Origin of the sequence: Microcoleus sp. AS-A8 (assembly GCA_039962225.1) — a bacterium.
Taxonomy (GTDB): domain Bacteria; phylum Cyanobacteriota; class Cyanobacteriia; order Cyanobacteriales; family Coleofasciculaceae; genus Allocoleopsis.
The window spans coordinates 57,672-173,014 of the sequence record JAMPKV010000006.1 but is presented as its reverse complement, the minus strand read 5'-3'; the positions used below and the strand labels follow the sequence as shown (position 1 = coordinate 173,014).

Below are 115,343 nucleotides of genomic sequence, written 5' to 3'. Positions count from 1 at the left end.
AACACCGAACAAGGAGCATGGTGAACCACATAGTTACTCACGCTTCCCAATAACGCTTCTGCTAATCCTGAACGACCCCGACGTCCGACCACAATTAAATCAGCCTGCCAATCTTTAGCTACTTTACACAGGAGATAGCCCGCTTCCCCAATTTCATAATCAGCTTCTATGATCACGGCTTGATTTAACGCTTCTTGGCGGTAGCGTGCCAGTAACGTCTGTGCCGCCTCAATCTGCTGTTCCATTAGAAGTTGTTGAGTTTGGTAGTCGCCCATCGCCTGGGTTGGCTGTAAACCCGGATCGTAGGACATCGGAACCGTGGGTTCAGCGATCATCTCCGTGGCAATGCAGTGAATCAGCTTAAGTGCTGCTCGATTGAACTGGGCGAGTTCCAGCGCCGCCGTAAAGGCATGAGAGCTTAAGGGAGAGTGATTAATCGCAACAAGGATTTTATTAAAACTCATAAAGTCTTCCAGTGAGTGCAGGGTGTTCCAGAAAATCAGCGCTCGACGCCCTGAGGGCTGCCCAAAAATAACGTCCCTATGCTTTCATTCAATTTAATCGTAGGGTAGGCATTGCCCACCCTCCACCCAAAGAAGTTGTTTCGTTATTTTTGGACAAGTCCTGAGTGTTGGGTTAAGCAATGATCTTTTCCAATGCCCCTACATCCGGGATATACATGATGTCGTTATCACGCTTAATCAGTGCCTTCTTTTCTAGTTTAGTCAACACTCGTGTAACCGTCTCCCGTGCCAACCCACTGAGGCTACTCAACTCTCGATGGGGTAGGTTGGGAATTTCAGTTCCTTGCTGTTTCAATTTCCCTTGTCCTTCTGCTAAAAACAATAACGTATCTGCCACTCTCGACGTACTATCCGACTCCCGTAAGCGGAGACGCCGATTGACTTGACGCAGACGTTTGGCCAACAACTGAGATAAGCGGACACCTGCCAAGGGTTCACTATGGACTAGCTGGACAAAATCCTGAGCTGGAATACTGCCAATCGTGGTGGGAGTTAGCGTAATCACATCCGTTGAACGCGGTACCTCATCAAGCGCCGCCATTTCGCCAAAAAGTTCTCCTTTTCCTAAGATGTTGAGGGTCACCTCTTTGCCGTCAAGGTTGTAGGTACGAATCTTGGCCCATCCTTCCAAAATGAAGTAGACAGAGCCACCCCAGTCATTTTCCAACAAGATTACTCGATTGGCAGGATGGCTACGGGTGACAACGTGAGCAGTGGCTTGCTCCACAGTAGGCTCTGGTAAGCCAGCAAAAAAAGGTGCCGCGCAAATCAACTCATTAACATTTGAGTTCATTTCGTGTGAGTTGTAACGGTCTTCCATGAAATCACGAGCACATTGTAAACGCGGTGGACAGATAAATTCTCAGCTGTCCTCTAAATTGAAGCAGGAGGCTGTTCGGAGTTTTAACCAAAACAATAGCAATAGGACATTTGGGTTCAGGCACCTCACCAACCTTTTTAGACAAGCCACAATGACACAAGCAGAGGTTATTTCCTAAGACAGGAGGGCTCTACCCCTAAGGGAGGTGCCTGCAATGGTTAATTCTGTCAGAGTTTAAGGCACTCTTCGAGTCATGTGTCCATTATTATCCTCTATATTGATCGACCTCCAAAAATTCTGCTGGTGTCAGGGAGCCTCTGGGTTATTCAATAAGTGGAAGCCGTAATGAGTTTATGATGATTACCATGAAGTCGAGTATTGATCCATTTTTGAAAATGACCGGATTTTGAGGGGGAAACGGGTAAAAGTATTTTTCTGCCACGCCTTGCAGCTTTCAACCTGAACTCCTGAGTTTCAACAATCCCCATAGCGTTCGTTGCTCCTGTTTATTTAACATGAAAGACAGGGGAATCATACTCACTCCTGTATCCGTGCACTTATTCTCGTCAAGGGTTTCACCGTGACTTCTTTGAAGGATATTCAATCTCTGATCGCTGATCTTGACAGCATCCTGCCTAAAGCTGAGACCCGTCTTCCCTGGTCTAAGCCAGGTGATGTCACCAGAGAACGCCAGGTACTGGAGCGAGTGCGTAGCTATTTGGTTTCCCAACAACAGAATCTGGTCATCGGCTCTAAACAGTCGCCTGTACCTACAACGCCAGCTCAGCCCGAAGAAGTCGTACAGCAGATTGTGCAAGCGGTGGCTCACGAAATGAGTTTTCTACGTGCCGACTTCATGCAACCCTTGCAGGCCGACCTAGAACTTCTACGTCAACAACGGGAGGATCTGGTTCAAGAAATTCAGCAACTCGAACACAAAAGACGGCAGATTGATTCAACAAACCAGCGTAGTACCCCCCAGCAGCAGATGATTTCAGAGTTGTCCCAAGGGGTAATCGACCGTTGCACCGTAAGCTTAACGCAACATCTAGCTCAAATTCTAGCGAATTTCGAGCGTCGTGTGGTAAATGCGGAATCACCCCAGCGCTTGCTCGACACATCTGTTGCCTCCCACTGGACAATCGCACCCGCTGCTGCTGAGCAAAATCCGATGGAAGGGGTCATGCAGACACAAGCAACCCAGGAACAACTGCGGCAGCTACAAGAAAATTCCGATCAATGGCTGACCACTCTAGAGGCTAACCAACGGGCGATCTTTGAGACCTTAAGTCGCGATCTTCAGGCTTATCAAGCCTCCTTGTCTCAGGGATTGGAAAGGATGCATACTTTAGGCTCTCAATGCGAGATCTTGTTTACAGCCTGGGTGAATCGCACTCTTGAGCCCTTGGCACGAGCAACCTCAGCACCTCTTTCTTCATCTGTGCAACCGTCGAATTTAGCGAATCCAACACAGGCAATAGGTATCCCTGCCACCGCACCAGAAACGTTGCCACCCACTCCCTTCACCGTGGCAGAGCAAGAGCCACTTTCGCTTCAACCCGAAACGGTTAAGGAAGAGATGAGGTCTCCACTCTCTAGCGATGACCCACAGACGATTTCCCAGGCAGATTCTTCGCCATTGCTTCGAGCTACCCCTTTGGGGCGATCGCATCCCAGCCCGTTTGAGTCACCCTCACAAGACAATGTTCTGGAAAACCTAATCTCGGATGATTGGGAAATCGTCGAAGGATTAGACACAGAAAATCTGGACTTGGAACTAGGTGAAAATGACCCTCTAGAGACGTTTATTCAGCTAGACCTCAATGAGCAGGCTTTCCTCTCCTCACAGGACGTTGTCAATACACCAACCTCCTTACATGATCCACAGGCTGATTTCCTGTTGAATTGGCTCAATGAAAGACAGCAAAGTGACTCGGGCTTACCAGCCGATGAACTCACAGAATTAGACAAATTAGAGGTGGCGGCTGAACTCACCCTCAACATTGATCGCCGTCGCCAAGAAATCGATGAGTTATATCAAAGCTTATTTGGGACAGAGGCTTTAATCGACACGTCCAATTTAGCTCAATCAGATTCACTTAAGGGTGAGGCAGATGTCTCAGATCCCATCGAAGCCTCGCAGGAGGGGGAAGCCATCACCGATGACCAGAGAATTAACACCGACTCGGTTATGCCCTTATCGGCTCAGATTGAAGATGTTTTGTTTCAAGGATTAGCGATTGATTCAACGGCTGCGCCAGCACATCCAGCAGACTTAGGCTCCTCAACTCCACTGCCCATAGAAGCCGTGGGAGAGTTGGCACCGTCATGGGAGGCTGTCTTGTTTGAGGAGCCAGCACCTCACTCGCCCAACCAAACGGCGAGAAGGCAAGACGCTCAGCCCTCATCCAATACAGACGACTCTCAATTGAATCGGAATCGTATTAGTGAGCCAGAAGACATTGAAACGATTGGGGCGTTGACCGATTTATTTGAAGAAATGGGTTTGAATCCATCGGCAGGGGCTACAGAGACTACAGAAAATTACTCAATGCCGATGCCCGCTCCTCCCCAATCCGAATTCTCAACCCCTGACCCGGAAGCAAGTTTAGCTGAAGATCACTACATCCCAGCCTCACCCGAAGAGGATTTGTTGGAAACAGCTACCTTAGAAAGCGATTCAGACATGGCAATTTGCTTAGACCCAGACACCCTCCAACAACTCCAGCAAGACCTCTACAGCTTTGAGACATCTCTCAATCAGAATGCCCAAAGACAGGAGGATCAGAGGTGGCCCAACGAGGATTTAGCGGGTTCAACTTCTACACCAGAAACCTTTCCAGAGTATGAACAAAACCAGCCATTTTTCATGCCACCGCAGGAGTCATTGGCAGAAGATTGGGAGGAGTTTGTCCTCAAGCATTGGATAACCCGACACGAGTTGGATGACGAGGCAATCTCGACCGCCCCTGAATTAGTAGCATCCGATTTTGACCCAGATTTGTTTCCCTCAGAAGCGCTCGAACTCCATCAAGAAAGTACGATACAGGCGAGTGCAGCTGCCTCAGGAGATCTCGTTCCCTCCCCAGAACTGATAGAACAGGGGGATACACCAGCCTACTTCGCCGTTGAAGAGGAGCATCTCGTTGATGAGATGCGATGGGATGAGCCAACGGATAGCATTACGGAGGAAGCGTTGATGGCTCAATGGGACGCTGTCGCCTCCTTTCCCGCCCCAGACTTGGAGTTTGACTCGGATTTCTTTACCCAAGACGCCCTGGACACAGACCTAGAAGGTGAGCGCAGTACTGTCATGCCTGGAACATTGAGAGACCAAGGACAGCCAGAGTCTTCTGACCCCACTCCAGACCCAAGGTTGCCCCAAGATTTCTTAACCAATGACTTGGAGCAATTAGCCAAAGCTGAAGTGGACTTAGGGCAACAGAAATCTGACAACGTAGAACACTCCACACCAGAACATCAGGTTTTACCACCACAGGCGCAAGTTCCCCCCTCTGCTGAAGCCTTAACGGAAGGTGCGCCATCAGAAAACCTAACACCAAAGGCACAGGCTTCAGGTGAATCGAATTTTGAGGTAAACTTCCCTCAGACTGAAGCATTTAACTCAGAGCAATCCGACAACCCCAAAAATGAACCCTAGTTCAGACGCAGACGCTCAACCGTAAATAGACGAGAGCCAGCGTCAGGTCTGGGCAAGCCCCAAAACTCAACAAACCACTGCCTCTCTCCAGAATCTGTATCTACCTGCTCAAAACTTAATGCCCGCACCATCAAAGCAACCAGAATCGCTGGCTAACAACGCTGTCTGGTATTTAGGAATTGACTTGGGTACCACTGGTGTTTCTGCTGTCCTCTTGAACTCCACGACGGGACAGCGATACCCCATCTATTGGTCTTACGAAATTGCCCGACAAGCTGACGAATTACCAACGGTGACGTCCCCATTCACTCTTTGTAGTTCTGACGCGCCGATCTTTCGTTTACCTGCACTTACCTACTCGGAGCCAGCCGCGAATCCGCTCTCTGTTGAGCCATCGAGTACACCCATCGTTGTGGGTTCCTTGGCCTCTACCCTCGCCCATAACCAGCCAGGAGTCCTCCTGGAGAAGTTTAAACCCTATTTGAATCTTGGGGTTCCCTACTATTGTCCAAAACGTCATGAGTGGGAACCGACGTTGCACTTACCCAATCAGCAGCTCGTTTCCCTGTATGAGGTACGGCAGTCTTTGCAGGCATTGTTAGCTACGCTAACGCCGAATAGTCGCCAACCCCATTCTCTGGTTCAGGTGGGGGCTAAAGGTCTGGAGAGTGAAACTCTCACAGCCGCCTTACAGCAGCTCCAGGGCGTGATTATGGGCAGCCCAGCCACTTGGGGAGATACTTACCGCCTTAATCTCCGGGAAGCTGTGCTGGCGGCGAAGTTGGTGAGGTATCCAGAACAAATTTTCTTTGTGGAGGATGCGATCGCTTCTGTGCTGGCGGGTTTACCCCGTTCGGGCAGAGGGGGAGAGGGGGAGAGGGGGAGATGGGGAGATGGGGGGAGGGGGAGAGGGGGAGATGGGGAGAATTTCTTAACTCAAACCCACGATCAGGAACAATCTTTCAGCTCTGGATTTCCTTCCACTACGCTCTCATCCCCTTATCTGCTCACTCAAGCTCCGGTCGCCTCCTCACCTGCCCCTTGGCGCGGAGGTACCTTAGTACTCAATATCGGTGCGACCACAACGGAACTCACCTTAGTGAATTTGCCCGATGACCTGCAAGACTTAATTTACAACGATTTTACTCTGTGTAGTTTGCCTTATGCCGGCGACGCGATCGAGCAAGATATTTTGTGCCAACTGTTGTATCCCCAACTATCTGCTGAGCAACAGCAGCGACTTTCACTGCATGAGGAATTAGAATCACTGCAACCCGGTCAACGTGATCCCCACCGACGCGCTCGCTTGGCATGGCTGTTACAGAGTTCTCCCTTAGGACAGGCGCTCCTCAAAGCGGCGGGTTGCTTAAAGTTAATTTTGCAACATCAAGAGAAATTTACTTTAGACCTGAGCCAACAGCAGTGTACCCTGACCCGTCTAGATTTAGAAGACCGTGTGCTTCAACCTTTCATTCAACTCCTCAATCAACAACTCAATGCCTTGCTGATTACAACTGGTATATCAGAACACGGCATTAATCAAATTTTGTTGCTGGGTGGTACGGCGCATTTAATCGCACTGACTCAGTGGCTTCAGAAACGACTTCCTAACGCTACCGTGATTCAGGATATTGATTTGCCCCCTGAAAGTTGGGTGGCGGCTGGACTGGCCAGTTTGCCTCTGTATCCCCAAGTGTTAAATCGCACTCGGCAACAGTACAGTGACTACTTCCTCCTGTTAGAGCTTTTACGTGCTTTTGCACAAACCACAGGCGAAGCGGCAACTCGTGCTTACAGTCTGGAGGAAATTATGCAACAGTTAGAGCGTCGGGGCGTCAATATAGGCGCTTGTTACGAGCGACTTGTCTGCTTGGTGGAGGGTCAATTGCCAGAGGGTTTGGTGCCTGCCCTGGAAGACGTGAGCCTGCTATCTCCCATCTCTAAGCAAAATTCAATCTACGGTAAGGTTGCTGCAAGTACGGGATTGTTTTTTAGAGAAGACGATGGCTCAAAGAACATGGGCAAAGGGAATCGGATCTATCGTCTAAATCTCAATCAGCAATCCTTTTTGCGCGATTATATGGAGATTATTTTGTCTGGTATCTATCAAAAGTTTGAAGAACCGCTGATTTTAATGTAAGAGCTTAATAAAGCTTAATCTTATTAATATAGCAACGTTCAGGTGTTTTTTTCAATAAAAAAACAAGAACTTTACAATAGCTTTAAAAAAAGGATTTCAATTGTAAAGAATCCGTAAAATAGGCAGAACTGACTATCAATCAAGCTCTTAAAGAAGATAAATATCCGAGGTAGGTAATGACTCGAAAGCCTAACCTTTATAAACAACCGATCGCAAGCCGTGTCTACCATCTTAAAGTCTTCTGCTTCCTGGCCGGTTGACTCATCAGTTCTCGTGAAACCTAGCCAATGTTATAAAGTCCAACAACGTCCACATTACTCAGCGATCAGCAAGCGTAAGCGATTGCTGGATATTATAGGAGCGTTAGTGGGACTAGCCATTACTGCCGTCCTTGCGATCCCGATCGCGATCGCGATTCAGCTAGAGCATCCAGGCCCGATCTTTTATAGTCAAATTCGTTGTGGCCTGAACGGTAAGCCTTTCCGCCTGTGGAAATTTCGCTCAATGGTTGTGGATGCTCACCACCTACAGCATCTTGTAGAGAATCAGGCAAAAGGTAATATTTTCAAAAATAAAAACGATCCTCGTGTGACTCGTGTTGGTCGATTTTTACGCTGTACCAGCTTGGACGAATTGCCGCAGTTCTGGAATGTCCTCAAAGGAGACATGAGCTTAGTTGGGACTCGTCCACCGACGCTGGAAGAGGTGAGGAGTTATCAGAAACATCACTGGGAACGATTAAATATTAAGCCTGGAATGACCGGTGAGTGGCAGGCACATGGGCGCTCTAGCGTCACAGATTTTGAAGAAATCGTTCGCATGGATATTGCTTATCAACAAAAGTGGTCGCTTGCCTACGACCTCAAGTTGATTCTAAAAACTATTTTGGTCGTTGTGTGCAAAAATGGCGCTTATTAAACCTCTTGCAACCTTGAGGAAGGCAGAAGAAGGAGGGCAGAAGGCAAAAGGTTTCGTTCAGATGGGGATTCAGGCTCCGCCTGAACTTCGGGGCTTAATACCCTTACTCCATAAAAGTCGTGGGTTTCATAACGTTCGCGTAGCGTTCTCCATAGGAGTAGGCATTCATAAAAGCATAAAAGCCTTTTGTCTTCACTAAAGCTCCGGTTTGCCTTTTTTGGTCAAAAATGCAGCTTTGGTAGGATTTGAGCTAAGAGTTAAGACAGAAGCGTCTTAATTCTTAGCTTTTTCATGAATTTACCGAACTCGATTACCTTTTCTCGCTTGCTGGGGTTGCCGTTTCTCCTCTACGGCCTTCACAATCCCACAGACCGAATGCGCTGGATCTGTTTAGCCGTCTTTTTGGTTGCAGCCGGAACCGATTGGCTGGATGGTTATTTGGCTCGCAAACTGAATCAAGTTACCGACTTAGGCAAGTTTCTTGACCCATTAGTCGATAAATTTTTAGTATTAGCTCCGTTGTTGGCATTAATTCAGTTGGGTCAGGTACCGGCTTGGGGAGTCTTTCTGATTTTGGCGCGGGAATTGCTGATTGCGGGTTGGCGGATTAACCCCAACCTGACAGGTAGCACGAAAATTAGTGGTGCTAATCTCTGGGGCAAGCTCAAAACTGTGAGTCAGATTTTGGCGATCGCACTTTTAATTGCCCCAACCCCCAATTCCTGGGAAACCCCTGCCTTAGTTGCCTTCTGGATATCTGTTGCCTTCACCTGGATTTCCGGTGCCATCTATCTTTGGCCTCAAAAAAGCAGTCAGCCGGCGGTTAAAAGTAGTGGTTTGACGGTTGATAGCTAGTAGTCCATTTCTCATCCATTAGCCAGAGGAACCAACGTCTTCAGATTCCTAATATAGGCGTACTGGGACATAGATGACTTTGGGGACAGGAGCATGGCTCTTTTCAAAATTGGGGATTTTAATCCACACTATCGCGAAGAAGCGTTTAACGGTGAAGACGTCAAGGGACTTGATGTTTATGCTGGGAGAACCAATGAGAAAATTGGCTCTATTCATGACGTACTAGTAGATGAAACAGGCAGTTTTCGCTATCTCGTCATTGAAACAGGCTTCTGGATTTTTGGAAAGAAGGTCTTGCTTCCAGTCGGTCGTTGCCATGTTGATGCCCCTGCGCGACGCATCTACGCTGTAGGAATTTTCAGCAAAGAGCAAGCCGAAAAATTACCTGAATACGATGACAGTATGACGGTTGATTACGATTACGAAGAACGAGTACGGCACGTTTACCGCACTCCTACAGTAGAAGCCTCAGTTCCTGTAGAGGCACCAGGAATTGCCAGGGTACCGGCTCAATCGGCTACACCACGTCCAGTTTCCCCTCCACCTAGCTCTGTTTCTGAGAACCGCCATCTCTACACCTACGAACATGAGCCTTCACTGTACCAAATGAACGAACAGGAGCATCAAAGCCTTAGACTCTATGAAGAACGGCTGGTTGCCAATAAGCGCCGTCGTCAGACGGGTGAGGTAGCCATCGGTAAGCGGGTTGAAACCGAAACGGCACGGGTTTCGGTTCCGGTAGAGAAGGAACGACTGGTGATTGAGCGCACAACACCTTCAGGTGTTGGGACGACAGTTACTCCTGGTACAGTGGATTTCCGTGAAGGCGAAGTGGCTCACATGAGTGTCTACGAAGAGACGGCGGAAATCGGCAAGCAGGCTTTTGTCCGCGAGGAAGTCACCATCAGGAAAGAAATTGAGCGAAGTACGGTTGATGCGACAGAGACACTTCGTCGCGAAGAGTTAGAGGTAGACGTGAACGGCAAACCCGTTATTCAGCCCCCTCATGACCGTCTCGATCATCGAGTTTAATCGAGTTTGTAGGAACACTTATACCCTTTTTCTAAATACTCAAGACAAATACTTTTCTTGTTCCCCTTGCTCAGGGGGAGAGGGGGTCAGTATTTAGTGCGTTAAAAGTGAGATGGTAAGTTATAAGTAGGTGGGCACAAATAAATGCACGTATGTCAACAAATGTTAAGAGCCTAAAAGCCTCTTCCCTTCTGCCTTCTGTCCTCACTAAAGCTCCGGTCTGCCCCCTGCCTTGCCTCAACGACAAATATTAATGCCCACCTACTTACCATCTCCACACAATTGGCAGGTTAATGGCTGGGTTACGGCTAGTGCCCCCACCGCTAAACTGCTTTTAAAATTTCGTCATCCAGCGAGAAATCCACCTCAGCTTCATGACGCCCAGATGCCTGGTAATCGTGCTGGAAGGAATCTTTAAGACCCGAAATCAGGTCATATTCCGGTTGCCAATTCAACTGAGTCATGGCTTTATGCACATCCGCAAAGAAGTGCTGGACTCGCATGGGGAAGGCTTTGCGTTTGCCAAAATCGAATTTCTTGGGGTCGTAATGCACAATCTTGATGGAGTCAGCGGACTTACCCGTGGCTTCAACACAGGCGCGTGCTAAACCATCAAAGGTAACGTAGCGATCGCCCGATACATTATAAATCTGCCCGATCGCACTCTCATTCCCTAGAACCCGAGACATTGCCCTAGCTAAGTCCTGACAATGACCGAATTGGGTGATGTGCATTCCATTTCCGGGAATAGGGATGGGGCGATCGCGTACAATCCGCTCAAAGAACCATGCTTCTAGGTCATTGTAGTTCTGGGGGCCGTAAATATAGGTTGGGCGAATGGATGTCCAAGGTAAGCCCAACTGTTCCAGGAAAGCTTCGGTTTCATGCTTGCCTTTGTGGCGACTTTTTGGGTCAACTGGGTCACCCTCGATATGGGGTAATTGGTCGGATTTGAGGTAAACGCCCGCAGAACTCATATAGACAAAGTGTTTCACCCGGTCTTTAAAGATTTCGGCTAGGGGTTGAGTATCGCTGAGTTCCCGACCGTTGTTGTCAAAAATGGCGTCAAACTGTTCTTGTGATAATTTGTCTTTAAGTTGGGAGGCGTCGATGCGATCGCCATGAATTTGTTGAATGCCTTCTACAGGTGCTGGTTTCTTACCGCGATTGAACAGCACCACCTCATGACCTTGTTCCACCAAAATTTTAGTTAGGTAGACCCCAATAAACCGGGTACCACCCATGATTAAAATCCGCATATTTCTCCTTTCGTTGCAGTCCCCTTAAGGAATTTTACAGGAGTTGCGCTGCCTTACGCGAACTGAATTGCTTGGGAATAAAAGCCAGATGTTCCCGTGCGATCGCTGAAAGTTTATGTTGATTTTTTCGGACAACTATTATTTGGCATCAGCAAATTAACTAGGTGGAAAATTTAAATGTAAGTAAGCGAGTATCGCTTACTTTTTCGTCATCCCCCTGAAGATATAATCAAGGTAAATGTTCACTCTAAAAGTGGCGTATATTTATTTAGATCTATCTACTTAATTGGCTATTTTTTAAGTAAATCAACAAGATTGCATTACTTCTTGCAAATATTCCTGATACTTAAAAACTCTCTAGAAATATGTATTGAAGAATACAAAAATACGAAGGTAGAATGCTCCTAAGTACAAATACAAGTGGGAATTCGATTCCACTTAATTTGAGGCACCCAATTTCTAGGGAATATGGATGGGAACTCAAACACAAAAGCTTCATTGGGTTGTCCAGAAGACTCGTATGAGTGTCAGAAGAAACAACCAATAAGAGTAGAGAAATCTTCTGATCTCTGCCTTTCAGATTAAAACCGCTTAAGAGTAAACTCGTGAAAAACGACTGTACTACAGAAATAATCTGACCTTCCACACAAGACATTTCCAACGAAACCGTAGACCTCTTTGCATTAAACAAAGAGATAAAACTGGGGCTGTAAATGGCTGAAATGTAGGCTTTATTCGCCCCGGAAAGTTATGCCTGTTTTATTGATTTTGGAGCAAATTCAATGTACGACCTGACAAACTTCACATTAAAAGACATGGTTGAATGTGGGATGACTCTGTGCCAGCAGCGCTTAGGCGCTAAAAGTATGGAGTCTGTCAGTAACAAAATTGTTAACTATTTCTATGAAAATTTGATTGACCAGGAGACTGGGACTCCGGCCTGTGCGCTCGTCCGTTGCTTCAAAACCCATCCTTATGAGGAGCTTGATCTGGAACTGCGCGAATCCGCCAATAGCATGGTGGGCAGCTATTTCCCATCTCCAAGCATGAAGTGCCTGACTCTGCTGGCAACCGCTGGTGACAAACCGGAATGGAACTCAAGATACACATCCGGGGGACATAAAGCTATCCCATTAGTAAGCGAAGATATGGTTGCACAGTTTCCGATGATCTCACAGTTGATCAGACAGTTCGGCTTAGATATAAGCACGGTACTCAGACCCGATCCCAAACTTTTGGTTGGACTGGAGGAGAGGAAACTCAACGTCTTCTATGTACCTCAAGCGGTCGGCAGTTCCTATATTCCAGCCCAGGATTCATTTGTGATTCCCTTTGGCATCAAGTCTGTGCTGGGGTTTGGTGGGCTGTTACCTTCGGGCAATCTATTTGCTATTATTATGTTCTCTAAAGTCCAGATGACGCCAAGTACGACGGATATGTTCAAAACCTTGGCGTTGAATGTCAAGTCAGCATTGTTGCCCTTCGATGGCAAAGCTGTATTTGAAAAGCCGAGCTATAAAGATTCAGTTTTAGACTACAGCAAATTCGGCAAGTGAAGCGCGATCGTTCATTGATAAGCTTTCTCTGTTTTACCGACCTAATGAAGACCAACTAATAGAAACGCCCTACCATGTTCAACTATCTGCCCATGAACATGGTAGGGTTCATGTTGTTTATTGAAAATGTTTTTACCTGGTTGAGCTAGACCTCGACCATAATTTTTATCGTTAGCTTGTGATTCAAGGAGATTGACACTCACGCCTGAGACCATGAGTTTGTGTAGCAGAGGCTAAAGTCGTAGCTGAGTCACGGCAATTTTGCCTGAAAAGCAGACATCAACGTCGCTTCCGGGAGTACGCCCGCGCTTGGCGTATTCCCCAATGTAGTAATAGGAATCTCCCTCGACTCGATACTCGACTGGCAACGGTTGCGTACAGGGTGTACAAAACACCACTTCTGGATCGGGTTCTCCCGGTAGCAGATGCGGCAGGTTTACATTCCAGAAGCACCCCGGTTCCAGGGGATGGTTGAATAATTTCTCTAAAACCTGAGCCGTCCACCGCGCTGCTACATCCCAATCGACATTTACTTTACCTTTGCGATAGTGGGAAACGGCGATACCGGGAATGCCTTGTATGGCAGCTTCCCGAACGGCGGCTACAGTTCCGGAGATATACACATCCATCCCTAAGTTGCCACCGGCGTTGATGCCAGAAAGCACCCACTTGATATTCTTACAAAGATGTGATGTGGCTAAACGGATACAATCGGCTGGAGTACTGCCCACCGCATACTCGGTATCAGAACGGCGATGGACGTGAATGGGTCGAGTGGTGGTGACTTGATGACCACAGCCTGATTGATGGTCTTTAGGAGCCACAATCACGCCTTTGCCATTCACTGCTTTTAGAAGCGCCCGAATGCCGGGAGCGTCTATTCCGTCGTCATTCGTGAGAATCAAGGTCATAATAAGTCGTTAGGGACGCAACAGACAAAACCGAATCTCAAGCATATCCGCAAAATTCAGGCTCAATGAGTTCGATTCAACCTTTTCTAAGATCCCTGAACGCTAAAAATTCGCATGTTCGCGCAAAGGCGGCTCGTGCCTTGGGGAAAATCGGCACGGAAGCGGCAGTTACTGCCTTGCTTGATGCCTTGAATCATGAAGACTTCAATGTAGCTCGGTGGGCAGCTTGGGCGTTAGGGCAAATCGGCTCGGAAGCCGTCATTACTGGGCTAATTGAGGCACTCAACCATCGATCCCCTCAGGTTTACATTTGGGCGACTTGGGGATTAGGGCAAATCCGCTCTCCTGAGGCAGTGACTGGATTGATAGGCGCATTAAAGCATAAAGACTCCCAGGTACGTTGGAGGGCGGCCTCTGCATTAGGGTTTTTCCAGGGTGAAGCGGTCGTGGATGGACTGATCGAGGCATTGCGCGATCGCGAAGCGCTGCCGCCTACGGCAGATCGCCACTCTTATGTTCGCAGAAGAGCTGCTACTGCATTAGGAAAGATTGGCTCCTCTGCGGCTATCCCTGAGTTGCTTGCCGCACTCGACGACGAAGAGTTTTTTGTGCGTAGGGCGGCGACTGAGGCTTTGAAGCAAATCGGCACTGAGGCGGTATTTACGGGACTACGCGGTAAACTCCAGGCTCAAGAGTCTCAGGTTCGTGAGAGAACTGTTTGGGTATTAGAACAAATCGGTTCAGAACCTGCTATTAATCTGCTGCTTGAAGCACTGAACGATAAATATTCCCTGGTTCGTGAAAGGGCGGCTTCGGTTTTAGGGAAAATTGGCCTGGAAGCGGAAAATATAGAGATACTGCAAGCGCTTCAAGATAAAGGCTTCATTGTTCCTAAATCTATCGCTTTTGCCTCAAAGATTGCAGGTTCAGGACTGATACCAGATGCTATTGAGTTGAATCGCACTCCCCAGCTAGCACAAGCAACACCAGAGACCCATACACTACCAAAAATTTTTATCACATCCTGTGACCAAGCAAGCGAACATCTCTTGTCTACAACTAGAGGGCCATTAATCAAACATCTGATCTCGATTGGTAGTCCTGGTGACAAACCTCCTGATGGTTATACCCAAGTACCCCATCGGTTACGACTGGAGTTTGATGATATCAGGGTACCGGATGATGACCCTGAATATGTTCTGGCTACTGCTGAAGATATCCGCAAGGTAATTGACTTCGTTCCTTTGATTTCTCAGGATGGGGGAAACGTCCTCATCCATTGTTATGCGGGTATCAGTCGTTCTTCAGCCGTGGCTTTAACGGTGTGTGCCATGCTACTGGGTGCGGGGAAAGAGGAGGAAGCATTGGCTTATGTATTGGAAGCTAGACCCCTCGCTGTGCCTAATCGGTGGATTGTGGAATTGGCGGATGAAGCGTTAGGGAGAGAGGGCAAGCTAGTAGAAGTCGTCCAAGGTTTTCATGATTCTCTGTGGAAAGATGACAACTTTGATGATTTGGAGTCCCTGGAATAAATTTTTTCTTGAGTAGCAGAGGAGATAACGCTGTGCGATTTGCGATCGCATTCCTAGAAGAGAACATTAGAGATTTTTGAGTTACAAACTTGGGTTGTTCAGATCTCCGACTTCTTCAAGAAGTCAGGGATCTTGACGTTTACTTGATCATGCGAGGATTGCCCAGACCGATAAGCTATCACAAAGGCTGAGATATCCATCGTTGCCGTTTTCGATACATGGCCTAAACGCCCACTCTTTCGCCGATATAACCGAAACAGTGTGAAGTATAGGAAGAGTTCCTCCCATGAAGCCCCCGTGGCGTAGCGTCATTATGACTACGGCTTTACTGATAAGCGGTATCGTCGCTGTTGGTGTAGCCCCAAACTTATTGGCACAGCAAGAACTAGCTAGGGCACAAAGCCGTTGGGCTGCTCGTGACTTTCAGCGTTATCGCATGGTTATCGAGACTGATAACGGGCTTTCTCAAGTCTGTCGGCAAGAGGTTGAAATTAAAAACGAAAGGGTAATTAACGTTGTTCAGGATTGCAAAAAACCAGGGTCATTTGTGGAACAGCCAACAGTGACTATTACAGACCTATTTAATGAACTCGCAAAGTATACATCGAAAACGGAATGCGGCCCAAATGGCTGCGCTTGTGATGGTGTGATTAGTGCCGATTCTAGCTACGATACACAACTAGGATATCCACGCCAAATAGAACTTAAGTTGAAGCGATTGAATTTTGTAGAGCAATGGATGCATCCTCAACGAAGGCAGGAAGCTATAGGTATGCTTAGGGGTGGGTCTTGTACGTTGATTGGCTTCGTCGGACGTAAATTCAAAGTCGTTTCCCTGACACCGTCGCCAGCCGCACCAAAAAACCCCTGAAGTCTAGACTCGATCGCTTAGATTTTGGGAGAGGATGACGCTTCCTGATTCTCAATCCTTATAAGAGGCGATCGCTCCTAACCCCCATCATCCGGCACACCCGAAACATCAATCCCGCACGCCTGACAGATTACCTTAAGCGAAACCTTGTAAGCACGAGCTAGTCCCACAGCATTCTCAAGGTTTGGCTTGGCGTTACCGTTTTCCCAATCACTGACTCTGCGTTCTGAAACTCCAATTAGTAGCCTCAACTGAAACTGCGTTAGCTGATTCTGCTCTCTGAGTTGCCTCAACAGAGACTTCTCCTGTTGGTCTTGATTTTCTTGACTCATTCTAGACGTACTGCTCATGAAGTTTATGTCTTGACGTTTTGTTTAACCAGACGTAAACTTCAAATTAGTGAATACGAAAAAACCAGCTAGTCTCGCTGGCTCCCTCAAGATACAACACGGCTGACTGGTCTCCTTTAAAAGTGTCTCACTATTGAGTTCAAAGGGTGCCTATGGAGCAATAATTTCCAGTTTGTATCTTCTTCCATTTGGTCACAAGCACGGCGATTGCTTCACTTGCCCGTGTAAGCGGTCGCCTTACTTTAACACCCACTATCAGCAATCTACCATGTCCCAGAACTTAATTACATCTGGGGTCATTGACCCTGCCCAATTACCCTTAGAGCAAGTACGCCAGGAAGTCGCCGCCCTGCTGAAAATTTCCCTAAACCAAATCGAACGCCTAGAGTGTTGGCCTCACCAAATTTGGGTGAAGTTAGTCGAATCTCGTGCTAAATTCGTCAGTTATCGCCGCTTGCCTCTCTGGATAAAACAGGGACTCGATGCGATCGCACGCTGCACTTCACGCCCCAGCCTCGACCAGTTGGGCGAAATATTGCGTACCGAACGAGAGTGGTACGATAACCACAAACAGCCCGAAGCCGTGCAACCGTGGCGCAACGCCTGGGCGCAACAAGCCCAACACCTGCGTCAAGAAGAAGAACGTCTCAAACCTGTAAAAGCCCATCAGCAGGCAGGAGTCGAGTGGCAAAACGCTTGGCAACAAATTTTGTACTGTTGCCGAGACTGTATGGGATTAGAGCATATAGCCCCAGAACTGAAACGCCAAAGCCAGGAATTTGCCGATTTGCCAGATGTGGTAGGAGCGATCGCACAATTGTGGCAACAGCGCTGGCAGCAACTCTCTCAAGCTACGGCCTAAAACCCCCACATTTTTTCCTTGACAAGGCTAGAAATGTTTATTAAGACAAGCCATTTAAAAAATCGGCGTCTATTTCTGGAAGAGAGGGGTTAATACTAATGCCTGTTGCCAACTCAAAACCTGCCGGAGTCGTTAGGCGAGGTTGAATTTGACAATACCAGTGTACCTGAGGTTCTTCCGCTTTGTATCGAGCCGCTGTATTGATCACGTAGTTGTAATCAGGGTCATTCAATTTATCGTACAAATTCCGAAGAACGCTCTGCAAAATTAAGGCAAAATCGGATTTTTCCTGTTCAGAAATACTGCCAAAGTCAGCTTGATGATTTTTCGGCATAATCCAGGTTTCAAAAGGAACCTCAGCAGAAAAAGGAACAAAGGCTAAAAACGAGTCATTTTCCTGAACAACTCGCCTGCGGTTTTGCAATTCAAACTCCAAGATGTCGCAGTACACACACCGTCCCCAGACATCAAAGTAGCGCTGAGCCTGTTCCTCTCGGTATCGACGATGCTGAGGAACCACACCCGTCACGATAATCTGAGAGTGAGGATGCTTTAAAGAAGCACCCGCCCGCTCACCATGATTGCGAAAAATAATCGCCATCATATTCTCATGGGCTACCATCAAATCGAGGTAACGTTTGTGATAAGTTTCAATCACAATCTCTACTTCTTCTTGTGACATTGTAGCGATGTGTTTGTCGTGTTTTGGGCTTTCAACAATCAACTCATGTTGACCATAACCGGGCATCGCGATATAAATTCCTTCAGTGGAACGGTGAGTATGTTCATGGGGAGTTAAGGCAGGAAACTTGTTAGGAACTACTCTGGTTTGCCAAGACGTTTGCTGCTTGTTCGGTATCTCCAGAAGAATCGTCTCTAACATAGGCTCCGTACAAAAAGGGCATTTTCGCTCCTGGCTTACTGGGGGTTGTGGGGCCTGACTATTTTTTTTCTGAAAATCTTGGGGGCGTTTACGCCGACCGGGTGCATAAATGACCCATTCTCTAGTTACTTTATTAAGCCTGATTTGACCGTCTTGCATAATCTAAAGTTGAATGCTTCTTTTATGATTACTACTATTTAATCTGAAGTATAAGGATGAAGGATAAACTATGGAGGAAGCAATACTATCCCCACCGGAAAAACCTAGTGGACAACCTAACAAGCGTCGTGGCGTCTCCCCATTTTCCCCTCACCCTTATTTATTTCTATCCCCAACATCAAAACAGAAGGTCAGGTTCAACAGGAGTGTCATCATTAACGGACTGTTGCCAAGCACTTCTTTTTGGACAGCGCTCAAGGTACGATGGGCTGTGGTGATACCCTAAAGCGTTGCTACGCTTGAGTATCGACTCCGCTTTCCTAAACGCGTAAGTTCTCCAACAAGAATATCTAACTGAGCCCTAGCAGTGGGATACATTTTTTCCTCAGGAGCAGTTCACGAGGGCTTACCCACCCGTTTATAGATGAAAGAAACATGATCACAATTTCTCCTTCTCCTCTCCTCATCCTGATTAAAGCTCCGGTGGTCATCTCCACTCCTATTTCTTAGAAGCCTTTCCCGCAGAGTAAACGAAGCATTGCTAGGATCGAGAAACGAGCCGTTACCAGGGAAAAACCAAAACTAAGCAATCGCCCCTTGGGCGGTACACTTAGCGCAATCGCATACTAGAGCTATCCGTGTGAAAACCCCAACCCGATGGAATCTCAGCAGCAACGGCTTCAGGTATCCGAAGTAGCCAACACTCTTCGAGCGCAGTTGCCTCATCTGAATGATGAGCAACTTCAACATCAATATTTAAACGACCTGAAATGGACAGAACCCTTAATCCTGGCCTTGCAGCAGGTGGAGGACAAGTCTCAGGCGTTACGAGTGGTCAAGTTGGCCCTAGAGGTGGATTGGTGCCTCGGCGCAAGACTCGCAGGAACCGTGAAATCAGAGTTTCACTCTGCAACAGTAGGCTGGTTAGCGGGGTTAGATATTCCTGTGCTGCTCAAAACTCAACTTCTGGGCCTTACAGGCTCGGATAGCGCCATTCCACCCCTGCTGGAAGCGTTGAATGCAGAAGACTCTGGGGTGCGCTGTAGTGCTACAGAGGCGTTAGGTGCGATCGCATCTGAAGCCGTTGTAGTGGCACTCTCAACCGCTTTGAATCATCAAGATGCAGAAGTTCGCTCTCAGGCCGCTTACGAGTTAGGGCAAATTGGCAGTGAGTCAGGAGTGGCAGCACTCAGACGAGCTTTGGATGACCCAGAGTATCAGGTGCGAGAGAGTGTTGCCTTGGCACTGGGTACCATCAGCTCTGAGGCATCCGTAGCGGCACTAGCACAAGCCTTGAACCATAACAACTTTGATTTGCGGACAAGAGCGGCTTCAGCCTTGGGTCAAATCCGCACAGAGGCAGCCGTCGCCGTGTTGGAGGCCGCCCTCAACGATGAAGTTTATCGAGTGCGCGAGACAGCCGCTCTCGCGTTAGGTAAAATCGGCACGGAAGCCGCTGTTGCGGCGTTGCGGCGCTCCGTGAACCATGAAAACTTTGATTTTCGGGGAATCGCTACCTCAGCCTTAGGAGCGATTGGCACAGAAACGGCAGTGGCAGCTTTACAGGACGCTTTAGACCATAAAGACTACCGGGTGCGGGGGAGAGCCGCATTAGCATTAGGATCGATTGGGACTGAGACAACCGTAGCCGCACTGCAACGAGCCTTAAAAGATCAAAATTATCGAGTGCGTGAGAAAGCCGCTTTAGGCTTAGGCTCTACGCATTCTGAGGCGGCGCTTGTCGTGTTGCAGCAGGCTTTAAGTGATGAAGACTCTTACGTTCGCAGAACCGCCGCTGAGGCATTAGGTTATATCGGCTCGGAGGTGGGGCTGGTGGGATTGCAGCAAGCCTTGAGCGATGAAGATGCCTATGTTCGCAGAACAGCCGCTTGGGCGTTAGGACGAATCGGTACCTCTGTGGCGGCCTCTGAAAGAACAGATGACCCAGAAGCCGCTTTAAGTCCAGCCGCCGTAACCGCATTGCGCCTCGCTTTAAATGATCAAGATGCTTGGGTGCGTTTAAGTGCAGCTTATGGTTTAGGGAAAGTCGGCTCTGAACTCGGTGTAGCCGCGTTGCAACAATCGTTGAGTGATGAAAACTTTGAAGTTCGGGAAAAAGCCGCCGAGGCGTTGGGGAAAATTGGCTCCCCGGCAGGCGTGGCAGGACTGAGACAATCCCTGTACGATGAAGACTTTGGAGTTCGCCGCAAAGCCGCCGAGGCACTCGGCAAAATTGGCACGGAGCCGGCTGTCGCTGCCCTGCGGCAGGCTTTAAGAGATAATGACGTGGAGGTGCGTTGTCGGGCGGCTTCTGGGTTAGGAAAAATTGGCACGGAGCCGGCTGTCGCTGCCCTGCGAATCGCCTTGAGAGATCAGGACTCGGAGGTGCGTTTGATGGCCGTTAAAGGGTTAGGGGAAAGCGGCTCAGATACAGCGGTAGCCGTACTCAGTAGTGCTTTGAATGAAGAAGACTCTCAACTGCGGGGAAGAGCGGCTTATGCCTTAGGCTCGATCAACTCAAAGACGGCGGTAGAGGCACTCGTACCCGCCTTAACTGATGAAGATTCTTGGGTGCGTTGGATGGCAACTTCCGCATTAGGTACGATTGCCTCTGAGACAGCGGCGCTGGTGCTGGAGCAAGCCTTGAGGGATGAAGATTTTCGGGTTCGTTATACGGCGGCTGAAGCCTTGGGAAGAATTGGTCGGCCAGAATTATTACCGGCTCTATCCTCCATGCTCCTATCTACGGTGGATACTTATGAGCTGAGTACGGTTCTTGGGGCGATCGCATTGATTCAAAAGCGGTGTGGATACTACAACAATCACATCGCTGCGTCTTGAATCAGCCGTTATTTTTGGACAAGTTTCCTGACTACCCTCTCTAATCGCTGTCAAAGGGGAAGAGAGTGTGATGGAGTCACTGCATGAGCGATCCTTATCTGCTGGCAGCCAGTCTAATCAGCGTAGGACCCATCTATGCGCCGCCTCCCCCGGCGCTACCCCTGCGCCAACTAGATGAGCTGTCCACCTTGTTAGTGTCAACGACCGCTAAGCTATTTAAATCTGTTGTCACCCCTCAGATTGTCCCCATTGTCGAGACAGTCTCTGCTGAGTTCAGTCCACCGCCACCCAGTCCAGCCCGATGGCGTACACAACCGATTTCACAATCGCTCACCCCAATCCTCATACCCAATGCGGCTCAGGAGGCGACACAACAACAGACGAATCTGCCAGCTTTGCCCCAGCCTCAGTCCACGGCTCTATTTCCTACCTCTGGTAGCCAACTTTATCTTCAACGATTAGCGGCTTTGAAAGCAGGTAAACTGTTTACACGCTTGCCGGCTGACAGCTTTCAGTCTTTGTGGGCAAAGGGAACTAATACCAAGGCACAGCCGTTACCATCACCCACTCATGAACAGTGGAAACGTCTCCTGGAACAGGAAGCCAAAGCCGTTGCCAAAGGAAAGGGTTCTAATCGTCTGGCCATTTTATTAGGAGATTCGCTGAGTCTGTGGTTTCCCTCGCAACGACTTCCAGGGAGTCAACTTTGGCTGAATCAAGGCATTTCTGGGGAGAATTCGGGTCAAATTCGCAGGCGATTATCGGCTTTTGCCCAAACGCAACCGGATACGATTTATGTTTTGGCTGGCATTAATGACTTACGTCAGGGTGTAGCGGATGACGTGATTCTGAATAACTTACGCCAGATTGTGCAACGCTTGCGTCAGAATCACCCACGAGCTCAAGTGGTTTTGCAGTCTATTCTTCCCATACGCTTAAGTGCGATTAGCAATGAGCGAATTCGCAACCTCAACCAACAAATTGCCGGGATTGCTCAACGAGAAGGAGCCGGTTATCTCAATCTCCACCCCTTGTTTACGGATGAGCAAGGCGAGATACGGCAGGAATTGACAACGGATGGCATTCATTTGAGCCATCAGGGCTATGAAGTTTGGCAAGAGGCGTTACAGTATGCCGAATCTGCCCTGGCAGCTAAGCGGGCAGAGAGAGCACGGCAATTAAGCGATCGCTCCTGAATCCCAAATTTGGCCCAACGGCTGATCAGGACGAATTCTCCATAAATTTCCCGATCACACGACTTATATTTGAACCCTATATTATAGCCTATTTTACCAACGTTAGCTCTACCAGATCTTATGGCAATTAAAACACCTTTAGTCACAAACCAGCCAGCCATTGGCAAACTCATCCGTGAACTCCGTATCGAGACGGGGTTGACACAATCCAAATTCGGGGCAGCGTTAGGTGTTACTTACCCGACCGTTAGCCGATGGGAAAATGGACTTGCAAAACCTTCACCCTTGGCGATCAAAAAAATCGAGACGCAGTTGCGGCAGATTGGTGAACGCCGGAAGGATTTGCTGCAACAGTATTTAAGGGAGTGACATCCTCCTGCGCTAACACAGTTTTGGATTCGGAGGCTCAAGTCTTTTTTGGCTTCTCCACGACACTCTGGGCACTCCTGAGAAGTTCCCCTCTTGCTGTCATCTCGTTTTTGACGCCAATCCTCTAGGGTGTAGTGCTGCAAGAGTGCGATCACTGGTGTACTAGTACAAGAAGGCAGAAGGAAGACCGGAGATGAGAGTGAGGACAGGAGGCAGAAGGAAAGAAAGTTTATACAGTAAGCTTTTTAAGCTTTTTCAACTGGATAGTTATTTCCGCCATGCTGCACTAGCTTCCTGGCAAACTTCCTCAATTGCTGAATCTTCGTGACCAGCGTGCGGAAACTGCAACACCATGCCAGCCATGTTGAGGCTTCTCATGCTTTGTTGGCAGCCTGAATTTTGTCAAACGTTGCCCCATCGGTAAAGAATTGCTTCTGGATAATATCCCAACCGCCTAAATCTTGAACTGTGAACAGGGTTTTCACTGGAGGATACTTCGACGCCACTTCTGCTACCACGCTAGGGTTAACGGGACGATACCCTAACTCAGCGAATTCTTGTTGGGCTTCTGGGGTGTAGAGAAAATCGATAAACGCTTGTGCAACTTCTCTAGTGCCGTGCTTGTCAACGTTTTTATCTACAACAGCAACAGCGTTGTCGATGGAAATGTTAACCTCAGGGATTGTATAAGGTAGTTTCTGACCGTTCAGCTCAGCCAAAATCACCTCGTTTTCGTAGTTGATTAAGACATCTCCCTGACCTTGGTTGAAAAATAAATCAGTCGCCTCACGCGCATCTTTTGTTAGCAAAGGAGTATTCTTATAGACTTTGGTGGTATAGTCGAGTGCTTGACGCTCATCCCCTCCTGTTTGGGTCACACAACCCCACAAAGCTAAGAACTCCCACATCGCAATACCAGACGTTTTGGGGTTAGCGGCAATCAGCTTCACGCCATCTTTTGCCAAGTCTGTCCAAGTATTAATGCCTTTGGGATTGCCTGCGCGGGTGACAATAGCAGCCACAGATCGGGTGACAACGCCATTTTTAGGAGCTTCTCTCTCCCAACCCGCTTCAATCAAACCCGCTTGCTCAATTCTCTGGATATCAAGGGCGAGTGCTAGGTGTACGATATCGGCTTCTTGCGAGCCTTCAATTACGGCACTGGCTTGAGAACCAGACCCCCCATAACTCTGTGCGAACGTGACATTTTGGTTGTGTTCTTTCTTCCACTTTTCGACAAATTTGGGAATAATGCGATCGTGAGCGGCTTTGGTAACTGAGTAGGAAACGAGCCTTAGCTTGACATCCTGTTGAGTACCACTGGTATCAGCAATGCTGCCAGAGCAGGCGGCGATCGCTAAACTTAAGCTAGCTCCTACCAAAAACAGGGACACAAAGCCCCATAAAGAGCGTCTGTTTAACCAACTTGCTATTACTCCTTGGCACCACTGGGTGATAGTCCGCAACATTAACAACATAAGCCTGAACTTGCGTAATTAACTACATTGTCTTAAGCCCCAGCATGAAAGATACGGGGATTCCTTTTTGAATTTCTAATTTAAAATTGGAGCGCAGCGGCGTAGCTTAACCAAACTGACCACTGATATAAGCCTTAGCTTCTTTAGTTCTGGGAGAATCAAAAATTTCCTCAGTAGGACTGAACTCGACTAATTTTCCCCTGCGCTTACCACTCTCATCAGTTTCTGTGTTGAAAAATGCAGTCATATCGGATATCCGTGAGGCTTGCTGCATATTGTGGGTCACGATGATGATTGTGTACTGTTCCTTGAGTTCAAGACACAGTTGTTCAACCTGTTGAGTTGAAATCGGATCGAGGGCAGATGCGGGTTCATCCATCAAAATGACATCTGGCTTCATCGCGATCGCCCGTGCAATGCAAAGCCGTTGCTGCTGTCCTCCCGATAAATCAGTACCCTTCGCTTTCAGCTTGTCCTTCACCTCATCCCAAAGTGCCGCCCGCCGCAGCGATTGCTCCACCAGTTGGTCCATATTGCCCTTATAACCATTAGCACGCGGCCCAAAGGCAATGTTTTCGTAAATTGACTTCGGAAAAGGGTTCGGTCTCTGGAATACCATTCCAACCTGACGCCGTACTTTCACCGGATTGATCTTGTTATCATAAATGTTTTTTCCCTGGTACTTTATTTCGCCCTCAACTCTAGCTCCAGGTATTAAATCGTTCATGCGGTTAAAGCAGCGTAGGAGAGTGCTTTTGCCACATCCTGAAGGTCCAATAAAAGCTGTGACTTGATTTTTAGGAATTTCTACATTGACCTCTTGAAGTGCCTTGAGAGCGCCATAATAAACCTTGACGTCTTGGACGACAAAGCTCGCGTTATCTTGCGCGTTTAGATTTTGTTTGCCGTTATCTTGCTTACGTTGGGATTTATTGTATTGCATGTCAGTTATCCGCAGAGTCTATTAGAGTTAAAGCTAGAAGTCAGAGGGCTAGGGACGGGTTTAACCGATATCTCAGTTTTTCCAAAAATTAATCCAATAAGCCCGTCGTAGAGAATTCAGAATGCACCTTTTAGAAAAAAACTAAATCAATACTATCCGTTTCGTTGTTCACTGTCTTTTGTATTCTGTCTCCAAAAATTTTAGCTTTATTTCAATAACGAGAAACGATTCCGAAGGTAGATTGCTACGCCATTCAAAACCAAAACTACGAACAATAAAACAATGATTGTCGCGGCGGCGGCATTAGCAAAACCAGGTTCAGGGCGACTAATGTAGCTGTAAATTTGGATGGGTAAAGCCATAAAGCGCTGAAATAAACCCGGATTGAAGGTTAAAAAGCTCACCGCTCCAATTACAAGGAGAGAAGCCGCATCACCAATAGCACGCGAAACGGAAAGAATCACCCCTGTTAAAATTCCTGGAATAGCATAAGGTAAGACGTGATTCCACACTGTCTGCCACTTCGTTGTTCCCAAGCCATAGGAAGCTTCTCGTAGAGAATTAGGAACAGCTCGAATTGCCTCTCTGGCAGTCACAATAATGATGGGTAAAGACAGCAACGACAACGTTAGTGCGCCAGTAATCAAAGATGGACCAAAGCCTAAAAGATAATAGAAAACGCCTAACCCTAGTAGTCCATAAACAATTGAAGGAACTCCAGCTAGGTTGGCAATATTAATCTCGATAATATCTGTCCACCAAGCTTTTGGTGCATATTCTTCGAGATACAACGCGGCTCCCACACCGATAGGCACGGCAACTAACATGACTAGTAGCCCTAGCAATACGCTACCAAAAATAGCAGGACGGATGCCGCCTTTATCGTCGAAACGAGACGGATTTTCAGTCAAAAAGCCAGGAGTCAACAGTCTTCCTAGCCCATCCTTAAAAACATCAAAGACTAAGATAGCAAGAACAAGTAAGCCGATAGACAAACCAATTAAGAAGAGAATCTCAAATATTTTGCCGATTTTTTCTCTTTTCTCTAACTGCGGATTAAACTCCTCAGTTGATTCTTGGAAATCGTTTTGGTAAAAAGAAGTAGCCATAACTGTTATTAAGATTTTTCTTTGTAGCGACTAGCTATCTGGTGACTGACAATGTTTAACGTGAGGGTGATTAAAAACAGAACAGCTCCCACAGCGTATAAGGTTTTGTAATTAAGACTGCCACGAGGACTATCTCCTCCTGAAATTTGAGCCATATAAGCTGTCATGGTTTCCACCGTTTGAAACGGATTAAGGCTGAGTCGAGGTTGTTGCCCAGCCGCAATCACGACAATCATTGTTTCACCGACAGCTCTTGAAATGCCTAGAATAATCGAGGCAGCAATTCCAGAAAGAGCGGCGGGGAAGATAACTTTGGTGATAACTTCCAGTTTTGTTACGCCCATTGCATAAGCACCTTCCCGCAAAGAGCGAGGAACAGATTGCAGCGCGTCTAAGCTGATAGAGCTAACGGTAGGCATAACCATGATTCCTGTCATTAGCCCAGCGCTTAAAGCGTTAAAAACTTCAAGGGGAAGAAAATTCCGCAACACAGGTGTCACAAATAAGAGAGCGAAGTAACCAAAGACAACAGTAGGCACTCCCGCCAGCAGTTCTACAGCTGGGCGTAAAATAGCTGCCACCTTGGGTGAAGCATATTCGCTTAAGTAGATAGCCGCAGATAAACCTAGAGGAATAGCAACAAGCATGGCAATCGTTGTAGTCAGTAGAGTGCCATTGAGCAAAGGCCAAATTCCAAAATGTTTCTCAGCAAATAAAGGTGTCCACTGGGTATCGAGAAAGAACTGAGCGAACGACACCTCTTGGAAAAACTCAAACGTCACGCGGAAGATAATAAAAACAATTCCAAACGTAGTGAGTACGGAAACTAACGCGCAACAAAATAAAATCACGGCGATAATTTTATCCTGGATATCGTCGCCTGCTTTTTTTTCAAGCGATCGCCTGTCCTCCCAATTAAAATCATTCCTAGAATTTGTGTTTTGCATAACCCCTAGACAGTCATTGATGAGCGTATTACTAATTGAACTTGAATAAGTTTGATTAACTCTCTGATGAGGAATACCTTAAAGAAGGTTTGCGATCGGCTCACCCGGTTTTGCATCTTTGAATTTAGAACCCGTTTCACCAGAGGCAAGTTTTTGCTTTATCTTGGGATATGCTTCATCGGGTAGCGCCACATAACCAACTTGATCGACCCATTTCCAAGAATTATCTATATAGAAATCAACAAACTCCTTGACGGCTGGTTCGTTGTCTAGGGATTTCTTACTAACATAGATAAACAGGGGACGAGATAAGGGTAAATAAACATTTTTAACAACATTGTCTAAAGGGACTGGCGTTTCACACTTTCCTTGTGGACTTTGCACAGCAACTAGGTTCAGTTTGTCTTGGTTTGCTAGGTAGTAAGATATCCCGACATATCCTAGGGCATTCACATCACCTGCAACCCCTTGAACCAGGACGTTTTGATTGTGGCTAGGAGTGTAGTCCGTGCGGCTATTTTTGGCTTTGCCAGTAACGGCTTGTGTGAAATAATCAAATGTTCCCGTGTCGGAAGCTGGGGCATAAAGCTTTATCGGCTGGTTAGGAAACTTTGGATTAACTTGATTCCATCTGGTTATTTTGTTAGTCGATTTTGAGTTCCACATTTTGTTAAACTCCTCAATGGTCAAGCACTTAGCAAAGTTATTGTTGCGATTAACAATAACAGCAATTCCGTCTAGAGCAATAGGCAGCTCTACAACCTCAATTCCCTTCTTTTTACAGGTTTTAATTTCTTCATCTTTAATGGCGCGTGAGGCACCAACGACATCAATGTCACCAGCACAAAACTTGCTGATGCCACCACCTGTGCCACTAGAAGCAACACTAACCTGAGCTTCCGGTTTAGCCTTCTGAAATTCTTCTGCAACGGCTTGATGGATGGGAAAACCTACAGCTCCACCATCAACACTGACTTCATTCTTCTTCTCGTCCAAACTGTTGCAAGATGTTATACCAAAGGTAAAAACTACCATTAAGTATTTTAGTAAAAATTGAGGTTTTAAAATTGACGGCGGAAGAAGTTTGTGATTGCAAAATAGGTGTTTGTGCATAGATGATTAACTAAAAAATGTTTCATAGGGTTTGCGAGCCAGCACGTTGAATGAGCCAAATGACTTGGCTAATAGCAAGAAGTCTGGCTCCCATGCAGCAATCTAGTTAACTTTTTGTGCGTCGCTATTCCACAAAAATTTGAAGGGTCGCGATCGCCCTGGTTTGCTTAGCTGCACTGAATATAGGCAGTGATAACTCTGTGACTCAATCAACGCTTACCATTGATTGAATCCTTAAAGTACTAAATCTTGATCGATTTACTGTAGTTTATATTATGAAGACTACTAATTCTACTCATCCTTCTAAAGGAGTAGCTTGTAGGTATCCCTTCTGAGATAGTTTTAATCAAGTTGTGTTCTAAATTGTAAAACTGTAGTGCAGCCACCTCCTGTGGGAGCGAGATGCCCCCACGCCGTTACATTTTTTTTCTAGAAATACTCTTGTCTTTTCCAAGGAACTGTGCAGCAGTCTGTTTTAGTCTTCAATATTACAGTATTCCTAGCGATTAACCGTAATATTAACTAACGAGCGCGGTACCTTTAACTTTTAAGATCATTCTTATCAAGAGGGGGGTTAAACACCCCTGTTTATAACCGCCTTTCATCTCTAGGGCTTGCTATCGCTGTGTCGGTAGTCTTCCCGGCGGGATGATAAAAGTTTAACTTTTGAAATACGAGAGTCCCACGCGCTATAGCTTGATCTTCCAGCGCATGGGACTGTGTGTTGGGTAAATAAAACTGTTACCGCGCTTACCACTCACGCTTCCTTCACGGATGAGGCGGAGCGTTCTCCTACGGGTTTTTAAATGGCCTGTCGCGAGACAAGCTTTTCAATATTCGCTTGGGTTTGCTGTAATAGCTGCTCTCGGCTATCCTTGGCCTTTGTGAGGGTTGGCACTAAGTTACGGGCTTGCAACGCCATGTGAAGCTGAAGTTGAGCTACGTACTCACTGATATCTTCACGAAAAAACTCGTTGGTGGCTTGAGCAGAATGCAAATCCAAAGTGTCCTCCTTTCTGATCACTGCACGGTTGGTCAACATCAATAGAAGTTATCACGTCCTTAATAGCGTATCGCTGACTTTGCAATGAAGTTTAAATATTTTGAGAATATTTTGTTGAGAAAAGTAAATTTATCTAACTAAACTTCAAGATTCTTGGCATTGGCTACTAATTTTAGTGTACTAAAATTGGGTCTTTGTCTGAGTATGAGTTCCGGCCCCATCCTCGTATGAACTCCCGCCCCACTTCCCACTCCCCCACCCCTATCTCTAGAGAGATTCTTCAGACCTGAGCTAGATATATTCCTGCTGACAAATTGTTACTCTTGCCTAAACTGACTCTGACTGGCAAGCCGATGCCCGTGTTAGCCAGTTAGTAGCCTCAGCTTATGAATCATTAAGGCGTCATAATTTCCAATGACGCCTTGAATTCTCTTTTTCTTAAAGCCTAAAAAAATTAGGACTTCGGGAAGTCATCTCAAGCCACTTAGGAGACTGCAAGAAGGATGTGCGAGACCGAGTTGACGATCGCACCACAAAACAGTAACTGGGCGACAAAGGTGTGTAATCAAGCCCAAGCAAGGGAGACGGTGCCGCAGATCCAGGACAAGGAGTCACCTAATACATCGTTGCTACTACACCCAAACAGCTATGTTGATTTGGTGCAAGGACTCGATGTGATCATCTGGGAGATGGACGCTTTGACGTGGAAATTCACGTTTGTGAGCGATCGCGCCCAAGATATTCTGGGTTATCCCATCAGCCAGTGGTTCGAGGAACCTGGATTTTGGCAAGACCAATTACTCCATCCAGAAGACCGGGATTGGTGTATTGATTTCTGCGTAACGGCAACTCAGGCCGCGAGAGACCATCAATTCGAGTATAGAGCGATCGCGGCAGATGGTCGTGTGGTGTGGCTCAAAGATTTGGTCCGCGTGATGTGTGACGAGAACGGTCGCGCCAAGCGGCTGCGGGGTGTCATGGTTGATATCACCCAAGATAAAGAAGCTCAACAGAAAACTCAGCAACTGTTCTGTGAACGGCAGGAACGTAGTGAGATCGAAAGGATGCAAACAGCGCTCCGCCAGAGCGAAGAGCGCTACCGTTCCCTAGTCGAGGCTACCTCTCCCATCATCTGGGACACGAATGCCGAAGGAGAACTTGTTACCGAACAAGCTCGCTGGAGTGCGTTCACCGGACAGACTTATGCAGAATACCAAGGATGGGGGTGGCTCAATGCTATTCATCCCTATGATCAAGCCAATACCGCACAGGCATGGCAGGAGGCTCTTGCCAACCGTACTCTTTACCAAGTCGAGCATCGCGTGCGGCGTAATGACGGTGAGTATCGCTATATGAGTGCTCGTGCTGTACCTGTGTTGGGACTCGACGGCAGCATTCGCGAATGGGTGGGGGTACACACGGATATTAGCGAACGTAAGCAAGTCGAAGCGGCACGCGATCGCGCGTTATGTGAAGCACAAACTGCCCGTGCGGCACTCCAGTGGGTGTTTATGCAAGCCCCAGCCGCCATTCAAGTGACTCGCGGATCTAACCATATCACCGAAACGGTTAACTCCCTGTACATCAAACTGACGGGGAAGCGGGATTTGGTGGGCAAACCCGTCCGTGAGGCGTTCTCGGAGTTGGAGGGGCAGGGCTTTTTTGAGTTGTTAGATCGGGTGTATAGCACGGGTGAACCGTTTATCGGTAAGGAAATGCCGGCTGTATTTGACCGCAATGATGATGGCAAATTAGAAGAGAGCTTTTGGAATTTCGTTTATCAACCGTTGGTCGATGGCGAGGGCAACGTTTATGGGATTATGACCCATGCGGTGGAAGTCACCGAGCAAGTGCAGGCGCGGCGAGAAATTGAGAAAAAAGCTGAGGAACTTGCTGAACTGATGCGATCGCTAGAGCGCTCCAACCAAGAACTCGATCAGTTTGCTTATATCGCCTCTCACGACCTCAAAGCCCCCTTACGCGCAATCTCAACGCTCTCGGAGTGGATTGAAGAAGACCTTGGCGACCAAATCCAGGACGACTCCCGTGAACATTTAAGGTTGTTGCGCGGACGGGTACAACGCATGACAGACTTGATTGACGGGATATTGCAATATTCCCGTGCAGGTCGTGTGCAACAGATGGAACGGGTGGATGTCTCGGCTTTAATCGCTGAAGTGATTGAACTGCTCGCCCCACCCCCAGATATTTTAATGGTTGTCGAACCGGGAATGCCGACACTTAAGACCGAGAAGATACCCCTAGAACAGGTCTTGATCAATTTAATTGGCAATGCCATCAAGTATGCCCAGTGTCCCCATGCCCGTATCCAGGTTAGTGTTCGAGATGTGGGACAGTACTATGAATTTGCGATCGCAGACAATGGGCCAGGGATTGCCTCAAATTACCATGAGAAGATTTGGGTGATTTTCCAAAGGCTAGAAGCACGAGATAAAGTGGAAGGAACAGGCATCGGGCTCTCCATAGTGAAGAAGATTGTCGAGAGTCGAGGGGGGCAGGTGTGGGTCGAATCCGAACTTGGGGCGGGAGCGACCTTCCGGTTTACATGGCCTAAATACTTCCAGAAGCGTGTCAAGGCATAGAGGATGAAGGATGAAGTGTAAAGGAGAAAGGATGAATTTTCATCCCGCCAAGAATTTGGAGGTTCGGGCTCTTAGCTCACACTCATTTTTTGATACTTTATACTTCATACTTCATACTTCAGATGATTCTTTTTGGGGGAGACCCGCACGGGGATTTCAAACCGATTATCAGGGCTGTGGAGGCTTATACTCCACAAGCGGTTATTTTGCTGGGCGATCTCGATTTAGAGCGATCGCTTGAACAAGAAGTTTCCGCCATCATCGACAAAACCGAAGTTTGGTTTATACCTGGCAATCATGACGGCGATCGAGATTGTTGGTACGATCACCTGTTTGCTTCAAAACTAGGCGATCGCAATCTGCATGGTCGTGTTGTCGAAATCGATGGCAAGCGAGTCGCGGGTTTAGGTGGTGTGTTTCGTGAAAAAATTTGGATGCCACCCGCTCAACCGAAATTTCGCAGCCACAAAGAACTATTGTTTGCCTGTGCCAAAAAAGACCGTTGGCGCGATGGTATCCCCCGCAAGCATCATGTCACCATATTTTGGCAACAATATGAGGCACTTTGGGAGGAACGAGCCGATATTTTAGTTACCCATGAAGCGCCTTCCTGCCATCGCTACGGATTCAAAGAACTCGATCATTTAGCTCTAGCGCTTGGGGTCAAAACAGTCGTACATGGTCATCACCACGAGCAGTACAGTCGGAGAATTTGCGATAGCCAAATTCGAGTTCATGGAGTAGGTAAAGCTGGGGTGTGTGACGAGTATGGCAACATCTTAGTTGCAGGCAAGCAAGACGAACAACGTCGGCGACGATGGTACAAATAGCCTTGCCTTCTAAAGTATGTTAGCGAAGCGGCGGTTAGGGCAGTATAAAGGCCGCATTGATGGCCTAGAATTTGGCAAGAGTTTATACCACATCCGGGATGACTACCCCATTTTTTTGTATGAATCACACAGACACAGAGTTCGCAGAGCCTACAGCCTGAAAAAATTAAGAATATTAAGGAGTTATCGAGTCGGATTGGGTATTAGCCGTCCCCACAAAGGCGATGAAGGTTTTTTCTTTCCTTCTGGATATTTATCCGGATTGGCACACAGAACAATTGAAATTAATTTGAACCATCTCTTCACAGATTGTGTCTAAACTAAGACAGTCTCTTCTACTCCTTACTTTTCAGATACTAGTAGAAGAGCCATTTTCTATGCGCTCTTTTCAGGTCATCATCCTGTAGTACAGACTCAGGCAATTTAGCAGGGGCATCTGCTGGATTTATTAGATGAATCTACTTTAGATGATTCATTAAAATGCTGTTGTCAGTAGCGCATATCCTGAATAACTTTTCTAAAATGCTAGCTAAATATATTACAAAAATACTACAATATAATAAGAGGACTAATCAACAATGGTAAAAGGACGCTGTGAAACAACGGAAAGAGCAGCGATGGGCATTTAATCAAATGGCTGAATGGTTATCCAAAAACTTTGGGGAGAAGCCAATCAAGCAGGAGATTATTGATGAGCGAGACATCACTTGGCCTTTAGAAGAACAACCTGTAAAAATTTTTTTGATTAAATACAGGCTAAAGGGTGGATTAGAAGGCATTGGTTTTACAGGGCCAACTACTTGGAGTTTTGTTGGTTTTCAGGAGAGAATGGCATTAACTCCTGAAGAATGGGTTTATTGCTATGTGGGTTGGTTTATCCGATTTTTTTTTATCCATGCCCAATCAGCTAATATTTTGGATAACAAAAAGAAGGCTGAACAGTTTATACAAGATTTAATAGCCAGAAAGATTATAGAACCTAGTTTTTATAACCTTTGTCATATATTTCAGTTGGAAGAAGACCTAATCTACTACGCGATTGAAGTCATCCAAAAGGGAGAACAATTCTATTTAGTAGGAACTAAAGATAATTACATTTTTTACCCTAAAGATTTCCCACCCATGCAGCTTCCGCCTTTATTTTATTTTCTGGGAAAGACGTTTAATCCATTCATGAAAGCGTAGTTGTAATTGACGTTCTGTATCTCAGCCTATATCCCAATTTTGAGGACATAAAAGTAACAAAAATTATAAATAATCTAATAATAAATTTATGTTACAGTCTGCACAATTTTTTAGCCTGGAGCTGAGAGTTATATGGATTCAATTCCCTAGGTGTTTTAAGGTAGCAGACTCTATGACTCCCCATTTATTGCGTTTGTTCAAAAAATTCTTAGTAGGTTTTCTTGGGGCGGTGCTGATTGGTTTGGGAATCTCTCAGTTCTCAGCTAGCAATGCAGACGTGACTTTCTATTACGCCGTCACAGACTTGGGTACCCTGGGTAGCGACCCCTTCACTTATCCCAGTGCTATCAACGATACAGGGCAAGTGGTTGGCGTTACGCGAACCACCTCCGGCCATTTTCCTGGCCCCCCTCGTAGTGGAAATCATGCTTTCTTGTGGCAAAACGGTACGATGACTGACTTGAATTCCCTTGGCGGCACTTACAACTCTGTATCCGGTATCAACAAATTGGGGCAAGTCGTGGGCTTTTCGCAGACTAGCCAAGGGACGGAACATGCCTTCTTGTGGCAAAACGGCACAATGACTGACTTGGGTTCCCTTGTTGGTGAGAATGCTAGCAGCAGGGGATATGGAATTAACGATTTGGGACAAGTTGTTGGCTATTCGTATCCTGCTTCAAGCACCAATTTGGGCGGTTCGGAAGCATTGTTGTGGCAAAACAGCACGATGACTAACCTAGGGAATCTCATCGGCAGTTACAGTAAAGCTCATCGTATTAATAATGCAGGGCAAATCGTCGGTGTTTTGAGCAACACTAGCGGTAGTTTCACTTATGACGGCTTCTTGTTGCAAAATGGCAGCCTGACTAATTTAAGCAACATCTATCCCTATGACATGAACAACCAGGGACAAATCGTTGGAGATATTGGAATCGGCATAGGAGTTGGTCATGATGAACGCGCTGGCTTGTGGCAAAACGGTACGATAACTGACTTGGGTACCCTCGGTGGCAGTTACAGCTACGCCTGGGGTATCAACGACGCGGGGACAGTAGTGGGTGAAGCCGCAACGAGTGGTGCAGACCACGCCTTTGTGTATAAAAATAGCCAGATGTCCGACCTCAACAATTTTCTTCCTGCTAATTCTGGTTGGGAATTATTGGGGGCAATGGACATCAATAACAACGGACAAATTGTGGCTATTGGGCTGTTAAACGGTCAAAAACGAGGTGTTCTCCTAACACCTATTACGGTAGTGAATTAGTTTGTAGGATGCGCTCTTGGTAGCGTAACTCATTGATGTTGAAGGGATAACTGGTAGGTTACGGCGCTGCATAGTCGTGTCAGGGATAAAAGTTAATAGATACTATGCGCCTAACCCACCCTACAACTAGTAATCGTTATTCACTAAACATATCTAACTGTTCCATGGGTGCGGCTTGGGCCGTGTCCGGCACGGGTGGCTTATTTTGAATTCCTTTACGCAACCCAACTGCAATTTTGCTGTGCTTTTCAATTTGTTTCATCACCTGCCTTGCCCGTTGAATCACAGATGTAGGTAACCCCGCTAAACGCCCTGCTTCAATCCCATAAGACTTATCCGCTCCACCCGGTTGAACTTGGTGCAAAAACACAATTTCATCTGCTAACTCTTTCACCGTTACTTGATAGTTAGCGACATTGGGCAGCAGCGAAGCAAGTTCGTTCAATTCGTGATAATGCGTAGCGAAAATTGTTCGCGACTGAATCTCTGTGGCTAGATATTCCGCCACCGACCAAGCAATCGAAAGGCCATCAAACGTTGCCGTGCCTCTGCCAATTTCATCGAGAAGAACCAGAGATTTAGCCGTGGCATGGTTAAGGATATTCGCCGTTTCATTCATCTCCACCATAAACGTCGATTGACCCGTCGCCAAATCATCCACCGCACCCACACGCGTAAAAATGCGATCGCATATTCCCAAAGTCGCCGACGCCGCCGGAACAAAACTCCCCGTCTGCGCCATCAACTGAATCAACCCCACCTGCCGCAAATAACAACTCTTGCCACTCGCATTCGGCCCCGTCAAAATAATCAAATCCGGACGCTCCTCGCCCCTCTCGGTGCCCTCTGAGCCTCTGTGGTTCGTTCCCTCTAAAACTCCCCCCAAATAAGCCGAATTCGGTACAAAAAACCCACTCGGCAAAGACTGTTCCACCACCGGATGACGCCCATCAATAATCCTAATCTCCCGCCCCTCCACCATACTGGGACGACAATATCCTTGATACACCGCTACATCAGCCAAACCACACAAGACATCAACAGCCGCCACTGCACGAGACACATTCCGAATCTCTTCAGAAAGTTCCCCTACCTGTACTCTTAACTCCACAAAAATCTCATATTCCAAACGATTCAAATCTTCCCGTGCCGTCAGAATTCGCGCTTCCCGTTCCTTCAACTCCGGCGTAATAAAACGCTCCTCATTGGTTAACGTTTGCTTGCGAATATAGTTAAGCGGAACCTGGTCTGCCTTACTCCGAGTAATACTAATGTAGTAACCGAACGCTTTATTAAACCCCACCTTCAAGTTAGAAATACCCGTGCGTTCTCTCTCCGTTACTTCTAAGTTGGCAATCCATTCCTGGTCACCTTTTGCCGTTTCCCGCATCTCATCCAACTGAGGATTAACCCCCACTCGAATCAAGTTCCCTTCCATTAAATGTAAAGGAGGCGATTCCACCAGATTGGCGCGGAGTTTGTGCCCTAACTGTTCCAATTGGGGCGGCACTTTCTGCAAAGCTTTTAAGTAGGGAGAGGAACCATAGGCGGCAAGCTCTGCAAGTTCTGGTAATTTTAAAAGAGAATCAGCCAGTGCTACTAAATCTCGCGCATTCGCCTTACCTGAACCCGCACGTCCCGTCAGCCGTTCTAAGTCATAAATACCGCGCAGTAGCTGCCGCAAGTCCTCCCGAAGTCCAGGATTTTCTACCAATTCCTGAATCGTATCGTGCCGCGCTCGAATTCCTTTAATATCGAGCAGGGGTTGCAACAACCAACGACGTAACGCCCTACCCCCCATAGCGGTGTGGGTTCTATCCAATGCCCACAGTAGGGAACCATGAAACGTGTTATCCCGAACCGTAGCGGTAATTTCCAGATTGCGGCGACTCTGATGGTCAAGAATTAAGTAATCGGCAATGGTATAAGTGCGTAAGCACTGAAGCGCAACATAATTCTCTTTTTGCGTATCTTCCAGATATTCCAGCAAACCCCCAGCCGCACGGACACCTAAGGGCAGATGTTCGCAACCCATCCCTTCGAGCGATCGCACCCTAAACCGTTCTATAATTCTTTGTCTGGCTTCGGCTGGAGAAAAGGGCGATTGGGGACGAAAGGTATAGCAAAATGAATTCGGCAAATATTCCGGCAGATGCTCGGATTTCTCGCCCGGTCGCAGCATACTAATTAAATCGGGGGCATTGGTGGGAATCAACACTTCCGAGGGTTGCAACCGCATGAGTTCCTGCACCAGCAGTTCTAACTCCGTCGATTGCGTAGTGAGGAATTCCCCGGTGGAGATGTCGGCATACGCCAAACCCCAATGATTCCCAGCCATGACGATAGCCGCAAGGAAGTTATTGCGCCGCGCTGCCAGCATCCCTTCATCCAACAACGTGCCTGGGGTAAGGATTTGCGTAACTTCACGCCGTACCTGACGCCCTTCTTTGGCAGCAACCGCCGCATCTTCTACTTGATCACAAATTGCGATCGCAAATCCTTTTTCCACCAACAGCCGACAATAGCGATCCAAGGCATGGTGGGGAACCCCCGTCATATACACTCGCCCAATCCCCTTACCAGCATCCTTACTGGTTAAGACAAGTTCCAATTCTTCCGCTAGTCTCCGGGCATCCTGAAAGAAGGTTTCATAAAAGTCTCCAACCCGATACAGCAACAGCGCATGAGGATACTGCTCCTTCACCTCAACGAAGTGCTGCATCATCGGTGTCAGTTTAGTTCGATCCACCGTGTGATGGTCGGCATTTTCGGCAGCAACGCTCAACGCTCTTTCGGTAGCACGTATTGAGTTAGCACCGTTGGGTTCGTTGGGAGAGGTAGATGCTTCGAGGTATCCGCTCATGGATAGTCAGTGATAGGCCAGGTTCTTATCGACTTTATCGTATGGTAGCGATGAGTGTCTTTAAAGGTTTGTATAGGATATCGCTTGGCTTGCGTCGAGCTGGGAGTTAGGAGGAGAGTACGTTAAATGAGTTCGCAATGAACAATTTTACGTTTTCATAGCGCAAGCCGAGATTGACATGTCTCACGCCTCTTGAGAGCTTCTAGCATTTCAAAGAAAATCTCCTTACGGAAGAAGACAGGCTCGCAGCGATCGTCAGCAACAAATTGCCTAGAACCCTTGGATTCAATTTCGATATATATGTAAAACCTCTATCTCTGACTCCACACTCTACCCTCTGTGTTACTTTTCGCTACTGCTCGATCATGACTGGCTACCTCAGACGCTAAACCTGATTGATCATTACGAATCTTTTTAAACTTCCCAAAGAGTGAGTAGGAAACTTTCAGGAATCCCTTCCACTCAAACTGTAGTTGAGTGTTGTAATAACCCAGGCATAATCACCATTTCCTGAACGAAAAATAAGTAACATCAATCAACTAATCATTGGAGGGTGTTTTACTGTTGAATCTGCCTGAACGAAAGGAATTTATTTCCAAAATTTCTCTGAATAAATCTGAACGATTAAGGTTTAAAAGGGTTAACCATGAACATCAAAGCCATTGCTCTTGCTACAATTCTAGGTCTTTCGACACCGGCTATTGCAGACTTGACGCTTACTTCTCCCGCGATTGCTGCTCCCCAAATTCCCACAGGTACGTTTATGGACGATACTTGGTCTGTATCTCTGTGGCTGGAAAATAATTCCTACTTCTACCAAGGAAAAAACATGAAGACGGGGGCTTCTCTGTTGTTATCAGGTGCTACAACATCAGGAAATAACCAACGGCGTGTTTTTACTTGGCGAAATGGCCCGAATCGATATCAAATTGTGTGGCAACCTAGAGATCCAAATGTGATTCGTGTGCAAGTTTTTTCTCCTAATGGCCGAGAAATTTTGAACCGTCTCCTTTACGCCAATTATGACTAAAGCGATGGAGGAAACAGAGGCTCTCATGAATCATGATGGAGAATGGCTATCCTAAAGTGTCACTTCAGGGATTGTCTGAGGAAACAGGTAGCCAAGCCACTCATAAAGCCTGATTCTCCACGCGGGAGATAGCCACTTGAGTCAGTTGCATAAAGCTATCTTTATCAGTCATACCTTCCTTCTACTGTTAAATCATCGACAGTTGGAGAGTACAGGGTATGACTTTTTGCCAAAAGATTAGTGATAACAGGCGTATCGAGTCCGCACAAAAAAACGTCTTCTCTGGCATGAAAACGCTTTTGTTTCATGCCATTCTAGCCACCCTCGGATGTTGCAGCCTAATCTCTGGCATACAAAAAGCGGCCTATGGAGCTAACCTGAGTGTCCTCTCTCCCTCAGAAAGCGGGTTGAGTAGATTATCGAGCGACTCTCTCCTGGGGCTGGAAAATCGCAACGCTTCAGAAGATTACTCCACAATTTTTTCTGAAACGCAGCCTCTGAGGGAATGGCAACCTATTTTTCTCAGTCAGAACACCGAGATACCGCTGATCCAAGTTCCTACAGTCGTCTTGGATTTGATCAATAGTGTAGAAGTTAATACGGGAGCCTCGTCCCTTGACTCCGATGAATTACTTAAAGTGCGATATCGCATGAATTTGAGCTAGTCACGTCTATCTCAAGTAAGGAGAACAGGTTTCGTTATAAGATAATGGGCTGTAGACTTGCCCTAGTTCAGGAGAAGAACGCAGGTGCTGACACTTGGCGTTAACATTGACCACATTGCCACAATTCGACAGGCACGGCGCACGGTGGAACCCGACCCGGTGGCGGCAGCGGTGTTAGCCGAACTGGCTGGTGCCGATGGGATTACTGTCCATTTACGAGAAGATCGGCGTCATATTCAATACCGAGATGTCTATGTATTGCGGCAGACGGTGCGGACTCACTTGAATTTGGAAATGGCACCCACGGATGCCATGGTGGCGATCGCACTCGATATTAAACCCAATTATGTCACTCTCGTCCCCGAAAAACGGGAAGAAGTAACCACAGAAGGGGGACTTGATGTCGTCGGTCAAATGGAGCGTATGACTGAGATTGTCACCAACTTGCAAGGGGCGGGGATTCCCGTTAGCCTATTTATCGATGCCGATGTTGCCCAAATTAATGCGGCAGCTTCAACGAGAGCCAAATTTATTGAACTGCACACCGGTCGCTATGCCGATGCTAAGGATGAGGCGAGTCGGGAAAAAGAACTGACGATGTTAGCCAGAGGATGCGAACAAGCACTCGCCGCTGGCTTACGAGTCAATGCCGGACATGGCCTCACCTACTGGAATGTCTACCCCGTTGCTTGCTTACAAGGCATGGAAGAACTCAATATTGGTCATAGCATCATTTCTAGAGCCGTACTCGTGGGTCTAGAACGAGCCGTGAAAGAGATGAAACAAGCCATGCGAGGAGAGTTATGAGTGATGACGCTTAACTCATGACAACTTACCGTAAGCCCTAACTACTAACAAAACAACGTTTCCGATGAAAACCTACTATTACCTTGTCGCCAGTCAACGCTTTCTCCTAGAAGAAGAACCCCTAGATGAAGTCCTCAAGGAGCGTACTAGACACTACCATGAACAGGAAAAAGAGATTGACTTTTGGTTAGTCAAGCAACCTGCCTTCTTAGAGGCACCCCAAATGGCAGAGGTTAAGCAAGCATGTCCCCAACCCTCGGTAGCCATTATTTCTACGAATCCTCAGTTCATTACCTGGTTAAAGCTGCGCTTAGAATTTGTCAAAACCGGAGAATTTCAGGCACCTTCCGAGGCAATTGCTGACCCTCTGGCATCTCTGGCATCTGTCGCGTGATTAAAGTGGTAAGCTAGGTCGCAAATTATAGGCGTAATAGCTGAGTGAGGAGTGCGTGTTGAGAGTGAGAAATATAACCTTTCTCCGAGTGAGTTCGGGTTTGTTGGCGCTTGTGAGTCTATTGGGGTTCTCTAACTTGGCACAAGCTCAACCATCAATGTCTCCTTGTCAACCACCCCAGTCCAACGAGTATCTTTTGTTAGTCCCTACTCAGACCAAAGAGAGTCAGGAACAACTGCAACGCACTTTGCCTGCAAATACTCAGTTTACGGTTTGCCGATATTTAGAAGACACGGTAACCCGTGTTTCAGGTTTTAAGCGCGTTGAGGATGCCAATGATTGGGCACGCTATGTGAAGGAAATTGTCGGATTATCCGCCTATGTGCTGCGACCCAGCGCGACAACGGTGTCTACCAATATTCCATCCTATAACCCTCAGCCTTTGGGCGAGGGTTATGCCGTTTTGGTGGATTACTTTAATCAGCCGGAAGTGGCTGAGCAGCTCAAGCAACTCCTAGGTAATGATGTTGGCTTAGTCTCTTATGGGAAACGCCCCTACTTACTCGTGGTGTACACCGCCGATCAGAGCAAGGCTAACTCGACGTTGCGGAGATTGAGCGATCGCGGATTTTTGAGCATGGTTGTTGATAGCCGCCGAGTCACACTGCTCAGACCCGTAGTGAGTTTTTAAATCAAACTTTGATGAACGATGTGCCTGGGCTTACCATCTTTTTAAGATTTTTTTTATAAACTGGGGAGTAGCAGAACTTTAACCAAAGGCCAATATGCTTACTGCCTCTAAAAATATCCTGCAAGAAGAATGGGTGCAATGTTGGCTGGATAAGCTAACTCCCAAACAAAAAACATTGGTCATTGAGGTTTTGAAGGACGGTCATCAGCGTCGGACACCGACTCAAGCTGCCGTGCAAGAAGCCAATGCTGTGGTGATTCATTGTGCCCGAAATCCACGACTTCTATATTCCCTTCAAAACGCTCAAACCTTTCTGAGCCGTTGAGTTCAGTGAGTTGATTCTACCCAGATTGCTGGTTCTACCGAATTTAAGGCCAAGAAAAGCTGCTTAATAAGCAGGAGCTGCTAAACAGGAAATAGCGATGCCCAAGAGCAGCCCAACAATGACCTGAAAGGGGGTATGTCCGAGTAATTCCTTGAGTCGGTCTTCGTTAAAGTCTTTGCCTTCAGTAAATATCTCATCAATGATTTGGTTGAGAATACGTGCTTGTTTACCAGCGGCCTGACGAACACCAGCGGCATCGTACATGACGATGACGGCAAAAATGGTGGCGATCGCAAAATCCGGAGAATCCCATCCCATCGTTTGTCCCACACCTGCGGCTAGGGCAGCAACAAATGCTGAGTGAGCACTGGGCATACCGCCAGTTGTCACCAAATCGCGAAGATTAAGTTTACGATTTTTGGTGAGTTCAACCAAAAGCTTACAAAGTTGTGCAACTAAACAAGCAATGATCGCAACCAGCAGCACCTGGTTGTTTAGGATGTTGCCAAAGTCCTGCATAGTGTTTTACTGGCAAATGAGAGAATATCAGAATTACAAAGATTGAGCAGAAAGGCTGAAGGATAAAGGATGAAGAATGAACCGTGAAACCAGAGAATCAGGAGCATTGGATGAACCTCCTAGCTTGGTGAAGAACTAACCATTTTTTCAGACTTCATCCTTATCCTTAGTAAGTGCGTGTTGTAATGAAGTCGGCGATTGCCAAAAGCGGTTGAGCCTTCTCAGCAAACGGTTCCAATTCGGCTTTGGCTGCATCTATCAGTTGTTGAGCTTTGGCTTTGGATGCCTCAATTCCCCAAAGGCTGGGATAAGTCGCCTTTTGCGCGATGAGGTCTTTCCCCGCGGTTTTTCCCAGTTCCTCCTGAGTAGCGGTGATATCCAAGATATCATCAACAATCTGAAAGGCTAAGCCGATATTTTTGGCATAGCGAGAGAGTCGCTCAATCTCCTCATCGGTTACCCCCCCTAAGATTCCACCACAAACCACACAGGCTTCTAACAAAGCCCCGGTTTTGTGAGTGTGAATGAAAGTCAGGGTTTCTTCCTGAATATCTGAGTTCCCTTCCGATTCTAGGTCAACCACTTGACCGCCCACCAATCCGGCAGCCCCTACTGCCCGACCTAAACGGGCAACCACCTGCAACACCTGGTGCGCTGGGACATTCTGGGTTTGAGTAGCAACATACTCAAAAGCATAGGCGAGTAAGCCATCTCCTGCCAGAATGGCGATGTCATCACCGTAGACTTTGTGATTTGTCAGCTTGCCCCGGCGGTAGTCATCGTTATCCATGGCTGGGAGGTCATCATGAATCAACGACATGGTGTGAATCATTTCCAGGGCACAGGCCGTGGGCATTGCCATCTCCATCGTGCCACCGACTAGCTCACAAGTGGCAAGGCAAAGAATTGGACGCAAGCGTTTTCCCCCCGCTAACAGAGAATAGCGCATCGCCTCATAAATCTTTTCGGGATAGGTGAGAGGAAGAGAACGGTCCAGCGCCGCCTCTACTTGAGCCTGCCGTTGTTTTAAGTACGTTGATAAGTCAAAAGTGAGGGATTCCCCTTTGGGGGCAGGTCGCCCTTCCGTCGCTACCATGCCTTCATTCCTTGTTTTTTTGTCACTGTTTTAACAATTCTACGGGGCGTTGGCGTCGTTATGATTGCGCTCGTTTATAGCTCAGTACAGTATTGTGTAATAACATGGCAACAGTCATCGCACCAACACCCCCCGGTACGGGGGTAATGGATTGGGCAATGTCCCGAACCGTGTCAAAGTGAACATCGCCGACCAGACGCGATTGACCACTGGAGTCACAGACGCGATTAATCCCAACATCAATCACCACGGATTGAGGTTTGACCATGTCAGCCGTGATGAATTGGGGACGTCCGACGGCTGCAATCAGAATGTCAGCGCTGCGTGTGAGTTCCTTGAGGTTTTGCGATCGCGAATGGGCAATGGTTACCGTCGCATCGGCTTCTAGCAGCATCAGCGACATCGGCTTACCTACCAAAATACTGCGTCCGACCACAACAGCTTGTTTGCCTTTAACCTCAATTTGGTACTCCCGTAACAGACGCATCACCCCGGCTGGCGTGCAACTTTGCAATCCAGCCTCCCCCCGTACCAAACGTCCTAGGTTAACTGGATGCAGTCCATCCACGTCTTTATCCGGATGAATTTGGTGAAGTAATGAAACAGCATCTAAATGATCGGGTAAGGGCAGTTGGACAAGAATGCCATCCACGCGCTCATCTTGATTCAGGGCTTCAATGGTTTGCTCAAGTTCGGTTTGGGACGTGTTTTCTGGGAAATGACGCCCGAAAGATGCAATCCCTGCCTTAGCGCAAGCCCGCTCTTTCCCCCGCACGTAGGCGGCGCTAGCGGGGTTGTCACCGACCATCAACACGGCTAATCCTGGAGGACGCCCGAAGGTTGAGAGCAGCTGAGCGACCTCTTCAGAGATCTGAGCCTGAATTCGTTGAGCAAGAGCTTTACCATCTAGTATGTGAGCGTAGGTTGAGTCCATCGCAATTGTCAGAGCGTTTTCTGTGGAACTTGAGTATCTGCTTGTTTGAGCAGGTCAACCATAAACCATAACAGTTTCGCAGATTTCGCCCATCTATTAACAACGATTCACTTACGTATCGTGCAAAGGCAAAAGCCGGGAAATAATGTTTATGAAACCTATGGCGCTGATGCTCGTAAAAATTAAGCCGATGCAATCTAAAAAGGCAACCGGCAAATCCTCCCCCTCTTCCCTTTCCGACAGGGGAAGACAACTGTCACGCAGAGTTTACCTTTTCCCTTTGTGCTGTTTAGTTTTGGGGATAGGGATGGTTGGCTGTAATCACTCCGATTTCCTGGGATTGGGTGGCTTCAATTGGGGCAATATGGGGGGGAATCCCACTAAAATCAGTGATATTCCCCAAAATCCTAATGTTGACACTATTGTGTATCTTCAGGGTCAAGTGACCAATCGTGCACCGCTTTTAGGTTCTGGTGCTTACCAACTCAAAGATACAACTGGCACAATTTGGGTGTTCACCAACCAAACTCTGCCCAACGTTGGTGATCAAGTCTCAATTAAGGGTAAAGTGCAGTTTCAAAGCATTCCCATTGGTATGCAAGAGCTAGGCGAAGTTTATGTTCAACAGGAGCAGTTGTTGAATCGAAAAGCAGGCCAACCCGAACAACCCCGAAAGGATAAAGGATGATGGATAATAGTCAGCCAGTTGAAGTGGCGATCGCGATTCTTTACTCCTCGGATCGATTCCTAATGCAACTACGAGATAACATCCCTGGCATCTTCTACCCGGGTCATTGGGGCTTTTTTGGAGGTCATCTCGATCCTGGCGAGACGCCCGAAGCAGCAGTGAAACGGGAACTGTGGGAAGAAATTAGCTATAGCCCACCCTGGGTATCCAAGTTCGGCTGCTATTCGGATGCTAAAGTGCTTCGCCATGTTTTCCATGCCCCCTTAACTGTGGAACTAGAGCAATTGGTACTCAAAGAAGGCTGGGATATGGGTTTATTAACCCCCGAACAGATTAAAGCGGGTCGTTGCTACTCTCAAAAGGCGGATCAGGTGCGTCCGATCGGAGATCCTCATCAACAAATTTTGTTGGAATTTATTGACCGAGGGATTTGGGCCAATAGTCATTCGTCATGAGTGGCTAAATTTAGGGGTATTGATTTAACCCTCTTCAACGATGAGTACATCAACGGAACTGGGATGAGCCTCTGTCCTGCCCTTGATTGGTGACTCCTTCTATCGCCTGTATCATCAAAAGATACATGGACTTTTGTGAGATATCCATTCCTCAAACCTCTCCCCACAGATAGAGGTAGCGACTAGGCCTTTAGAGTCATAAAAGTAAGTAACTCTGTTTCAAAGAAAAGGTTTATTGAGTGTGGATTCCCCCTGGCAGGTTCCACTACCCCGACAAGAGCAGACAACCAGCCGAGTCGTGGTCTATTTTGAAAATGGCGGCTGGATTCCTATTACTTTCTATCCTTTAGTTGATGCTATTCAGCTACATCGTATAGGATTAACGACGGGAATGGATATTGTAGTATTTCCTCCGGATTTAGACCCTAGGCTCTTTCACACTCCCTTCATTCCATCACCTCCCCCTATAGGCAGACAGACCCAGCCGGCACTTTTTCAAAAATTGTAAAAATCTCTGGGTACTTGTGCCAGAGATTGATCAGGAGAAGTGATTCCTGAGTGGATAAAACCTGTCCGGATTTCTAAAAAGAAGATTTTAGTTAAATCTTTTAGGCAGTAGACGATTCAAAACTTGCTTGCCATTAGGAGCAATGACTTGCAAGTTAATCATACGAGGATTGCTCGGTTGCCACGAGACTTGATAATTATTAAAATTACTGCGCCAAGTATAAACACGATTATCGCCATCAATGGATTGTTCAGGGCTTGATAAGAAGAGAGTAGCCCCTGTCTGATTGTTCTTAACGCTGTAGTGGTACAGATTATTTTCTTGCCACAGGGATACCGTCCAGAGACCATCACTAAATCCCCCTAATGGCTCTGTTAATTGCGGCTCATTGGCATGAGCTTGAGGATTAATGACTAGGTCTGTAATAGCAGGTGCAGCAAGACCTAAAATTGCAATAAGAGCAAAAGCTTTGATGTTCATGCTTGACCTTTATTTACCTTCCTATTTCAGAACAGATGAAGTAAGAGAATTAGGAGCAAACTTATTGTCTCATCTACATTTGGACATGGCTCACTTCTCGTGACTATCCCTGAATCGCAAACCGCGATTCTTATAGTCTTAACCCAGTATGTCTTCTCTTTGCAGAGAAAATTAATAGTTTACAAACTCTTTACGTCTTAGCTTCTTGTCTTTATAATCCCAAAATAAATGTAGACGCCTTGGGGAGTGAATAAAGTGTAGGCGTAAGCGTTGAAATGTTTGTAGCTTTCCACAAAAGTGCTAGAGATGTCAATAGCATCAAGGATTACGTTCCAAAAACTACTGTTTGATGGGATGGGAGCAGAAGGGTCTCTTAATAAACTGTCTGCTGACACTGGCTCATCCGGGTCGTATTTATGGATTAGATTTTTCTCGGAATTGACGTCAGAATTTGACCGCTGATGGGATGACTAAATCTTGACATTGAAATTTCCTTTTTCATCCTTGACCGTGACTTGAGCATTACGGATTTTACCCTGTTTATCCGTCACTTTACAGGTGAATATATCTCCCACTTTAGAAACTCGGCGTTTGCCACCGCAATCAGCGATAACATCGAGTTTCGCTTTGTCTTTGAACGCTTTTTGGAGTAACTCCTCCACCTTCGATAAGTTTAATAATTTCCCCTTAACTTTCGAGTCAAAACGGCCTTGGTTGTTTTCTACCTTAATCTCTATCCCGAACTTAACGTCCTGCGCGAGCGCCTGACATTCAAAAATACTTCCAGCCTTAAAATTGGCGTTTTCTGGACAAGTGATGGACTCAATCGCAAGCCCCACTTGGTCGGTGTAAAGGCTCTTGAGTGCCGCCTCTGCCTTTGCTACCTTCGCCGCTTGTGTTGTATTCCCAGCACTTGGGGACGTTGTGGCAGTTGGAGAACTGGAGGAAGTCGGGGTATGATTGCAGCTTGCCAAGGCAGCCGTTGAGCTGATGGCTAGCCAAAACAGGAGGATGAGGGGCTTGACTTTACTAGGGTGAATTGACTTTCTGTTCATCGAAATTGCCTTTAGTTTTTGCTGGCACGAGTGGCAGAATCAATACTGTCCTCTCAAAACATCTATTTTGGCGTAGCACAAGAGTATGGTAAAAACACAAGCAATCGACTATTCAGGGAATTGACTTATGTCGAACGACCACCCTGCTCACCGCCTTACCCAGGAAGAGAGTAATAACCTCAAACGTGCTGCGGATTATTCCTCAGTGCAGTCCCTTCCAGAAATTTGGCCTCTTGCTGCTCAACGCTTTAAGAATATTGTTGCTCTCAACGACCCTCATGGTGTCGGAGCGCTCGGTGCTAAACCTTCGACCCTCACCTATGCCCAGTTATATCAGCAGATTCAGCAATTTGCGGCTGGGTTGCAATCACTGGGCTTCAAGACAGAATTGGATGAAACAGGCATCCCGACTCGGATTGCTCTGTTTGCCGACAACAGTCCCCGATGGATGATTGCCGATCAGGGCATCATTACAGCAGGGGCGGCAAATGCTGTGCGTAGTGCTCAGGCAGAGCGTGAAGAACTGCTCTATATTCTGGAAGATAGCGGTAGCATCGGTTTAGTGGTAGAGAACCTCGCCTTGCTGAAAACTTTGCGCGATCGCTTAGACTCTCTTCCCATTGAGTGGGTGATTCTCCTCTCCGAAGAAAAGCCGCCGGAAGGCGAAACGCTGAAAATTATCAACTATGCCGAGTTAATGGCAGCCGGGGCATCCCGCCCCCTGACGAGTGTTACCCACAACCAGGATACTTTAGCCACCCTACTCTACACCTCCGGTACCACAGGTAAACCCAAGGGCGTCATGCTGACTCATGGTAACTTGCTGCATCAAGTTATAAACATTGGTTCCGTATGGGTACCGGAACCGGGCGATAAAGTTCTTTCCATCCTTCCCAGTTGGCACGCCTACGAGCGAGCGGTTGAGTATTTCATCCTTTCCCAAGGTTGCACGCAGATTTATACGAACTTACGTAACGTCAAAAAAGACCTGAGAGAATTTAAACCCCAATTGATGGTAGGTGTACCACGACTGTGGGAATCAATTTACGAAGGCGTGCAAAAGCAGTTCCGCGAACAGCCTGCAAATAAGCAGCGATTGGTACAAAACTTCCTGAGCGCAAGTAAACGTTACATTGAAGCACAGCGTCTAGCGCAGGGATTGAGCTTAGAAAACCTCCAGCCCTCAGCCATCGAACGACTAAAAGCCCGTGCCCAAGCCACTGCCCTCTGGCCTGTTCATCAACTAGCACACAAGATCGTTTATCAAAAAGTCCGCGAGGCAACCGGGGGACAAATTAAGATCGTCATTAGCGGTGGCGGTTCCCTGGCAAGGCACTTGGATGACTTTTTTGAAATTATTGGTGTAGAGGTGTTGGTGGGCTACGGTTTGACAGAAACCTCTCCCGTGACCAACGTGCGCCGTCCTTGGCGTAACTTGCGCTATAGTTCAGGCCCACCCATGCCTGGTACAGAAGTTCGGATTGTTGACCCCGAAACTCGTCAGACTCTGCCTCAAGGAAAGCTGGGCTTGGTTCTGGTAAAGGGACCGCAAGTGATGCAAGGTTATTACAAAAAACCGGAAGCCACTGCTAAGGCAATTGATGCGGAAGGTTGGTTTGATACGGGGGATTTGGGTTGGGTGACACCGGAAAATCACCTCGTGCTGACCGGTCGGGCAAAGGACACCATTGTGTTAACCAATGGTGAGAATATTGAGCCACAGCCGATTGAAGATGCATGTATACGCAGCGCTTACATCGATCAGATTATGCTAGTGGGTCAAGACCAGCGATCGCTCGGTGCTTTGATTGTGCCCAACATCGAAGCCTTACAACAATGGGCTGCCGCTCAAAATCTTGCCCTGCGTCTTCCTAATGCTGTGTCCAGTCAGTCTGCCGCACCTCCAGAGGAGTTCCGGACAGCTATTGACCTACATAGTAAAGAGGTTCAGAGCTTATTCCGTAGTGAATTGAACCGAGAAGTCAAAAATCGCCCAGGTTATCGCGCTGATGACCGGATTGGCCCTTTTGAGTTGATTTTAGAACCCTTTTCTCTGGAAAATGGCATGATGACTCAAACATTGAAAATCCGGCGACCCGTTGTTATGGAACGCTATCACGATATTATTATCGGGATGTTTGCCTGATTCAGGTGAAAAAGGAGAGAGTTGGCTAAAAAAGTATGGAGGATGAAGAATGAAGCAAGAATTTCTGGTATGTGTTGCCTGGGGGTGTGCCCCGATCAGGTTAATCTCCTGCTAGCCGATGGCTCGCTAGGCGCTGCCCGGAATTCATCGGGAGAAATGCTACGCAAATGCTAACGCTCTCTCTTGGGGCAACCCATATTGTTTCTCTTTGAACCTTCATCCTTGAACCTTTTTTGACTCCCTCTCCGATCGATTCTCCTCCGGAGTAGGAAACTTCAAATCATTTAACCTTTAGATCTACCTAGCGCAACACATATGGACGACTTTAAGTCAAACTTGCTGTTAAAGCGACCCGTTAACATCAAAGCCATCGTCACCCCCCGATGGAAGGAAGAGGTTCAGCAGCAACTTCAAGCGCAGATCAACCAAATTGACTCTCAGTTGCAACAACTCGATATGCAGGGGCAACGAGCGATCGCAGAAATTCAAAAGCAATCGTTGCAACCTCCTGGGCCGCAGGTGGCGCAACAAATCGAAAATATCCAAATGCAGGTCAATCAAAAGAAAAGTGAACTGCTAGAACAAAAAAATCAACAGCTCCAGCAACTACAACAAATACAAATGCTCGAACTGGATCAAGAAGTGAATCAAGGTCAGATGGAAAGCTATTTCCGTGTAGAACCTGGAGATAACTTGGTGCGAAAAATGAATGTAGAAATTCTGCTCAGAGATGGAGTGGTAGAAGAAATTCGGGGTGATGTTTAGCCTGTGCAAATAAAGCGGGGCGATGGTTGGAGTACACCTTCAATTATTCAGGGTCGAATGGCACGATGCATAGAGAGTCGGATCATTCCTAAAGTCTCTCTAGTATGAATAACAAACCTTCATTGGCGGACTTTGTCCCAGTAGGGTATCGCTCAAGTTCCAATTATTAACAGACAACGTCCCGCTTGGCGATTATCCCCTAATTGTCTTAACAGAGTGTCATTCGATTCAGGGTCATCTACACAGAAAAAAGCAAGAGTAAGGTCAAGAACATAGCTTCATTGACCAATCTTGATGACCGCGCCCCTGTCGGCAGGTAAACTGTGAGCCAGCCCACACAATCTTCCACTGCTTGCCCGTCTTTGAAGATTTTGAGGTTGGGACTAGTTCAGCCTGATAGCGAATTGCCCGCACTGAATCATCCGCAACACCGGTTTGGGTGATGATGACAATGGCGCGATCGGGTTGCGGATACTCGACTTTTACGTCTCGCGAACCTCCCTCGGAGTCAACGTCACCGAAAGCCGCCAGGGCGATCGCTTTTGGTTCCTCACCGATAAGAGCCTCACTTTTCGTGAGCTGAGTGAGCGCAATGGGTTTGTAGTTTTCTCGATTAACTTGTACATTATCGGTAGAAGTCGTTGCTTTCGACGTGTCCTGCCTAAGTATTGGCGTCGGTGTCAAAATCGGTGATGGACTCCTCACAGATGTCGTCACCTGAGGTGCTGGTTCTGAGTGATTCCCTTGGATGTTTCTCGACTCTACACTAACGCGATTGCAAGAACTCAGTGTGATTGCCACACTGGCTAGCAGCACGAGAGAATTTTTAAACTGACCAGACATAATAGTTAACAGCAGAGCGGTTGAATTAAGAGAATAAACATAGATGACCGCACAGAGCTTTGTCGTGTTTCAATCACAACGTTGTTTAAGCTTGTGAATCGGCTATTTTAATTTACGGTTTGAGTCAATAGCGCATCAGGAAGGGCTTGTTAATTTAATCTAAATTCTTAACATATCTTTACTATTAAACCGTCTACCCAATTAGCGATGCTGTCGCTAACTAGGCGCGAGGTCAGGGAATAGAAAACTGAGCGCAACTATCGGTTTCACTGCCGGGTGAATCTAAAGTCGAGATAAGTAGGATTAACGCCCAATGGAAAAGGCTCTGGAATCTTAATAGTGGTTGCCTTGGCAACTCTTGACTCTCGCCAAATACTGAAACCTTGAGGAGTCAATATGCATCCCTTCTGCCTTCTGCGATATTCCGCGACCCAGCGCGCCGAATCCTCTACCTCCTCGTATGAGATCCGGTGCCTTTTGCTATATCTCGTGGGTTGATGAGTTCATCTTAACTTTAAAAATCGATTGTTAATTTAAAGCTGAAATAAGTATTTATCGAAGAATTATGACTTTTTATGACAGTCAGCTAATCTATGGTTATGACAGAATTTCGTGACCTAATTTGAGTTTTATCTCCGAATGTCACTCTTCTATTTTGACAGATTATCCTCGAATTCTGATGAAAAACCTCAGGAAATATCTTTATAAATTAGGGTCTAATCCTTGAATATTCAAGTCAATTAATCCCTTTGATCCTGAGTCAACTACTCTGCATTTCCCTAAAGTAGTCAAGTAATTTCGAGAAAATAAAAGCAATCCATGAAGTTGTTTTTGTTCATTAGCTGCAAAAAACCTGGGTAAGCATTACCGAACCGCAAGCGCGATTTACACAGGATAGAGAGAACAAAGGAAAGCAACAATCATGCTCGACGCCCACACGAATGTATCCAACTTCATCCCTCAAGGCAATCCCGTCGGCAAACTTACCCAACTTCCCTTCGTCGGCAATCGGTTGGTGCAAACGCAAGTCCCTCAGATGAGCGTCCAACAACTCCAGCAACTTTTGACGAAAAACGCCTCCAATCTCCTACTAATTGATGTGCGCTACAACAGTGAATACAACATTGCCCATTTACCTGGAGAGTGGTTCCTGATTCCCTATCCACAAATCAAAGCGGGTGCAGGAGTAGTAAAAATCAAACAACTCATCCAAGAAAAACAACAGCATCACCCCAACGAAGAACTGCAAGTCCTCATTTTGTGTAGAGCTGGGATTCGCTCAGCCCACAGTGTCTTTCGCCTACAACAAGCAGGTATCAAAGCCACCAATATTACGGGTGGGATTGATGCCTGGAGAGAGTCCATCGACCAAAGTCTTCCCAGGTACGAGCGTAAAGACATCCCCGAAATTAAGTTAAGCTTGGCAAATAAGCGATCGCCCAAACAACGCTGGTTATCCGGTTGTGGTGTGGCCCTCGCCTTGGGCGCTGTGGGTGCTGTAGGAGCGGTACGCTACAACTCTGACTTACTACGACCTCTGATCCAAGCGGGAGTGCCTTTAGCGGCGGCTTCAGACTTACCCATCATTGGCTATGCGATTCAAGAAGCGTCTGAGCCAGTCATGAGTGTACAGCAACTCCAGAAACTCATGAGTAGCACGCAGGAAAATTACCTGTTGGTCGATGTTCGCACACCTGATGAATACAAATTTTCACACATCCCCGGTGCCGTCTCGCTGCCCCTACAAGACATAGAACAAGGCAAAGGCATTAACGAGATTAAGTCCCAGCTTAAAGGCCGTCAAGTCCTGGCTTACTGCACGGCTGGCAAACGCTCTGCCCGTGCGTTAGTACTGCTCAATCACGCTGGGATTGCTGGAACCAAAGTCCAAGGTGGTATCGAAGCTTGGGCAAAAGAAATTCAGCCATCACTACCTTTAAACCACCATCTGTAGGGGCGAAAGAACTCTTCCCCATCACTCCTTCTTTCGGCTTGTGGCAAAAATCAATATAGATCTCTTGGCGATTACCGCTGCTAAATGTTAGAACTGCGGTCTGGGGTACGGTTTCTCCAAGAACTGTGAAGACTCAATGGTTCTAGAGCCGTTCCTCAAGCTACAATGCAATCTGGCAAAAATTCTTGTTCGCCTTAGCTCAATTGATTCGGAAAACCACCTCATGATCCACGAAGTTTTCATGCCCGCCCTCAGTTCCACAATGACCGAAGGCAAAATAGTTTCTTGGGTGAAATCTCCAGGGGACAAAGTTGAGAAAGGCGAAACGGTGGTGGTGGTTGAGTCGGATAAGGCAGATATGGACGTAGAGTCCTTCTATGAAGGCTATCTGGCTGTGATCACGGTACCGGCTGGTGAATCGGCTCCCGTAGGGGCGGCGATCGCACTTTTGGCAGAAACGGAGGCTGATATTGAGCAAGTCCAACAACAAGCGGCTCAATCCAGCCAAGGAACTGCTGTTTCCACCCCTCAAACAGACTCGGTACCCACACCGACGCCTGGACAAGTAGAGGCTGCCCCAGAGGTGGCTCAAGATACCCCCAGCCGTCGCAATGGACGGATTGTCGCCTCACCTCGCGCTCGCAAGTTAGCCAAGGAACTCCGCGTCGATCTGAACAGCCTCACAGGCAGTGGCCCTCATGGGCGAGTTGTTGCCGAGGATGTGGAAGCCGCCGTGGGGAAAGCGAGTAGTCCCGCACCTGCGCCAGCCGCGACGACAACAGCACCTCGTCCAGCCTCAACCCCTGCTCCAGCTACCCCCGCACCTCGTCCAGCACCCACTCCAGCGGTTCCCGTTGCTGCCTTGGGTGAAACCGTACCGTTTAATACGCTGCAAAATGCGGTTGTACGGAATATGGTTGCCAGCCTTCAGGTGCCTACCTTCCATGTTGGCTATACCATTACAACCGATGAGCTGGATAAGTTATACAAAAAAATCAAGTCCAAAGGCGTGACGATGACGGCACTGCTGGCGAAGGCAGTGGCGGTTACGTTGCAAAAACATCCTTTGGTCAATGCGAGTTGTGTAGAACAAGGCATTCAGTATCATAGTTCCATCAATATTGCCGTCGCGGTGGCAATGCCAGGTGGGGGGCTGATTACGCCGGTCTTACAACAAGCTGACCAAGTTGATATTTATTCCCTGTCTCGCAGTTGGAAAGACTTGGTAGAACGTGCCAGACTCAAACAGTTGCAGCCGGAGGAATATAGCTCTGGTACCTTCACGCTGTCCAATTTGGGCATGTTTGGGGTTGACCGTTTTGATGCTATTTTGCCGCCGGGACAAGGGTCAATTTTGGCGATCGGAGCTTCACGTCCTAGCGTCGTGGCAACTGAGGAGGGAATGATGGGTGTGCGGCGTCAGATGCAGGTGAATATCACTTGTGACCATCGGATTATCTACGGTGCTGATGCGGCAGCGTTCCTGCAAGATTTGGCGAAGTTGATTGAAACCGATCCGCAATCGTTAACGCTTTAGACCCCCTAACCCTCCTCATCCTCACATAAGAGCTCCGGTCGCTCCGGTTATTAAGGGGGAAAAGAAAAAGCTAGGGCAGGTAACTGCCCTAGTTTTTGCGATCGCCTATTGTCTGTAGAGGTACATCGCTTCCAATACTGCTCGGTTAGTTAAATTCAGCACCAGAGATCCCCCTAAATCCCCCTTAAAAAGGGGGACTTATATTCCCCAGTTCATCGAATGGCTAGGGGGATTGATCTTATCCGATCACTTACTGACATCGCTTCTGTGGGTCATGAGCCAATACAGAAGCGATATTGTTTTTTTTCACAGAATTGCTTTTTTGTCAATAATTTTGTGGGCAGGCGGCACGAGCAGTCCCTTTTGTCAGGGCAGGCATCATGCCAGGGAAGAGGGAGCCGGACTCCCCTGTGGGCAACAAATTAAAACCTTTTCCCTCTCTTTGTCGCAGAGGGTTAGGCAGAGGTGGAAAGGGGCTAGGGGAGAGGTTGACCTGACAGTAATGGTTCCATCCTCTTTGGAGTGCGATCGCGCCGCCTATTACCCCAGGGATCGGTTGTGTCATTGCTGCAAAATCCGGTCTGTGCGATCGCACTTTTGAATGCCTTGGAGGCGATCCGGGTATGCAACTTGGGCGGTAGGTTCACCGTTGTATGAACTTTCTCTAAATTACTGATGAAGTTTCTCTCAATTCCCGACGCTCCCTAAATCGCAGGATACAGTTCACTCCTTGGGTTCAGGCTATCTCCTAGATATCTTGTGCCGTCAGAGCCTCCCTAGAGACAAATGGCTAGTTTTTGTAATATCATCCATTAGATAGATGACAATAAATTAACGCCCTCCACTCCAAGACCTTTTCTGAATTATGGATAATCAGACCCTGACAGCCCAGCTAGATCATCGAGTAATTGCACTATGGATTGATTCCCTAGATGGGCTTCACAGAGAAGCGCTGAAGCCATGCGAGGTGATCATCGACACCTACAAAGTTACAAATAGCTTGGGAATTTTGTTGCAATATCGTGCCCTCCGGATTGAATGTTTCAGTGAAGCCTTACGAAATGCCATAATGATTGGCTATCGCTACTATGCCCTCAAAGCCCATAACTTAGGGCTAGATATCTGTTTCAGTGTGAATGGCGAGTGGTCAATTGCTTACAATGGGGCAGCGATCTCGCAAAAACCCTTTTATGGTGAAGCAGCCTGAGTGAGTTAATTGTAACTCTTATCCTTCTGGGTCATGGGTATTCGGTCATAGGTCATAGTAGGAAAATTTTCCATTCCTCAAGCGATACGTCCGACACCAACCTAGAAAACCCATTCTGATGGCTATCACTATCAGCAAACTCCCCATTGTGATTGGGCATCGAGGAGCCTGTGGTTACCGCCCAGAGCATACCCTCGCGTCCTATGAGTTGGCGATTCAGATGGGAGCTGACTATATTGAACCAGATCTCGTCTCCACCAAAGACGGTGTTCTAGTTGCTCGTCATGAAAATGATATTTCTGAGACGACGGATGTCAGCGACGCGAGAGAGTTTGCTAACCGCAAAACGACTAAAATTATTGGTGATCAAAAAGTGACAGGTTGGTTCACGGAAGATTTCACCTTGGCAGAACTTAAAACACTTCGAGCCAAAGAGCGCTTGCCTTTCCGGAATCATGCCTTTGATGGTCACTTTGAAATCCCAACGCTACAAGAGATAATTGATTTAGTCAAAAACAGAAGTACCGAGACGGGAAGCGCGATCGGTATCTATCCAGAAACTAAGCATCCTACCTACTTCAAATCCATCAATCTTTCACTAGAAGACCCTTTAGTCGCCCTTCTGGAAGCGAACGGTTACACCAGCCAACACGACCCCATCTACATTCAATCCTTTGAAGTCGAAAACCTCAAACAGTTGAATCAGATGACCCATCTACCTTTGGTGCAGTTACTAGCTCACGGAGAGCAGCAACCATATGATTTGATGGTGAAGGGTGACTCTCGCACCTATGCTGATTTAACCACTCCGGAAGAATTAGCGAAGATTGCCCAATATGCTGATGCAATTGGCCCCTATAAAGGGTTAATTGTACCCATACAGACGAAACGGCTACAACCGCCTACCTGTTTAATTGACGATGCTCATGCCGTTGGGTTAAGGGTGCATACCTGGACATTTCGGAATGAACAGCAGTATCTTGCTTCCGACTACAACGGAAACAGTGAGGCAGAATATGAGCAGTTTTTTAAATTGGGCATTGACGGGGTATTTAGCGACTTTCCCGATACGGCTGTTAGTGTGCGTAACCGGATATTATCAGGTTCCACTTGATCACCGAACCAGGAAGGGCATGTGGTCATCAGTCGTTGGTCGAGACTAAGGCGGGAAGGCAAAGACTCCAAGACAGAGACAGGGGAGAAAAAAATATTTGCATCATACTCACCCACTGTGGTTGAGTGTACCCAGGACAAAGGGACGAGTCCTCCTTCCTCAGATCAGGTGGGAGATGAGTTCGCCACTCAGGGGTCGAGTATTTCCTGCGAAGAAGAAATTTGAGGGTGACTACTAATTGAAACACTGACGATTTCGTGCCAGTCTGACTGAATTAAGTAAGTGACCCAATCTAAAAACATGAAACTCAAACTTCTGATTACTGGTTTGCTTTTAGCTCCTTTATGGATGGCGACGGGGACACCCACTCACGCTGAAAACCCCTACCAATTGAGTGTTCTCCGCTCCACGAAGGGATGCCTGAGATGTAACCTCCGAGGAGCCGACCTGAGCGGTCAAGATTTTTCTGGGGGAATGCTGAAGCATACCGACTTGACGCGTGCCAACCTAACGAAGATCAATTTAACTAATGCCGACCTAACCCGTGCTAACTTGACGGATTCCAGCCTAGAAGGTGCGACGCTCACGGGGGCTATACTCTGGGGTACCGCCTTCAGAGCAGCTAGTATGGACGGTGCCAGCTTGAGAAATGCAGATCTAAAGTATGCCTCTTTGGACTCTGCCGACTTGACCAATGCCGACCTGAGTGGTGCCAACATGAGCGTGGCTCAACTGAGAAAAGCTAATCTTTCAGGTGCCAATTTTTCAGGTGCCAACTTAAGGGACGCTGACCTTTCTGAGGCCATTTTCAAAGGTGCGAACTTTTCAGGTGCCGACCTAAGAGGTGCTAAAATTAAGGGCATCAAGTGGGATCAAGTTACCGTGTGTAGGACGATTGGCTGGAATGGAAAAGTGTCGAATCGCGATTGTCCAGGAACGCCTAAGTAACAAAAATTTCTACACTAGAATTCAATCGTTAAGGTGAGCCATGCTCACCCGACTCTAGTCGTTTTCAATTGAGTGAAATTCCATCTTGTGTAGGGGCACGATAATATCGTGCCTTTGGCGTATCCTACAGGCAAAACTTCACTAGATTTTTACCGATTTTCATCCCTCTTTAGCCTGATGACGTTAGCTATTGATGTAGTAGGAGTCAGAGTCCTCTCCACGACATCTTTAATTTATGAAAAAGTCAGCACAGGCGATCTGCGTCGGGTTAATGCTTTCTCAAGCATTAATCTCTCCTGTGGTTGCACAAACGACTGAGACTGAAACTAGCACTCCATTAGCTTCATCCAGTGGTCAAGCGGCTGATCTAAAAATTCTGCCCCGCGTCGGCGCAGGCTTTACGACCACGGGTGCTGGCTACCAAGAGCCATTTTTTAGTCTTGAAGGCTTTTTCCCAATCCAACAAAATCCGGGAAATAATCTCACTTTCTTGGAAGGAAAATTACTCTTTTTTACCGACTCCAATATTGGTACTAACCTAATACTAGGGAAGCGATTTTATAGCTCAGCTCAAAACCGAATTCTGGGGGGTTACCTTTCTTATGATGTCCGCGACACAGGTAACACTCTGTTTCACCAAGTCGGTGCGGGTTTTGAACGACTCAGTGACGCTTGGGATTTGCGAGTGAATGCCTACCTTCCTGTAGGTAACACCCGTGAAAAGATTGCTGAATCCTTATCCAATCCCTTCTTCCAGCAAAACTTTTTGGTTCTGAACCGGGCGACGCAGTTCGAGGCGGCAATGGCTGGAGTTGATGTTGAAGCGGGTGGACGATTGGTGCGCCTCGGAGACGGAGACTTACGAGGCTACGCCGGAGTATATTACTACGGTGCACAGGGGAGTGATAGTGGTTTTGGCGTCAGAGGGCGGTTGGAAGCACGTCCTACGGATACCTTGAGATTGGGCTTATCCGTTCAACATGACCCAACCTTCGACACCAAGGTCGTTCTGAGTTTAGGAGTCAACGTTCCAGGAACTCGACCTCGTGGTGTAGATAAATCCAGTGTACTGGCTCGCCTAGGGGAATCGGTGGAACGCAAGGCCGCGATTACGGTGGATGAGCAAGCCAAGAATGATACCGTTGTTGCCACCAATTCCAAGACAGGTACACCTTTTGTATTTCGACACGTCACCTTGGGAAGAGAAGCGGGGGATGGTACGTTTGAAAATCCTTCGGGGACGGTACAGAATGGACTGAACCTGGCTCAGTCGGGTGAGATTGTTTATGTGCAAGCTGGGACAAATCCTGGAATTGAGGCGTTCAAAATTCCGGATGGTGTGTCTGTGCTGTCCACCTCAGTAGCGCAAAGCATTGATACGGTAGGATTCAGTACTTTACAGTTGCCGTTGTCGGGGAGTGGGGGGTTTCCTGTGGTGAATGGAACCGTCACGTTGGGGAGTAATACAACGCTGTCAGGGTTTGCGATCGCAAATGCAACCGGTAGCGCTATCCAAGGCACCAGTATCCAAAATGTCACGATTCGAGACAACCGCATCACTAATCCCAGCGAACAGGGAATTAACCTCACCGATGTCGCTGGAACCAGTTTAATTGCCAACAATACCATCACGGGAAGCCGTCTTGGGGGTATTTTTGTTTCCGCTTCTGGAATTACACAACAGGAGCTAAATGTCAATAGCAACACGATCAGTGATAGTGGTCGCCAGGGGATTTTTGTCCAAGCCTCTGAGAATGCTCAACAGAAATTCACCGCCAATAGCAACACAGTAAGCAACAGCGTTGGTCAGAGTATTTTCCTTCAGACAAATAACAATAGCCGGCAAGATGTTGCGATCGCCAATAGCACGATTAGCCGTACAACGGTTGACAGCCAAAGTGAGGGAGGACAGGGACTGTTCGCCCAAGCTAATAGCGGCGCACAACAAACTGTGAAACTTGATAATACTCAAGTCAGTGACAGTGCCAATCAGGGAATCTTCGTTTCCGCGTTTAGCAAAGTTGATGAACCCCAAAGCCGACAAACTGTTACCCTCAACGGCACGAGTGTGAGTAATAGCAGTGGTCAGGGTATTTTCCTGCAAGGGAATAACAATAGCCGACAGGATGTTGCGATCGCTAACGGCACCATTAACAGCACCACCCGCGACAGCAAAGGTGAGGGAGGACAAGGACTGTTCGCCCAAGCCAATAGCGGTGCACAACAAACGGTGCAACTTGACAGCACCAAAGTCACTGAGAGTGGGGGGCAGGGCATTTTCGTTTCCGCGTTTAGCAAAGTGGATGAACCCCAAAGCCGACAAAACATCACCCTCAATGGCACGAGTGTAAGCAATAGCACGGGTCAGGGTGTCTTCCTTCAGGCGAATAACAATAGCCAACAGCAATTTGCGATCGCTAATGGCACGATTAACGGCACGACTCGTGATAACAAAGGCGAAGGAGGACAGGGTTTGTTCGCCCAAGCCAATAGCGGCGCACAGCAGCAAATAACCGTTGACAACAGCCAAGTCAGCAACAGTGCAGGTCAAGGTGTCTTCTTCTCCACCTCTAGCCAAGCCTCAGAACCCCAAAGCCGACAGAATATTACCCTCAACGGCACCAATGTGAGCAATAGTGCGGGTCAGGCTGTCTTTTTACAGGCGAATAACAATAGTCAACAGCAAGTTGCGATCGCCAATGGCACGATTAAAGGCACAGCCGTTGACAGCAAAGGCGAAGGGGGACAAGGGCTATTTGCTCAAACCAATGGCGGTGCACAGCAGCAGTTGACGGTGAACAGCACCCAAGTGAGTGATAGTGCCGGTCAGGGTATGTTCTTCTCAACCTCTAGCACAGCACAGGAGCCAACCAGCCAACAAACCGTCAACCTCAACGGCAGCAGTGTCACTAATAGCAAGGGTCAGGGCGTATTCTTTCAGGGTAATGGCAATAGCACTCAGCAATTTGCGATCGCCAACAGCACGATTAACGGTACAACAGTTGACAGCAAAGGTGACGGAGGGCAGGGTATTTTCACCCAGGCTAATGGCGGCGCACAGCAGAACTTTAATATTGAGGGTACTCAAGTTAGCAACAGTGCAGGTCAGGGGATTTTCGTTTCAGCTTCTAGCCAACTCACAGAACCGACCACCCGACAAACATTCATCATCAACAACACCAGTGTAAATAACAGTGCTGGGCAGGGGATTTTCGTGCAAGCGAGCGATAATAGCACTCAGCAAGTTGCCATTACCAACAGTACGATTAACGGCACAACAGTTGATAGTCAAGGCCAGGGAGGTCAGGGCATTTTCACCCAGGCGAATGGAATTGCTCAACAGAACATCAACATTAACAAGACAACTGTGAGTAATAGTGCAGGTCAGGGCATTTTTATGCAAGCGAATAGCGATAGCCAGGTTACGGCTGATGTTCAGTTCAATATCCTGCAAAATAACACCATCCCTGGTTTCTATGCCGTGATGAACGCCACTAAAACCTTCTGCGTCAGGCTCAATGGTAATAACAGCAACACGAATTTCGTGTTACAGCGAAATGCTGGAACGTTCCAGGTTAGCGATCGCGATAGTGTAAGTACTAACAACACAGGTACGGTCGATTTTGCGCCAGCGATTGAGAGCTTTACGAATGTGACAGCCTGTCCTTAAGGCTAAGTTCCTGCGGTTGAGATGCCCCCCCTCCTTTGTACCGCACGGTAACCGCGACCCCAACGGATAAAGAAGCCAAGGAAGTCACATGGGAGCGACCATTCTTACACGCCACCATCAAACTCCCGGATAGTCAGATTCTCAACGTGATTAACGTCCACCTGAAATCTAAACTGCCCAGTCCAATTCCGGGGCAAAAGCTCAACAATTATACCTGGAAGACCCCCTCTGGTTGGGCGGAGGGCTTCTTCCTTTCCTCTATGAAGCGAGTGGGACAGGCGCTAGAGACACGGATTTTCATCGATCAGTTGTTTGATGCGGATGAAAATGCGCTGGTTGTGGTTTGTGGCGATTTCAATGCGGAAATCGACGAAGTGCCAATGGAAGCCATTCGCGGGGATGTGGAGAATACAGGTAATGCCAACCTCTCGAAGCGGGTAATGGTGGCTTGTGAACGCAGTATTCCTGAGCCTGCGCGGTTCTCCTTGTTACACCAGGGTAAGGGGAGAATGTTAGACCATTTGCTGATTTCGCGGAGGCTACTGGCGTACTACCGAGGGGCAGAAATTCATAATGAGTTGCTGCACGACGAGTCCCTCGCCTTTGCCACTGATATGCTGTATCCCGAATCCGATCACGCACCTGTACTGGCTCAATTTGAGTTGCCAGAGGAAAATTCACCGACCTCTTAGCAGGACTCATGACCCAAGTTAAAGAAGGCAAAAGAAGGAAGGCAGGGGGCAGAAGGGCGCAATTGGGTGGCGGGTTAAAGCTCCTACCAAATACAAGCCGCCAAATCGAAGATTGTGCCGGGGGACGAGAGACCCGTGTTCCCTTCGGTTACGAGTACAGGCAAAAGGCATTCCTTCTTCCTTCTGCCTTTTGCCCTCTGCCTTTTTGTCGAATTTACTAATGAACTAACCCAAGGAGACAAAAGAAAATGCCTATCAAAAATTATGGTGTTTTGAAAGGTCGGGCTGTGGCTGGCAAGATGGAAAATGATGACCAATGTCCACATTATCAAGTGCATGTCAAAGATAATAAGCAGAGCTATCGCCTTGCCATCAATGTTAAGTCAGTGCTGGCACCGTTCGATTTGTTGTACTTCGTAGACGACAATTTTCAGCACTCGATTACTGACAAGCTGACTGCGTTGGATTTGGGCTTCCATTCACTGCCGAGCAAGCCAGGGGAGTTGGCTTTGGACTACATCCGAGGGAATCTATTTGATGTTACCCAGATGAAGCCGTTGCCGTACAACATGCCTGGGCCGGATAATGACCTGAATGAACTAATTGATTTATACATCCAACGGGCAATTAATTCTGACAAAGCCGTTGTGTATGCTTTTGGTGAAAAATGGGGGCCAGAGCCTAAGGGGGATAAGATTTTTAGCTTCCGTCCTGGGAATGGGGTTCATGACATACACATGAATCAGGGCAGTTCAGGTACGTTTCAAAAATATAACGGGGTTTATCAAGATGGGGGGCTGTTGATTCACTACCCAGAACGGAATCAGTGGGTTGCGGCTTTCTTTGCATTCCAGTCACAGTCGTTCCATACGGATGATGTTAAGGGCAACCCATTGGTAACTACTCCTGATCAGCCGCCCGTGCCTTTAGATCCGACGATTCCTACAGTAGCGGCACAGGTGAGAATCATCGCTGCTTTGGTTAATCCCACGGGTGAAGATCCAGCTAAGGAGTCAATTAGCTTGCTGAATGCCTCGCCTGTATCAGTAGACTTGACGGGTTGGGCGTTAGCAGATCGCTTGAAGCACAAGCATACGCTCACAGGAACCATTGAGTCGGGTGCTGTAATGAGAGTACCGTTGGGTGGAGCCGATGTCGAGCTTGCCAATGATGGCGGGATTATCACTCTTCTCGATGCTCAAGGGATTAAGGTTGACGGAGTTTCTTACACCAAGCAAGAGGCGAAGAAGCAGGGTTGGACAATTGTGTTTTAAGGTGACGCGGTTTTAGTCGTCAATATGAGTTTTCCTTTCCGCTAAAGTTTGAACTTTAATTCCCTGGCAGCAAAACCAGGGATTTTTGTCATACGCTGTTGTGCCAACAAAATTGCAACGGATGGGCAAGATGCCCATCCCACAAAAAATCTGCCATTTACTCACTGGCAAGTGAAATGTGCGATTCAACTTACTGACTCTTTTCAGGATGAGCGATCGCCTTCTTGAAGAACACACAACCTGCTTAACTTGATGTACGACTTTGCAACTTGTGGGCTGTTCTAAGAATTTGCCCCGCTAAGATAGCCGCACCAAAGCCATTATCAATATTGACAACTCCTATCCCCGCCGCACAAGAATTCAACATTGTCAAGAGGGGGGCCAGTCCGCCAAAACTTGCGCCATAACCCACATTGGTCGGGACTGCAATCACCGGACAATCGGCTAACCCAGCAACAACGCTGGGTAATGCGCCTTCCATCCCAGCCACGACAATCAGAACATCAGCTTGTGCGATCGCATCTCGATTATTCAGCAAGCGGTGGATACCTGCAACCCCAACATCCCAGAGGCGCTGCACTTGAAACCCGCAAAGTTCAGCGGTGACAGCCGCTTCTTCGGCTACAGGTAAGTCAGATGTCCCGGCAGAGATGAGACTAATCAATCCTGGATGGGTGGGTTTAGATGCGGCAGGTGCTAACGCACAGATTCGAGCCGTTGAGTAATATTGCACATCGGGGACTTTTTCTTGCAACTGGGCAAAAACATCTGGCTCAATTCGTGTTGCCATCACCACCGGATTATGCAGCCGCATTGCCTCCATAATCTGAGCAATTTGGTCAGGTGTTTTGCCTGGACCCCAAATCACTTCGGGAAAGCCAGTTCTCAATGTGCGATGGTGGTCAACTTTGGCAAAATCCCCCACTGATTCATAGGTAAAATTCTTCAGTTTATCGAGGGCAGTAGCAGGGCTGACTTGACCAGCGGCAACGGATTCTAACAAGGATTTTAAGGCTTCAGGTTGGGTCATTCTACAAAAATTTTCTACAGAAATTAATGCCTTGTTTCAGGACTGATCTTTCAGGCAAAGATATCAAAGCAAATGTCAGCTTTCAGTTGCTGTATTTCCCTATTCAATCAGTCACCTTGAGTTCATACAGGTTCCAGAATGGGCCGCCTAAAGCGGTGTATTGGATGCCTTGAAAGCGATCGCGCACGGCTTGCAGATTCAGTCGTTCCACCAAATGGATGAACGGCAATTGTTCGGCGGCAATTCTCTGATATTCGGCATAAATGGCCTTACGCTTTGTCTCGTCTAGCTCCTGTACACCTTGGATATAAAGACGATCAATTTCTTTTTCCCAATCAGAAGCTTCCCAACCGACGAGATTAGAAGTGCCAGGTTTGGGTCCCTGATTAAAGGCGTGTGAGGTTCCTGAAATTGTCCAGATGTTGCTAGCACTATGAGGTTCAATGCCTCCTCCAGCAAATCCGCCAAGGTAAGAGTCCCAATCCTGTGTATTTTTAAGTTTTGCTAGGTAAGCATTAAAGCTGATAATATCAGGATCGACTTGTATCCCTATTTTGTCAAGATCGCGTTGAATCTGCGCCGCCATATCTCCTCTGACTTTCCGTTCGGAATTGGTGAGGAGAGTAAACTTGACTAGATTTCCTTCAGCATCCAGAAGTCGGTTTTGAGAGTTGTATTTAAATCCGGCTCCTAGCAATAATTGCTTGGCTTTTTCGGGGTCGTAATTGTAAACTTTTAAACCCTCTTTGGGTGAGAGATAGAATGGGCTTGTGGGATAAACAAAGGAATATTGAAGTTCACCTAATCCCCGAAAAACATTGGTTTTCATTGTTTCGCGGTCAATGGCATAGGCAACCGCTTGCCTGAATTCTTTGGTATTAAACCAGCGAGATTTGATGGGATCGACCAGTGGTTTATTTTTAGAATTTTTGGCTTTGTTCAGATTGAAACAAAGAAATGTTGTGCTGGTATCGATGCCACCATTATAGATGTTAAAGCCGACTCGCTTGGCCTCTTGTTTGAGCAAGCTAAAAGCCTCCGGTGCTACTTCCAAATCATCCAATTGCCCAGAACGGAAACTGATGAGCTGAGTGTCGGTATTTTCGATAATTTGCCAAACAATCCGATCAATATAGGGTTGGGGATTCCCTTGAGCATCTTTGCGCCAATAGTAAGGATTACGTCGGAAAATTACACGCTGGCTAGGGGTGTAGCTTTCCATCACATAGGGGCCGTTCCCAACAATTTTTCGAGGATCAGTTTCAGTTCCCCAAGTGGAGAGGAATTTGAGTTTGCCATCCGAACCCGTAGTACGGACGGATTCCTGTAAAATATGAGCTGGCATAATGGGGATGCCACCCACATATCTCAAGAAGGGAGCAAACGGTTCTGGAACGGTGAATTCAACCCGTCGCTCATCCAGTTTTTTCACTGTGGGGAATGCACGGCTTTGACCAATTCTTAGAGCATCTTGGGTTGGTGCAGGAATTTTGGGATTGAGGTAAATTTCGTTATAAGTAAAAACAACATCATCCGCTGTGAAAGGTTGCCCATCTGACCACTTCAATCCTTCCCGTAAAGTTACCACAATCCGCTGCTTGTCTTCTGTCCAGGACTCCGCTAAACCAGGCTCTAGTTTACTCGTTAGGGGATTCTCATTGATTAATCCATCGTAGAGGAAGCCAAAAACACTGTAGGCGGACTGATTCAGGGCATAGTTAAAGCTTGAAGGTTCACTGAGAACGGCGACAACAATCTGAGGTACTTGAGCCGCTGCCTTTTTTAGTTTTGCTGAGTTACAACTCGTAAGGGTAAATATCAGAATAGAGGCCAGTGAAATTAAGAACCAGCGACAGCGAGTAAGGGGGGAGAAGAGAGTGGAAATCATAAAGGAAATGAGAAGATTTTTTGAGCGATCAGATAGCAATACAGCTTGCTTTTAAAATTAATAACTTACTAATTATCTACAGCCTTAAGTTCGTAAATATTCCAGAGGGTTCCTCCAAGGGCAGAAAATTGAATGCCTTGAACGCGATTACGTACCGCAGACATCGAGAGTGGACTAACCAGGTAAATAAAGGGTAAATAGTCCTGCGTAATGCGTTGCGTTTCCGCATAGATAGCTTTGCGTTTGGCTTCATCTAACTCCTTGGCTCCCAGGATGTAGAGGCGACTTATTTCCCGCTCCCAGTGTGAAATTTCCCGTCCTTCAATCGGCGGTTGCCCAGGTTTAGCCGGTTGATTGAAGCGATGCGAGCCACCATTGACAGACCAGACATTTGCTCCATCATTTGGCTCAGCCCCCCCTGTCAAGCCTAGCAGATAACATTCCCAATCGATTGTATTGTTGAGCTTATCGAGAAGTGCGTTAAATGCCAAGGGAAATGGGTCAACTTCTATTCCGATTTGGCTCAAGTCTTCCTTAATTTGAGATGCCATTGCTTCGCGAATTTTATTGCCACCATTAGTGATGAGGGTAAAATGGACACGATTGCCATCGGCATCGAAAAGTTGACCTTGCTCGTTGTACTTGAAACCTGCTTTTATCAGTAATTCTTTGGCTCGCGATGGATTGTAATCATAAACTTTAAGACCCTCTTTGGGTGACAGATAGTAGGGGCTTTGCACAGAAATCGGGGAATTTTGTAATTCTCCAAGTCCGCGAAAGATATTGTTGTTCATTTGCTCACGATTAATTGCGTGGGCTACGGCTTGTCTAAAGGCTACGGTATTAAACCAACGAGATTTGATCGGATCGATCAGAGGTTTTCCATTCCTTCGACCTTTATTTAGATTAAAGGCAATAAAACTGGTTCCAGGTGCTGGCCCATCTTCGTGAATCGAGAAGTTACTCCGCTTTTCTTCGCGTTTGAGCAAAGAGAAATAGTCGGGTGAGATACTTAAAACATCTAATCCTCCAGAGCGAAATTGGATTAAGGATGTATCTGTTGATTCGACAATTTGCCAAATGAATCGTTCGATATAAGGTTGAAGCTTCCGCCAGTAATAAGGATTTTTCTGGAAGATTACACGCTCGTTAGGGACGTAACTTACCAGTTGATAAGGGCCATTCACAATAATCTTACTGGGGTCAGTAGAAGTTCCCAGCATCGTGAGAAACTTGGGCTTACCCTGAGCGTCTTTGGTGGTAATTGATTCCTGCAAGGCATGGGCCGGTAAAATAGCAAGACTGGTAATTCGTAAAAAAGGAGCAAAGGGTTCTGGTACAGTAAATTCAACTTGGCGTTCGCTGAGTTTTCGCACCGTCGGCAATGCTTCGCTTTCTCCAATTTTTAGGACATCTCTCACAGTAGTGGGAATCAATTCGTTGAAGTAGATTTCATTGTAGGTGAAAACCACATCATCCACGGTTAGGGGTTCGCCATCAGACCACTTCAATCCCTCCCGCAGGGTAAATACAATGCGTTGCCTGTCCTCGGAAATCTGCCAACGTTCGGCAAGGGCAGGCTCAATTGCTCCAGTGAGTCCATTTTCAGTAATTAACCCCTCGTAGATATAGCTAAACACATTGGGAGATTCACTGCTGAGGGCATAATTGAAGGTTTTGGGGTCACTTAGCGTACTTACCACTAATCGCGGAATCTGCGTGGCTTGAGTTTTGTAGTCGGCTAATCTACAGGAGGAAAATGCGATCGCGCTTAACATCACTAGCATGACCGCTAGCCAGTGACGCCAAGGTGCAGGAATAGGGGCAAAAACTCTCATCATATTCAGTGTAGGAGCAGAGCGCCAAACCTATTGTCACTGTAGCGAAGCCTTAATGCAGGCTGACGCCGAGTGATTCGCAAATCCTACCCTAACGTCACACCGTGCAACGCAGCAGAGTCCTTCGCCCATAATAAAGTTAACCCTGTTGACAGAACATCACCGATGGAAGCTCTAACGCTGAATGTCCCCCCCACTGTTGGCCTAACAGACGAGCAATTTTATCAGCTATGTGTGGCTAATGAGGAGTGGCGGTTGGAGCTAACAGCAAATGGAGAATTGATTATTATGCCCCCAACTGGCGGAGAAAGCGGCATCAGCAATGCTGGGCTAACGGCGAAACTTTACAATTGGAACGAGCAAACTAAGCTGGGAAAAGTGTTTGACTCCTCCACTGAGTTCCGATTACCCAATGGTGCCAAACGTTGTCCCGATGCCTCTTGGGTGCTGCGCGAACGATGGGAAGCCTTACCTCGTGACGATAGGAAGCGATTCCCTCCCCTCTGTCCAGATTTTGTGGTCGAACTGCGTTCTGAGACAGATTCTCTGGATCAATTGCGCTCAAAAATGCGTGAGTACCGGACTAACGGTGCTCGCTTGGGTTGGCTGATTGATCCCCAGACGCCCTTAGTTGAAATTTACCGACCTGCGGTTGAGGTCGAAACGCTCAATTTTTCCTTGGACGAACCGCCTACTCTTTCTGGTGAAGACGTGCTGCCTGGGTTCGTCCTAGATTTGGCTCCCATCCTGAATCCTTGAATCAACAGAGAATCGCCCATCCTGTGTCCTGACCCGAATGAAGAGATTCTGAGATATTGCACCTTTGTCAGTAAGCCTTCACCCCCGCCAAGAAATTAATTTCTTGCGTCATAGCTCAAGTCCATTGAAACTCACATCTTGCACCTTTGTCAGTAAGCCTCCACACCTGCCAAGAAATTAATTTCTTGGCTCATAGCCCAAGTCCATTGAAATGGACTGAAATTCTTACTCAGTCGTCTTTAGACGACTTAATCTATTAGCCAGGGGTTTAAACCCCTGGCGGGTTATTGCGACTGCTGCAAGATGTGAGTTGAAATGGACTAAAACTTTTATCCAGTCGTCTTTAGACGACTTAATCTATTAGCCAGGGGTTTAAACCCCTGGCGGGTTATTGCGACTGGCGCAAGATGTCAGGATTACTACTGCTTACTGCCCCATTCGCCGGCGATCCACAAACTGGTTATTGGGACTATTCCACCAAAGCTGTCTGGCTGTTGTCTCGCCCACATAGCAAGCGGGTTCATCTCCACCTTCCTGAGCATAGGCTGAGCGTCCTCCACAGATTTTGCCACCAAAGGCGACATCGTAGGGGCAGGGGCAGTTTGGGTTGGCTTTGGTGCTGCGTTGTGTAGCGATTTTTGGGACGCGAATGCGAGGGGGTTCTGTAAGGGTGCGTGTAGTTCCGGCATCTTGAGCATGAGTTGGAGAGAGATTGAGGTCTTGTACTGTTAGTCCGAGGATTAGACTGGTAGCAAGCCGTGCGGCTATCTTGATGGTTCTCATAGCTTTGGTTGTTGTTCGTTGCAGTGGATTGTTTGTACTTTTGGGGGGTAGACTGAACCCCCCTGTAGCTTCTTGTTCAGGGGAGAGCCAGAATGGCTAAATCTCAGATGAGGCGTCGCGCACAGCATCTTCAATTGAGGTGAGCGCGTCCCGAAGTTCATTTCTGAGGCTTTCTGCTTCGGTTTCAATGCCGTTGGCGCTTTTGCGGAGAGCAGTTAGATGATCGTTAATGCTTTTGATGCGCTTTAAGGTGGTTCGCATTCGTTGGATTTGATCGGAAAGTGCGATCGCATTGATCTCAGGTTGGGAGGCTCGCAGTGCAGTCAGGCGTTGCTGCATAATCAAGAATCGGATGGCAAGGGTGAGAAGGTCGTGCGTAGTTGCTACCCATGAACCTTGGTCGCTTTCCCCTTCAGCCCATTCGCCAATCTCTTGCCTCAAACCGTTGCGAGTACGACTCAGGAAAATAGCGGCGTTTGCGCCACGTTGCGCCATTGCTTTGTTTAATTGCTCGGAAATCTGCTTGCGACCCCAAGGTTGGGATTCGCGATCGCGTGCTTCAATGACGATGGATAGTTCTGTTGCGGCGATGGATTTGGCAGTGAGTTTGATGAGAATATCACCGGAATTGTTGTCCGTGCCGACGTGATGAACTTCCGCACCGGCTAAATTCGACCAATGCTGGAGTTCTGCGACAACGGTTTCTTCGTAGGTGATGCCTTTGGCGGTGGTTTGTTGCAGTGCGTCTTGTGCTGCCTGTTTGCCGCGAATTTCTTTGGTGAGTCTGTCCACTTCATCGGCAAGCGGTTTGACGGCTTCTACGACAACGGTTTTCACGGCTTTGGCGAGTGTGCCGTTTTCTGCTGATACATCTTTGAGTGCTGTTGTCAATACCCCTGGCACCGAGTCGTTGCGGGTAGCGTCTAGCAGGTTTTTGATGGTTTTGAGGGCGTTGCCAAGGACTGAGGTTTCTTTGGAGGGGTCGATGTCCTGGGAAAGGAGCGTTTTAACTTCGTTGACTCGCTCTTTTGTGACGACTGAAACCTCGTTAATTTGCCGTTGAACGGGGGCTAAGACTTGACCATCTTTCGTTCCTAGCTTGTTGAGCAATTCCTGCTGGACTGTGTCGGGGATAAGTGCGATCGCTTTTTCCACGTCAGTCAGCAGAGAGGAAATTTGCCGTTTGACATATTCAATTTCTTGAGTGTTTTGAGTGCTTCCTAAGCAGCGGAAACCGATTTCCAAGGCAGAGATGCAAGTGCGATCGCGTTCTTTTTCGGGTAGTCGTTGCAGGTAGTCTACCGCATCCTTTCCTTCTATCTCTAAGTTGTGAATGAGGATGCGATCGCCTGCGATTTGGATTTTATTGATGTTAGAGAGGGAGGTTTTACCGTTTCCGTTCGTTGAAACCATAGTTGGGTTTGTTGTTTCCGAGTGTTAGTTGAAATGAGAGAGTTGAAATTGCAGGAAGAGGAGAAAGCAAACCTATTTGCGAACGCGGCGTTTAGTTTTTTCGTGCCAATAAGCTGTTAAAAGTTGGAATTTCGGCAGTTGATTTTGGCAAACTACGCGAAGACCTCTGAGAGTATCGGTAAGCCGAAAGTAAGGGGTTTGCCTCAAAATTCGGTCAGTTAGGGTATAAATTACTGCGCCTTTGTAGTGGTGCTTGCGTCCATACATCAGAGCAACTTGAATCATGGTGTTGTTAATGGCTCGTTGCTGTTGGCGGCGTTGTACGTGATTGCTGTCTTTATGTTTAGGTGCGATTCTCAGAGTGCCTATTTTGCTCTTATTGGAATCGCTTTCAACTATCAGGCTGAGATGTTTTTTGTAGCTCATAAATGCTTTCTACTTAATTTGAGAATCACTGATTTGTGACTAAGTTCAGATTAGAAAAATCCAGCTCAGAATAAAATTCCCAAAAAATAGTAAAAATAAGACAAGCGAATAGAATTCGCGGCTATACAGACAAAGTCCGCCTACGCGGACTAAGAAAAATTAGATGTTTTGAAACCTGCGTAGGCAGGTTTTGTTTGTGTAGACGCGGTTTCAACCGCCCTGTTGAGAATGGTGCCAGCGCTGAGATTAGGCTTGTTCTCATCAAGGTTGTTACTTTGCAGCGATTCACGGGAACTCTATAAGTAAGTCCTCTGCGACTTGTCAGTCAGCTTGAGCATCTTCCCCAAAAGGATTTGTGATGGAATCAGCGAACACAACGCCAGAACACAAGAAAGAGTTTCTAAACCAAGTTGCCAATGAGTATGGTTTTTTCAAAAAAGACAGAGAGGTCTTCCTAGCTCGGTTTGGTCAGGAAAATGCAGCATCTAAAAATACGGAGATTGCCAATTACCTGGGAATGCCGCACCAAGAATTCCAGGACTATTTACGTGAGATATGCGATAAGCTTGGTTTTCGCTCTAGTGGCAAGGGTCGCAGTCGGAAGGGTGAATCTCCTTGGGAAAAGGCATTTACTTGGTTATGGAACGAGAAATTTGTTGAGGTCAGGGAGTTAGAGCCACCGACAGCAAATTCACACTCAGAGCAGAAACTTCTGATTCATCGGCAAGTTTGCCAAGGGATGCTAGCTGAAAAACGGCGATTAACCACCAATCCGTTGACGACTGGAGATGGAACGACCTTTGAGCGAGGAGACGTTTATGTCCCTTTGGGATTGGTGGAGCGCAAACGACAGGCAAAACGCACAGGTGATGATTCCCCAGAGCAGGGGTCAAAGTTATACGAGCCAACAGAGTACGAAGTTACCCGAAGATTTGAGCATGATGAGTTTTTCCAGCAAGTTCTCAGGCAAGGGTTAAGCCCGAAAAGCAAAGGCAAACGAATTGCCATCATCGGAGAACCGGGAGCGGGGAAAACGACGCTATTGCAGCAGATTGCTGATTGGGTGTTTGAAGACACCGACCAAGATGTGGCGATTTGGGTTTCGCTTGCTGATTTGCAGGGGAAAACGCTAGAGGAGTATCTGCTGAGTGTTTGGCTAAAGGATGCTCTCAAGAGGGCGCGAGTCACACCAGAAATAGAGGATTCTCTGGTGGAACTGTTCAACCGGGGACGAGTGTGGTTGTTGCTGGATGGTGTCGATGAAATGACAGTAGAGGCATCTGGCAATGCGCCCTTACAAGCGATCGCAAAACAGCTAACCACAGGCTGGGTGTCATCGGCACGAGTGGTGCTAACCTGTCGGCTGAATGTCTGGGATGCTGGCAAAAATGCCCTAGAAAGGTTTGATACCTATCGCACCTTGGAGTTTAGCTATGGCAATGATAAGAAACCTGATTCCGATCAAGTAAACCAATTTATTAGCAAGTGGTTCGAGCAAAGTGAGCCGCAGTTAGGGAAGGCGTTACGGACGGCATTAGATCAACGGGGAAAGGAACGGATTAAAGATTTAGTCAAAAATCCTTTGCGGTTGGCGCTGATGTGTTACTCCTGGCAGCGACGACAAGGAGAATTACCCAAGACGAAGGCAACACTGTATCAGCGGTTTGTTGAGGTGTTCTATGAGTGGAAACAAGAATACTTTCCCACTACTTCAGCGACTCGGCAGGAGTTGAATGAAGCTTTGGGAAAATTGGCAGTCGAGGCAATAGCTCAATCTTCCTCTCGATTTCGGCTCACCCGCCGCTTTATCTGTGAGGTACTTGGCGAACCCGATACACCACTGTTTCAGTTAGCAATACAGTTGGGATGGCTAAATCAGGTGGGTGTGGCAGCAGAAAACCCAGATGAACCTGTTTATGCTTTCTACCATCCCACGTTTCAGGAATATTTTGCAGCGCTAGCGATTGATGATTGGCACTGTTTCCTCAACCATGTTCCCGGTAATCCAGACTTAGGTATCTATCGGGCTTTCGAGCCGCAGTGGAAGGAAGTGATTTTGCTATGGCTGGGGCGAGAGGATGTGCCAAAGCAAGAGAAAGAAGAGCTTATAAAAGCATTGGTAGAGTTTGACGATGGGTGTTGGTATTTTTATCGGCTTCGAGCTTATCTTCTAGCCGCTGCCGGAATTGCTGAATTTAGGGACTGTAGCTTACGTGATGCAATTATAGGATTGCTTGTTGATTGGAGCTTCTGTAGTCACTGTATCGTTAGCATCAATATCCTTGTTGAAAGAGAACCGATAGAATACTACGGATATTTCCCTGCCAGACAAACTTCTGAGAATATGCTCAAATGGATGGGAAGCGAATGGCAGAAGTCTGTTCCTCCAATGGAGGCTGCCAGGGAGATATTGAAAGAGACTGATCAGGAAACAGCAATCGCCTTATTAGTCGATCTACTACAACAGAACTCCGTAGCCTACGGTGAAGAAGTGGCTTTGCTCTTGGGGCAATTTGACCCTACGAATCAAAGCACGATCGCTTTTCTATCAGAACGTATTCAGCCTGACTGGTGGGAAGAAGATCGTGTGAGAGCGGCTTCTAAACTAGGGCAAGTTGACCCAAGTAAAGAAACTGCAATTGCCACCCTTGTTGATGTGCTTCAGACTGCTTCCGAGGGAGAAAACACTTTGGAGGCGGCTAAGACATTGGCGAAATTTGACCCTGGCAATGAAGCCGCGATTAACTTCATAGTTAAGTGGATTCAGGATGAGGAGATTGATGAATATACTCTTTGGGTCGCAGCTTATAGCTTGGGGATAATCGATCCAGGTAATGAAACAGCAATCAATACCCTCATTCACATAATTCACAAATCTCAAGATGAATACCGCCGCAATCAGGTATTATTGACTGATCGTTGGGAGCAAAGTTCTAACATAGACTTATATGAGATTTGGGAACTTTGGAAACATTGTAGCCGAGCCGCTGAAAGTTTGGGGGAAATTGACCCCGGTAATCAAACTGCAATTGCCGCTCTAGTTGAGCTACTTCATCCGAATTGGGAGCAATACATCGAGAACGCTCGTTGCCATGTAGCTGAGAGTTTGGGAAAGATTGACCCAGCCAATGAAATGGCGATCGCGACCCTAGTAGAGCTAATTGAGACTGCTGAGGATTGGGAGATTATTTCAGAAGCAGTTAGGAGTTTAGGGGAAATTGGTACAGGTAACAAGAAGGCGATCGCTGCTCTAGTCAAGCTGATTCATAATGGTGGGGATGAAGATGAGGTAGTGGCTGAGATTTTAGGCAAAATCGACCCTGGTAATGAAATCGCAATCAACACCTTAGTGGAATTGATTCTGAATGGCTGGGATGAAGATGAGGTAGTAGCTAATAGCTTGAAATTAATCCTGCAAGGCAACCTGTTTCCAAAGGTAGTAACAGCCTTAAAGCATTACATGACAGATCAGCATTACCAAGAAAATTTTTCTTTTTACAGTGCTTGCCATGATGTCATTTGGCGCTGCGCCCAAAACATGACCTACCCAGCTTTTTATCAAGCTTGGCAGAGTCGAGAAGCAACCTCTGATTCAGAAATACCTGATAACAGCGTAGCTGAGTTCTCTCTGAGCATTCAACAAGTTCAATTCACTGACCAAACCTTTCCTCTGCATTCAGAAGTCGGTGTGGACTATACCCGACTGCGTGACTTACTGGCAACCAGGCAGTGGCAAGAGGCTGACAAAGAAACGTACAGGGTCATGCTGAAGGCTACTGGTCGATATAAAACTCGTGATTTTATCAATAGTTATCTCACTATTGAATCTATTGAACAATTCCCCTGCCAAGACCTTTACATCATTGACCAACTTTGGATACTTTACAGTGGTGGGCGTTTTGGCTTTAGTGTGCAGAAGCGCCTTTGGGAAAGTGTAGAAGAGATTTCTGACGATTATGAACGATGGCTGACCTTTTGCAAGCTGACAGTAGACATCCGCCCTAGTCATATAGCAAATGCGTGTTCAAACCATTTGTATTGGTTAGGAACGGGGAGGCTGGGTGATTTATATTCTTCTCTGTCAAAAAGATTTGTAACTTGTAAGTTGTAACTTATAGGGGCGCAAAGTTTTGCGTCCCTACTCACTTTTTGCGCTAGCAAATTTTTTAGATATTACACTCCCTAAGCCTCGACACGAGAGCAAAGACTTGCTCTGGAGAAGAGATCAAACTTCTACCTAAATCTTCTATTCGCTCTGCATCGTATCGGACACCCCCCACAGGGAGATGCCCTATAGGAGCATTTGCCGTAAAAGTCATGCCAAGGTTGCCTCTCCAGCCAACGCGCTGGCAAAACTTGAGGTAGCTTTCTTCGTGATCAATCCCAGGCTTACCACCTTCCTCTATCCATATTTGTTTTTGTACGCTGAAGCCAAAGCGACCATTGCTGTAGCGTACCCATAGCTGGTTGATCGTGCGGAGATCTTTACAGGGAAACTTCTTGATATCTTCGGGTTCAAGATAGGTTTGCACCCTTGCCCTTAAAGAAGTCTGCACCTGTTTCCGCCTATTGCGGGAGTACGCATATATCGGTAATTCCAATACTTCTTTTATCCGAACACCCACAATTTTCTGCATTTTGTCACCCGTATCCTGATCGGCTAGTTTCCACTTTCCGGCAACCAATAGGTCGCGCAGACGATTGTAGTTCTCTCCTACTTCTGATTTTTCTTTTTCATCAACGCTTTCCCAGAGCAAATCATCAGCTATCCGGTGCACGGCTCCCGTTTCAGTCTTCGCAATCCGAATCACTTGGTCAAGGCCCTCTTGACCATACTTGCAAGCATCTTTTAGTGCAGCGATTCTTAACTCCTCAGACTCACTAGCCAACCGCCGTTTAACTCCTTCTAGTCCACCCAGGACAGCACCTGTTGAGGGCGAAGATTGACTGCCAAGTACAGCATCATTGGGACGCGGTTGATTAGGACTGTTACTCATTACTCACCAAAATAAGGGACTCTATTTTTAGAGTGCCCAAACTTGACGAGGGAGCGATCGCGCTACGCACATACTATACGATCGCCTCTCTCATTCAGTTAGGATATCAACGTGCGATCGCGCTACACACAGACTATGCGATCGCCTATCTCATGCAGTTAGGATATCGACGCGTGATCGCACCTCCCAAGCTCCCCAACGATAAAATATTTCCTAAATCAACCGACCAAACACTATGACACTCACAAATACCGAATATAAATACGTGCAACTCGACAAAAACAACGTCCCTATTATTGCTGGAACCACAATGAAAGTTGTCGAGTTAGTCACATCTGTAATGGCTTACGGTTGGAGTCCTGAAGAATTACACTTTCAGTATCCTCATGTATCTTTGAGTAAAATTCATTCCTCACTAGTGGTCTGTCAACTAAGTTTTGATAGGTTTGTAGTGAGAGCTTTAGCGCTTCAGCCTTTACTACGAGCAGGATAAGCACCCATCAAATCAAACTTGACACTCTACTAGCTTATTACTGGGATCATAAAGAGGAAATTGATGCAGATATCCAGCGACGCTTCGAGTTTGCCGAACGGTTACGACGGGAAGCAGGCCCGTCCCCTTTAGCTGCTAAACTGCGGAAGCAAGGGCTATTGAAGTGAGTATACCTCTCTACATGGATGAGCAAGTCCCTCGACAAATTACCACTGGGTTACGTCTGCGGGGTATAGATGTTTTTACTGTCCAAGAAGACGAACGGCTTGGCACACCTGACCCGATCTTACTCGACGGTGCCACTGAACTTGGACGGATCATGTTTTCGCGAGACGATGATTTTTTGGCAGAAGCACATCGCCGCCAGATTGAGGGAATAGTCTTTTCTGGTGTCATCTACGCCCATCAATTGCTTATTCCAATTGGTGATTGTGTACGGGACTTGGAAATTATTGCTAAAGTCTACGACCCTGAAGATTTAGCCAACCGCGTCGAATATCTGCCTTTGTAGAAGCGATAATACAGGATATGCGATCGCCTTCGTCACTAGCTCTTGCCAATCGCGCTACATACAGGATATGCGAGCGCACCCTGTTCATTTACCGAATTACGGGCAGGTGGATAAGGGATTACCACACTGAGCTTCCGGTTCAATCCATCCTTTTAGCCCTTCATGTTCAACCAAAGCCCAAGATTGGCTACACCCTAAAAGTTTAACCCCGGTTGCGGGTGGAATACGTCCCATGACCGAGCTTTGCGTATTGGCACTCTTATAGACAGAGACACCTTGAGTCCCATAACCACGAGTACTGGTACCCAACAGTTGAGAGTAAACCCAGCCGGTTCCCTGGAATTCTACTTTGTCAGGGCTTTCCGCTTTGGAGAGTTGCACCCAATTTCCTTTAGAACCTGTAATATCCACAATTACCCCAATCTTTGTGGTGGGCAAATTCCCAACAATCTTCTGGCTCTCACCAGGCGCAGAACGCACATTTAATCCTTTTGGGTCTTTATCAATCACAAAGGCCGTAATATCACAAGTCTGCTGTGCCTCAGCCACACTCTGGGGAGCCGCCACTGGACTCCGCTTGGAAGCAGACAATTGAGCCTCCGACTGACTTGATGATTTTGAGGTTGGCGAACCGATCGCATTTAAACTGGAGGATGTGCTACCTGGCTTAGAGCTTCCAGTCACGCCTGCATCCTGGCATCCAGCGGCGAAACTCCCTAAAAGTAATGTCACCAGTATTACGTTTTTCATCGCAGTTCTCCCTCATCGTTTGCTAAAGATTAAGACCGTCGAAGCGTCATATCTGTATCTTCCAAAAGACTCAATGCTAGATCAGGGGGTTATTTGAGCTTGATGGCAACTGGCTCACAATTGACTGTTTCTGATGTCTTTGGCTGCCTAGCTACTGCTTCGCAAGTATCCCGATTGGGTTGAAAAAGCAGTTGCAGCCCTTGAGCATTCTCTGGGACTTCAAACGCAACCTCACCGCGTCGCTGATCCCCCGGTTTGATTGAACCTGTAGGGCTTTTCACATCCTCCAACGCCCCTGCCAATAGAGCAACCTCATAGGGATTATTTTGACTATCCATCAGTTCAAAGGATACAACCGAAAAGGTTTTGGCTTCCTGTCCTTTGTTGGCAATGGTCGTCGATACGACAATCCACTTATGGCCTGAATTGGGTTGAATCACTCCTTTTCCTGGGTGTTCGCGGATTCCGTTGACTTGAAATTGCAAACTGAGGTTTTTGTCTTTTACTGAAACGACCTCCCCCATGTTATGAGTGGTTTTTGGTAGGGGGGCTGTTGAAGGTTGTACGCTAGACTCCTGAACTGAAGGGTTACTACTGGAGCTTTGTGTAGAAGTAGGCGTCGATTTCGCCGTGTCCTGCGGTGGCTCAGTGGAAGAACACGCCGTTACGAGGGCGAGTAGAGTCAGGGTTGCAGTCCAGCCAGTGAGTTTTCTAAAGATGTGATTCATCCTTTGTGCCAGTAGTCAACGTTTGCGCTCTAGGATTGTTGACGTTTACTCTACTGGCTATGAGCCTGAACTGCCAAAATATTTTTCCCTCGCCGTATAAGGAATGTATCAATTTTCATTGAAAGGGCGATCATGGCTTGAAAAACCGCGATCGCCCCATGTATGCATATAAGTTAAAGAAGCTGCACGATGATCATGCACATCTACCATTCTTGAGATTAACGTCCACTCAGGCTTGTTTTCTTATACCTGGGGAAAGAGATTGATTAACTCACACGGCGTAACACCACGAGCGATCGCCCTGTAACTGGCACCTCTTGAGTATCGGTGAACACTTGCTCCTCACTAAGGAAGCGAGGCTCTTTAGTGTCAATCACAACACCCCACTGCCTATCCCGCAGCCCCTCTGGTAGAGTAAACTCAACCGTTTCATAGTGGGCATTAAAGAACAGGAGAAAATCATCATCAATAATGCGCTCCCCTTTGGAACCCCGTGCGGGAATCTCTTGTCCATTCAAGAAAACTGCAAGAGTCTTGGCATAACCCACTTCCCACTGCTCATCCGTCATCTCACCGCCATCGGCATTGAACCAAGCGATATCAGTGATGCCTGAGCCGTGAATCGCTCGACCTTGAAACCACTTACGCCGATGAAATACCGGATGCTGACGGCGGAGGTAGATTAGCTGACTGGTAAACTTCAACAGATCGGCATTTCCCTGTGGTAAGTTCCAATCAAACCAAGAAAGCTCGTTGTCCTGGCAGTAGCCATTGTTGTTGCCCCGTTGGGTGCGCCCCATTTCATCTCCCCCCAGCAACATGGGGATGCCTTGGGACAGCATCAGGGTGGCGAGGAAGTTCCGCCGCTGCTGCTCCCGCAACCTCAGCACTTCGGGGTCGTCCGTTTCACCTTCCGCCCCACAATTCCAAGAACGGTTGTGGCTTTCTCCATCCTGGCTGTTTTCCCCGTTCGCCTCATTGTGCTTCTCGTTGTAGCTAACCAGGTCGTTCAGGGTGAAGCCATCGTGGGCTGTAAGAAAGTTAATACTCGCATTCGGTCTGCGCCCATTAATCTGATACAGGTCGGGGCTACCCGTGAAACAGTAAGCAAATTGCCCTAAGCCACTCTCCTCACCACGCCAGAAGTCCCGCACGGTATCCCGATACCGACCATTCCACTCCGACCAAAGGACTGGGAAGTTCCCCACTTGATAGCCACCTTCTCCAACGTCCCAAGGTTCTGCAATCAGCTTCACATCCGCTAGCACTGGGTCTTGGTGAATGATGTCAAAGAAAGCGGATAGGCTATCCACCGCAAACAGTTCTCGCGCCAACGCCGAAGCTAGATCGAAGCGGAAGCCATCGACATGCATCTCCGTCACCCAATAGCGCAGACTATCCATGATTAACTTTAGGACTTGGGCTTGGCGCACGTTTAGAGAATTTCCGCAGCCAGTGAAGTCCATGTAGTAACGGGGATCATCTTCCATCAGACGGTAGTAAATGGCATTGTCGATGCCTCGAAGCGACAGAGTCGGCCCCATGTGATTGCCTTCCCCCGTGTGGTTATAGACCACATCCAGAATCACTTCGATCCCGGCAAAGTGCAACGCCTTGACCATCTCCTTAAACTCTTTGACCTGCCCCCCCGGCACTTTGTCTGCACTGTAGCTGGAGTGGGGAGCCAAATAGTTGATGGAATCGTAGCCCCAGTAATTGTTTAGCCCTTTATCAACAAGATGTCCGGGACGCGCCAGGAAGTGATGCACTGGTAGCAACTCAACCGCTGTAATTCCGATCGCCTGAAGATGCTCGATCGCCGCTGGATGGGCGAGTCCCGCATAGGTACCCTGCAACTCTTCCGGGATATCCGGGTGCAACTTGGTAAAACCCTTGACGTGGGTTTCATAAATGACTGTTTCGTGCCACGGTGTTTTCAGCAGCTTGTCATCGCCCCAATCAAAGGACTGATCGACGACAACACACTTGGGCATCAGGTGGGCGCTATCTAGATCAGAAAAAGATAGGTCTTCTTCAGGAGAATCCCAAGAGTACCCAAACAATTCTGGCCCATTGCCAATATCGCCATCAATTGCCTTTGCATAGGGATCAATCAGCAGTTTGTTGGGGTTAAAGCGATGACCATTCTGAGGGTCATAAGGGCCATGCACTCGGTACCCATAGCGTTGACCCGGCCCTACTCCTGGCACATAGCCGTGCCAGACGAAGTTGCTGACTTCAGTCAGTTCTAGGCGCGTCTCTTCATCGTCTTTGTCAAATAAACAAAGTTCGACTCCTGTTGCATTTTCACTGAACAGAGCGAAGTTTGTGCCTTTGCCATCCCAGGTTGCACCCAAAGGATAGACTTTACCCGGCCAGAGTGTTGCGATGTACATAGATTGAGTTTCGGGGAGAAGTAATAATTGGTTAGAATCAACGATTGCTGAGTGCCAATCTATTTATGGCTCTGAGCCTCTCATTCCTCAATTATTGAAGACCATCAATGACTTGATGGTTGAATCATTAGGTTGCTAAAAAGCGTGAGTTATTAATGTCATAGAGGTTCAGAATTTAGGTACGCCAACCTTGATAAGTTAAGCGAAAGTCCTTGAAAAAACAAAGGTGTAAATCCCAGCTAGGACAATTAATCGAAAAAATCGTTATTTCTTATCTAAAATTATCAATTGCTGTCAAAAGCAACCTCAATCTCTGGGTATAAATTACTTTTTACGAGGGGTAGAAATGTCTTGAAGGGAATTTTAAAAATAAAAAACATAAAAGCCGAAGATGGAGCCTCCTCTTCGGTAAAAATACATCAGTTGTATGATGGCTCAAATAAAAGGAAACTTCCTTAAATTCAGGAAATCGATCCCTCTAGGATACTACATTTACAAATATTAAGGGTCATTCATCGAGCCTTTTTTATACTTTTCTCAACCCCTATTGAGCCAGAACCTGCTCGTTTTCAATAACATATTTCTGTAACCCTTGCTCGGGAATACCTGTGATTCTGGCAATTTCAGACACAGCAAATTTTCCGAGCAGAAGTTTTTCAATCAGGTTTTTGGTTTGCTGAGAAATTTTCAGGTTTTGATAGTTTGCCATCATCTCTATACTACTCAGCCAGCAAATACCGTTACGCTTGTCTGTTATCTAATCTAATATGGGCCAGATCGCGTGTCTGTCCGATATCGTACAAAAATTAATCTTCATTCCGGAGGTTGGAATGTAATTTATGATACCTCAACTATTTGCAAAAATTTCATCCTTTAATAGCTTCCCTTACAGATATGCTGGGTTATTGACTGAAGTGGAATCCCCGCCAGCAAGCTGTTTAAAATTTCTGTATAAACCGTACTTATAGAGTCAATTGTCAAGTCTAGACAGACTAACTCGATCTTCCTACTCTCAATGTCTCAAACCTGCCGTCATCAAATTAGAAACCGACTTTTGTCGGCCTTACCTGACTCAGAATATGAACGCCTTCTGCCTCATCTGGAGAAAGTTTCCCTAACTCTTAAGCAAATCATATACATGCCTAACGAACCCATCGAGTATGTCTATTTTCCGAACAGTGGCATCATTTCATTAGTCAACCTCACGGAAGACGGCGGGACAGTCGAAGCGGCTACAGTAGGCAATGAAGGAATGGTTGGCCTTCCCCTATTGCTGGGAACTGATAGAATGATTGGTCAAGCCATAACGCAAATTGTGGGTGATGCCCTGCGGATGAAGGCGGATGTGTTTAAACAGGAAGTTACGCCCGCCACTCTATTGTACAGCTTGTTGTTGCGCTACACCCAAGCGCTGATGAACCTGATTTCCCAATCGGTTGCCTGCAATTGTCTGCACTCAGTAGAAGAGCGCTGTTGCCGTTGGCTGCTGCTGTGTCAAGATCGGGTAGAGTCCGGTGAGTTTCCCCTGACGCAAGAGTTCCTGGCTCAAATGCTAGGGGTGCGCCGTGCCAGTGTCAGTGTCGTTGCCGCTACTCTTCAGAAAGCAGGGTTAATCCGCTACCGTCGGGGCAAGATAACGATTCTGGATCGCCTTGGGTTGGAAGCCGCCTCTTGCGAGTGTTATCAAATCGTTAAACAAGAGTTGGATCGCTTGCTAAGCTGAGTGGAATCCACAGGGAAGGCGATGGTATATCAATGAGCGATTGAGCCTATGGCTGTTATTCAAACAAATCAAGAGGTAAATGACCGTACATTTGATTAATGCCGTCTTCGTAAGCCGATTGGCAAGATACCAAGACGCCGCGATGAGTTCCTGTGTAGGAATCGAGATAGCACAGGCCGCTTTTCGGGTTGAATTTGATATAAACTGACCCCTCAATAGGCTGAAGGTCGAAAACAGATGGATAACCTAAAGCATCCGCGTAGCTTTTGAGGGCAGATAACCCTTGAGCTGTGGTATCCGCGCAAATTCCTAAAATTTGGTAGTCTGAGTGTTCGGTGAGCAAAAGTAGTGCTTGACGGATGAGAGCTTTTTCGGATTCCGAGGTAATGGATTTGTTTTCAATGCAGTTGAACGGCTTAAGCAGTTCTTGTGCTTCTTGCAGGGTGAGATGAGTTGAGTTTTGAGTAGGCATAAATTTTTAGCTTAATCGCCGGGAACCCCCACAGCATACCCATGGGTTGGCGTGGAATGAAAGGCGGTCAACTTTTTCCAGAAGATAGCAACCACAGAGGTGAAGGGGCATGACTGATTAGAAGTATAGACAGGCAACCGATAGCCCCGACTTCTTCGTTAAAACCCTGATTACCACTGGATGAACTTAATTCCGGAGTCGGGGATCGGCCCAAAATCATACCGCTATTCAGCAACGCCGAAGTGCAATCACTACGAAACAAGTATGTAATCATACAAAGAAAAACATTAGCTAGCAATCAATCAATAGAAGAATGGCCAGACCCACACAAGCCCACATGTCTCGCACAATCGGCAAGAACAAACCTGACGCCTTTAAAGATTTGACCAAACACCAGATTGAATACTATATGGGGGCAAAGCTGATCGAGGTTGGGGTTAACCCGAACTCTGCAATTTATCGATGGTCATTAGAGACAAAGGGTAATAACGAAATCTGGACTTATAGTGCCTACTGGGGTGATTCTAAGGAGCAATTGCTCAAGCAGGAGCAGGAATGAACTACCGTAAACTACTGCAACGTCGTGCCATCCCTTAATATGCCATCTTCTAGATAAGTAACGCGATCGGCAACATCGATAATTCGCGGGTCGTGTGTTACCATCAGCACCGTGCAACCGCCGTCCTTAGCCAATTGACGCAGTAGTTCAATCACCGTATGTCCACTATGGGAGTCTAAGGCAGCGGTTGGTTCATCCGCCATGATGATTTGCGGGTTACCGGCTAAGGCGCGAGCAATAGCAACCCGTTGTTTCTGTCCTCCGGATAAATCCGCTGGTTTTTGATTGGCTTGAAACCCTAACCCAACCTGTTCTAAGAGAACTTGCGCCTGATAGCGTGCTTTTCTGCCCTTAATGCCTTTGATATTGAGTACAACCTCTACATTTTCAGCCGCACTCAGCGCTGGAAACAGGTTGAAGTTCTGAAAAATAAAGCCGATATTTTGCCGTCTAAAGTGAGCCAGCTTGGAGCGAGACATCTGGGTAATCTCTTCTCCCAGTAAGTATACCTGTCCTGCTGTAGGGGTCAGTAATCCTGCCAAAATAGAGAGAAGAGTCGTTTTGCCAGAACCCGATGGCCCCATTAAGATTTGGATATCACCACTTGCGATTTGCCAATCAACCTCTTTAAGAGCCTGAAAGCGCCGTTGCCCTGACTGATATACCATTTCTACCCCTTTGGCAAGGATAGTTCCCTTGTCAGGGCGGTTTAACCTGATTGAGCTGAAATCACTCCGGCCTCGTTTTTTCGTAAACAACATTGAGTCAGTTCTAGCAGCACTCATCCTTGTTGAGTGTCAGCGAGTATGATTTTAAAATCAAGATGGCTTGTGCCGCTCTTGCAAATTGTCCATTGTACTGGACATCTCTTTAGTTTACCTATTAGAGCTAGAAGGCGTCTAAACCCCTACCTGATGATACACGGCTGCCTCCCCAGTGTTTGTATCCGAAGCCGTGTTTGGGAACTTGCCACAGAAAAAGACTTACACATTGACACTAAGCCGTGATTCAAATCACATTCCGGGTAGTGATGCCAATGTATAAGTCGGATAAGAGGTAAAAACTCTAAAGTTTAGATTGAACTCGATAGGGGAGTCGGGTTACTCAATTAAACCTGAGTTTTCATGGATCGAGCCTATGCCTCTTTAAGAAAAGAACTTTTGTTTAAACATCCGTAGGGAAAAACGGATGCGCTCATTACTTAACGGTCATCCAAATTTGATTGGATGAGGAATTTTTTCTGAGATTAACTCTCGGAATTTTCGGCGTCAGCTTAGCATTAATGAGTTCAAGCGCTGGCATTTCTTGCTTACAACGAGGGCAAAACCAATAAATGCTGCTTTGGCGAATATGACGGAGTAAATGCTCGGAGCAACAAGGACAAGTATTCATAAAACGCCTCAGTTGTCAAAAAATGTTCCAGAACCGTAGCCATTGATACTGATATTGAGTAAGACTTGTGATTCTTTTTAGGGGTGATCAATTTGATGTATCACCCCCTTAAAAACAAGACCTTGCTAATCAGCTCATCAATTATTCTAGGTCAGAATTTATAATATTTGGGTGAAAAAATTGGGGAATAAATCGGGAAAAAATCGAGAAGAAGAAAAAAGGCTGACAACCAGAAACGAAAGAGTGAGGGTGAGTTTCTCTCCTTAGTTCAGTGCCTTGAGGCGATAACCTACGCTGTGAACCGTTTCAAGCAAATCATCGGGAGCCTTAGCCGCTCTGAGTTTTTGACGCAAACTCTTAATATGAGCCTTGACGGTATCTTCTTCTGGAGGATTTTCGAGTGACCAGATGTGTTCGATGATAGTGCTGCGACTGAGTATGCGTCGTCCGTTGCGTAGCAGCAATTCTAAAATACTGTATTCTTTGGGTGTCAAACGAAGCTGTTCATCGTTATAGCTAACTTCATAGGTGGCTGGATCGAGATGCAACGGCCCCCACTCCAGAATTGGAGACGATGAAGAACTGTTCCGGCGCAGCAAGGAACGTATCCTCGCTAGTAATTCTGGTAAATCAATGGGTTTAACCATATAGTCATCAGCCCCAGCATCTAAGCCGATGACTTTGTCAGTACTCATATCCAGAGCTGTTACCATTAAAATTGGCACAACATAGCCATAGGAACGCAAGCGCTGACATAAAGTAATGCCATCTATCTTGGGCAGCATCACATCTAGCAAAATTAAGTCATACTCAAAGGCTCTGATTTGCTCCCAAGCCACTTCTCCGTCTCTGGCCTGATCGACTACATAACGTTGGTCGCTAAGGGCTTCGCCTAACGCTTCAGCAAGGCAGGCATCATCTTCTACGAGGAGAATTCTCATTGCAGGGGTGCCTTGAATATTGATATATAAGAATTGCAGATTTTAAAAAGTTTGTTACCTAATTTAAAAAAAAAATTGATGAATCACTATTATCCTAACTCACGTTTTCCAGCTTACGCATTGACGAGATAAAAAGATATGAACCCGAATAAAAGCTCATTCCAGTGAAGGCTTATACTGCTCGAAGGGGCGTGACCCAGATGGATTGATGCAGCCATCCCAAAAATTCAAAAATTATGTGGAATATTGTCGGTAGTTTGGGTCTGTCGAGGGTCGAGGGGTCGAGCCACCAGGATACCGATGGCATGTTTCACCCGACTGACATAGCGCTCTAAATCCCGTGCAATGGTTACCTGGCCAGCCGGTGAGGCGTGAATGAAACCCATGTTGCCGTTGGGTTGGCGGTAAACGAATCCAGTGTGGGTAACATCCAAACCGGGAATGTTAGTGGCAACGGCAATAATATCCCCTGGTTGCAGTTTCGAGTACTGGCGACGAATCTGTTGGGTGGGAATGTATTGGACGGCTACAGCATCGAGCTGGGCTTCTCGTTCGACCATACACTGATAAGTGGTATCGTTACTTGCCATCGGAGCGTAACTCTGCCGATGTGTAGTCATAAAATTCAGCTTCTTATGGAGTGATACACCGCCTAAGTTCTGACCGATGTTTTGAATTGTTCCCCGTTTTTGGTTGTCATAAATCCATTGGGAAAAGTAATGGAGACGGCTGCAATAGCCATTTATTTGACCATCCCAATAACGTTGATCGCGCAGATGATTGACAAAGGTTGTGTAGGAATAATCCTGTACTGCTACACCTCGTGCGATCGCTAGTACGGTTTCGACCAATAGCACGCAGTCGAACTGATGAAGATTGACAACAAGGGTTTCTTCTGCGGATTGGTCTAATAAATTGGCTTTATAGGCGCTACCCAGAAAGGGCTGGGCGATCGCTTGCACAATTTCCCCCATTGGGCGCTGATGGAGTTTTTGTGCCATTGCAGATTGCATGACGCGCCGGAAACGTTCTCCATCTTTGGTTTGAGGGATATCTTCGCTTAGGGTTTGGGCGTCAAGATGAGCGGTTGATTGAGTCGGGATTACAGAAGATGGCACGCTCAAGGTTGTCGCCTTAAGTGGTTCGGGGTTCCTCAGGATTTGCGGTTTAGCCGACGCAGAAGGAACCAGAAGACGTTGATTGTCCTTGGCGTGAGAGGCAACATGGGAAGCGACACCGAACGCGATCGCAAAGCCTATCATAGCCAGCCCGAAGCGTTTTCTCATATTTAGGGCTTACTCCTCAGCCACCTAGCGTTTACTGACCATCGGTCAGCTTAGCAAAAGTCCATGTACCTACGCCCAAATCTGCATATTATGGGCGCAGCACTATAGCCCCCTCAGACTCCCCCGTTAAGGTAGACGTGCGCTTGAAAGAAAAGTTCGCCCCTGAGATTCCCGTTGATAATAGTGAGAACAAGGGCAATGAGGAATCAACCGATAGAGGCACCAACAGTTACCCCATCTACGTCGTCATAGGGAGCAATAAAGCAATGACAACAATTCTTGAAGCCAGTCATCTTTCCTTAATCGAATTTGTCCGTCAACAGTTTCCCTCTCTGGCGGGTGACTGGACTTTTTTTGATAATGCTGGGGGTTCACAAACACTTAAGCAAGTGGTGGAGCGGATTAGCGAATATCTCCTAACATCCGATGTCCAATTGGGAGCCTCTTATGGGATTTCGCAACTAGCCGGCGATCGCGTGGCAAAAGCCGCCCAAACAATGGCAACTTTAATTAATGCCAAATCACCCTCAGAAGTGGTCATGGGTTCATCCACCACGTTGATGCTGCGGATTCTCTCGTTATGTATTAGCAAGACTTGGCAGGCGGGTGATGAAGTCATCGTAACCAACTGTGACCATGAAGCGAATATAGGCCCTTGGATTGACTTAGAAAAACAGGGAATTAAAATTAAAGTTTGGCGGATTAATCCGGAAACTTTACAGTTACACTTAGAAGATTTAGAGCCATTGCTGAGCAACAAAACTCGCCTAGTTGCCTTCACTCATGCCTCTAATGTCCTAGGAACAATTAATCCGATTAAAGAGATTACTCAACTCGTTCACAGCTATGGTGCAAAGGTGTGTATTGATGGGGTGGCGTATGCGCCTCACCGCTTAATCGATGTCCAGGATTGGGATGTGGATTTCTACGTGTTTAGCTTCTACAAAGTTTATGGCTCTCATTATGCCTTACTGTATGGCAAACAAGAGCATTTATTAGCCATACCTGGAATCAATCATTACTTTATTGGGGCAACTGATATTCCCTATAAATTCCAGCCAGGAAATGTCAATTTTGAACTGAGTTATGGGATGCTAGGTTTATGCGATTATTTAAGTGAATTGGCACAACATGCCTACGCTGAGCAAGCGGCACCTGATTTAAGAAGCCAGATAAAGCAAGCGTTTGAGGTGATAAGCGTTCACGAGGAAGAAATTGGCGATCGCTTCCTGAATTACCTCACAAGTAAGCCCAATATCCGCATCATTGGTCAACCCCAAGCCAATCGCGCTTCGCGAGTTCCAACAATCTCGTTTGTGGTAAAGGAAACCCATAGCGAGACAATTGCGCTACATGTTGACAACTACAACATCGGAATTCGCTTTGGGGACTTCTACGCTAAGCGATTGATTGAATTCTTAGGGTTAGACAAGCAGGGGGGAGTGGTACGAGTGAGTATGGTGCATTACAACACGACAGAGGAAGTTGACCGCTTAATTCAGGCTCTCGATCCAGTATTGTGAGTGTGACATTCCAGTTAAGCCCCATTGCATCTCATCGAGTTTATAAATGTCCTATCGCTTTTCCCCGCCGATTAATTGATCAGAAGCTATACTTCTGGAGAATTAAGAATTAAGAGGTGGCCATGACAAAACTAATCGTGATTACAGGTGTTAGTCGGGGACTCGGTCAAGCTATGACTGAGCGATTTATTCAGTTAGGGCATACCGTTGTGGGTTGTGCTCGTTCACAGGCATCGGTGGATCAACTCAACGAGAAGTTTGGTTCACCCCACAAGTTTACAGCGCTGGATGTTGCGGATGAAGGGCAAGTGATGAATTGGGCCAAGCAAATAATCAGTGACTATGAGCCACCGGATTTGCTGATTAACAATGCCGCAATGATCAACCATCTAGCACCACTTTGGGAAATTCCCAGTGAGGATTTTTCTCGATTAATTGATGTCAATATCAAGGGCGTCGCCCATGTGATTCGCCACTGGGTGCCAGCCATGATCGACAAAGGAACTGGTATTATTGTTAACTTCAGTTCAGGCTGGGGTCGTTCTACCTCTCCCCAAGTTTCATCCTATTGCGCTTCTAAGTGGGCGATTGAAGGACTGACGCGATCGCTCGCTCAAGAACTACCCGACGGGATGGCAGCAATTCCCCTCAATCCTGGCATTATTCATACCAAGATGCTGGAAGTTTGCTACGGAGAAGACGCTGCCAATTACACCTCAATCCAACACTGGGTCGATCAGGCCGTTCCTTTTTTACTTCAGTTGAGTCCTTCCGATAACGGAAAACCACTCACGGTTCCTGATTAATTTATCCCCTTAGGAGCATCCTTCAACCCACTCCACTTCAGGCCGTTTTCCACCTCGAAAATTCGTGACGCGAGTCCCATCCGTCTCGAATATGATGCGATAGTTAGCCTCGTTGCGGTCTTTGGGTGTAAATATTAGGTAATGACCCTTGGGCTGATAGTTGTGAGGAGTGACTGTAATCTGTCCTGGATAGAGTGATTTGATTTTAGATTCAGTATCACCGATTCGTGTACCACTAATCGTCGTAATGCGGCTTTTGCCTCGAACATCGATACGGGCGATGCGGTTATTTGTAACCATCATCAGGAAATCATAGTTGCTCCCTTGAGGTCTGATATAGGAACACTCTCTATTATCAGGTCGAGTTAGCTTAACTCCCGCCGCCGCCTCAGCTTGAGCTACACTCATCCCCACTCGAATCGGCCCAATGCTATTAATCGATAGTTTTGATTGTGCTGTTAGTTTGGCTTGCTGCTTGGCTGAAGTACTTTCTGACTGGGATGGGGGTGCAATTGATCGGGTTTGTGTCGTTGAGGACGTTACTTGAGTAGCGGCGGGTTGCACTGACTCAGAGGATTCAGCAATCCTGACGCCTCCACCCGTACAGGCACCTAAAAAAATAAGTGTGGATGCAAGACCAAAAAGTAGCAGAGTGGACTGGCGCGAACTCAACATTTTTATCCCTTGGGTTTTAAACTACTGTCTATAGTGCCAATGGTAGAAAACGAAAGGGCTAAGCCGTGCCAGTTTGTGTCAATCTCTGAATTGACCCTCTGAAATGAAATAGTTACTTTACCTTTGATTGCTCAAACATCTATTATCTCCACTCATATCCCCAAAGCAATTGCCGTCTTTGTCTAAAATAATCACGGACTTAACGTTAGTAAATTGCTTGAGTGTAGCCGTTAAAGAACTGGTAGCACGGGCATCATCTCCAATGCCTGCCGAAGGCATGATTCGACACAATTGCAGTCTGGCGACTCCCTTGGACATAGATAGCTTAAAATCAGAACCGCAGTTAGAGCTACCTTTTAACTGAATGGCGGGTACCCAACCTTTTTGCCTTTCAGCACGAGTTGGCCCTGCAATTAATTGTTCTACAGCAAACCGGGGTAAATTTTGACTGCGAGTTGTCCGAATCACTGGCTCAACATAGCTAACATTATTATTGCTCTGTGGATTCCTGGGCAAAAATACTTTGACTTTGTTCAGAGTCGCCGTATTAGCCTGTGAGAATAGTTGTCCTCTTGGTGATTGGCTTATGCTTGACTCGGCAGATGAGTGTGTTATGGATTGGGATTGAATCGACTGTGTAGTTGATGTTGTTGCAAGTTTTGATAACTTTGAGGATTCGGCGCTCTCTACTCTTGCATCTCCAAAGGCACCCAAGAACATGAGTGTGGATAAAAGACTAGAACATAGTAGAGTTGACTGGCGATTGCGAGGCATTGTCTTTTCATCTGATGGGTTTACCTAGCCACTACTGTAGAAATCTCTCAAGAATAGCCGCGCCAAGTTTGTGTCAATATTTTAACTGACCTTAGGTAATACCAAATCCGAGAAGACTAAGCTTTTGAACAACAAGTAACTAGGAGATGAAGATATTTTTATAGCCAACAACTTCTCAGGGCAAAAAAATTTTTTATTTTAAACTATGAGCCGCCTGTTTAATGGGGTCGAGCAAGCCTAACGGCAATTGCATCATATTTAGGCTGATACTTTGCGCTTTACCGTCAGGGCTAGGCCCATGATAATCGCTACCACCTGTCATTAATAAGCCATATTCGACGCACAACGCCTCAAGATTTTTCGTCTGCTTTGAGGTATGGCTGGGATGGTAAACCTCGATTCCCATCAAACCTGCATCAACGAGTTCCTTGAGTACGTCCTCTACGGCACCGCCTCGGAATAGGTAGGGATGTGCCCACACAGGGACAGCACCACAGTCACGTAGCAGAGCAATACCCTCAGCAATGGAAAATTTCTCATACTGAACGTAGGCCGGTTGGTTATCACCCAGCAAACGGTCAAAGGCTTTATCCATGGACGGGAAATATCCCGCGTCCACCAGTGCTCTGGCTAGATGTGGACGACTAGGTGCTACTCCTTCTCCGAGTTGGGGTAGGGAAATGGGATAGCCTAGTTCTGCAAGTTTAGCGACCATTTCATGGGCACGGCGCTTACGTCCTTCTATGCGTTCCGTTAACGGGGCTTTGAGCTGATCCGCATTGGGGTAAAAGCCTAAGATATGAAGAGAGCGATCGCGGTGGACGGTACTCAATTCTACACCGGGAACAATTTCCAAGTTGTAGGGTTGGGCAGCAGTAATGGCTTCATCCCAGCCAGAAAGCGTATCGTGGTCGGTAATCGCTAGCGCCGCGACTCCAGCCTTAACCGCCGCTTGGACAAGTTGGGTTGGAGTCAGGGTGCCGTCAGAGCAGTTTGTGTGACAGTGCAGTTCAATCATTTTTCTATTGTGGCGTTATCAACAACTTTCAACAATTTTGTACATGGAGTACGTTAATAATGGGCTGCGGTTGGGGTGGTTGATTATCCCTAAATTTGAGTAGGTAAAAATTTCGCGCCCGAATCAAGAGGTTTAGGTTTTAGAGTCTCCCGCAACTTTATCCGATGAAAATGTTTTGCCTGGTTTTTTATTAAAATTAGGGCTTATATCTGAATAAACAATTGATCTTTATAAATTCATCAATGCTAAGTAGTTGCAGAGCAAGCTGGGTTTAATGATTACAAAGCCACAGGAATGCAGAGATGACACCTGCGATAGACGCTGATTCATTCCGCTTGATTCGATGATTTGATGAGTATGTATCTGCTTTCAACAAGCTCCCTCATCGAAAATTCAAACTATCTCTATCCATCTCCAATATGACCAGGTATTGGAAGCCTGTGAGGGTTCATTGAAGAACTTCAAGACAGACTACATCGACCTCTACCAAATTCACTGGCCCTCTGGTTCTTTTAAAAGTGAAGTCGTGCCGATTGAAGAAACGATGCGTGCCTTGAACAAATTAAAAGAGCAAGGCAAAATTCGAGCCATTGGTGTTTCTAATTTTTCCCGTGCCCAAATCGCAGAAGCCTCACAGTACGGGCGTATTGATAGCTTGCAACCGCCCTACTCCCTGTTTTGGCGTCAAGTAGAAACAGAGGCAATGCCTTATTGTGTTGAGAACAATATCTCCATTCTTGCTTACTCCTCTTTAGCTCAGGGTCTGCTCACTGGCAAGTTTGGCCCCGAACTCAAGTTAGAGGAAGGTGATCATCGCGCCAAAAATAAACTATTCAAGGGTGAGAATTACCAACGAGTACAGCAAGCTCTAGAGCAACTTCGCCCGATTGCAGAACGTCATCAGTGTACTTTGGCTCAGTTGTCTCTGGCTTGGTTGATTGCCCAGCCGCAAACCAATGCTATCGCAGGAGCACGCCATGCTGAACAAGCGTCTCAAAATGCCCAAGCGGCTCAGGTGAAGCTATCGAGTGACGAACTCTAGGAAATTGACGCGATCGGACGTCAGGTCACGGAGCATCTGGACAATAATCCCGTTATGTGGGACTGGGATTCGTGAAAACAATTATGTTAGGGTATTTATCGAGCAATGGATTCGGCTGAAGGCTATGTTGTTCCTTATTGGCAGGGTTCTCACCGAATCAAAGCCCCCATTTGGCTTGTTGTTCTGCCCATTTCCTCCGATTAACGCTCTTGTTAATCAAAAATTCGCTGTCAGTCTTGAATGTTGATAAGTAAGTAGATGACTCAGGTACTTGTTGGTCAAAACGAAGGTATTGATTCAGCATTGCGTCGATTTAAGCGTCAAGTCTCAAAAGCTGGGATTTTGACAGAAATCAGGCGGCATCGCCATTTTGAAACTCCCATTGAAAAACGTAAGCGCAAGGAAATTGCACGCCGGAAGAAGCGCTGGCGTTAGCTCGATGATGGGCATGAAAACGGTTTTTGTTCCGTGCTGTGTTGAATATTGCGGCTATAGGAGGGGTCTTACAGAGGCGCAAGCTAGATAAATCGCTAGGCAGAATGCCATCTTACGAAACAATCTAGGATTATTATGAAGACGTGCACGGGCACGTCTTCACGGTTGAATCGGAATCTCTATCCTAAATTCTGTTCCTTGGTTGGGTGCCAAGATACATTGCAACTGACCCCCGTGTTTTTCGACGACAATTTGATAACTGATGGATAGCCCTAAACCAGTTCCTTTGCCTACGGGTTTTGTGGTGAAGAACGGGTCAAAGATCTGGGCCTTAATATCTTCTGGCATCCCAGGGCCATTGTCGATAATCCGGATCACAACCCGTGGATCAGTCGTTTTCCCGTCTAGTGCATCTCCCTCAATCAGTTCTGTACAAATTCGGATGACTTTGGGGGATTCCCTTGGGCAGAGCATCGGCACGATGTCCGTCTTGTGGGCACAGGTTGAGGTTGGAGTTGGGCTGGGCGAATTCGCTAAGGTTTCGCGATCGCTAACGCTAACACAGCCCACTCGCCTCGCTGGCGTTCCAGAGCGATTCCTCAGATAGCAAGCTTGGTGATCGCTAGACCCCTTGCCGTTGACAGCCTTGTAATGTTCTTCAGAATCTGTTTCCGTACACAGTTTTGGGGGGCAATCTTCCAAGGCATCAACGGCATTGCAGAGCAAATTCATAAACACTTGGTTCAAAAGACCGGCGTAGCCCTTGATTAGGGGCAATTCGCCGTATTCTTTAACAATGGCAATTCCTGGATTGTCCCCTTTTGGTTTGAGTCGATTGTTGATAATTAAGAGTGTGCTATCAATTCCTTTGTGAATATCCACCTGCGTCATTTGGGATTCATCAATCCGGGAAAAGCTTCGCAAGGACTGAACAATCTGACGAATGCGATCAGCTCCCAACTGCATTGATGATAACGTCTTGGGGAAATCTTCAACCAAAAATTCCAAATCGATCGCCTCAGCTCTGGCTTGAATTTCAGCTGCCGGCTGGGGATAGTGTTTGGTGTATAACCGGAGCAGATCTAATAAATCCTCAACATATTGAGTGGCAGGGATAAGATTGCCACAAACGAAGTTAACCGGATTGTTAATTTCATGAGCAACACCCGCCACTAACTGCCCTAAGTTGCACATTTTTTCGTTGTGAATCAACTGGGCTTGAGTTTGTTGTAGCTTCGTCAATGCCTGTTTTAATTGCTCAGCTTTGGCTCTCAGTTGCGCTTCTGCTCGTTGCGAGGCTTCCTCCGCTAACTTTCGCTGAGTGATATCTGTAACAAAGCCTTCATAATAAAGCAACGTACCATCTTCAGCACGCACAGCTCGTGCATTTTCCGAAATCCAGATGATACTGCCGTCTTTTCGATAAACCTGAGACTCAAAGTCAGATACCACATCACCCGTGTATAGCCGCTCAATAAATTCCTGACGGCGGTTCGGATCAATGTAAAGCTGCCGCCCGATATTTGTTAAAGTTTTGAGCAACGCGTCTGCTGATTCATAGCCGTAAATACGTGCTAGCGCCGGGTTACAGGCTAAGTAGTATCCGTCAGGCGTTGTCTGAAAGATTCCTTCAACTGCGTTTTCAAAGATACTGCGATACTTCTGTTCCGTTTGCCGCAGAGCCTCTTCCACCCGTTGACGCTCAGCAATTTGATGAGCTAGTTCGTGATTAGCGCGATTCAATTGCTTTGTCCGCTCGACAAGGTTGTTGTGGACTTTCTCATAGTACTCTACCCGGTCGGCAGAGCTAGCTGACAAATTGTCACGGCTTAGGAACATGGCTCATTTGCTGAAGTCTCTAGCCCACCTCCAACATCATTCAACCTTTCGGTCACCTGCTGGGTGATGCAGTACATCTACATTTTGTGACATTTGGTGTGCCTAGCTGGTGACGATTGCCTGTCGCACTTGTGATTAAAATTTACACTTCGTGTGATACATATCACAAGCATGTTTTTTGCAATAGACTATATAGTGCCAAAATTTTCTGAGTTGGCTGACACCATGATGACAAATTTCTCAGGGTTTCGCCTTTGTAATCAGCCGGACATTATATCAGTCAGTTGTTCTAAGCCCCAAGATGAGAGCCAATGAAATGGCGTTCCCCCAGCGTTGAGACACTGGGGGCAAATATGTCAGTCCTAGATTTGATGACTATTTGTGATTTTCTTTAAGCGGCTCAATAGCGAAATACAGCCGCTAAGTGTGCCTGGTCAGGAACTTGTCCCGGCTCGACAGCATAGACCGTTCCGCCATTCAAAATGGTATGAATCGCCGCTGCATCCAATAAATCCTCATCACCCAGTTCCGGCTCAGAATGTAAATCAACAGTAGGGGTATTGACACTGGGATTAAAGATGCCCCACTGTTGTACGCCAACGGCAACAAACAATTGCTCAACTCGACCGTAGTAGGCGGCTGGAAGCACCTCTTTCAGGTCAATGGATGTTCGTTCAGTCGCTGTAAGTTCTTTGTAGTGTTCGATCGCTTCTTGCTGTTCCTTTAAAAATAAGGGTTCCACAATCTCCCAGGCTTTGGCTTGTAGCTCTTCTGGCTTCAGGAGTTCAGGATTCCCCGCAATGCCTTCCTCCACTAGATGCTGGTAGCTATTCGCCTCTCGGTAACCCGGAAAAATATGCTCGACTCCTGCTAGTACTAGAGGTGCACGTTTGTTGTTCAGATGTTTGTGCAATCCGCGATCGATGGCATAAAAGAATTGCTCAATGTCTCGCTGGTATTTATCCTGGTCGGGGCTTCCCTGACCATGAAAACTGCCTGCCTGCTGAAAAGAATTGTTGGTTCCACCTTTCGGGGTGCTCATGCGTCGCTGACCCTCCTTAGCCGTTTCGTCATATTGGAGGGCTTCGTCAACACTCTTGGGCACATCTTCCAATTCTATTTCTTTGACGCTGGAGCGCGTACACTCAAGGAACCTGACATCTTGTTGACTCAAAGCCAAAACATAATATTTTCCATCACCAGTTAAAAGACTTAGTAACGGCTTGAGATGGAAACGGTCAGTGACAACCACTAATTCGTCAAAATTTAACGGCAGGCGGTAGTAGCGGAATACTCCAGAACCTAAAAAGACAGCCAGTCCCTCATTATTATTTTCCTGCCAAAAACTTTCATCTGAATCGATGAGTTCTTGCAGGGGCTGGAGAAATTCCCCGGTTTCCTGATTGCTCATTCCACTCTCTACGATGCTACTTTCGGCCTGTCGCATCAAATTCTTGAGCCGAGTAGAATTCTGTTGGATATCTGCCGCCAGTCGGTAGATAGGCATATAAATGGATACACACAATGCCTTGGGTTGTTCGACAAGTGCTTTAACTTCTTCTAGGGATAGTAGACTCATATCGTTTTCTCTCTTTCTATCTTGCTGAATGGACACTTCAAAAAGCGCGATTTCCTACCCTTCTCCAAATTCGGTAGAGAACGCTTAGATGAATGTGATTGCCCCAAACAGGCAGCGTAATCATGCGATCGCTATGTTGAAGAGTACTCAGGCTACGCAAACGCTTCACGTTCCGGTGAGTGCCCTTCTTGGATACAACTTAGCTCTGTTAGCTGAGGGACTCGTCTATCTAGAGAGAGGAAGCGCTCAATAAAAGCGAAAACTGGAAGGAGAATCTTTGGGGCGCAAGAGGCCGTGATTCCTTCTTATTGCCGAAAAAGTTAGCCTGGACAAACAGAATCTGGGTCGTGCCAAAACTCTTCCCAAAGATGCAGGTTGTTCGTCTTTTCTTCGATTTTAATAAATGTAAAGAGATGATTGACGCTATCTAACCAATAAGTTAGACCTTATAAGATTTTTTTGGCTAAAATCAGTACTCATTAACTCAATTAAAGATTTCTGCAAGTTCAGAGGGGACTGCTTTGTGTCCCTACGGGTGCTGTTCCCTGAAAAAACAGCTACCCAGAGAATTTTTTTAGAATTATTTACAATCATGCTCGGTCAAGAAAAGTTCTGAATAGAGCGAAAAGCTAGATGATTTTGCTCTATTCCTTTAGGAATAATGCCTCAGTTTATATTATTGCCATCTCAGAAGGCTTCGACTCAAGGAGATAACATGGCTGCGATTTTGCATCTGATTTATACGTTGGCCCATTTGGGCTTGATGTTTTGGGGGCTTCACCTATTTCCACAATCCAGCAACATCGCTACGATTCTGCTGCTTGTAGTGTTAACTGGACTCATCTATGACAATCTAATTATTTCTTTAGGCAGCTTAATTGGCGAAGGAGAAGTGTTAGAGTTCCTCAATAAACTGCGCTTTTTGTTTCACGCCTTATTTACACCATTACTTTTGGTGATTGCCGTCGAACTTGCTAATTATGCAGGTGTGGAGTGGTTCGGTAACCCCATTGTACGTTTGATAACTTGGCTCATTACCATAGGACTGATTGAGTTTGAGTTCCGAAAGAAGTATTTGAAACTGAAATTAGAATCAACCACCTTTGCGGGCACACTGCGTTACCGGGAAGCTGAAAGTAATAGCTTACCAATGGCAGCGATTTTGACTATTGTACTCGTCGCCGTGATTGGAATCATCATCTGGCAAACCATGCAATGTCCTTGGGTATTCGTGGGGGCATTAATTATGTTCTTTGGCAGTGCTGTGCCAACTCGATTAGTCGGCCCCGTGCTAGGTTCTGGGGTTGAGATTGTATTGCTTTTGAGCTTCCTCGCAATTGAATACCAAATGTAGTAAAGTGCTTTTATGACTCCCAAATCCCCATTGAAGACTTCCCACTGGTAGTCGTTGGTCTGCTGAATCATGCGATCGCCTACCCTTTACGTACTCTCACCCAGCTCATTCTTGTTGGGGCAAAGCAATATTTTCTCCAGAAAAGGCATGACGAGCGATGTTACCTAAAGGGTAGCCAGCTAATAAACCTATAATTAAACAGCCGCTGACAATAGCAGCCGTAAGTACTGTAGTATGACGTTCTTCTTCCATTGATAGTTCTCCTCAATAAATAATCAAAATATATCCAATTGCTGGCAGTAAAGCTGCAAAATGGGACTCTCAAATTCATTTGAAACAAAAGGCGATCGCACAAGTTAAACTCGTAAGCGATCGCCCCACTCAATCAGGTCAGGAGTCTTATGGCTTTAGTAACAGCACCACCCATCAGCATTGCTCAACCCTGTTTTCTTTTAAGCAATACTCTTATCGGTAATACAATCTATACAGTCAGATTAACGGCTACTATTAACGGTCACTTATATCGGAAGAAGGAGTTTATGTGACATCTGTTTGTTATTCAGGATACAAATATTTCTCAGGAAGCACTATGGCTGTTGAAGTCTTCTGATATCAATAACTTCCCAGCTTGCCACATCCTCCCATCCTTTCACTTGATTTCGGGTGGCGATAGCTCTCACTTCGTTAAAACATACTTCAGATTTGGGTAGGCTTAACTGGGTTATTAACTTTTTTTTGATTTCTTCGTTGAGATATTGATAAATTAAGCTCAAATGAGGATTAAGCGCAAACTCAGATGGATTTTTTGAACGGTTATGAAGAGTTTCTGATATCTGAGTGAGAATGGAATTTGGGTAAAATTGCACGAATAATGTCTTCGTAAATTGGTCTGTATAGAGGAGCTGATCGACTCTTAGACTCAAACTCTGAATACCCTGTATGGCATTTTCCAGCAGTTCAGCCGGAGATTCTTCGGGGGTGTATTCACCGGAATAGATTGTGACATGGGGCGTAAATACTGGAGCGTCATAATCTTTGGCAAGATGATCTATAATGTCCTGAAAAAATGCTCTGTCCTCTTCGGATGGAATCAGCCAAAATGATACTTTAGTTTTCAATAGCATACTCCTGTAAAAATGTTGATTTCAACTCATTTATGAAATTAAATTAACTTAAAGTATTAGGGGGTGCGTTATACTTCGTTAACCCAGCCTACAGATTTAAAATTAACTTTATAGAGGAGAGCGATCGCTTCACTTCACGACAGGTACAACGGTAACAATCTGAGTCTCTTGATCAATATTGATTTTGGCTAATCCAAATTGCTCGATGACCCAAGCATTTGTTGTCAGGTGCGTGGTAATTTCAGCCACTTGGTACTGACTTGCCTCTGATGCCAAAGCTGCTGGTAGGAGTAATTGATCGCCTAGAAACTGATCGACGGGTGCCCCATTGGCATGGAAATTTAGCAACTCTTCGGTCGCCATTTCCGCCACACGTTCGGCAGGTAGTCCGATTTCTCCCACAGCACCAAATCCAGACCGACTGTACTCGTATTCAGCCGTCAGAAAGATGCCTGCTCCTGGCCCCACACCTCGCTCTCGCAGGGGTTGTACTTTAGCCTTGAGCTGGGCTTGTTGTAACAAGTTTTCCGCCCGCATCGCCATCCGCTGGGGGATATGGGAAGGCAGTTCCGTCACGACAGCCAACCCCCGCACCTGCTGCAAGGCTCCTCGCTTGAGTAATTGAAGACCGTTGAGAGGCGATGCGGCGTTATCTCCAGCGCCAGTTACCCGCAATTCCACCTCGCCACCGCCTCGCGGATACCAACCCCAAGCACGAACCTGCACCTGTGCTTGCACCCCCATCTGTCTCAAGGTGGGCAGATACACTTGTTCGATATAGGTGATGGGTGGACTCCAGGGCAGGTGAGTTCCTCCCTTGAGAGTTACCACTGAATTACCCTTAGCGAGTGCGAGGGGTAGCAGGATGGTTTGCAAAATTAACGTGACGGCACCCGCTGAGCCTGCGCCTGTAGTCTCGGTAACATCAAAGGTGTAATGTCCAGCCACGGTGGGACAACTCGGAATGAATTCGAGTTTCATGGAACGCAGTGTATCTCCCTGCACTTTGGCTTGGCAGATAGCCGCCGCCGCCCGCACACCAGTTAAGTGTTGAATGGCTAATCCCGGCTTACTCCGACCGGCACGGATGTGATCGATGCGAATGGGTTGGCCTGTAATGGCAGCTAGACTGAGGGAGGTTCGTAAGATTTGACCGCCGCCCTCACCGTAGGAGCCGTCGATGTGAAGCATGTTGGCTTAATTTGTGTCTTTAAGGCTGGTTTCAGCGCTTTGTATTCACTGTAAGGGTATCCTCCAGTTAAGCCGAATCACATACGCCGTAAGTGAGGTAATTGGGGAAGGAGCGATCTCTTTTGCGTTTGCCTACCATGGTGCGTTTGTGGCGAAAAGCTTCGAGAAAAGCCGTAGGCGATCTGCTGAACGCAGCAGCGCTAGCGTCACGCCTCGCAACGCTTTCGCGATCGCGCAAGGGCTAAACTAAAAACACGCCGCTTGAGGAGCAGGTGAGGAAAGCCGTGTCTATTACAACTGATAAAGCCATTTCCCTAGAGGAATTTCTCAAGCTTCCAGAAACAAAACCTGCAAGTGAATATATCAACGGGGAGATTATCCAGAAGCTAATTCCAAAAGGCAAACACAGTCGTTTGCAGTTCAGGCTGTGCGAGACTATCAACAACGTAGCTGAACCCCTTCATATTGCTTCTGCTTTCCCAGAGTTGCGCTGTAGCTTTGCTATCCGCTCAATTGTGCCAGAGATAGCTGTATTTAAGTGGTCGCGAATTCCTTTTGATGCCGATGGGGAACCTCCCAACGATTTTTTGCTCTGTCCAGACTGGACGATTGAAATTCTCTCTCCCGAACAGAGTTCAAACCGGGTAATTGGTAATATCCTTTACTGTCTACAGCATGGTTGCCAATTGGGATGGTTAATCGATCCAAGTGACCGATCCATTCTCGTTTTCCTTCCAAATCAGCAACCAGAATTATTACAGGGTAGCGCTCATCTATCGGTGTTAGGGGAGATTGATTTAGCGCTAACCGTAAGTCAGGTTTTCAGTTGGTTGAAGATGGAAGGATAAGGCTGTTGCGCTTGTAGGGTTGGGAATGTCTTGCAGGAAGAAACCAAGATCCAATTTTGTTCAACACTAAATAAACAACGTCGGCGACACCTTGAAGTAATCGCCAAGCGCTTTGGCTTGTGCCTTACTAATTGATCGCTTGCCATTCACCACTTCGGAGACTACACCACTCGATCCAATAACACCCACTAAGTCAGCTTGACGAGTGCCACTGGATTCTAGGATGTGTTGGAGGATTTCATGAGGCGCAGCTTGATCCATCGGATAGCTCTGTGCCTCATACGCTTCAATTAGCGTCACTAGCAATTTGTGCAAAGCTCGCTCTTCTGGAGTTCGGTTTTTTTTAAATGTTAGCTGCTCTACCACGGCTAAGACGCGATCGTACTCCTCTTCTTTTTCAATCACTTTGGGAGCAACTTCAGCGAGTAGATTGCGATAAGCTGCTTGATCAAAAGTAAGGGTCATTTTTCCAGTTGCCCTTGTCGTATTCGGCGTGAGTTAAAAAGTATTTGTAATAGACGGTTTGAGTTTCGTAGTCCATACCAACAATCAGGCGATAGTCATTGCCTTTGATGTCGAAGACAGTGAAGTTTCCAACTGCTTTAGCCTTTCGATAAATCTGACGAACGTCCTCGAATCTCTGCCATTCTGCCTTCTTGACGATTGCATACCAGGCATCGATTTGCTTTTTGACATCAGGGTACTGGGCAGCATCAGCGCGGAGGTTGCCAATCTTCATTAGGTGCATCTGTCTTTACTTTCTCTTGTCATAGGCGATAAATATATAGATTATTCTTCAATACTCTCATTTTGAGAGGATAGTGTCAAGATGCGATCGCTCCACCTGGGAGTCTCTGAGATCGGGTGCAAGATGGATAGTGGGTGAGTGGTGCAGTGCGGTAGCGAAGCGCTGCTGCTCTTTAGATCGCTATTCTCACCAGGGCTGCGCTGAATTGTGGATGCTACATTTGGCGTTGATGTTGAACGAGAGTAGATGTTGAAGTTGTTGGGGTCAACCCAACCACTTCAATGGGCGATCGTACTGATTAATTAAGAAAATCTCAGAGGTACGGAGTAAAGCTAATGAGCAAACTTGCTCTTCCTAAAGGTCTAGAACAGTTCAGCGATAGGTTTGAGGCAACAGTCAAACCATATGTTGAAATTCAAGCTCATCCAACGAGAGCAGCAACTCTATGGCAGAGTAAATTTGCAGGCTTTCCATACTTGCCCAAGGGTTTTGACTACCCTAAAACTCCGGAGGGTGACTATCTTTATCTTCTAGCACAAATCAATTTTAGGGAAGTCCCTCGTTTAGAAGGTTTCCCAGAAAAAGGAATTCTTCAGTTTTATATCGCTGGGGATGACTTATACGGATGCAACTATGAGGACAGAATGAGCCAAACAGGTTTTCGTGTTCTTTATTTTCCCGACTCTGACCTCAACGAGGATAACCTGATCACGAACTTTGAATTTTTGCAAAACCTGTGGGATACCGAATTCACACCTTTTTCTATCTATACACAGGACAAAAACGACTGTTTTGCGTTGACATTCAACCAGCAATATGCTTCCATAACAACTTCTGATTATAAGTTTGACGAATTAATAGGAAATGATGTTTGCGATGCATTTGTAAATGATGTTGAGCTCAATTACGAGTATAACGATATGTATTCCGGAGGACATAAGCTGGGTGGTTATCCTGATTGCGTTCAAGAAGATCCTCGGCAGTTCCTACCAGAAGATATGGAACCCTATATTCTATTGCTGCAAATCGACACTGATATGGAGAGTGCGGAAGAAATTGGAATTCAATGGGGAGATAACGGTACTTGTAACTTTTTTATCAAAGACTCAGCCTTGAGACGGCTGGATTTTTCGGACATCATATATGACTGGGCTTGCGGGTAAACTAGTTTTTTATTACATTTTGGATAAGTAAACCCAGTAGCTTTATTCTTCCCTTCGCTGGCGTCATCCATGCGATCAGCTGTAAGCTGTCCTTGCTTCGCTATCGCGATCACTAATCTTATCTTCTTCGTCGAGGTATTCGCCAATCTTAGGAGAGCACATCAGCTAGACTGAGAAGCGATCGCCAAATCTAACCTAGGATTTAATTACTAAGCCATAATACATATAATTAAAACCCTAGGAACTGGAACATTGAGGAAGCCCAGCAGAAATTCTCTGAGTTCGTGAGTGCTGCGGTTTCAGAACCTCAACTAATTTACAATCACGACAAACTGGTAGCAGCCCCCCCGTTAGCGGGGGAGAATAATCTTACTCCCCTCCCCGTTGCGGGGCTGGGGGAGGGGTCACACCCCTGATGATCGCTCCAGTTGTGTATCTAGCTTCCGACAATTTGAGTTTTGCTAGTCAGAGCCGATAAGTGAGAGTGAGCGAAAATGGCGACTTGAATGCGATCGCGCAAATTCAAGCGACTTAAAATACTTGTAATATGGTTTTTTACAGTCTTTTCAGAAATGTAAAGCGCTTCAGCAATTTCCCGGTTGTTCGCTCCTGTGGCAATTAACCGCACAATTTCCTGTTCTCTAGGGGTCAATTTATTCCAGTCTAGCGAGGAACTCGAAGCCGGAGCGGGAATTTGAGCCATAATTTTCTTACCCAATCCCGGCCCTAAATGAGTGTAGCCCCTATACACCGCTTTAATCGCTAAGGCTAACTCTTCGGGTGGCGTATTCTTGAGCAAATAACCTGCTGCACCATATCTAAGCGCCTGTGCGACATATTCATCATCATCATCAACGCTTAAAACTAAAACTTTTGTCTGTTCAAAGCGCTGGCAAATTTCCCTCGTTGCTGCCACACCATCCATGACTGGCATCTGAATATCCATCAGCACAACATCAGGATGCAGCACTTCTACCTGACGAATGGCTGCTTCTCCCTCCGAAGCTTCTCCCACCACTTGCAAAGCATCCTCATTCGCCAACAATAACTTCAATGCTTGGCGAATCAGAGATTGGTCATCTACTATCAGAACGCGAATTGTCATGGGAAATGCTTATAGCCGTAGATAAGGGAAACATCAAAATTTCGCTCCTAATTTGTGCAGACTGGAGTGAGAAAATGCAGTTTTTTCCTAACCCTATCTGTTTCTAGTAGGCAATGCAAGAACTAAGCGTCCTACTTTTAGCTAGGACTTAAGTCCTAGAGTAAATTGGGACTTTCACCTCATACCGGATTCCTTGTGTCAGCTCTATGATCAAGGTATAGTGCATAAACTGATTGTATCATGAGCAAAATTCTAGTCGTAGAAGACAGCCGCACACAACGGTACATGGTTACCAACTTATTGACCGCCAGTCAGTTTACAGTAACTGCCGCCAAGGATGGAATTGAAGCTTTAGAACAAATTCGTCAGGCTTGCCCTGATGTCGTTGTCTTGGATGTCATTATGCCTCATCTCAATGGCTACGAAGTTTGTCGTCGCCTCAAATCTAACCCAGCAACCAAGAATATTCCTGTCATTATGTGTTCTTTAAAAGCTACCAATGCTGACCGCTATTGGGCTTTTAAACAAGGTGCAGATGCTTACGTGGGCAAGCCTTTCCAACCGAATGAATTGATTGAAACCGTTAAACAGTTGTTAAATTCTTAAGGAATTAACGTACTGTATCTACTTGATGTAATTCCTGGCTCGAACTCTAACCGAATTTCCCCGTAGGGATGAGAGTGGTAAAGCCAAGATTCAAAAATATAAGAATATTGAATGTTTAGGATGTGGTTGCTTCTACACTTACTCGTTCCAGCTTGAAAGGCTTTCCAGAAACATTGAGCTTCACGAAGAATGTAATGGCAAGCTGAGATTCTCTTCAGGAACAGGATTAGTGTTGACAGGCTTTGTGTAATCAGGGGTTGAGCAGAGCTTCAGAACAGGGGTCAAGGTTGAACCCAAATGGTATCCGGACTTGTAGAGTTTAGGCTAACGATTTTATCGTTCTAGCACACCCTATCGTTGCCTACAAAATACTATCCTTATGAAACCTAGCCTAAACTCTGGACTATTGGTTTAGAAACCCAAAAATTTCTTGAGAGTTTTTTCAATTTCCTCCTTAGTGGGTTGAGATTGTGAGCCTGGTTTTTCAGGTTCAGGGTTTGCTAAACGTTTGGAGCTACCCAAGAAATCCTGTATGTTTGGTTGTTTACTCATTAAATATCCTTGCCTAACTGGGAGAATAGACTTCTCTCATTGTTAGAATTTGCTTGATGTGAAGTTGTGAGTTTAATCTATCTTTTAAGTGATTCAGCTCACAAAACCAGCTATTTAATCGATTCTTTATTCAATTCTATTAACCCTTCATGGCTTCTTCATGAGGCTAACCCATTTCTAAGGGATTATACCTATATTATCACTCTCGCTGGAGAATATCTAAAAAATCAATCGTTGCAAATATTCTCTACCAAAATTATATCAAAGGGGTAATTCAGAGCTGCTGGAAGAGGAAAACGATCGCGCGTCTAGAGGCTCGACTTGGCAGAGATGCTCTAAATGTCAAGGATGACTAAAGCTGTCCAACCATCATCGGTTTTTTCCAATTGGAAACGGTGCAAGGTAACTGCTTTCACATCTACTCGTTGCTCGTGACGATCGCTGTCCAGTGTTTCTCCCTGAGTCACGGCGGTGAGATGATATTCTCCATTCTTCTGTTCGATGTGAACCTGCTGCGCTCGCAGCAGAAGGAGCTCACTGTCTTTGTAGTAGACGAATTCTTGGAGAAAATTGAACAGCAGCATGTCCAACTCGTCATTCTCCAGGCTGAAGGTGCGTGTTTCCTTCAGTGCGATCGCCTCTAGATTATCAATCATCGCGTTGAGCGTGGCATCCCCAGCGGCGATGAAAAGCGCCTCCAGGTTTTCTCCCCAAGCTCGAAACGCAATATCTGCGATCGCAATATCTTCCAGGAATTCGTAAGGCATAAGGCTCAATGATACTAAGATAAGGCACGAGTGCCAATGTCACGAACAATTAAGGCAAAACAATCATCAAAGTTTTTCTTTGCCGCATAAAACTCACAAACCTCCCAGTCAGGAGGCTGTAATTTATCAAGCTGATTTTCATTGAGATAAACAGGATAACGAACCTCAATTTGGAGTGTTTCGACACCTGGCATCTGACTGTAGTGTCTCGTGATGTATCCTCCCGGAAATTGTTTGTTTCTTACTACGTTATATCCTTTACTTAAAAAACTTTGTTCTACAGATGAAATCAATAATTCTGAGCAACTGCTACCTTTGGCATTTCCTAAGTCAATGTCTTCAGTGATGAGTCCAAAGAAGCTATGTAAATCTAAAAGGTAAACTTTTCCAAATTCATCAACTTTATCTTGAAGAATCGCTCTTAATTTTTCGTGATAACGAACATAGTATTTTTGGATGCGCTTCTGTAAGTGTTCGCTGCTTGGCTGAGTTTGGTAAATGGGTTTTCCAAAAGCTGTTTTTTCAGGAATGACCGAAGTCCAAAAGTTACCAAAAATCGGCTCCTTAACTTGTCGATTGAGATCGACCACGTATCTACTATGCGTAGCTTGAATTACGGTAATTCCTAAATCGGGAAGAGATTGATAGAGTTGATCGAGATGCCAGTCACTATTGGGTAAAGCCTGAAGATGCTCGCTTGTAAATTGTGCGGCAATGTCGTCAGGAACAAACAAACCGCTATGAGGGAGATTAGCTACTAGCGGTACTGTCGAACCTTTTGGTATATGAAGATTAAATAGATCCATCAGTCAATCCGCTCATTTAGACATAAGGCTATTGCTCGCACAACTTTAATCGACCAAGAATTTCTTCTTTTCGTTCACTCACCTGTTTGCCGATAAAAACCAGCTCAGTCGCCTCTTGTTCAAATGGTTCAAAATCCCAGCGTCCAGCCACGAAATTAAACAGATAGATACCTTCAGGAAATCGGATAAACCCTTTCGCCCGGTAAACATCTACCCCAATGCTATCAGCAAATTCCTCAAAACATTGGCGATTAAAAGTAGCACTCGAAGTATAGCTGAATGCTTCAAATTCCGGCTGATGAACGTGATGAGGTTGCGCTTCAACCCGCTCTCTGGCAATCCCAAACAGCAAGTCTGTATCTACCTTACCCCGTTGGGTATGTAGAATTGAAGCAACTTCGTTCAACGAGTGCAACTTTTGGGCGATCGCGTTTAACTCACTTTCCGAAACTAAATCAACCTTGTTTAGAATTAGGGTATCTGCGGCTTCAATTTGCATCCGCATTGTGTGTCCTACAGACGGATACTTCACCATCGCATCCGCATCAATCAGGGTAACAACTCCATCCAAACGCACGTTTGGTAAGCTCTCTTGAATATCGAACGCGAGTGCATCTGGTTCTGCAACTCCAGTTGTCTCCACCACAATATGATCTGGGTCAACAGTATCAATAATTTCATTGACCGCCGCTTCAAACTCACCCACTAGCGAACAACAAACGCAACCTCCACCGAGGTCTGCCATCTCAACGTTTTTCCCCTGAATAATTTTTGCATCGATTGAAATCTCACCAAATTCGTTCATCAGAATGGCGATTTTTCGGGAAACCGTATCGATAATGTGACGCAGCAGCGTCGTCTTGCCGCTTCCCAGGGGGCCTGTAATAACTGTAATAGGCGTGCGTGTCTGCATGGATTTATCAAAGATTTGGGTTTAAAACTGCTCATCCTCACCTTCGGCTCCGGTCGCTCCGTGTCCTTCCAGGACGGCTTTACAGGGATTCTGGTAGAATGTAAGACATGACACAAAAAGCCTACCGATACCGTTTTTACCCAACGCTGGAACAAGAACAACTCTTGCGCCGGACACTGGGTTGTGTTCGGTTGGTCTACAACAAAGCGTTGCACATTCGCACAGAAGGCTGGTACGGTCATACGGAGCGGATTGACTATAAACAGACATCCGCTATGCTGACCAACTGGAAACAGCAGGAAGACTTGCAATTCCTTTCGGAAGTCAGCTCGGTGCCATTGCAGCAAGGCTTGAGAAATCTGCAAAAGGCATTCACTAATTTTTGGGCAGGTCGTGCTAAATACCCCAACTTCAAAAAGAAGCGAAGTGGTGGTAGCGCTGAGTTTACTCGTGCAGCTTTCAAGTGGAAGGACGGGCAACTGTGGTTGGCGAAGTGTTCTGAACCCCTGCCAATTCGCTGGAGTCGGGTTTTGTCCGATGGCGGCGTCCCGTCTACTGTTACCGTCAAACTGGATGCGTCGGGACGCTGGTTTGTCTCGTTGCTCTTTTATGACCACACCGTTAAGGCGCTGCCTCAAATCAATAAAACGGTAGGGATTGACGCGGGAATCACCTCCTTGATTGCGACCAGCGACGGGGAGAAAATTGTTAACCCCAAGCATTTTAAGCGCCTTCGCTACAAGTTGAGACAGGCTCAAAAAGCTCTGTCTCGCAAAGTTAAAGGCTCTAATAACAGAGAGAAGGCAAGGCGTGAAGTTGCCAGGGTTCAGTCCAGCATTGCCGATGCCCGTAAAGATTTCCTTCACAAGCTGACCACTCGACTGGTACGCGAGAACCAAACGATTGCTGTCGAAGACTTGGCTGTGAAGAATATGATGAAGAACCATAAATTGGCGCAAGCAATTGCTGATGCCAGTTGGTCTGAGTTGGTTCACCAGTTGGAATACAAGTGCCAGTGGTACGGTCGGACACTGGTGAAAATTGACCGTTGGTTTCCCAGCTCTAAACGCTGTGGAAACTGCGGTCACGTTGTTGATAAATTGACGCTTGATATCAGGGAGTGGGATTGTCCAGAATGCGGGACGCACCACGACCGAGATATCAATGCCGCAAATAATATTCTCGCCGCAGGGCTTGCGGTAATTGTCTGCGGAGCGAACATAAGACCTGATGGGCATAAGTCCAAAGGGCAGTTGCGAAAAACCACTGAGCGTAGTCGAAGTGGAAAGAAACAGAAACCTAAATCGTGAGGTTTAGGAATCACCGTCGTTCCACGGCGGTGAGGATGTCAACCCTTAACATTTCCAATCGGAGTCAACCGCACAACCCGCTTGCTAATTCCTGCTAACTCAGCCGCTTCAATCACATCATCAACATTTTTGTAGGCACCACCCGCTTCTTCCGCTAACCCTGGCTTAGAGTTAGTGCGGACATAAATACCTTTTTTTAGCATATCTTTTTGGAGTTGGTCTCCTTGCCAGGTTTTTCGCGCTTTTGCCCGACTCATTGTGCGTCCACTACCATGCGCCGTGCTGAAGAAAGTCTGAGCACCAGTGGGTACACCAACCAGCAAATAAGACCCCGTTTCCATGCTGCCGCCAATGATAATCGGCTGACCAAATGCCTGGTAACGCTCCGGCACATCCTCCATACCTGGGCCAAAAGCACGAGTTGCACCCTTACGATGCACTAGGAGCGATCGCTCTTTTCCATCTACAATATGACGCTCTAACTTGGCGGTATTGTGGGCAACATCGTAGACCATCTCCATACCCAAGTCTTCCGCAGAACGTCCAAAAATTTCGGAAAATACCTCACGAATGCGGTGCAAAATAACTTGACGATTGACAAAAGACATATTGATGCCGCACTTCATCGCCGCAAAGTAAGCTTGTCCTTCCGGAGAATTGAAAGGAGCACAGGCGAGTTCCCGGTCTAGAACTTTGATGCCATACTTGCTTTCCATTACCTTCAAGAAAACTTGCAAGTAATCAGTGGCTACTTGATGACCAAATCCCCGGCTTCCACAGTGGAACATCACGACCACTTGGTCGGGGTGAGTAATTCCCAAAATTTTGGCTAAATCCCGGTCGAAAATATTCTCTTTTCGAGCTACTTGAATTTCCAGATAGTGGTTTCCAGAACCGAGAGTTCCGATTTGATTAAAACCGCGATCAATTGCTTTTTCGCTAATTTTTGCAGAATCGGCACCCTTGATGCATCCATTTTCTTCAATCAGTTCCAAATCTTCTTCCCAGCCATAGCCATTGTCAATGCACCAACGCGCACCCTGCTCAGCAATTTGGCGAAAATCATTGCGCGACAGCTTCACAAAACCCGTACTTCCCACCCCAGCCGGAACCCTTTGGTAGAGTTTATCAACCAGCTTTTTAATATGAGGTTTTACATCTTTATAGGTTAGGTTCGTGACCACCAAACGCATCCCACAATTAATATCGAAACCGATACCACCCGGTGAGATAACGCCTCCTTGCTCCACATCCATCGCCGCAACGCCACCAATGGGAAAACCATAGCCAAAATGTCCATCCGGCATACATAAGGCGTACTTTGTTATTCCTGGAAGCGTCGCAACGTTAGTGACTTGGTCATAAACGCCATCGTCCATTTCCCGGATTAATTTCTCTGTGCCATAAATCCGGGCAGGAACTCGCATTCCTTCCTTATAGGAAATTGGAATTTCCCAGATTGTGTCAGAAATTCGTTTCAAAACGTCCATCATTGCCATCTGTGACTCTCCTCCCACTCATCTGCTGTGCCGGCTACCTGCCAAATATATCTGCAACGAAATTTTATGAGTTCATTTTGCAAGTAACAAAATAAACTCATACAGGGCTGGATCTAGATTCGAGCCTAACGCTACTCCTGGGTCTAAACCTCTCCCCAAAGACTCGGTTTACAGTTGAGCCAGCTTGTTAGATTAAGTTCAGTAGGTAGGCACAAACAGGACTTACGCATTTTCTGGGTTAATACACCATCTTCGTAAGGGCACGGCATTGCCGTGCCCCTACATGTAGCGGATAGCGTAGCCAGTTGCATAAGTCCTGACAAATAAACGAAGGTATATCAACAAATGCTAAGAGACTAAAATCCTCTTCCCTTCAGCCTTCTGCCTTCTTCCCTCTGCCTTGGAGCCTTCTTCCCTCTGCCTTCAGCCTTCTGCCTTGCCTCAACGACAAATATTAATGCCTACCTACTTATCCTTAAATCCTGCCAAACCCACAGCTTGAGAAATCGAAGTCAATCCCCGTTCTTCTACCTTGTCCACTAATCCCTGCAAAATCCGCCGTACCATCCAAGGGCCTTCGTAAATCCAGCCCGTGTAAACTTGAATCAGACTCGCACCCGCCGTAATTTTCTCCCAGGCATCCTCCGCCGTGAAAATGCCCCCAACCCCAATAATCGGCAATTGACCTTGAGTTTGCTGGTAGATGAAGCGAATCACCTCCGTGGAACGTTGACGCACTGGCGCACCACTAATCCCACCCGCTTCTTCTGTAACTGGTTTACCCGTTGCCTCAATCATCTGAGTTTGGAGTCCATCCCGACGGATGGTCGTATTGGTAGCCACAATCCCCGCTAACTGATAGGTTTGAGCCAGTTGGATCACATCGGCGATCGCATCCCACTCCAAATCGGGAGCAATCTTGACTAAAATCGGCTTTTGTGCTTTATTTTCCTGTTGCAATGTCTCCAAGATCACCCGCAGTTGAGCCGCATCTTGGAGCGATCGCAATCCCGGTGTATTGGGAGAACTCACATTTACCACAAAGTAATCCCCCAAATCCTGGAGTTGGCGAAAGCTTCCCAAATAGTCAGCCGCCGCCGCTTCCAGGGGTGTTACCTTAGATTTACCCAGATTAATCCCCAACGGAATAATTGAGTGAGAACGTTGAGGGTTATGCTCTAAACTTTCAACTTTCCCCGCCGCCAATCGTTGTGCCAAAGCCTCAGCACCCTGATTATTAAATCCCATACGGTTGAGGACAGCTTTGTCTTGGAGCAAACGAAACAACCGGGGACGAGGGTTTCCAGGTTGTGCGTGCAGTGTCACAGTGCCCAGTTCAGCAAAACCAAAACCAAAGTGACCCCATAGTCGAGCCGCCATGCCATCCTTATCAAACCCAGCCGCCAAACCGAGGGGATTGGGGAATTTCAGCCCCCATAACGTTTGCTCCATCGTGGCATGTTTCAGACAATAAGTTTGCTGCAATCGCGCTTGCACCCATTGATTGGGTGGGCGATCGCTATTTCGCTCCAACCAACTTAAAAGCCGGAACGTCTGGTAATGTAACCATTCTGGGTCTGCCTTTAAAACAGAGAACAAAATGGGGCGAATACTAAATTGATAAATATCCATAACAGCAACTCTAAATTAAATGAAAGTGACCGACCCATTTGATGCGATAACTACAACAGGCTTAACCAATACTCTGAATTTTTTCATCCTTTATCCTTCATACTTCATCCTTCCTTTGAAGGGTCTTGAAAATCATGAGTCAGCAAAATCAACAGCCCCACAACGACGACCAACTCGTTGCATTGGGTCGAGTCCTTCAGACCTTAAGGGAAGAGGAGAATGCTGACGTTCTCATCGAAACGACCCTGGATTACCTCACCCGCGAGTTTAACTATGGCCTGATTTGGATTGGTCTTTATGACCGTCTCGAACACCGCTTATTTGGCAAAGGCGGCGTCACTCCCAATGGAGAAACCCTGTTTCTCCGGCAATGGTTCAACCTCAATCCTGGCGATCTGCTAGAGCAGGTCGTCATCCAGCAGCGACCCGTGGGCGTTCCGGATCTGCGCCAAGAAATCCGTGCCGGAGAATGGCGTAGAGCCGCTCAAGAGTTTAACATTCAGGGCACGCTACTGTTCCCTTTGCGTTGCAAGGATCGATGTTTTGGGGTGGTGTTGTTGGGATCGCACCTGTGGGGCGTTTCCCCTCAACCCGATGAAAAAGCTCAGTTGTCCTTGCTGTTAGGCGGATTAGCCGCAGCCTTATATCAAATTGAAGTGGACTGGCAACGTTCTTCCCTCAAACGTCCCGAACAGCCTGTCTTTCAAGTCCTCGATGAACTCATGCAAGTGTCTACCGTCGTGCCTCGTCTGGAAGCGTTGATTAAAATGACACAGCAATTTATCACCCCCACACGCACGAATCTCTACTGGTACTCGCCAGCACAACGCTATTTCTGGCAGCGAGTCGGCAACCGAGAACGTATTCCTCGCTTAGGAAGCTCCCGAACAAATGCTCCTGGTTTGACCGTAGCCGAAGTTCACGACTTTTATCAAGCCCTTGCCGCCGGTCAATTAGTAACCATTGGTGCAGGTCGCAGCCTGCTAAAATCTGACATTACCGAGCGTTTACTGGGACGATTACGCGCCCGTTCTCTGTTGGCAGTACCCATTCAAGCACAGGGAGAACTCTTAGGTTTTCTGTCGGTAGAAGACAGCGAAGCTCGGATCTGGGAAGAGGCAGAACTCAAATATGTTCGCGCCGCCGCTCAACTGGTGGCACTCGTGGTGGGAACGGAGGAACTCGAAACCACCCTGCAACAAACTCAAAATAATGCCCAGTTTGCCGCCGAGATTGCCCAAGCCATTACTCGGAGCCATGACTTGAATACGGCGCTCAAGGAGTGCGCGAAGCTGCTGTGTGCCCGCCTCGATGCCGATCGCTTTTTAGTCCTGCAAGAAGAGGAAAGGGGTCACTTTACCTTGGTCTTCGGGACACAACCTTTAAATCGGCGTGCCCTCGCCTCTCCCTTCCCGGCTGTTTCCCCTGAAGATCGACAGTGGTTGTTCAATAACGCTGAAGCCGTATTCATTGAAGATTTGGATTTGGATTGGCGACTGCGTCCCTGGCGGGAAGCCTTTCAGTTTGTGGGTGTGCGCTCACTTCTGATTTGCCAGACATCCCAGTCCAGCCATTACAACTCGCTCAACCCAGCCAAGGGTTCTCCTTTACTGGTAATTGCGGATCGAAAGCCCCGCACTTGGAACCCCACACAGCGCTCTCTGGTGAGCATTGTCGCCCAACAACTGAATCTTTTGCTCCTGCTGGGCACTTACACTGAGAGCGCCCAACAGTCGTTGCTCGCCCAGCAGACGCTGCAAGTCGGATTATCTACT

Annotated in this window: 104 protein-coding genes and 1 pseudogene (2 of these 105 cut by a window edge); 54 read left to right on the top strand and 51 right to left on the bottom strand. The window is 46.9% G+C overall.

Annotated features, from left to right (window positions below; translation table 11 throughout):
- A protein-coding gene (locus NDI48_11555) for a universal stress protein (protein MEP0831844.1) crosses the window boundary here: on the bottom strand, positions 1-464 show its 5' portion. Its footprint begins 85 nt before the window's first position; the window shows 464 of its 549 coding nt (coding positions 1-464); its start codon is at positions 462-464; its stop codon lies beyond the left edge, outside the window.
- A gap of 172 nt (positions 465-636) precedes the next feature.
- The gene (locus tag NDI48_11550; GenBank protein ID MEP0831843.1) at positions 637-1,344 is read right to left on the bottom strand and encodes a Crp/Fnr family transcriptional regulator; all 708 of its coding nucleotides are present in this window, start codon (positions 1,342-1,344) and stop codon (positions 637-639) included.
- Positions 1,345-1,924: 580 nt separating this feature from the next.
- Here NDI48_11550 and NDI48_11545 point away from each other — a divergent pair.
- The 5 genes from NDI48_11545 to NDI48_11525 all read left to right on the top strand — a co-directional run bounded on the left by NDI48_11545 (position 1,925) and on the right by NDI48_11525 (position 9,950).
- Positions 1,925-5,005 carry a hypothetical protein gene (locus NDI48_11545; GenBank protein ID MEP0831842.1) on the top strand — a complete coding sequence of 1,027 codons (3,081 nt, stop codon included), beginning with the start codon at positions 1,925-1,927 and terminating at the stop codon, positions 5,003-5,005.
- Positions 5,006-5,123: 118 nt separating this feature from the next.
- Positions 5,124-7,145 (top strand): hypothetical protein, encoded by a 2,022-nt coding sequence (locus NDI48_11540; protein MEP0831841.1) that lies wholly within the window; start codon positions 5,124-5,126, stop codon positions 7,143-7,145.
- Between the two features lie 219 nt (positions 7,146-7,364).
- On the top strand, positions 7,365-8,063 hold the full coding sequence (locus NDI48_11535) for a sugar transferase (GenBank protein MEP0831840.1): 699 nt from the start codon (positions 7,365-7,367) through the stop codon (positions 8,061-8,063).
- A gap of 291 nt (positions 8,064-8,354) precedes the next feature.
- The gene (gene pgsA / locus NDI48_11530) at positions 8,355-8,918 is read left to right on the top strand and encodes a CDP-diacylglycerol--glycerol-3-phosphate 3-phosphatidyltransferase (protein ID MEP0831839.1); all 564 of its coding nucleotides are present in this window, start codon (positions 8,355-8,357) and stop codon (positions 8,916-8,918) included.
- A gap of 93 nt (positions 8,919-9,011) precedes the next feature.
- Positions 9,012-9,950, top strand: coding sequence for a DUF2382 domain-containing protein (locus NDI48_11525; protein MEP0831838.1), 939 nt, complete (start codon positions 9,012-9,014; stop codon positions 9,948-9,950).
- Between the two features lie 323 nt (positions 9,951-10,273).
- Here the strand turns inward: NDI48_11525 and NDI48_11520 are convergent, their stop codons facing one another.
- Positions 10,274-11,209 carry an NAD-dependent epimerase/dehydratase family protein gene (locus NDI48_11520; GenBank protein MEP0831837.1) on the bottom strand — a complete coding sequence of 312 codons (936 nt, stop codon included), beginning with the start codon at positions 11,207-11,209 and terminating at the stop codon, positions 10,274-10,276.
- Between the two features lie 782 nt (positions 11,210-11,991).
- Between NDI48_11520 and NDI48_11515 the strand changes: the two genes are divergently transcribed.
- Positions 11,992-12,765, top strand: coding sequence for a histidine kinase (locus NDI48_11515; GenBank protein MEP0831836.1), 774 nt, complete (start codon positions 11,992-11,994; stop codon positions 12,763-12,765).
- A gap of 233 nt (positions 12,766-12,998) precedes the next feature.
- On the opposite strand, the gene surE is transcribed toward NDI48_11515, so the two are convergent.
- On the bottom strand, positions 12,999-13,676 hold the full coding sequence (gene surE / locus NDI48_11510; GenBank protein ID MEP0831835.1) for a 5'/3'-nucleotidase SurE: 678 nt from the start codon (positions 13,674-13,676) through the stop codon (positions 12,999-13,001).
- Between the two features lie 65 nt (positions 13,677-13,741).
- On the opposite strand from surE, the gene NDI48_11505 reads away from it, so the two are divergent.
- Together NDI48_11505 and NDI48_11500 are read left to right on the top strand one after the other, a co-directional pair.
- Positions 13,742-15,208 (top strand): HEAT repeat domain-containing protein, encoded by a 1,467-nt coding sequence (locus NDI48_11505; GenBank protein MEP0831834.1) that lies wholly within the window; start codon positions 13,742-13,744, stop codon positions 15,206-15,208.
- A 286-nt stretch (positions 15,209-15,494) separates the two neighbouring features.
- The gene (locus NDI48_11500) at positions 15,495-16,079 is read left to right on the top strand and encodes a DUF6174 domain-containing protein (protein MEP0831833.1); all 585 of its coding nucleotides are present in this window, start codon (positions 15,495-15,497) and stop codon (positions 16,077-16,079) included.
- Positions 16,080-16,156: 77 nt separating this feature from the next.
- Here the strand turns inward: NDI48_11500 and NDI48_11495 are convergent, their stop codons facing one another.
- Complete coding sequence (locus NDI48_11495) at positions 16,157-16,411, bottom strand: helix-turn-helix transcriptional regulator (protein ID MEP0831832.1); 255 nt, start codon at positions 16,409-16,411, stop codon at positions 16,157-16,159.
- Positions 16,412-16,697: 286 nt separating this feature from the next.
- Between NDI48_11495 and NDI48_11490 the strand changes: the two genes are divergently transcribed.
- A complete protein-coding gene (locus NDI48_11490; protein ID MEP0831831.1) occupies positions 16,698-17,291 on the top strand; it encodes a hypothetical protein in 594 nt (197 codons plus the stop codon).
- A 40-nt stretch (positions 17,292-17,331) separates the two neighbouring features.
- Here the strand turns inward: NDI48_11490 and galT are convergent, their stop codons facing one another.
- Positions 17,332-18,333: a galactose-1-phosphate uridylyltransferase gene (gene galT, locus NDI48_11485; protein ID MEP0831830.1), complete on the bottom strand. Its 1,002-nt coding sequence runs from the start codon at positions 18,331-18,333 to the stop codon at positions 17,332-17,334.
- A 657-nt stretch (positions 18,334-18,990) separates the two neighbouring features.
- Between galT and NDI48_11480 the strand changes: the two genes are divergently transcribed.
- The 3 genes from NDI48_11480 (at position 18,991) to NDI48_11470 (ending at position 22,739) form a co-directional block, all read left to right on the top strand.
- Complete coding sequence (locus NDI48_11480) at positions 18,991-21,174, top strand: HEAT repeat domain-containing protein (GenBank protein ID MEP0831829.1); 2,184 nt, start codon at positions 18,991-18,993, stop codon at positions 21,172-21,174.
- Between the two features lie 83 nt (positions 21,175-21,257).
- A complete protein-coding gene (locus NDI48_11475; GenBank protein ID MEP0831828.1) occupies positions 21,258-22,370 on the top strand; it encodes a GDSL-type esterase/lipase family protein in 1,113 nt (370 codons plus the stop codon).
- 120 nt (positions 22,371-22,490) lie between these two features.
- The gene (locus tag NDI48_11470) at positions 22,491-22,739 is read left to right on the top strand and encodes a helix-turn-helix domain-containing protein (protein MEP0831827.1); all 249 of its coding nucleotides are present in this window, start codon (positions 22,491-22,493) and stop codon (positions 22,737-22,739) included.
- 374 nt (positions 22,740-23,113) lie between these two features.
- Here NDI48_11470 and NDI48_11465 read toward each other — a convergent pair whose 3' ends face one another.
- From NDI48_11465 to NDI48_11440, 6 genes are all read right to left on the bottom strand, one after another.
- The gene (locus NDI48_11465; GenBank protein ID MEP0831826.1) at positions 23,114-24,208 is read right to left on the bottom strand and encodes a sulfate ABC transporter substrate-binding protein; all 1,095 of its coding nucleotides are present in this window, start codon (positions 24,206-24,208) and stop codon (positions 23,114-23,116) included.
- A gap of 115 nt (positions 24,209-24,323) precedes the next feature.
- Positions 24,324-25,160: a phosphate ABC transporter ATP-binding protein PstB gene (gene pstB, locus NDI48_11460; protein ID MEP0831825.1), complete on the bottom strand. Its 837-nt coding sequence runs from the start codon at positions 25,158-25,160 to the stop codon at positions 24,324-24,326.
- A gap of 206 nt (positions 25,161-25,366) precedes the next feature.
- Positions 25,367-26,269 (bottom strand): phosphate ABC transporter permease PstA, encoded by a 903-nt coding sequence (gene pstA, locus NDI48_11455; GenBank protein ID MEP0831824.1) that lies wholly within the window; start codon positions 26,267-26,269, stop codon positions 25,367-25,369.
- Between the two features lie 8 nt (positions 26,270-26,277).
- On the bottom strand, positions 26,278-27,216 hold the full coding sequence (gene pstC, locus NDI48_11450) for a phosphate ABC transporter permease subunit PstC (GenBank protein MEP0831823.1): 939 nt from the start codon (positions 27,214-27,216) through the stop codon (positions 26,278-26,280).
- Between the two features lie 78 nt (positions 27,217-27,294).
- A complete protein-coding gene (locus NDI48_11445; protein ID MEP0831822.1) occupies positions 27,295-28,251 on the bottom strand; it encodes a PstS family phosphate ABC transporter substrate-binding protein in 957 nt (318 codons plus the stop codon).
- A gap of 880 nt (positions 28,252-29,131) precedes the next feature.
- Complete coding sequence (locus tag NDI48_11440) at positions 29,132-29,332, bottom strand: hypothetical protein (protein MEP0831821.1); 201 nt, start codon at positions 29,330-29,332, stop codon at positions 29,132-29,134.
- A 503-nt stretch (positions 29,333-29,835) separates the two neighbouring features.
- Between NDI48_11440 and NDI48_11435 the strand changes: the two genes are divergently transcribed.
- The 5 genes from NDI48_11435 (at position 29,836) to NDI48_11415 (ending at position 35,214) form a co-directional block, all read left to right on the top strand.
- On the top strand, positions 29,836-31,935 hold the full coding sequence (locus NDI48_11435) for a PAS domain S-box protein (protein MEP0831820.1): 2,100 nt from the start codon (positions 29,836-29,838) through the stop codon (positions 31,933-31,935).
- Positions 31,936-32,057: 122 nt separating this feature from the next.
- Positions 32,058-32,765 carry a metallophosphoesterase gene (locus NDI48_11430; GenBank protein MEP0831819.1) on the top strand — a complete coding sequence of 236 codons (708 nt, stop codon included), beginning with the start codon at positions 32,058-32,060 and terminating at the stop codon, positions 32,763-32,765.
- A 16-nt stretch (positions 32,766-32,781) separates the two neighbouring features.
- A complete protein-coding gene (locus tag NDI48_11425; protein ID MEP0831818.1) occupies positions 32,782-33,084 on the top strand; it encodes a hypothetical protein in 303 nt (100 codons plus the stop codon).
- 275 nt (positions 33,085-33,359) lie between these two features.
- Positions 33,360-33,950: a hypothetical protein gene (locus tag NDI48_11420; GenBank protein MEP0831817.1), complete on the top strand. Its 591-nt coding sequence runs from the start codon at positions 33,360-33,362 to the stop codon at positions 33,948-33,950.
- Between the two features lie 172 nt (positions 33,951-34,122).
- Positions 34,123-35,214, top strand: coding sequence for a hypothetical protein (locus NDI48_11415; protein MEP0831816.1), 1,092 nt, complete (start codon positions 34,123-34,125; stop codon positions 35,212-35,214).
- A gap of 136 nt (positions 35,215-35,350) precedes the next feature.
- Here NDI48_11415 and mutS read toward each other — a convergent pair whose 3' ends face one another.
- Positions 35,351-38,077 carry a DNA mismatch repair protein MutS gene (gene mutS / locus NDI48_11410; protein MEP0831815.1) on the bottom strand — a complete coding sequence of 909 codons (2,727 nt, stop codon included), beginning with the start codon at positions 38,075-38,077 and terminating at the stop codon, positions 35,351-35,353.
- Between the two features lie 646 nt (positions 38,078-38,723).
- On the opposite strand from mutS, the gene NDI48_11405 reads away from it, so the two are divergent.
- The 6 genes from NDI48_11405 (at position 38,724) to NDI48_11380 (ending at position 41,989) form a co-directional block, all read left to right on the top strand.
- Positions 38,724-39,107: a hypothetical protein gene (locus NDI48_11405; protein MEP0831814.1), complete on the top strand. Its 384-nt coding sequence runs from the start codon at positions 38,724-38,726 to the stop codon at positions 39,105-39,107.
- Between the two features lie 218 nt (positions 39,108-39,325).
- Positions 39,326-39,772, top strand: coding sequence for a hypothetical protein (locus NDI48_11400; protein MEP0831813.1), 447 nt, complete (start codon positions 39,326-39,328; stop codon positions 39,770-39,772).
- A gap of 84 nt (positions 39,773-39,856) precedes the next feature.
- Positions 39,857-40,579, top strand: a complete 723-nt coding sequence (locus NDI48_11395; protein ID MEP0831812.1) for a pyridoxine 5'-phosphate synthase — start codon at positions 39,857-39,859, stop codon at positions 40,577-40,579.
- 64 nt (positions 40,580-40,643) lie between these two features.
- A complete protein-coding gene (locus NDI48_11390; GenBank protein ID MEP0831811.1) occupies positions 40,644-40,973 on the top strand; it encodes a DUF2488 family protein in 330 nt (109 codons plus the stop codon).
- Positions 40,974-41,037: 64 nt separating this feature from the next.
- Positions 41,038-41,664: a hypothetical protein gene (locus NDI48_11385; GenBank protein MEP0831810.1), complete on the top strand. Its 627-nt coding sequence runs from the start codon at positions 41,038-41,040 to the stop codon at positions 41,662-41,664.
- Positions 41,665-41,758: 94 nt separating this feature from the next.
- A complete protein-coding gene (locus NDI48_11380; protein MEP0831809.1) occupies positions 41,759-41,989 on the top strand; it encodes a hypothetical protein in 231 nt (76 codons plus the stop codon).
- A 63-nt stretch (positions 41,990-42,052) separates the two neighbouring features.
- Here NDI48_11380 and NDI48_11375 read toward each other — a convergent pair whose 3' ends face one another.
- The 3 genes from NDI48_11375 to folD form a co-directional block, all read right to left on the bottom strand.
- A complete protein-coding gene (locus tag NDI48_11375) occupies positions 42,053-42,508 on the bottom strand; it encodes a divergent PAP2 family protein (GenBank protein ID MEP0831808.1) in 456 nt (151 codons plus the stop codon).
- 166 nt (positions 42,509-42,674) lie between these two features.
- Entirely contained in the window at positions 42,675-43,604 is a 930-nt protein-coding gene (locus NDI48_11370) for a polyprenyl synthetase family protein (protein MEP0831807.1), read from the bottom strand.
- 58 nt (positions 43,605-43,662) lie between these two features.
- Positions 43,663-44,538: a bifunctional methylenetetrahydrofolate dehydrogenase/methenyltetrahydrofolate cyclohydrolase FolD gene (gene folD / locus NDI48_11365; protein MEP0831806.1), complete on the bottom strand. Its 876-nt coding sequence runs from the start codon at positions 44,536-44,538 to the stop codon at positions 43,663-43,665.
- 151 nt (positions 44,539-44,689) lie between these two features.
- On the opposite strand from folD, the gene NDI48_11360 reads away from it, so the two are divergent.
- Positions 44,690-45,226: a hypothetical protein gene (locus NDI48_11360; GenBank protein MEP0831805.1), complete on the top strand. Its 537-nt coding sequence runs from the start codon at positions 44,690-44,692 to the stop codon at positions 45,224-45,226.
- Positions 45,226-45,681 carry an NUDIX hydrolase gene (locus NDI48_11355; protein ID MEP0831804.1) on the top strand — a complete coding sequence of 152 codons (456 nt, stop codon included), beginning with the start codon at positions 45,226-45,228 and terminating at the stop codon, positions 45,679-45,681. The genes NDI48_11360 and NDI48_11355 overlap by 1 nt, the downstream gene beginning before the upstream one ends.
- 595 nt (positions 45,682-46,276) lie before the next feature.
- On the opposite strand, the gene NDI48_11350 is transcribed toward NDI48_11355, so the two are convergent.
- Together NDI48_11350 and NDI48_11345 are read right to left on the bottom strand one after the other, a co-directional pair.
- Positions 46,277-46,669, bottom strand: coding sequence for a hypothetical protein (locus tag NDI48_11350; protein ID MEP0831803.1), 393 nt, complete (start codon positions 46,667-46,669; stop codon positions 46,277-46,279).
- A gap of 470 nt (positions 46,670-47,139) precedes the next feature.
- Positions 47,140-47,724: a DUF4333 domain-containing protein gene (locus NDI48_11345; GenBank protein ID MEP0831802.1), complete on the bottom strand. Its 585-nt coding sequence runs from the start codon at positions 47,722-47,724 to the stop codon at positions 47,140-47,142.
- Between the two features lie 127 nt (positions 47,725-47,851).
- Between NDI48_11345 and NDI48_11340 the strand changes: the two genes are divergently transcribed.
- Both NDI48_11340 and NDI48_11335 read left to right on the top strand, forming a co-directional pair.
- Complete coding sequence (locus tag NDI48_11340; GenBank protein MEP0831801.1) at positions 47,852-49,870, top strand: long-chain fatty acid--CoA ligase; 2,019 nt, start codon at positions 47,852-47,854, stop codon at positions 49,868-49,870.
- Between the two features lie 315 nt (positions 49,871-50,185).
- A complete protein-coding gene (locus tag NDI48_11335) occupies positions 50,186-50,635 on the top strand; it encodes a YlqD family protein (protein MEP0831800.1) in 450 nt (149 codons plus the stop codon).
- Positions 50,636-50,899: 264 nt separating this feature from the next.
- Here NDI48_11335 and NDI48_11330 read toward each other — a convergent pair whose 3' ends face one another.
- Positions 50,900-51,478, bottom strand: coding sequence for a hypothetical protein (locus tag NDI48_11330; protein MEP0831799.1), 579 nt, complete (start codon positions 51,476-51,478; stop codon positions 50,900-50,902).
- 922 nt (positions 51,479-52,400) lie between these two features.
- On the opposite strand from NDI48_11330, the gene NDI48_11325 reads away from it, so the two are divergent.
- Together NDI48_11325 and NDI48_11320 are read left to right on the top strand one after the other, a co-directional pair.
- Positions 52,401-53,432, top strand: coding sequence for a rhodanese-like domain-containing protein (locus tag NDI48_11325; protein ID MEP0831798.1), 1,032 nt, complete (start codon positions 52,401-52,403; stop codon positions 53,430-53,432).
- A 223-nt stretch (positions 53,433-53,655) separates the two neighbouring features.
- Positions 53,656-54,969 carry a 2-oxo acid dehydrogenase subunit E2 gene (locus NDI48_11320; protein MEP0831797.1) on the top strand — a complete coding sequence of 438 codons (1,314 nt, stop codon included), beginning with the start codon at positions 53,656-53,658 and terminating at the stop codon, positions 54,967-54,969.
- Positions 54,970-55,294: 325 nt separating this feature from the next.
- Here the strand turns inward: NDI48_11320 and NDI48_11315 are convergent, their stop codons facing one another.
- Positions 55,295-55,534, bottom strand: coding sequence for a hypothetical protein (locus tag NDI48_11315; protein MEP0831796.1), 240 nt, complete (start codon positions 55,532-55,534; stop codon positions 55,295-55,297).
- Positions 55,535-55,834: 300 nt separating this feature from the next.
- Between NDI48_11315 and NDI48_11310 the strand changes: the two genes are divergently transcribed.
- The 7 genes from NDI48_11310 (at position 55,835) to NDI48_11280 (ending at position 64,102) form a co-directional block, all read left to right on the top strand.
- On the top strand, positions 55,835-56,176 hold the full coding sequence (locus NDI48_11310; protein ID MEP0831795.1) for a hypothetical protein: 342 nt from the start codon (positions 55,835-55,837) through the stop codon (positions 56,174-56,176).
- Between the two features lie 118 nt (positions 56,177-56,294).
- The gene (locus tag NDI48_11305; GenBank protein MEP0831794.1) at positions 56,295-57,290 is read left to right on the top strand and encodes a glycerophosphodiester phosphodiesterase; all 996 of its coding nucleotides are present in this window, start codon (positions 56,295-56,297) and stop codon (positions 57,288-57,290) included.
- Between the two features lie 300 nt (positions 57,291-57,590).
- Positions 57,591-58,238, top strand: a complete 648-nt coding sequence (locus NDI48_11300; GenBank protein MEP0831793.1) for a pentapeptide repeat-containing protein — start codon at positions 57,591-57,593, stop codon at positions 58,236-58,238.
- Positions 58,239-58,473: 235 nt separating this feature from the next.
- Positions 58,474-61,908, top strand: coding sequence for a right-handed parallel beta-helix repeat-containing protein (locus tag NDI48_11295; protein ID MEP0831792.1), 3,435 nt, complete (start codon positions 58,474-58,476; stop codon positions 61,906-61,908).
- Between the two features lie 35 nt (positions 61,909-61,943).
- Complete coding sequence (locus NDI48_11290; protein MEP0831791.1) at positions 61,944-62,600, top strand: hypothetical protein; 657 nt, start codon at positions 61,944-61,946, stop codon at positions 62,598-62,600.
- A 248-nt stretch (positions 62,601-62,848) separates the two neighbouring features.
- Positions 62,849-63,874, top strand: a complete 1,026-nt coding sequence (locus NDI48_11285; GenBank protein MEP0831790.1) for a DUF2278 family protein — start codon at positions 62,849-62,851, stop codon at positions 63,872-63,874.
- Between the two features lie 48 nt (positions 63,875-63,922).
- Complete coding sequence (locus NDI48_11280; GenBank protein MEP0831789.1) at positions 63,923-64,102, top strand: hypothetical protein; 180 nt, start codon at positions 63,923-63,925, stop codon at positions 64,100-64,102.
- A gap of 16 nt (positions 64,103-64,118) precedes the next feature.
- On the opposite strand, the gene larB is transcribed toward NDI48_11280, so the two are convergent.
- From larB to NDI48_11265, 3 genes are all read right to left on the bottom strand, one after another.
- A complete protein-coding gene (gene larB, locus NDI48_11275) occupies positions 64,119-64,904 on the bottom strand; it encodes a nickel pincer cofactor biosynthesis protein LarB (protein ID MEP0831788.1) in 786 nt (261 codons plus the stop codon).
- A 103-nt stretch (positions 64,905-65,007) separates the two neighbouring features.
- The gene (locus NDI48_11270) at positions 65,008-66,792 is read right to left on the bottom strand and encodes an ABC transporter substrate-binding protein (GenBank protein MEP0831787.1); all 1,785 of its coding nucleotides are present in this window, start codon (positions 66,790-66,792) and stop codon (positions 65,008-65,010) included.
- A gap of 68 nt (positions 66,793-66,860) precedes the next feature.
- Entirely contained in the window at positions 66,861-68,630 is a 1,770-nt protein-coding gene (locus NDI48_11265) for an ABC transporter substrate-binding protein (protein ID MEP0831786.1), read from the bottom strand.
- Between the two features lie 165 nt (positions 68,631-68,795).
- Between NDI48_11265 and NDI48_11260 the strand changes: the two genes are divergently transcribed.
- Complete coding sequence (locus NDI48_11260; GenBank protein ID MEP0831785.1) at positions 68,796-69,389, top strand: Uma2 family endonuclease; 594 nt, start codon at positions 68,796-68,798, stop codon at positions 69,387-69,389.
- Between the two features lie 426 nt (positions 69,390-69,815).
- On the opposite strand, the gene NDI48_11255 is transcribed toward NDI48_11260, so the two are convergent.
- From NDI48_11255 to NDI48_11245, 3 genes are all read right to left on the bottom strand, one after another.
- Entirely contained in the window at positions 69,816-70,172 is a 357-nt protein-coding gene (locus NDI48_11255) for a hypothetical protein (GenBank protein MEP0831784.1), read from the bottom strand.
- 96 nt (positions 70,173-70,268) lie between these two features.
- Positions 70,269-71,585, bottom strand: a complete 1,317-nt coding sequence (locus tag NDI48_11250; GenBank protein ID MEP0831783.1) for a hypothetical protein — start codon at positions 71,583-71,585, stop codon at positions 70,269-70,271.
- A 72-nt stretch (positions 71,586-71,657) separates the two neighbouring features.
- Positions 71,658-72,011 carry a hypothetical protein gene (locus NDI48_11245; GenBank protein MEP0831782.1) on the bottom strand — a complete coding sequence of 118 codons (354 nt, stop codon included), beginning with the start codon at positions 72,009-72,011 and terminating at the stop codon, positions 71,658-71,660.
- Between the two features lie 358 nt (positions 72,012-72,369).
- On the opposite strand from NDI48_11245, the gene NDI48_11240 reads away from it, so the two are divergent.
- Positions 72,370-76,122: a GUN4 domain-containing protein gene (locus NDI48_11240; protein ID MEP0831781.1), complete on the top strand. Its 3,753-nt coding sequence runs from the start codon at positions 72,370-72,372 to the stop codon at positions 76,120-76,122.
- Positions 76,123-76,177: 55 nt separating this feature from the next.
- Here NDI48_11240 and NDI48_11235 read toward each other — a convergent pair whose 3' ends face one another.
- Positions 76,178-77,008 carry a GUN4 domain-containing protein gene (locus NDI48_11235; GenBank protein ID MEP0831780.1) on the bottom strand — a complete coding sequence of 277 codons (831 nt, stop codon included), beginning with the start codon at positions 77,006-77,008 and terminating at the stop codon, positions 76,178-76,180.
- Positions 77,009-77,040: 32 nt separating this feature from the next.
- Between NDI48_11235 and NDI48_11230 the strand changes: the two genes are divergently transcribed.
- From NDI48_11230 to NDI48_11220, 3 genes are all read left to right on the top strand, one after another.
- Positions 77,041-77,247 (top strand): hypothetical protein, encoded by a 207-nt coding sequence (locus NDI48_11230; protein ID MEP0831779.1) that lies wholly within the window; start codon positions 77,041-77,043, stop codon positions 77,245-77,247.
- Positions 77,244-77,501, top strand: coding sequence for a DUF433 domain-containing protein (locus NDI48_11225; protein MEP0831778.1), 258 nt, complete (start codon positions 77,244-77,246; stop codon positions 77,499-77,501). Before NDI48_11230 ends, NDI48_11225 begins: the two co-directional genes overlap by 4 nt.
- Positions 77,502-77,664: 163 nt before the next feature.
- Positions 77,665-78,012 carry a DUF5615 family PIN-like protein gene (locus NDI48_11220; GenBank protein ID MEP0831777.1) on the top strand — a complete coding sequence of 116 codons (348 nt, stop codon included), beginning with the start codon at positions 77,665-77,667 and terminating at the stop codon, positions 78,010-78,012.
- A gap of 96 nt (positions 78,013-78,108) precedes the next feature.
- On the opposite strand, the gene NDI48_11215 is transcribed toward NDI48_11220, so the two are convergent.
- From NDI48_11215 to NDI48_11200, 4 genes are all read right to left on the bottom strand, one after another.
- Complete coding sequence (locus NDI48_11215) at positions 78,109-78,762, bottom strand: SH3 domain-containing protein (GenBank protein ID MEP0831776.1); 654 nt, start codon at positions 78,760-78,762, stop codon at positions 78,109-78,111.
- Between the two features lie 89 nt (positions 78,763-78,851).
- On the bottom strand, positions 78,852-79,490 hold the full coding sequence (locus NDI48_11210; protein MEP0831775.1) for a DUF4352 domain-containing protein: 639 nt from the start codon (positions 79,488-79,490) through the stop codon (positions 78,852-78,854).
- Positions 79,491-79,756: 266 nt separating this feature from the next.
- Complete coding sequence (gene glgX / locus NDI48_11205) at positions 79,757-81,886, bottom strand: glycogen debranching protein GlgX (GenBank protein MEP0831774.1); 2,130 nt, start codon at positions 81,884-81,886, stop codon at positions 79,757-79,759.
- A gap of 544 nt (positions 81,887-82,430) precedes the next feature.
- On the bottom strand, positions 82,431-82,598 hold the full coding sequence (locus NDI48_11200) for a hypothetical protein (GenBank protein ID MEP0831773.1): 168 nt from the start codon (positions 82,596-82,598) through the stop codon (positions 82,431-82,433).
- A gap of 303 nt (positions 82,599-82,901) precedes the next feature.
- Between NDI48_11200 and NDI48_11195 the strand changes: the two genes are divergently transcribed.
- Positions 82,902-83,609 carry a Crp/Fnr family transcriptional regulator gene (locus NDI48_11195; GenBank protein ID MEP0831772.1) on the top strand — a complete coding sequence of 236 codons (708 nt, stop codon included), beginning with the start codon at positions 82,902-82,904 and terminating at the stop codon, positions 83,607-83,609.
- A gap of 55 nt (positions 83,610-83,664) precedes the next feature.
- Here NDI48_11195 and NDI48_11190 read toward each other — a convergent pair whose 3' ends face one another.
- Positions 83,665-84,081, bottom strand: coding sequence for a DUF1824 family protein (locus NDI48_11190; GenBank protein ID MEP0831771.1), 417 nt, complete (start codon positions 84,079-84,081; stop codon positions 83,665-83,667).
- Between the two features lie 313 nt (positions 84,082-84,394).
- Here NDI48_11190 and NDI48_11185 point away from each other — a divergent pair, with 313 nt between their 5' ends.
- Positions 84,395-84,640, top strand: a complete 246-nt coding sequence (locus tag NDI48_11185; GenBank protein ID MEP0831770.1) for a hypothetical protein — start codon at positions 84,395-84,397, stop codon at positions 84,638-84,640.
- A gap of 11 nt (positions 84,641-84,651) precedes the next feature.
- Here the strand turns inward: NDI48_11185 and NDI48_11180 are convergent, their stop codons facing one another.
- From NDI48_11180 to NDI48_11170, 3 genes are all read right to left on the bottom strand, one after another.
- Positions 84,652-85,308, bottom strand: a complete 657-nt coding sequence (locus tag NDI48_11180) for an ABC transporter ATP-binding protein (protein ID MEP0831769.1) — start codon at positions 85,306-85,308, stop codon at positions 84,652-84,654.
- Positions 85,309-86,295: 987 nt separating this feature from the next.
- Entirely contained in the window at positions 86,296-86,973 is a 678-nt protein-coding gene (locus tag NDI48_11175) for a response regulator transcription factor (GenBank protein MEP0831768.1), read from the bottom strand.
- A gap of 227 nt (positions 86,974-87,200) precedes the next feature.
- Positions 87,201-88,259: a DUF1460 domain-containing protein gene (locus tag NDI48_11170; GenBank protein ID MEP0831767.1), complete on the bottom strand. Its 1,059-nt coding sequence runs from the start codon at positions 88,257-88,259 to the stop codon at positions 87,201-87,203.
- Between the two features lie 266 nt (positions 88,260-88,525).
- Here NDI48_11170 and NDI48_11165 point away from each other — a divergent pair, with 266 nt between their 5' ends.
- Together NDI48_11165 and NDI48_11160 are read left to right on the top strand one after the other, a co-directional pair.
- Positions 88,526-89,782, top strand: coding sequence for a cysteine desulfurase-like protein (locus tag NDI48_11165; GenBank protein MEP0831766.1), 1,257 nt, complete (start codon positions 88,526-88,528; stop codon positions 89,780-89,782).
- 122 nt (positions 89,783-89,904) lie between these two features.
- Complete coding sequence (locus NDI48_11160) at positions 89,905-90,588, top strand: SDR family oxidoreductase (GenBank protein MEP0831765.1); 684 nt, start codon at positions 89,905-89,907, stop codon at positions 90,586-90,588.
- Between the two features lie 9 nt (positions 90,589-90,597).
- Here the strand turns inward: NDI48_11160 and NDI48_11155 are convergent, their stop codons facing one another.
- The 3 genes from NDI48_11155 to NDI48_11145 all read right to left on the bottom strand — a co-directional run bounded on the left by NDI48_11155 (position 90,598) and on the right by NDI48_11145 (position 93,055).
- Positions 90,598-91,263 carry a hypothetical protein gene (locus tag NDI48_11155; GenBank protein ID MEP0831764.1) on the bottom strand — a complete coding sequence of 222 codons (666 nt, stop codon included), beginning with the start codon at positions 91,261-91,263 and terminating at the stop codon, positions 90,598-90,600.
- A 117-nt stretch (positions 91,264-91,380) separates the two neighbouring features.
- Complete coding sequence (locus tag NDI48_11150) at positions 91,381-91,779, bottom strand: GerMN domain-containing protein (protein MEP0831763.1); 399 nt, start codon at positions 91,777-91,779, stop codon at positions 91,381-91,383.
- Positions 91,780-92,230: 451 nt separating this feature from the next.
- Complete coding sequence (locus NDI48_11145) at positions 92,231-93,055, bottom strand: PHP domain-containing protein (protein MEP0831762.1); 825 nt, start codon at positions 93,053-93,055, stop codon at positions 92,231-92,233.
- 382 nt (positions 93,056-93,437) lie between these two features.
- Here NDI48_11145 and NDI48_11140 point away from each other — a divergent pair.
- Positions 93,438-94,172 (top strand): annotated as a pseudogene (locus tag NDI48_11140) (aldo/keto reductase).
- Positions 94,173-94,355: 183 nt separating this feature from the next.
- Complete coding sequence (rpsU, locus tag NDI48_11135) at positions 94,356-94,532, top strand: 30S ribosomal protein S21 (GenBank protein ID MEP0831761.1); 177 nt, start codon at positions 94,356-94,358, stop codon at positions 94,530-94,532.
- A 159-nt stretch (positions 94,533-94,691) separates the two neighbouring features.
- On the opposite strand, the gene NDI48_11130 is transcribed toward rpsU, so the two are convergent.
- Both NDI48_11130 and NDI48_11125 read right to left on the bottom strand, forming a co-directional pair.
- Complete coding sequence (locus NDI48_11130) at positions 94,692-96,371, bottom strand: PAS domain-containing sensor histidine kinase (GenBank protein MEP0831760.1); 1,680 nt, start codon at positions 96,369-96,371, stop codon at positions 94,692-94,694.
- A 400-nt stretch (positions 96,372-96,771) separates the two neighbouring features.
- Positions 96,772-97,950 (bottom strand): hypothetical protein, encoded by a 1,179-nt coding sequence (locus tag NDI48_11125; protein ID MEP0831759.1) that lies wholly within the window; start codon positions 97,948-97,950, stop codon positions 96,772-96,774.
- 88 nt (positions 97,951-98,038) lie between these two features.
- Here NDI48_11125 and NDI48_11120 point away from each other — a divergent pair, with 88 nt between their 5' ends.
- Both NDI48_11120 and NDI48_11115 read left to right on the top strand, forming a co-directional pair.
- The gene (locus NDI48_11120) at positions 98,039-98,203 is read left to right on the top strand and encodes a hypothetical protein (GenBank protein MEP0831758.1); all 165 of its coding nucleotides are present in this window, start codon (positions 98,039-98,041) and stop codon (positions 98,201-98,203) included.
- Positions 98,204-98,611: 408 nt separating this feature from the next.
- Complete coding sequence (locus NDI48_11115) at positions 98,612-99,304, top strand: hypothetical protein (GenBank protein ID MEP0831757.1); 693 nt, start codon at positions 98,612-98,614, stop codon at positions 99,302-99,304.
- Between the two features lie 105 nt (positions 99,305-99,409).
- Here NDI48_11115 and NDI48_11110 read toward each other — a convergent pair whose 3' ends face one another.
- The 3 genes from NDI48_11110 to rtcA form a co-directional block, all read right to left on the bottom strand.
- Positions 99,410-99,556 carry a hypothetical protein gene (locus tag NDI48_11110; protein ID MEP0831756.1) on the bottom strand — a complete coding sequence of 49 codons (147 nt, stop codon included), beginning with the start codon at positions 99,554-99,556 and terminating at the stop codon, positions 99,410-99,412.
- Positions 99,557-99,891: 335 nt separating this feature from the next.
- On the bottom strand, positions 99,892-100,428 hold the full coding sequence (locus NDI48_11105; protein MEP0831755.1) for a cyclic phosphodiesterase-like protein: 537 nt from the start codon (positions 100,426-100,428) through the stop codon (positions 99,892-99,894).
- A gap of 129 nt (positions 100,429-100,557) precedes the next feature.
- Positions 100,558-101,619, bottom strand: coding sequence for an RNA 3'-terminal phosphate cyclase (gene rtcA, locus NDI48_11100; protein MEP0831754.1), 1,062 nt, complete (start codon positions 101,617-101,619; stop codon positions 100,558-100,560).
- A gap of 284 nt (positions 101,620-101,903) precedes the next feature.
- Between rtcA and NDI48_11095 the strand changes: the two genes are divergently transcribed.
- Complete coding sequence (locus NDI48_11095; protein ID MEP0831753.1) at positions 101,904-102,467, top strand: Uma2 family endonuclease; 564 nt, start codon at positions 101,904-101,906, stop codon at positions 102,465-102,467.
- Between the two features lie 66 nt (positions 102,468-102,533).
- Here NDI48_11095 and NDI48_11090 read toward each other — a convergent pair whose 3' ends face one another.
- Both NDI48_11090 and NDI48_11085 read right to left on the bottom strand, forming a co-directional pair.
- The gene (locus NDI48_11090; GenBank protein MEP0831752.1) at positions 102,534-102,932 is read right to left on the bottom strand and encodes a transcriptional regulator; all 399 of its coding nucleotides are present in this window, start codon (positions 102,930-102,932) and stop codon (positions 102,534-102,536) included.
- Positions 102,916-103,215: a type II toxin-antitoxin system HigB family toxin gene (locus NDI48_11085; GenBank protein MEP0831751.1), complete on the bottom strand. Its 300-nt coding sequence runs from the start codon at positions 103,213-103,215 to the stop codon at positions 102,916-102,918. The genes NDI48_11090 and NDI48_11085 overlap by 17 nt, the downstream gene beginning before the upstream one ends.
- Positions 103,216-103,550: 335 nt before the next feature.
- Between NDI48_11085 and NDI48_11080 the strand changes: the two genes are divergently transcribed.
- A complete protein-coding gene (locus tag NDI48_11080; GenBank protein ID MEP0831750.1) occupies positions 103,551-104,378 on the top strand; it encodes a DUF1963 domain-containing protein in 828 nt (275 codons plus the stop codon).
- Positions 104,379-104,814: 436 nt separating this feature from the next.
- Here the strand turns inward: NDI48_11080 and NDI48_11075 are convergent, their stop codons facing one another.
- On the bottom strand, positions 104,815-105,483 hold the full coding sequence (locus NDI48_11075; protein MEP0831749.1) for a response regulator transcription factor: 669 nt from the start codon (positions 105,481-105,483) through the stop codon (positions 104,815-104,817).
- Between the two features lie 240 nt (positions 105,484-105,723).
- Here NDI48_11075 and NDI48_11070 point away from each other — a divergent pair, with 240 nt between their 5' ends.
- Entirely contained in the window at positions 105,724-106,089 is a 366-nt protein-coding gene (locus NDI48_11070; GenBank protein MEP0831748.1) for a response regulator, read from the top strand.
- An 887-nt stretch (positions 106,090-106,976) separates the two neighbouring features.
- On the opposite strand, the gene NDI48_11065 is transcribed toward NDI48_11070, so the two are convergent.
- Genes NDI48_11065 through NDI48_11055 form a run of 3 tightly spaced genes read right to left on the bottom strand, consistent with a single transcriptional unit; the run spans position 106,977 to position 109,127 of the window.
- The gene (locus NDI48_11065) at positions 106,977-107,408 is read right to left on the bottom strand and encodes an archease (protein ID MEP0831747.1); all 432 of its coding nucleotides are present in this window, start codon (positions 107,406-107,408) and stop codon (positions 106,977-106,979) included.
- A gap of 14 nt (positions 107,409-107,422) precedes the next feature.
- The gene (locus tag NDI48_11060) at positions 107,423-108,214 is read right to left on the bottom strand and encodes an N-formylglutamate amidohydrolase (GenBank protein ID MEP0831746.1); all 792 of its coding nucleotides are present in this window, start codon (positions 108,212-108,214) and stop codon (positions 107,423-107,425) included.
- A gap of 28 nt (positions 108,215-108,242) precedes the next feature.
- Positions 108,243-109,127 carry a GTP-binding protein gene (locus NDI48_11055; protein ID MEP0831745.1) on the bottom strand — a complete coding sequence of 295 codons (885 nt, stop codon included), beginning with the start codon at positions 109,125-109,127 and terminating at the stop codon, positions 108,243-108,245.
- A 107-nt stretch (positions 109,128-109,234) separates the two neighbouring features.
- Here NDI48_11055 and NDI48_11050 point away from each other — a divergent pair, with 107 nt between their 5' ends.
- The gene (locus tag NDI48_11050) at positions 109,235-110,437 is read left to right on the top strand and encodes a transposase (GenBank protein ID MEP0831744.1); all 1,203 of its coding nucleotides are present in this window, start codon (positions 109,235-109,237) and stop codon (positions 110,435-110,437) included.
- 38 nt (positions 110,438-110,475) lie between these two features.
- Here NDI48_11050 and NDI48_11045 read toward each other — a convergent pair whose 3' ends face one another.
- Together NDI48_11045 and NDI48_11040 are read right to left on the bottom strand one after the other, a co-directional pair.
- The gene (locus NDI48_11045; protein MEP0831743.1) at positions 110,476-111,936 is read right to left on the bottom strand and encodes an RtcB family protein; all 1,461 of its coding nucleotides are present in this window, start codon (positions 111,934-111,936) and stop codon (positions 110,476-110,478) included.
- Positions 111,937-112,401: 465 nt separating this feature from the next.
- Positions 112,402-113,568, bottom strand: a complete 1,167-nt coding sequence (locus NDI48_11040) for a quinone-dependent dihydroorotate dehydrogenase (protein MEP0831742.1) — start codon at positions 113,566-113,568, stop codon at positions 112,402-112,404.
- Positions 113,569-113,702: 134 nt separating this feature from the next.
- Here NDI48_11040 and NDI48_11035 point away from each other — a divergent pair, with 134 nt between their 5' ends.
- A protein-coding gene (locus NDI48_11035) for a GAF domain-containing protein (GenBank protein MEP0831741.1) crosses the window boundary here: on the top strand, positions 113,703-115,343 show its 5' portion. The gene runs 1,260 nt beyond the window's last position; the window shows 1,641 of its 2,901 coding nt (coding positions 1-1,641); the start codon lies at positions 113,703-113,705; the stop codon falls past the right edge of the window.

What these genes read in the sequence shown, in the direction of transcription:
- NDI48_11430 (MEP0831819.1), top strand. Translation starts at nt 32,058, where the DNA reads ATGATTCTTTTTGGGGGAGACCCGCACGGGGATTTCAAACCGATTATC.
- NDI48_11435 (MEP0831820.1), top strand. Translation starts at nt 29,836, where the DNA reads ATGTGCGAGACCGAGTTGACGATCGCACCACAAAACAGTAACTGGGCG.
- NDI48_11320 (MEP0831797.1), top strand. Translation starts at nt 53,656, where the DNA reads ATGATCCACGAAGTTTTCATGCCCGCCCTCAGTTCCACAATGACCGAA.
- NDI48_11360 (MEP0831805.1), top strand. Translation starts at nt 44,690, where the DNA reads ATGAAACCTATGGCGCTGATGCTCGTAAAAATTAAGCCGATGCAATCT.
- NDI48_11190 (MEP0831771.1), bottom strand. Translation starts at nt 84,081, where the DNA reads ATGCCTACTCAAAACTCAACTCATCTCACCCTGCAAGAAGCACAAGAA.
- NDI48_11195 (MEP0831772.1), top strand. Translation starts at nt 82,902, where the DNA reads ATGTCTCAAACCTGCCGTCATCAAATTAGAAACCGACTTTTGTCGGCC.
- NDI48_11375 (MEP0831808.1), bottom strand. Translation starts at nt 42,508, where the DNA reads ATGCAGGACTTTGGCAACATCCTAAACAACCAGGTGCTGCTGGTTGCG.
- NDI48_11215 (MEP0831776.1), bottom strand. Translation starts at nt 78,762, where the DNA reads ATGAAAAACGTAATACTGGTGACATTACTTTTAGGGAGTTTCGCCGCT.
- galT (MEP0831830.1), bottom strand. Translation starts at nt 18,333, where the DNA reads ATGCAAGACGGTCAAATCAGGCTTAATAAAGTAACTAGAGAATGGGTC.
- NDI48_11300 (MEP0831793.1), top strand. Translation starts at nt 57,591, where the DNA reads ATGAAACTCAAACTTCTGATTACTGGTTTGCTTTTAGCTCCTTTATGG.
- NDI48_11515 (MEP0831836.1), top strand. Translation starts at nt 11,992, where the DNA reads ATGTACGACCTGACAAACTTCACATTAAAAGACATGGTTGAATGTGGG.
- NDI48_11185 (MEP0831770.1), top strand. Translation starts at nt 84,395, where the DNA reads ATGGCCAGACCCACACAAGCCCACATGTCTCGCACAATCGGCAAGAAC.
- NDI48_11405 (MEP0831814.1), top strand. Translation starts at nt 38,724, where the DNA reads ATGAACATCAAAGCCATTGCTCTTGCTACAATTCTAGGTCTTTCGACA.
- mutS (MEP0831815.1), bottom strand. Translation starts at nt 38,077, where the DNA reads ATGAGCGGATACCTCGAAGCATCTACCTCTCCCAACGAACCCAACGGT.
- NDI48_11120 (MEP0831758.1), top strand. Translation starts at nt 98,039, where the DNA reads ATGAATGTGATTGCCCCAAACAGGCAGCGTAATCATGCGATCGCTATG.
- NDI48_11200 (MEP0831773.1), bottom strand. Translation starts at nt 82,598, where the DNA reads ATGATGGCAAACTATCAAAACCTGAAAATTTCTCAGCAAACCAAAAAC.
- NDI48_11060 (MEP0831746.1), bottom strand. Translation starts at nt 108,214, where the DNA reads ATGGATCTATTTAATCTTCATATACCAAAAGGTTCGACAGTACCGCTA.
- NDI48_11325 (MEP0831798.1), top strand. Translation starts at nt 52,401, where the DNA reads ATGCTCGACGCCCACACGAATGTATCCAACTTCATCCCTCAAGGCAAT.
- NDI48_11055 (MEP0831745.1), bottom strand. Translation starts at nt 109,127, where the DNA reads ATGCAGACACGCACGCCTATTACAGTTATTACAGGCCCCCTGGGAAGC.
- NDI48_11260 (MEP0831785.1), top strand. Translation starts at nt 68,796, where the DNA reads ATGGAAGCTCTAACGCTGAATGTCCCCCCCACTGTTGGCCTAACAGAC.
- NDI48_11165 (MEP0831766.1), top strand. Translation starts at nt 88,526, where the DNA reads ATGACAACAATTCTTGAAGCCAGTCATCTTTCCTTAATCGAATTTGTC.
- NDI48_11370 (MEP0831807.1), bottom strand. Translation starts at nt 43,604, where the DNA reads ATGGTAGCGACGGAAGGGCGACCTGCCCCCAAAGGGGAATCCCTCACT.
- NDI48_11130 (MEP0831760.1), bottom strand. Translation starts at nt 96,371, where the DNA reads ATGTTCCTAAGCCGTGACAATTTGTCAGCTAGCTCTGCCGACCGGGTA.
- NDI48_11330 (MEP0831799.1), bottom strand. Translation starts at nt 51,478, where the DNA reads ATGTCTGGTCAGTTTAAAAATTCTCTCGTGCTGCTAGCCAGTGTGGCA.
- NDI48_11255 (MEP0831784.1), bottom strand. Translation starts at nt 70,172, where the DNA reads ATGAGAACCATCAAGATAGCCGCACGGCTTGCTACCAGTCTAATCCTC.
- NDI48_11250 (MEP0831783.1), bottom strand. Translation starts at nt 71,585, where the DNA reads ATGGTTTCAACGAACGGAAACGGTAAAACCTCCCTCTCTAACATCAAT.
- NDI48_11175 (MEP0831768.1), bottom strand. Translation starts at nt 86,973, where the DNA reads ATGAGAATTCTCCTCGTAGAAGATGATGCCTGCCTTGCTGAAGCGTTA.
- NDI48_11285 (MEP0831790.1), top strand. Translation starts at nt 62,849, where the DNA reads ATGCCTATCAAAAATTATGGTGTTTTGAAAGGTCGGGCTGTGGCTGGC.
- NDI48_11155 (MEP0831764.1), bottom strand. Translation starts at nt 91,263, where the DNA reads ATGTTGAGTTCGCGCCAGTCCACTCTGCTACTTTTTGGTCTTGCATCC.
- pstC (MEP0831823.1), bottom strand. Translation starts at nt 27,216, where the DNA reads ATGCAAAACACAAATTCTAGGAATGATTTTAATTGGGAGGACAGGCGA.
- NDI48_11390 (MEP0831811.1), top strand. Translation starts at nt 40,644, where the DNA reads ATGAAAACCTACTATTACCTTGTCGCCAGTCAACGCTTTCTCCTAGAA.
- NDI48_11350 (MEP0831803.1), bottom strand. Translation starts at nt 46,669, where the DNA reads ATGAACATCAAAGCTTTTGCTCTTATTGCAATTTTAGGTCTTGCTGCA.
- NDI48_11465 (MEP0831826.1), bottom strand. Translation starts at nt 24,208, where the DNA reads ATGTTGCGGACTATCACCCAGTGGTGCCAAGGAGTAATAGCAAGTTGG.
- NDI48_11145 (MEP0831762.1), bottom strand. Translation starts at nt 93,055, where the DNA reads ATGATTGAACTGCACTGTCACACAAACTGCTCTGACGGCACCCTGACT.
- NDI48_11225 (MEP0831778.1), top strand. Translation starts at nt 77,244, where the DNA reads ATGACACTCACAAATACCGAATATAAATACGTGCAACTCGACAAAAAC.
- larB (MEP0831788.1), bottom strand. Translation starts at nt 64,904, where the DNA reads ATGACCCAACCTGAAGCCTTAAAATCCTTGTTAGAATCCGTTGCCGCT.
- pstB (MEP0831825.1), bottom strand. Translation starts at nt 25,160, where the DNA reads ATGCAATACAATAAATCCCAACGTAAGCAAGATAACGGCAAACAAAAT.
- NDI48_11500 (MEP0831833.1), top strand. Translation starts at nt 15,495, where the DNA reads ATGAAGCCCCCGTGGCGTAGCGTCATTATGACTACGGCTTTACTGATA.
- NDI48_11110 (MEP0831756.1), bottom strand. Translation starts at nt 99,556, where the DNA reads ATGGAAGAAGAACGTCATACTACAGTACTTACGGCTGCTATTGTCAGC.
- NDI48_11170 (MEP0831767.1), bottom strand. Translation starts at nt 88,259, where the DNA reads ATGAGAAAACGCTTCGGGCTGGCTATGATAGGCTTTGCGATCGCGTTC.
- NDI48_11355 (MEP0831804.1), top strand. Translation starts at nt 45,226, where the DNA reads ATGGATAATAGTCAGCCAGTTGAAGTGGCGATCGCGATTCTTTACTCC.
- folD (MEP0831806.1), bottom strand. Translation starts at nt 44,538, where the DNA reads ATGGACTCAACCTACGCTCACATACTAGATGGTAAAGCTCTTGCTCAA.
- NDI48_11475 (MEP0831828.1), top strand. Translation starts at nt 21,258, where the DNA reads ATGAGCGATCCTTATCTGCTGGCAGCCAGTCTAATCAGCGTAGGACCC.
- NDI48_11075 (MEP0831749.1), bottom strand. Translation starts at nt 105,483, where the DNA reads ATGACAATTCGCGTTCTGATAGTAGATGACCAATCTCTGATTCGCCAA.
- glgX (MEP0831774.1), bottom strand. Translation starts at nt 81,886, where the DNA reads ATGTACATCGCAACACTCTGGCCGGGTAAAGTCTATCCTTTGGGTGCA.
- NDI48_11495 (MEP0831832.1), bottom strand. Translation starts at nt 16,411, where the DNA reads ATGAGTCAAGAAAATCAAGACCAACAGGAGAAGTCTCTGTTGAGGCAA.
- NDI48_11310 (MEP0831795.1), top strand. Translation starts at nt 55,835, where the DNA reads ATGGATAATCAGACCCTGACAGCCCAGCTAGATCATCGAGTAATTGCA.
- NDI48_11400 (MEP0831813.1), top strand. Translation starts at nt 39,326, where the DNA reads ATGACTTTTTGCCAAAAGATTAGTGATAACAGGCGTATCGAGTCCGCA.
- NDI48_11340 (MEP0831801.1), top strand. Translation starts at nt 47,852, where the DNA reads ATGTCGAACGACCACCCTGCTCACCGCCTTACCCAGGAAGAGAGTAAT.
- NDI48_11480 (MEP0831829.1), top strand. Translation starts at nt 18,991, where the DNA reads ATGGAATCTCAGCAGCAACGGCTTCAGGTATCCGAAGTAGCCAACACT.
- NDI48_11050 (MEP0831744.1), top strand. Translation starts at nt 109,235, where the DNA reads ATGACACAAAAAGCCTACCGATACCGTTTTTACCCAACGCTGGAACAA.
- NDI48_11540 (MEP0831841.1), top strand. Translation starts at nt 5,124, where the DNA reads ATGCCCGCACCATCAAAGCAACCAGAATCGCTGGCTAACAACGCTGTC.
- NDI48_11305 (MEP0831794.1), top strand. Translation starts at nt 56,295, where the DNA reads ATGGCTATCACTATCAGCAAACTCCCCATTGTGATTGGGCATCGAGGA.
- NDI48_11505 (MEP0831834.1), top strand. Translation starts at nt 13,742, where the DNA reads ATGAGTTCGATTCAACCTTTTCTAAGATCCCTGAACGCTAAAAATTCG.
- NDI48_11180 (MEP0831769.1), bottom strand. Translation starts at nt 85,308, where the DNA reads ATGGTATATCAGTCAGGGCAACGGCGCTTTCAGGCTCTTAAAGAGGTT.
- NDI48_11315 (MEP0831796.1), bottom strand. Translation starts at nt 55,534, where the DNA reads ATGACACAACCGATCCCTGGGGTAATAGGCGGCGCGATCGCACTCCAA.
- NDI48_11080 (MEP0831750.1), top strand. Translation starts at nt 103,551, where the DNA reads ATGAGCAAACTTGCTCTTCCTAAAGGTCTAGAACAGTTCAGCGATAGG.
- pgsA (MEP0831839.1), top strand. Translation starts at nt 8,355, where the DNA reads ATGAATTTACCGAACTCGATTACCTTTTCTCGCTTGCTGGGGTTGCCG.
- NDI48_11210 (MEP0831775.1), bottom strand. Translation starts at nt 79,490, where the DNA reads ATGAATCACATCTTTAGAAAACTCACTGGCTGGACTGCAACCCTGACT.
- NDI48_11235 (MEP0831780.1), bottom strand. Translation starts at nt 77,008, where the DNA reads ATGAGTAACAGTCCTAATCAACCGCGTCCCAATGATGCTGTACTTGGC.
- NDI48_11520 (MEP0831837.1), bottom strand. Translation starts at nt 11,209, where the DNA reads ATGCGGATTTTAATCATGGGTGGTACCCGGTTTATTGGGGTCTACCTA.
- NDI48_11160 (MEP0831765.1), top strand. Translation starts at nt 89,905, where the DNA reads ATGACAAAACTAATCGTGATTACAGGTGTTAGTCGGGGACTCGGTCAA.
- NDI48_11345 (MEP0831802.1), bottom strand. Translation starts at nt 47,724, where the DNA reads ATGAACAGAAAGTCAATTCACCCTAGTAAAGTCAAGCCCCTCATCCTC.
- rpsU (MEP0831761.1), top strand. Translation starts at nt 94,356, where the DNA reads ATGACTCAGGTACTTGTTGGTCAAAACGAAGGTATTGATTCAGCATTG.
- NDI48_11295 (MEP0831792.1), top strand. Translation starts at nt 58,474, where the DNA reads ATGAAAAAGTCAGCACAGGCGATCTGCGTCGGGTTAATGCTTTCTCAA.
- NDI48_11125 (MEP0831759.1), bottom strand. Translation starts at nt 97,950, where the DNA reads ATGAGTCTACTATCCCTAGAAGAAGTTAAAGCACTTGTCGAACAACCC.
- NDI48_11115 (MEP0831757.1), top strand. Translation starts at nt 98,612, where the DNA reads ATGCCTCAGTTTATATTATTGCCATCTCAGAAGGCTTCGACTCAAGGA.
- NDI48_11045 (MEP0831743.1), bottom strand. Translation starts at nt 111,936, where the DNA reads ATGGCAATGATGGACGTTTTGAAACGAATTTCTGACACAATCTGGGAA.
- NDI48_11380 (MEP0831809.1), top strand. Translation starts at nt 41,759, where the DNA reads ATGCTTACTGCCTCTAAAAATATCCTGCAAGAAGAATGGGTGCAATGT.
- NDI48_11415 (MEP0831816.1), top strand. Translation starts at nt 34,123, where the DNA reads ATGACTCCCCATTTATTGCGTTTGTTCAAAAAATTCTTAGTAGGTTTT.
- NDI48_11550 (MEP0831843.1), bottom strand. Translation starts at nt 1,344, where the DNA reads ATGGAAGACCGTTACAACTCACACGAAATGAACTCAAATGTTAATGAG.
- NDI48_11425 (MEP0831818.1), top strand. Translation starts at nt 32,782, where the DNA reads ATGTTAGCGAAGCGGCGGTTAGGGCAGTATAAAGGCCGCATTGATGGC.
- NDI48_11090 (MEP0831752.1), bottom strand. Translation starts at nt 102,932, where the DNA reads ATGACCCTTACTTTTGATCAAGCAGCTTATCGCAATCTACTCGCTGAA.
- NDI48_11470 (MEP0831827.1), top strand. Translation starts at nt 22,491, where the DNA reads ATGGCAATTAAAACACCTTTAGTCACAAACCAGCCAGCCATTGGCAAA.
- NDI48_11065 (MEP0831747.1), bottom strand. Translation starts at nt 107,408, where the DNA reads ATGCCTTACGAATTCCTGGAAGATATTGCGATCGCAGATATTGCGTTT.
- NDI48_11245 (MEP0831782.1), bottom strand. Translation starts at nt 72,011, where the DNA reads ATGAGCTACAAAAAACATCTCAGCCTGATAGTTGAAAGCGATTCCAAT.
- NDI48_11105 (MEP0831755.1), bottom strand. Translation starts at nt 100,428, where the DNA reads ATGCTATTGAAAACTAAAGTATCATTTTGGCTGATTCCATCCGAAGAG.
- NDI48_11040 (MEP0831742.1), bottom strand. Translation starts at nt 113,568, where the DNA reads ATGGATATTTATCAATTTAGTATTCGCCCCATTTTGTTCTCTGTTTTA.
- surE (MEP0831835.1), bottom strand. Translation starts at nt 13,676, where the DNA reads ATGACCTTGATTCTCACGAATGACGACGGAATAGACGCTCCCGGCATT.
- NDI48_11525 (MEP0831838.1), top strand. Translation starts at nt 9,012, where the DNA reads ATGGCTCTTTTCAAAATTGGGGATTTTAATCCACACTATCGCGAAGAA.
- NDI48_11070 (MEP0831748.1), top strand. Translation starts at nt 105,724, where the DNA reads ATGAGCAAAATTCTAGTCGTAGAAGACAGCCGCACACAACGGTACATG.
- rtcA (MEP0831754.1), bottom strand. Translation starts at nt 101,619, where the DNA reads ATGCTTCACATCGACGGCTCCTACGGTGAGGGCGGCGGTCAAATCTTA.
- NDI48_11240 (MEP0831781.1), top strand. Translation starts at nt 72,370, where the DNA reads ATGGAATCAGCGAACACAACGCCAGAACACAAGAAAGAGTTTCTAAAC.
- NDI48_11335 (MEP0831800.1), top strand. Translation starts at nt 50,186, where the DNA reads ATGGACGACTTTAAGTCAAACTTGCTGTTAAAGCGACCCGTTAACATC.
- NDI48_11085 (MEP0831751.1), bottom strand. Translation starts at nt 103,215, where the DNA reads ATGCACCTAATGAAGATTGGCAACCTCCGCGCTGATGCTGCCCAGTAC.
- NDI48_11265 (MEP0831786.1), bottom strand. Translation starts at nt 68,630, where the DNA reads ATGAGAGTTTTTGCCCCTATTCCTGCACCTTGGCGTCACTGGCTAGCG.
- NDI48_11270 (MEP0831787.1), bottom strand. Translation starts at nt 66,792, where the DNA reads ATGATTTCCACTCTCTTCTCCCCCCTTACTCGCTGTCGCTGGTTCTTA.
- NDI48_11490 (MEP0831831.1), top strand. Translation starts at nt 16,698, where the DNA reads ATGTCCCAGAACTTAATTACATCTGGGGTCATTGACCCTGCCCAATTA.
- pstA (MEP0831824.1), bottom strand. Translation starts at nt 26,269, where the DNA reads ATGGCTACTTCTTTTTACCAAAACGATTTCCAAGAATCAACTGAGGAG.
- NDI48_11445 (MEP0831822.1), bottom strand. Translation starts at nt 28,251, where the DNA reads ATGGTAGTTTTTACCTTTGGTATAACATCTTGCAACAGTTTGGACGAG.